Source organism: Nonomuraea sp. NPDC050394 (assembly GCF_044459065.1).
Lineage (GTDB): Bacteria > Actinomycetota > Actinomycetes > Streptosporangiales > Streptosporangiaceae > Nonomuraea.
Genome location: NZ_JBITIO010000020.1, coordinates 56,126 through 146,933 on the forward strand (window position 1 = coordinate 56,126; position 90,808 = coordinate 146,933).

The 90,808-nt window shown below is 70.7% G+C and carries 80 protein-coding genes and 2 pseudogenes (1 of these 82 only partly in view); 35 read left to right on the forward strand and 47 right to left on the reverse strand.

Annotated elements, in window-relative coordinates; genetic code table 11:
• The 3 genes in view from ACIBKY_RS47890 to ACIBKY_RS47900 are tightly spaced (each overlapping or abutting the next) and all read left to right on the forward strand, a layout consistent with a single transcriptional unit that may run on beyond the window.
• Nucleotides 1-16, forward strand: the 3' end of a protein-coding gene (locus ACIBKY_RS47890; RefSeq protein WP_397108108.1) for a carbohydrate ABC transporter permease. It extends 896 nt beyond the left edge of the window; only the last 16 of its 912 coding nucleotides appear in the window; its start codon lies beyond the left edge, outside the window; it ends in the stop codon at nucleotides 14-16.
• Nucleotides 13-831 (forward strand): carbohydrate ABC transporter permease, encoded by an 819-nt coding sequence (locus ACIBKY_RS47895; protein ID WP_397108110.1) that lies wholly within the window; start codon nucleotides 13-15, stop codon nucleotides 829-831. Before ACIBKY_RS47890 ends, ACIBKY_RS47895 begins: the two co-directional genes overlap by 4 nt.
• On the forward strand, nucleotides 828-1,871 hold the full coding sequence (locus ACIBKY_RS47900; RefSeq protein ID WP_397108112.1) for an ABC transporter ATP-binding protein: 1,044 nt from the start codon (nucleotides 828-830) through the stop codon (nucleotides 1,869-1,871). Before ACIBKY_RS47895 ends, ACIBKY_RS47900 begins: the two co-directional genes overlap by 4 nt.
• On the opposite strand, the gene ACIBKY_RS47905 is transcribed toward ACIBKY_RS47900, so the two are convergent.
• The gene (locus ACIBKY_RS47905; RefSeq protein WP_397108114.1) at nucleotides 1,844-2,725 is read right to left on the reverse strand and encodes an alpha/beta fold hydrolase; all 882 of its coding nucleotides are present in this window, start codon (nucleotides 2,723-2,725) and stop codon (nucleotides 1,844-1,846) included. The genes ACIBKY_RS47900 and ACIBKY_RS47905 overlap by 28 nt on opposite strands.
• Before the next feature lie 95 nt (nucleotides 2,726-2,820).
• Here ACIBKY_RS47905 and ACIBKY_RS47910 point away from each other — a divergent pair, with 95 nt between their 5' ends.
• The 3 genes from ACIBKY_RS47910 (at nucleotide 2,821) to ACIBKY_RS47920 (ending at nucleotide 4,889) form a co-directional block, all read left to right on the forward strand.
• Nucleotides 2,821-3,255: a MarR family winged helix-turn-helix transcriptional regulator gene (locus ACIBKY_RS47910; protein ID WP_397108241.1), complete on the forward strand. Its 435-nt coding sequence runs from the start codon at nucleotides 2,821-2,823 to the stop codon at nucleotides 3,253-3,255.
• A 64-nt stretch (nucleotides 3,256-3,319) separates the two neighbouring features.
• Nucleotides 3,320-3,742 (forward strand): luciferase family protein, encoded by a 423-nt coding sequence (locus ACIBKY_RS47915; RefSeq protein ID WP_397108116.1) that lies wholly within the window; start codon nucleotides 3,320-3,322, stop codon nucleotides 3,740-3,742.
• A gap of 112 nt (nucleotides 3,743-3,854) precedes the next feature.
• The gene (locus tag ACIBKY_RS47920; protein WP_397108118.1) at nucleotides 3,855-4,889 is read left to right on the forward strand and encodes a DNA polymerase IV; all 1,035 of its coding nucleotides are present in this window, start codon (nucleotides 3,855-3,857) and stop codon (nucleotides 4,887-4,889) included.
• Here the strand turns inward: ACIBKY_RS47920 and ACIBKY_RS47925 are convergent.
• Genes ACIBKY_RS47925 through ACIBKY_RS47935 form a run of 3 tightly spaced genes read right to left on the reverse strand, consistent with a single transcriptional unit; the run spans nucleotide 4,879 to nucleotide 8,707 of the window.
• The gene (locus tag ACIBKY_RS47925; RefSeq protein WP_397108120.1) at nucleotides 4,879-7,131 is read right to left on the reverse strand and encodes an ATP-binding cassette domain-containing protein; all 2,253 of its coding nucleotides are present in this window, start codon (nucleotides 7,129-7,131) and stop codon (nucleotides 4,879-4,881) included. The two genes, ACIBKY_RS47920 and ACIBKY_RS47925, sit on opposite strands and share 11 nt — an antisense overlap.
• On the reverse strand, nucleotides 7,128-7,937 hold the full coding sequence (locus tag ACIBKY_RS47930; RefSeq protein ID WP_397108122.1) for an ABC transporter permease: 810 nt from the start codon (nucleotides 7,935-7,937) through the stop codon (nucleotides 7,128-7,130). The genes ACIBKY_RS47925 and ACIBKY_RS47930 overlap by 4 nt, the downstream gene beginning before the upstream one ends.
• Entirely contained in the window at nucleotides 7,934-8,707 is a 774-nt protein-coding gene (locus ACIBKY_RS47935; RefSeq protein ID WP_397108124.1) for an ABC transporter ATP-binding protein, read from the reverse strand. The genes ACIBKY_RS47930 and ACIBKY_RS47935 overlap by 4 nt, the downstream gene beginning before the upstream one ends.
• 58 nt (nucleotides 8,708-8,765) lie before the next feature.
• Here ACIBKY_RS47935 and ACIBKY_RS47940 point away from each other — a divergent pair, with 58 nt between their 5' ends.
• Complete coding sequence (locus ACIBKY_RS47940) at nucleotides 8,766-9,518, forward strand: TetR/AcrR family transcriptional regulator (RefSeq protein ID WP_397108126.1); 753 nt, start codon at nucleotides 8,766-8,768, stop codon at nucleotides 9,516-9,518.
• 33 nt (nucleotides 9,519-9,551) lie between these two features.
• Here ACIBKY_RS47940 and ACIBKY_RS47945 read toward each other — a convergent pair whose 3' ends face one another.
• From ACIBKY_RS47945 to lysA, 6 genes are all read right to left on the reverse strand, one after another.
• The gene (locus tag ACIBKY_RS47945; RefSeq protein ID WP_397108128.1) at nucleotides 9,552-10,139 is read right to left on the reverse strand and encodes a gamma carbonic anhydrase family protein; all 588 of its coding nucleotides are present in this window, start codon (nucleotides 10,137-10,139) and stop codon (nucleotides 9,552-9,554) included.
• A 427-nt stretch (nucleotides 10,140-10,566) separates the two neighbouring features.
• On the reverse strand, nucleotides 10,567-10,776 hold the full coding sequence (locus ACIBKY_RS47950; protein ID WP_184968246.1) for a ubiquitin-like protein Pup: 210 nt from the start codon (nucleotides 10,774-10,776) through the stop codon (nucleotides 10,567-10,569).
• A gap of 386 nt (nucleotides 10,777-11,162) precedes the next feature.
• Nucleotides 11,163-12,677 (reverse strand): depupylase/deamidase Dop, encoded by a 1,515-nt coding sequence (gene dop / locus ACIBKY_RS47955; protein WP_379622153.1) that lies wholly within the window; start codon nucleotides 12,675-12,677, stop codon nucleotides 11,163-11,165.
• A gap of 86 nt (nucleotides 12,678-12,763) precedes the next feature.
• Nucleotides 12,764-13,867, reverse strand: coding sequence for an acyltransferase family protein (locus ACIBKY_RS47960; protein ID WP_397108131.1), 1,104 nt, complete (start codon nucleotides 13,865-13,867; stop codon nucleotides 12,764-12,766).
• A 101-nt stretch (nucleotides 13,868-13,968) separates the two neighbouring features.
• Nucleotides 13,969-15,018, reverse strand: a complete 1,050-nt coding sequence (locus ACIBKY_RS47965) for a diaminopropionate ammonia-lyase (protein ID WP_397108133.1) — start codon at nucleotides 15,016-15,018, stop codon at nucleotides 13,969-13,971.
• A 10-nt stretch (nucleotides 15,019-15,028) separates the two neighbouring features.
• Nucleotides 15,029-16,297 carry a diaminopimelate decarboxylase gene (lysA, locus tag ACIBKY_RS47970; RefSeq protein WP_397108135.1) on the reverse strand — a complete coding sequence of 423 codons (1,269 nt, stop codon included), beginning with the start codon at nucleotides 16,295-16,297 and terminating at the stop codon, nucleotides 15,029-15,031.
• Nucleotides 16,298-16,419: 122 nt separating this feature from the next.
• Between lysA and ACIBKY_RS47975 the strand changes: the two genes are divergently transcribed.
• The 6 genes from ACIBKY_RS47975 to ACIBKY_RS48000 are packed head-to-tail and all read left to right on the forward strand — an operon-like array spanning nucleotide 16,420 to nucleotide 22,286.
• Nucleotides 16,420-17,289 (forward strand): ABC transporter substrate-binding protein, encoded by an 870-nt coding sequence (locus ACIBKY_RS47975; RefSeq protein ID WP_397108137.1) that lies wholly within the window; start codon nucleotides 16,420-16,422, stop codon nucleotides 17,287-17,289.
• The gene (locus ACIBKY_RS47980; RefSeq protein ID WP_397108139.1) at nucleotides 17,286-18,125 is read left to right on the forward strand and encodes an amino acid ABC transporter permease; all 840 of its coding nucleotides are present in this window, start codon (nucleotides 17,286-17,288) and stop codon (nucleotides 18,123-18,125) included. Before ACIBKY_RS47975 ends, ACIBKY_RS47980 begins: the two co-directional genes overlap by 4 nt.
• A 2-nt stretch (nucleotides 18,126-18,127) precedes the next feature.
• Complete coding sequence (locus tag ACIBKY_RS47985) at nucleotides 18,128-18,880, forward strand: amino acid ABC transporter ATP-binding protein (RefSeq protein WP_397108243.1); 753 nt, start codon at nucleotides 18,128-18,130, stop codon at nucleotides 18,878-18,880.
• On the forward strand, nucleotides 18,880-20,583 hold the full coding sequence (locus ACIBKY_RS47990) for an amidohydrolase family protein (protein ID WP_397108141.1): 1,704 nt from the start codon (nucleotides 18,880-18,882) through the stop codon (nucleotides 20,581-20,583). Before ACIBKY_RS47985 ends, ACIBKY_RS47990 begins: the two co-directional genes overlap by 1 nt.
• Entirely contained in the window at nucleotides 20,580-21,314 is a 735-nt protein-coding gene (locus ACIBKY_RS47995) for a serine hydrolase (protein WP_397108143.1), read from the forward strand. The genes ACIBKY_RS47990 and ACIBKY_RS47995 overlap by 4 nt, the downstream gene beginning before the upstream one ends.
• Nucleotides 21,315-21,362: 48 nt before the next feature.
• Entirely contained in the window at nucleotides 21,363-22,286 is a 924-nt protein-coding gene (locus tag ACIBKY_RS48000; RefSeq protein ID WP_397108145.1) for a LysR family transcriptional regulator, read from the forward strand.
• 63 nt (nucleotides 22,287-22,349) lie between these two features.
• Here the strand turns inward: ACIBKY_RS48000 and arc are convergent, their stop codons facing one another.
• Together arc and ACIBKY_RS48010 are read right to left on the reverse strand one after the other, a co-directional pair.
• On the reverse strand, nucleotides 22,350-24,113 hold the full coding sequence (gene arc / locus ACIBKY_RS48005; RefSeq protein WP_184968230.1) for a proteasome ATPase: 1,764 nt from the start codon (nucleotides 24,111-24,113) through the stop codon (nucleotides 22,350-22,352).
• A 204-nt stretch (nucleotides 24,114-24,317) separates the two neighbouring features.
• On the reverse strand, nucleotides 24,318-25,166 hold the full coding sequence (locus ACIBKY_RS48010; RefSeq protein WP_397108147.1) for a tRNA (adenine-N1)-methyltransferase: 849 nt from the start codon (nucleotides 25,164-25,166) through the stop codon (nucleotides 24,318-24,320).
• A 55-nt stretch (nucleotides 25,167-25,221) separates the two neighbouring features.
• On the opposite strand from ACIBKY_RS48010, the gene ACIBKY_RS48015 reads away from it, so the two are divergent.
• The gene (locus tag ACIBKY_RS48015) at nucleotides 25,222-26,328 is read left to right on the forward strand and encodes a GNAT family N-acetyltransferase (protein WP_397108149.1); all 1,107 of its coding nucleotides are present in this window, start codon (nucleotides 25,222-25,224) and stop codon (nucleotides 26,326-26,328) included.
• A gap of 90 nt (nucleotides 26,329-26,418) precedes the next feature.
• The gene (locus ACIBKY_RS48020; protein WP_397108151.1) at nucleotides 26,419-26,913 is read left to right on the forward strand and encodes a hypothetical protein; all 495 of its coding nucleotides are present in this window, start codon (nucleotides 26,419-26,421) and stop codon (nucleotides 26,911-26,913) included.
• Nucleotides 26,914-27,089: 176 nt separating this feature from the next.
• Here ACIBKY_RS48020 and ACIBKY_RS48025 read toward each other — a convergent pair whose 3' ends face one another.
• The gene (locus ACIBKY_RS48025) at nucleotides 27,090-27,446 is read right to left on the reverse strand and encodes a hypothetical protein (RefSeq protein WP_397108153.1); all 357 of its coding nucleotides are present in this window, start codon (nucleotides 27,444-27,446) and stop codon (nucleotides 27,090-27,092) included.
• Nucleotides 27,447-27,451: 5 nt separating this feature from the next.
• Complete coding sequence (locus tag ACIBKY_RS48030) at nucleotides 27,452-28,414, reverse strand: DUF4145 domain-containing protein (RefSeq protein WP_397108155.1); 963 nt, start codon at nucleotides 28,412-28,414, stop codon at nucleotides 27,452-27,454.
• A gap of 203 nt (nucleotides 28,415-28,617) precedes the next feature.
• Between ACIBKY_RS48030 and ACIBKY_RS48035 the strand changes: the two genes are divergently transcribed.
• Nucleotides 28,618-31,608, forward strand: a complete 2,991-nt coding sequence (locus tag ACIBKY_RS48035) for an AAA family ATPase (protein ID WP_397108157.1) — start codon at nucleotides 28,618-28,620, stop codon at nucleotides 31,606-31,608.
• Between the two features lie 441 nt (nucleotides 31,609-32,049).
• Here ACIBKY_RS48035 and ACIBKY_RS48040 read toward each other — a convergent pair whose 3' ends face one another.
• Together ACIBKY_RS48040 and ACIBKY_RS48045 are read right to left on the reverse strand one after the other, a co-directional pair.
• A complete protein-coding gene (locus tag ACIBKY_RS48040; RefSeq protein WP_397108159.1) occupies nucleotides 32,050-33,585 on the reverse strand; it encodes an FHA domain-containing protein in 1,536 nt (511 codons plus the stop codon).
• Nucleotides 33,586-33,780: 195 nt separating this feature from the next.
• A complete protein-coding gene (locus ACIBKY_RS48045) occupies nucleotides 33,781-34,869 on the reverse strand; it encodes a site-2 protease family protein (RefSeq protein ID WP_397108161.1) in 1,089 nt (362 codons plus the stop codon).
• Between the two features lie 152 nt (nucleotides 34,870-35,021).
• Here ACIBKY_RS48045 and ACIBKY_RS48050 point away from each other — a divergent pair, with 152 nt between their 5' ends.
• The 3 genes from ACIBKY_RS48050 (at nucleotide 35,022) to ACIBKY_RS48060 (ending at nucleotide 38,188) form a co-directional block, all read left to right on the forward strand.
• Nucleotides 35,022-35,879, forward strand: a complete 858-nt coding sequence (locus tag ACIBKY_RS48050; protein WP_397108163.1) for a RecB family exonuclease — start codon at nucleotides 35,022-35,024, stop codon at nucleotides 35,877-35,879.
• Nucleotides 35,880-36,332: 453 nt separating this feature from the next.
• Nucleotides 36,333-37,508: a histidine kinase gene (locus tag ACIBKY_RS48055; protein ID WP_397108165.1), complete on the forward strand. Its 1,176-nt coding sequence runs from the start codon at nucleotides 36,333-36,335 to the stop codon at nucleotides 37,506-37,508.
• Complete coding sequence (locus ACIBKY_RS48060; protein WP_379622191.1) at nucleotides 37,505-38,188, forward strand: response regulator; 684 nt, start codon at nucleotides 37,505-37,507, stop codon at nucleotides 38,186-38,188. The genes ACIBKY_RS48055 and ACIBKY_RS48060 overlap by 4 nt, the downstream gene beginning before the upstream one ends.
• 152 nt (nucleotides 38,189-38,340) lie before the next feature.
• Here ACIBKY_RS48060 and ACIBKY_RS48065 read toward each other — a convergent pair whose 3' ends face one another.
• The 8 genes from ACIBKY_RS48065 to metH all read right to left on the reverse strand — a co-directional run bounded on the left by ACIBKY_RS48065 (nucleotide 38,341) and on the right by metH (nucleotide 50,682).
• The gene (locus ACIBKY_RS48065; protein ID WP_397108245.1) at nucleotides 38,341-39,342 is read right to left on the reverse strand and encodes an ABC transporter ATP-binding protein; all 1,002 of its coding nucleotides are present in this window, start codon (nucleotides 39,340-39,342) and stop codon (nucleotides 38,341-38,343) included.
• A gap of 74 nt (nucleotides 39,343-39,416) precedes the next feature.
• On the reverse strand, nucleotides 39,417-40,442 hold the full coding sequence (locus tag ACIBKY_RS48070) for an ABC transporter ATP-binding protein (RefSeq protein WP_397108167.1): 1,026 nt from the start codon (nucleotides 40,440-40,442) through the stop codon (nucleotides 39,417-39,419).
• Entirely contained in the window at nucleotides 40,439-41,458 is a 1,020-nt protein-coding gene (locus ACIBKY_RS48075) for an ABC transporter permease (protein ID WP_397108169.1), read from the reverse strand. Before ACIBKY_RS48075 ends, ACIBKY_RS48070 begins: the two co-directional genes overlap by 4 nt.
• A 95-nt stretch (nucleotides 41,459-41,553) precedes the next feature.
• The gene (locus ACIBKY_RS48080; protein ID WP_397108171.1) at nucleotides 41,554-43,320 is read right to left on the reverse strand and encodes an ABC transporter substrate-binding protein; all 1,767 of its coding nucleotides are present in this window, start codon (nucleotides 43,318-43,320) and stop codon (nucleotides 41,554-41,556) included.
• Nucleotides 43,321-43,389: 69 nt separating this feature from the next.
• Nucleotides 43,390-44,388, reverse strand: a complete 999-nt coding sequence (locus ACIBKY_RS48085; protein WP_397108173.1) for an ABC transporter permease — start codon at nucleotides 44,386-44,388, stop codon at nucleotides 43,390-43,392.
• Nucleotides 44,389-44,685: 297 nt separating this feature from the next.
• Nucleotides 44,686-45,189, reverse strand: coding sequence for a cellulose synthase (locus tag ACIBKY_RS48090; protein ID WP_397108175.1), 504 nt, complete (start codon nucleotides 45,187-45,189; stop codon nucleotides 44,686-44,688).
• A gap of 589 nt (nucleotides 45,190-45,778) precedes the next feature.
• The gene (locus tag ACIBKY_RS48095; RefSeq protein WP_397108177.1) at nucleotides 45,779-46,447 is read right to left on the reverse strand and encodes an HAD family hydrolase; all 669 of its coding nucleotides are present in this window, start codon (nucleotides 46,445-46,447) and stop codon (nucleotides 45,779-45,781) included.
• A 770-nt stretch (nucleotides 46,448-47,217) separates the two neighbouring features.
• The gene (gene metH / locus ACIBKY_RS48100; protein ID WP_397108179.1) at nucleotides 47,218-50,682 is read right to left on the reverse strand and encodes a methionine synthase; all 3,465 of its coding nucleotides are present in this window, start codon (nucleotides 50,680-50,682) and stop codon (nucleotides 47,218-47,220) included.
• 79 nt (nucleotides 50,683-50,761) lie between these two features.
• Here metH and ACIBKY_RS48105 point away from each other — a divergent pair, with 79 nt between their 5' ends.
• The 5 genes from ACIBKY_RS48105 (at nucleotide 50,762) to ACIBKY_RS48125 (ending at nucleotide 53,600) form a co-directional block, all read left to right on the forward strand.
• Nucleotides 50,762-51,217: a universal stress protein gene (locus ACIBKY_RS48105; protein ID WP_379622210.1), complete on the forward strand. Its 456-nt coding sequence runs from the start codon at nucleotides 50,762-50,764 to the stop codon at nucleotides 51,215-51,217.
• A 104-nt stretch (nucleotides 51,218-51,321) separates the two neighbouring features.
• Complete coding sequence (locus ACIBKY_RS48110; RefSeq protein WP_184968192.1) at nucleotides 51,322-52,176, forward strand: PAC2 family protein; 855 nt, start codon at nucleotides 51,322-51,324, stop codon at nucleotides 52,174-52,176.
• A 253-nt stretch (nucleotides 52,177-52,429) separates the two neighbouring features.
• Complete coding sequence (locus ACIBKY_RS48115) at nucleotides 52,430-52,915, forward strand: hypothetical protein (protein ID WP_379622212.1); 486 nt, start codon at nucleotides 52,430-52,432, stop codon at nucleotides 52,913-52,915.
• An 80-nt stretch (nucleotides 52,916-52,995) separates the two neighbouring features.
• Nucleotides 52,996-53,406: a hypothetical protein gene (locus tag ACIBKY_RS48120; protein ID WP_397108182.1), complete on the forward strand. Its 411-nt coding sequence runs from the start codon at nucleotides 52,996-52,998 to the stop codon at nucleotides 53,404-53,406.
• Nucleotides 53,403-53,600, forward strand: coding sequence for a DUF6186 family protein (locus ACIBKY_RS48125; RefSeq protein ID WP_397108184.1), 198 nt, complete (start codon nucleotides 53,403-53,405; stop codon nucleotides 53,598-53,600). The genes ACIBKY_RS48120 and ACIBKY_RS48125 overlap by 4 nt, the downstream gene beginning before the upstream one ends.
• Here the strand turns inward: ACIBKY_RS48125 and ACIBKY_RS48130 are convergent.
• The 7 genes from ACIBKY_RS48130 to ACIBKY_RS48160 form a co-directional block, all read right to left on the reverse strand.
• On the reverse strand, nucleotides 53,531-54,238 hold the full coding sequence (locus ACIBKY_RS48130; RefSeq protein WP_397108186.1) for a sirohydrochlorin chelatase: 708 nt from the start codon (nucleotides 54,236-54,238) through the stop codon (nucleotides 53,531-53,533). The genes ACIBKY_RS48125 and ACIBKY_RS48130 overlap by 70 nt on opposite strands.
• Nucleotides 54,235-55,371, reverse strand: a complete 1,137-nt coding sequence (locus tag ACIBKY_RS48135) for a uroporphyrinogen-III synthase (protein ID WP_397108188.1) — start codon at nucleotides 55,369-55,371, stop codon at nucleotides 54,235-54,237. Before ACIBKY_RS48135 ends, ACIBKY_RS48130 begins: the two co-directional genes overlap by 4 nt.
• The gene (gene nirD, locus ACIBKY_RS48140) at nucleotides 55,368-55,706 is read right to left on the reverse strand and encodes a nitrite reductase small subunit NirD (RefSeq protein ID WP_397108190.1); all 339 of its coding nucleotides are present in this window, start codon (nucleotides 55,704-55,706) and stop codon (nucleotides 55,368-55,370) included. Before nirD ends, ACIBKY_RS48135 begins: the two co-directional genes overlap by 4 nt.
• Nucleotides 55,703-58,141 (reverse strand): nitrite reductase large subunit NirB, encoded by a 2,439-nt coding sequence (nirB, locus tag ACIBKY_RS48145; protein WP_397108192.1) that lies wholly within the window; start codon nucleotides 58,139-58,141, stop codon nucleotides 55,703-55,705. Before nirB ends, nirD begins: the two co-directional genes overlap by 4 nt.
• Nucleotides 58,138-59,544 carry an FAD-dependent oxidoreductase gene (locus ACIBKY_RS48150; protein ID WP_397108194.1) on the reverse strand — a complete coding sequence of 469 codons (1,407 nt, stop codon included), beginning with the start codon at nucleotides 59,542-59,544 and terminating at the stop codon, nucleotides 58,138-58,140. The genes nirB and ACIBKY_RS48150 overlap by 4 nt, the downstream gene beginning before the upstream one ends.
• A complete protein-coding gene (locus tag ACIBKY_RS48155) occupies nucleotides 59,541-61,592 on the reverse strand; it encodes a molybdopterin oxidoreductase family protein (RefSeq protein ID WP_397108196.1) in 2,052 nt (683 codons plus the stop codon). The genes ACIBKY_RS48150 and ACIBKY_RS48155 overlap by 4 nt, the downstream gene beginning before the upstream one ends.
• Nucleotides 61,593-61,678: 86 nt before the next feature.
• On the reverse strand, nucleotides 61,679-62,989 hold the full coding sequence (locus tag ACIBKY_RS48160) for an MFS transporter (RefSeq protein ID WP_397108198.1): 1,311 nt from the start codon (nucleotides 62,987-62,989) through the stop codon (nucleotides 61,679-61,681).
• Between the two features lie 178 nt (nucleotides 62,990-63,167).
• Here ACIBKY_RS48160 and ACIBKY_RS48165 point away from each other — a divergent pair, with 178 nt between their 5' ends.
• Nucleotides 63,168-63,647, forward strand: coding sequence for a peptide deformylase (locus ACIBKY_RS48165; protein ID WP_397108200.1), 480 nt, complete (start codon nucleotides 63,168-63,170; stop codon nucleotides 63,645-63,647).
• A 25-nt stretch (nucleotides 63,648-63,672) separates the two neighbouring features.
• On the opposite strand, the gene ACIBKY_RS48170 is transcribed toward ACIBKY_RS48165, so the two are convergent.
• From ACIBKY_RS48170 to ACIBKY_RS48195, 6 genes are all read right to left on the reverse strand, one after another.
• A complete protein-coding gene (locus ACIBKY_RS48170) occupies nucleotides 63,673-64,275 on the reverse strand; it encodes a D-glycero-alpha-D-manno-heptose-1,7-bisphosphate 7-phosphatase (protein ID WP_397108202.1) in 603 nt (200 codons plus the stop codon).
• 699 nt (nucleotides 64,276-64,974) lie between these two features.
• A complete protein-coding gene (gene mshC, locus ACIBKY_RS48175) occupies nucleotides 64,975-66,195 on the reverse strand; it encodes a cysteine--1-D-myo-inosityl 2-amino-2-deoxy-alpha-D-glucopyranoside ligase (protein WP_397108204.1) in 1,221 nt (406 codons plus the stop codon).
• Nucleotides 66,192-66,848, reverse strand: a complete 657-nt coding sequence (locus tag ACIBKY_RS48180) for an NRDE family protein (protein ID WP_397108206.1) — start codon at nucleotides 66,846-66,848, stop codon at nucleotides 66,192-66,194. The genes mshC and ACIBKY_RS48180 overlap by 4 nt, the downstream gene beginning before the upstream one ends.
• 33 nt (nucleotides 66,849-66,881) lie before the next feature.
• Nucleotides 66,882-67,649, reverse strand: coding sequence for an SCO1664 family protein (locus tag ACIBKY_RS48185; RefSeq protein ID WP_397108208.1), 768 nt, complete (start codon nucleotides 67,647-67,649; stop codon nucleotides 66,882-66,884).
• Nucleotides 67,646-68,194 (reverse strand): DUF3090 domain-containing protein, encoded by a 549-nt coding sequence (locus tag ACIBKY_RS48190; protein ID WP_379622243.1) that lies wholly within the window; start codon nucleotides 68,192-68,194, stop codon nucleotides 67,646-67,648. Before ACIBKY_RS48190 ends, ACIBKY_RS48185 begins: the two co-directional genes overlap by 4 nt.
• Before the next feature lie 9 nt (nucleotides 68,195-68,203).
• Complete coding sequence (locus ACIBKY_RS48195) at nucleotides 68,204-68,890, reverse strand: MSMEG_4193 family putative phosphomutase (RefSeq protein WP_397108210.1); 687 nt, start codon at nucleotides 68,888-68,890, stop codon at nucleotides 68,204-68,206.
• A gap of 64 nt (nucleotides 68,891-68,954) precedes the next feature.
• On the opposite strand from ACIBKY_RS48195, the gene ACIBKY_RS48200 reads away from it, so the two are divergent.
• Both ACIBKY_RS48200 and ACIBKY_RS48205 read left to right on the forward strand, forming a co-directional pair.
• Entirely contained in the window at nucleotides 68,955-69,902 is a 948-nt protein-coding gene (locus tag ACIBKY_RS48200) for an aldo/keto reductase (protein WP_397108212.1), read from the forward strand.
• Between the two features lie 125 nt (nucleotides 69,903-70,027).
• Nucleotides 70,028-70,837, forward strand: a complete 810-nt coding sequence (locus ACIBKY_RS48205) for a hypothetical protein (RefSeq protein ID WP_397108214.1) — start codon at nucleotides 70,028-70,030, stop codon at nucleotides 70,835-70,837.
• Between the two features lie 351 nt (nucleotides 70,838-71,188).
• On the opposite strand, the gene fabI is transcribed toward ACIBKY_RS48205, so the two are convergent.
• Both fabI and ACIBKY_RS48215 read right to left on the reverse strand, forming a co-directional pair.
• Nucleotides 71,189-71,953 carry an enoyl-ACP reductase FabI gene (gene fabI, locus ACIBKY_RS48210; protein WP_397108216.1) on the reverse strand — a complete coding sequence of 255 codons (765 nt, stop codon included), beginning with the start codon at nucleotides 71,951-71,953 and terminating at the stop codon, nucleotides 71,189-71,191.
• Between the two features lies 1 nt (nucleotide 71,954).
• Nucleotides 71,955-72,650: a beta-ketoacyl-ACP reductase gene (locus ACIBKY_RS48215; protein WP_379617778.1), complete on the reverse strand. Its 696-nt coding sequence runs from the start codon at nucleotides 72,648-72,650 to the stop codon at nucleotides 71,955-71,957.
• 77 nt (nucleotides 72,651-72,727) lie between these two features.
• Here ACIBKY_RS48215 and ACIBKY_RS48220 point away from each other — a divergent pair, with 77 nt between their 5' ends.
• Both ACIBKY_RS48220 and ACIBKY_RS48225 read left to right on the forward strand, forming a co-directional pair.
• Entirely contained in the window at nucleotides 72,728-74,221 is a 1,494-nt protein-coding gene (locus tag ACIBKY_RS48220; RefSeq protein ID WP_397108218.1) for a TldD/PmbA family protein, read from the forward strand.
• On the forward strand, nucleotides 74,221-75,588 hold the full coding sequence (locus tag ACIBKY_RS48225; protein WP_397108220.1) for a metallopeptidase TldD-related protein: 1,368 nt from the start codon (nucleotides 74,221-74,223) through the stop codon (nucleotides 75,586-75,588). Before ACIBKY_RS48220 ends, ACIBKY_RS48225 begins: the two co-directional genes overlap by 1 nt.
• Here ACIBKY_RS48225 and ACIBKY_RS48230 read toward each other — a convergent pair.
• Together ACIBKY_RS48230 and ACIBKY_RS48235 are read right to left on the reverse strand one after the other, a co-directional pair.
• Entirely contained in the window at nucleotides 75,572-76,633 is a 1,062-nt protein-coding gene (locus ACIBKY_RS48230; RefSeq protein ID WP_397108222.1) for a linear amide C-N hydrolase, read from the reverse strand. The genes ACIBKY_RS48225 and ACIBKY_RS48230 overlap by 17 nt on opposite strands.
• Before the next feature lie 72 nt (nucleotides 76,634-76,705).
• On the reverse strand, nucleotides 76,706-76,918 hold the full coding sequence (locus ACIBKY_RS48235; protein WP_397108224.1) for a dodecin: 213 nt from the start codon (nucleotides 76,916-76,918) through the stop codon (nucleotides 76,706-76,708).
• A 98-nt stretch (nucleotides 76,919-77,016) separates the two neighbouring features.
• Here ACIBKY_RS48235 and ACIBKY_RS48240 point away from each other — a divergent pair, with 98 nt between their 5' ends.
• Nucleotides 77,017-77,331, forward strand: a complete 315-nt coding sequence (locus ACIBKY_RS48240) for a DUF3099 domain-containing protein (RefSeq protein WP_379617768.1) — start codon at nucleotides 77,017-77,019, stop codon at nucleotides 77,329-77,331.
• Nucleotides 77,332-77,623: 292 nt separating this feature from the next.
• Here the strand turns inward: ACIBKY_RS48240 and ACIBKY_RS48245 are convergent, their stop codons facing one another.
• The 4 genes and pseudogenes from ACIBKY_RS48245 to ACIBKY_RS48260 form a co-directional block, all read right to left on the reverse strand.
• The gene (locus ACIBKY_RS48245; RefSeq protein ID WP_397108226.1) at nucleotides 77,624-78,415 is read right to left on the reverse strand and encodes an NTP transferase domain-containing protein; all 792 of its coding nucleotides are present in this window, start codon (nucleotides 78,413-78,415) and stop codon (nucleotides 77,624-77,626) included.
• 341 nt (nucleotides 78,416-78,756) lie between these two features.
• Nucleotides 78,757-79,746, reverse strand: coding sequence for a GTP 3',8-cyclase MoaA (gene moaA / locus ACIBKY_RS48250; RefSeq protein WP_397108247.1), 990 nt, complete (start codon nucleotides 79,744-79,746; stop codon nucleotides 78,757-78,759).
• Nucleotides 79,747-79,765: 19 nt separating this feature from the next.
• Nucleotides 79,766-80,671 carry a GNAT family N-acetyltransferase gene (locus ACIBKY_RS48255; protein WP_397108228.1) on the reverse strand — a complete coding sequence of 302 codons (906 nt, stop codon included), beginning with the start codon at nucleotides 80,669-80,671 and terminating at the stop codon, nucleotides 79,766-79,768.
• Between the two features lie 31 nt (nucleotides 80,672-80,702).
• Nucleotides 80,703-81,092, reverse strand: a pseudogene (locus tag ACIBKY_RS48260) (RtcB family protein); the annotation flags it as partial.
• Between the two features lie 47 nt (nucleotides 81,093-81,139).
• On the opposite strand from ACIBKY_RS48260, the gene ACIBKY_RS48265 reads away from it, so the two are divergent.
• Both ACIBKY_RS48265 and ACIBKY_RS48270 read left to right on the forward strand, forming a co-directional pair.
• Nucleotides 81,140-82,636, forward strand: a complete 1,497-nt coding sequence (locus ACIBKY_RS48265) for a recombinase family protein (protein WP_397108230.1) — start codon at nucleotides 81,140-81,142, stop codon at nucleotides 82,634-82,636.
• Nucleotides 82,637-83,378: 742 nt separating this feature from the next.
• Nucleotides 83,379-84,670 (forward strand): annotated as a pseudogene (locus tag ACIBKY_RS48270) (replication initiator).
• A 94-nt stretch (nucleotides 84,671-84,764) separates the two neighbouring features.
• Here the strand turns inward: ACIBKY_RS48270 and ACIBKY_RS48275 are convergent.
• Nucleotides 84,765-85,901 carry a hypothetical protein gene (locus ACIBKY_RS48275; RefSeq protein WP_397108232.1) on the reverse strand — a complete coding sequence of 379 codons (1,137 nt, stop codon included), beginning with the start codon at nucleotides 85,899-85,901 and terminating at the stop codon, nucleotides 84,765-84,767.
• 310 nt (nucleotides 85,902-86,211) lie between these two features.
• On the opposite strand from ACIBKY_RS48275, the gene ACIBKY_RS48280 reads away from it, so the two are divergent.
• The 3 genes from ACIBKY_RS48280 to ACIBKY_RS48290 all read left to right on the forward strand — a co-directional run bounded on the left by ACIBKY_RS48280 (nucleotide 86,212) and on the right by ACIBKY_RS48290 (nucleotide 88,335).
• Nucleotides 86,212-86,535 carry a hypothetical protein gene (locus ACIBKY_RS48280; RefSeq protein ID WP_397108234.1) on the forward strand — a complete coding sequence of 108 codons (324 nt, stop codon included), beginning with the start codon at nucleotides 86,212-86,214 and terminating at the stop codon, nucleotides 86,533-86,535.
• On the forward strand, nucleotides 86,532-86,732 hold the full coding sequence (locus tag ACIBKY_RS48285) for a hypothetical protein (protein WP_397108236.1): 201 nt from the start codon (nucleotides 86,532-86,534) through the stop codon (nucleotides 86,730-86,732). Before ACIBKY_RS48280 ends, ACIBKY_RS48285 begins: the two co-directional genes overlap by 4 nt.
• A gap of 445 nt (nucleotides 86,733-87,177) precedes the next feature.
• Nucleotides 87,178-88,335, forward strand: a complete 1,158-nt coding sequence (locus ACIBKY_RS48290; protein WP_397108237.1) for an RtcB family protein — start codon at nucleotides 87,178-87,180, stop codon at nucleotides 88,333-88,335.
• Between the two features lie 210 nt (nucleotides 88,336-88,545).
• On the opposite strand, the gene ACIBKY_RS48295 is transcribed toward ACIBKY_RS48290, so the two are convergent.
• Nucleotides 88,546-90,363 carry a DUF262 domain-containing protein gene (locus tag ACIBKY_RS48295; RefSeq protein WP_397108239.1) on the reverse strand — a complete coding sequence of 606 codons (1,818 nt, stop codon included), beginning with the start codon at nucleotides 90,361-90,363 and terminating at the stop codon, nucleotides 88,546-88,548.
• Nucleotides 90,364-90,808: the final 445 nt, after the last annotated feature.

Here is a 90,808-nt window from a genome sequence, read left to right on the forward strand (position 1 = left end):
AGGGCCACCGGCATGATCAGGCACACGGTCGGCAGGCTCGTCTCCACGGTCTTCGTCGCGGTCGTCCTGGCGTTGTTCGCGCTGCCGATGTTGTGGCTGGCCGCGGCGCCGTTCGACGCCTCCCCCACGATCACGACGTCGCTGCCGGAGTTCACGCTCGCCAACTTCGCCGCCATCCTCGACAACCCCTACGCGCTGGGGTCCATCGGCAACTCGCTGATCCAGGGCGGGGGCGCGGCGGTGCTGGTCGTCGTGCTGGCGGCGCTCGCCGCGTACGCGCTGTCGCGGGTGTCCGTGCCCGGCAGGGACGTACTCCTGTACCTGCTTCTGCTGCTGTCGTCCGTGGTCACCGGGACCGCCGCCATGGTCCCGATCTTCGAGCTGGCCACCCGGCTCAATCTCATCGACACCCATCTGGGCGTCATCCTGGTCGTCTCCGGCGGCCTGCTGCCCGCGGCGATCTTCATACTCAAGGACTTCATGGACGAGACGCCCACGTCCTATGAGGAGTCCGCGCGGGTCTTCGGCGCCTCGCCGTTGCAGATCCTGCGGCACATCACCGTCCCGCTGGTGCGCCCCGGCCTGGCCACGATCGGCGTCTGGGCGCTGGCCAGCGTGTGGGGCGGGTTCCTGTTCCAGTTCATCCTGTTGCGCGATCCGGAGAAGTCGCCCGGCTCGGTGATCCTCTACACCCTCTACACCGAGGGCGGCGCGCCCAAGCTCGATCTCATCTCGACGTTCTCGCTGCTCTACTCGCTGCCGGTCGTGGCCATGTACCTGTTCGTCTCCCAGCGGTACGGCTTCCGCTTCCACGGAGGTATCAAGCGGTGATCTCACTGCACGGCCTGACCAAGGTGTTCCCCGGCGGTGTGCGCGCCCTGGACACGATCGACCTGACGGTGGCCGACGGCGAGTTCTTCGCGCTGCTCGGCCCGTCGGGCTGCGGCAAGACGACGCTGCTGCGGACGATCGCCGGCCTCGAAACCCCCACATCCGGAAATATCCGTATCAACGAGGCGGATGTCACCCGCCTGCCCCCGGGCCGCCGCGACGTCGCCATGGTCTTCCAGGACTACGCGATCTTTCCCCACATGGACGTCACCGACAACATCGCCTACCCGCTGCGCATCAAGAAGGTCCCCCGCGCCGAACGCGTGCGCAAGGCCGCCGAGGTGGCCCGCCGCCTGTCGCTGGCCGACCTGCTGCACCGGCGGCCCGCCCAGCTGTCCGGCGGCCAGCAGCAGCGGGTGGCGCTGGCCCGCGCGATCGCCTGCCATCCGGCGGCGTTCCTGTTCGACGAGCCGCTGTCCAACCTCGACGCGCGGCTGCGCCTGGAAGCGCGCACATTCCTCAAGCGCCTGCAGCGCGAGCTGGCCGTCACCACCGTCTTCGTCACCCACGACCAGGCGGAGGCGCTGGCGCTGGCCGACCGCATCGCCGTCATGTCGGCCGGGCGCATGGTCCAGATCGGCACGCCGGCCGAGATCTTCCAGCGGCCCGCCACCACGTTCGTCGCCTCCTTCATCGGCTCCACCCCGATGAACCTGCTGCCCGGCACGAACACCGGCGGCGCGCTGCGCGTCGCGGGCGCCGTCCGCGCCGCCCCCGCCGGCCTCGGTGAGGGCGACGAGGTCGTGTACGGCGTGCGGCCCGAATACATGCGCCTGTCCGAGACCGAACGCCAGGACGGCATCCCGGGCACCGTGGCCGTGCTGGAGAACCTGGGCACCGGCGTGCTGGTCACGCTGGAGTCCGGCGACCACCTCGTGCAGGCGGTCGTGCCCGAGGGCAGTGAGCCGGCGCTGGGGGCGCGACGCTGGGCCGTACCGGCTCGATCGCTCGTCTACCGCGACGGCGCGCTGCTCGCCTGACCGGCCGCGGCGGTGTGGTCCAGGATCGCCGGGACGACCTCGTCCCAGGTGCGCCGGGGGAAGATCTCGTGCCCGACGCCTTCCAGCACCCTCGCCCGCGCCCCGGGGATCGCCGCGGCCAGCGCCTGCCCGTGTCCCGGCGGGAACATCGGGTCGGCGCCGCCCTGGAAGACCAGCACCGGCACCGCGATCTCGCCGAGCCGCCCGCGCCACGGCTTGCCGGCGTCGATGAGGAACGGGTTGGTGAGCTGGGCGGCCACGTTCGGCGTGCGGTCCACGACCCGCGCGGCCATGGCCCGCAGCGCCGCCTCGTCGAAGACGGCCCCGGCGAAGGGGCGCTCGCCCTCGACCAGGTAGTCGAGCACGGCCGCGCGGTCGGACCAGTCGGGCCCCGGCTGCTCCTCCGCGAACAGCGCCAGGATCCTGTCCGCCATCGGCGGCAGGTCGGGGGACTCGTGGCCGGGTCCGCCCGGGGTGGCGCCGGTGAGGGTGAGGGAGGCGACGCGGCCGGGGTGGTCGAGCGCCACGAGCTGGGCGACCGCGGCACCCTGTGACATGGCCACGAGGTGGGCCCTGCCCAGGCCGAGCGCCTCGATCAGCGCGGCGGCGTCGTCCGCCAGGTCGTTCAAGCCGTACGCCGGCTCGCCCGCCGGGTAGCTCGTCGAACGGCCGGCGTCACGGCTGTCGAAGCGCACCACCCGCCGCCCGCCCGCGACGAGCCGGGCGACGAACTCCTCCTCCCAGGCCACGAGCGACTGCCCCGCGCCGTGGAGCAGGAGGATCGCCGGGTCTCCCGCGTCACCGGACGTCTCGACGTTCAGCTCGACCCCGTTGACCGCCAGCTTGCGTTCCATGCCCACACTCCCGCTAGTTCGTTACGTGTAACGAAACCCTACCCCAAGATCTGTTACATGTCACTGAAGTCCCGTAGACTGCCGGGGTGACCGAGATGAGGGACGAGACCGCGCTTGAGGCGTGGGAGGCCTACCGCCGCCTGCGCCTGCACGTCGACGCCGAGATCGCCCGCGACGTGGAGCGCGCGAGCGGCCTGTCGATGGCCGACTACGACGTGCTGGCCGCCCTGGCGGAGCTCTCCGGCGGCGAGCACTGCATCCGCGTGCGCGGCCTCGCCGGTCACCTTCGCTGGGCGCACAGCCGCCTGTCGCGCCAGCTCGGCCGGATGGAGCAGCGCGGGCTCGTCGGCCGGGAGAAGTGCGAGCTCGACGGCCGCGGCGAGGACGTCGTGCTCACCGGCGAGGGCCGCCGCGCGCACGACCGCGCGGCTCCCGTCCACCTCGGCGCGGTACGCCGCCACCTCACCGGAGCGCTCTCCCCCGGACAGCTGGCCGCCTTCATCGCCGTCGCCCGGCGCGTCGCTCCATAACGATTGGGAACACCCTGGCGGTATCCACCTTTGCTCCGCGTGCGCGTAGGACGACGATAAGCACATGCGAGCAAGCGGCATCGCCCTGGGTTCCCAGGCCGGCCGGGTGCTGACGCTCCTGCGCGAGTGGCCCGGCCTTGTGGCGACAGCCCCGTACTGCACATGCGGAGTCGGCGTGGCCGCCGGCACCTGCCAGATCCTCCACCTGCACGCCGACGACGACGCCGAACTCCGCCTCACCCGCCCGGCCATCTGCCGCATGTACCCGGCGCTGGCCGGTACCGAGCGGGTCGTGTTCGGGCGCAGCGAGGACTGGATCGGCATCCGCCTCGACACCGCACACGACACCGACCTTCTGCTCACCCTGCTCAGCGTCGCCATCAAGGCCTGCGACCGCGGCGGGTGCCGCCAGGCGGTCACCCCCTGCTCGGCCGCTCTCCACCGCGACGAACCGGTTCCCCTGCCGGCCGGCACGGCCCTGGCCTGACTCCGCCCGCCGTACCCTCACCGGCTCCGGAACGTGCGGCGGGCAGGCGCTCCCCCGCGAGCCGTCACGGCCCGCGGCGTCCCCGCACGTCGTGAGGCGGAATACTGGAGGGGTGTCCACCAGGGACTGGATCCTGCATCTCGACCTCGACTCGTTCATGGCGTCGGTCGAGATCCTGCGGCACCCGGAACTGCGGGACCGCCCGGTCATCGTGGGCGGCAACGGCGATCCGACCGTCCCCCGCACGGTCGTGGCCACCGCCTCCTACGCCGCCCGCGAGCACGGCGTGCATTCCGGGATGCCCATGCGCACGGCGCTGCGCAAGTGCCCGGACGGCGTGTTCCTGCCCAGCGACATGCCCGCCTACGAGGCCGCCTCCGCCCGGGTCATGGAGGTCCTGCGGGCCTTCCCGATCACGCTGGAGGTGTGGGGGCTTGACGAGGCGTTCATCGGCGCCCGTACCGGCGACCCGTTCGCGCTGGCCCGTTCGCTGCAGCGGGCGGTCACCGACGAGACCGGGCTGACCTGCTCCATCGGCATCGGCGACAACAAGCACCAGGCGAAGCTGGCCGCCCAGTTCCGCAAGCCGCAAGGGGTCTCACAGCTCACCACCGAGCAGTGGACGGAGGTCATGGGCGGGCGCCCCACCTCCGCGCTGTGGGGCATCGGCGCCAAGACCACCAAGAAGCTCGCCGGCCTCGGCCTCCACACCGTCGCCGACCTGGCCGCCGCCGACCCCGCCGACCTGGCCGGGCGCTTCGGTCCCACGAACGGGCCGTGGCTGCGCTACCTCGCGCTCGGCAAGGGCGAGACGACCGTGACCGACACCCCGTGGGTGCCGCGCGGACACAGCCACGAGAGCACGTTCACGACGAACCTCACCGATCCGGCCGTCGTCCGCGAGCACGTGACGGCCTTCGCCCGCCGCCTCGCGGCCGAGGCCGCCGACGAGGGCCGGACCGTCGTGCGGGTGACGGTCAAGGTGCGCTTCGCCCCGTTCGTCACCCAGACCCGGCAGACCAGGCTCGTCGCCGCCACCGTCGACCCGGCTCCCATCGAGGCCGCCGCCCTGGCCGCCCTCGACCGCTTCACCCTGGACCGGCCGGTGCGGCTGCTGGGCGTGGGCGTGGAGTACGTCAGCCGCTGAGGCGCAGGTGGTGGGCGGTGTGGGTGGCGGCCGACTCGATCATCGACTGCGGGGTGCCGGTGAAGACGACCTGGCCGCCGTCGTGCCCGGCCTCCGGGCCCAGGTCGATGATCCAGTCGGCGGCGCGGATCACGTCCAGGTTGTGCTCGATGACGACCACGGTCGAGCCGGCGTCCACCATGCGCTCCAGCAGCGCGACGAGGTGGTCGATGTCGGCGAGGTGCAGGCCGGTGGTCGGCTCGTCGAGGATGAGGGTACGGCCCGGCGCCGCCAGTTCGGTGGCCAGTTTGAGCCGCTGGCGTTCGCCTCCCGACAGGGAGGTGAGGGGCTGGCCCAGGGTGAGGTAGCCGAGGCCGACGTCGGCCAGCCGGGTGAGGGTGTCCCCGACCGGCTTCCGGGGGAAGTGCGCCTGAGCCTCGGTGACGCTCATCTCGAAGACGTCGGCGATCGAGCGTCCGCCGACCGTGTGGCGCTGAGCCTCCGGGGTGAAACGGCGGCCACGGCAGGTCTCGCAGCGCGTGGTGACTCCTTCCATGAACGCCAGGTCGGTGTAGATGAGGCCGGTGCCTTCGCAGTCGGGGCAGCCGCCGGTCGAGTTGGGGGTGAACAGGCCCGGCGGGCGTCCGGTCGCGCGGGCGTAGATCTGGCGGATGGAGTCGAGCAGGCCGGTGAACGTCGCGGGGCTGGAGCGACGCGAGCCGCGGATCGGCCGCTGGTCGATCACGACGGCGTCCGGGGCGGCGGCGGGCAGGTGGCCGAGGATGAGGCTGCTCTTGCCGGAACCGGCCACGCCGGTGACGACCGTCAGCACGTCGCGGGGGACGCGGACGGTGACGTCGCGCAGGTTGTTCGTGGACGCGTGCTCGATGACCATCCAGTCGTTCACCGGGCGGGGTTCACCGCGTTTGACCCGGTCGGCGCGCAGACCGGCGCCGGTCGGGGTATCGGCCCCGCGCAGCAGCTCGTACGGGCCCTCGAAGATGATCTGCCCGCCCGCGCCGCCGGCCCCGGGGCCCATGTCGACGCAGTGGTCGGCGATCGCCATGATCTCGGGGGCGTGCTCGACCACGATCACCGTGTTGCCCCGGTCGCGCAGGGCCAGCAGCATCGCGCCGAGCGTGTCCACGTCGCGCGGGTGCAGCCCGACGGTCGGCTCGTCGAAGACGTACAGCATGTCGCTCAGCGCGCTGCCCAGGTGGCGCACCATCTTGATGCGCTGCGACTCCCCTCCCGACAGCGTCGAGGTGGCCCTGCCGAGGCTCAGGTATCCCAGCCCGAGCGTGACCATCCGGCTCAGGTGCTCGCGCAGCACGGCCACCAGCGGCGCCACCTCGGGACGGTCGAACTCCCCGAGTACGGCCAGCAGGTCGTCGATCTGCATCGCGTTGCAGTCGGCGATCGAACGCCCGGCGACCAGGCTGGCCCGCGCCGGGGCGGCCAGCCGGGAGCCCGCGCACTCCGGGCAGCGCCGCCTGGCCACGATCCGCTCGAACGCCTCCCGCTGCGCCCCCTTGAGCGACTCCGGTTCCTTCTGCAGGTAGATGCGGGTGAACCGGGGCACCACGCCCTCGTAGGCGGTGCCGACCGCGTCCATGCCCGCGGGGGGTTTGAGCGTTCCCGGGGGTGCGTGCAGGAGGATCTCGCGTTCCTCCGGGGTGTAGTCGCGTACCTTCTTGTCGACGTCGAAGAAGCCCGAACGGGCGTACGCCTTCCACATCCACTGGCCGGGCGCGAACGCCGGGAACCTGATCGCCCCCTCCGCCAGCGACCGGTCCTCGTCCACGAGCTCCGGCACCAGCACGGTGGCCGCGACCCCGAGTCCCTGGCAGAGCGGGCACATCCCGGCGGGGTCGTTGAAGCTGTAGGCGTTGGAGTAGCCGGCGGACGGCTCGCCGAGCCTGGAGAACAGCAGCCGCAGCCGCGCCCCGATGTCGGTCGCGGTGCCCACGGTCGAGCGCGGGCCGCCGCTGAGCCGCTTCTGGTCCACGATGATCACCGCGGACAGGTTCTCCAGGTGGTCGACGTCCGGCTGGCCGTAACTGGGCAGGCGGCCCTGCGCGAAGGCGGAGAACGTCTCGTTGAGCTGGCGCCCCGACTCCGCCGCGAGCGTGTCGAACACCAGCGACGACTTGCCCGACCCCGACACGCCGGTGACGACGGTCAGCTTCCGTTTGGGGATGTCGACGTCGACGTTCTTGAGCGTGTTCTCCCGCGCGCCGCGTACGCGGATCATCTCGCTCATCGGCCCAGCCCCCGGAACGCGCGGACCGCCAGCGGGCAGAACACCGCAGCCAGCACCAGCGGCGCCACCAGCGCCACCGGCAGCGCGTGGTCGGCCGCCCAGGTCAGGCCGCCCAGGTGGACGCCGGTGAACAGTTCGCGCACGGCGCTGGCCGTGGCCGATAGCGGGTTGTGCTCGGCGATCGCGCCCAGCCACGGCGGCATCGTGGACGGCTGCACGAACACCGTCGACAGGAACCCGATCGGCCACGACAGCAGTTGCACCGCCCCGACCGCCTCCGGCGAGCCCACCCGCAGCCCCGCCCACACCCCGGCCCAGAGCAGCCCGAACCGCAACCACAGCAGCAGCCCGTACGCCGCCAGCGCCGGCAGGATGCCGGTCTCCCACCGCCAGCCGAGCGCCAGCCCCGCCAGCGTGATCACCACGAGCTCCACGGCCGAGGTCAGCATGTCCGCCAGGACCCGGCCGAGCAGCACCGCCCCCGGTGAGATCGGCAGCGAGCGGAAGCGGTCGGTCACGGTCCTGGTCGCGTCGGTGGTGACCGCGATCATCGTCGTCTCGATGCCGGACAACATCGTGAAGGCCAGCACGCCCGGGATCACGAACAGGATGTACTGCGCCGCGCTGCCCGCGATCGCGCCGCCGAGCAGCCCGCCCATGAGCAGGATGACCAGCACCGGGAAGAGCACCCGCACCGCGAAGCCGACCGGCCGCGCCCGCCAGTGCCGCAGCGTACGGCCGGTCAGGATCAGCGCCTCCCGCCAGACGTGGGTCCGCGCCGGAGCCGTCGAGATCGTCGTCGTCATGAGGCCGCCACTCCCTCGTGCAGGTGCAGGTAGACGTCTTCGAGCGTCGGCTCGCGCAACTCCATGCGCGGTTCGCCGACGAGCTTCTTCAGGTCGCGGGGCGTTCCCTCGGCGATCACCCGGCCCTCGCGCAGGATCACCACGTCGTCGGCCAGCGCGTCGGCCTCGTCCAGGTACTGGGTGGTCAGCAGCACCGTCGTGCCCGCGGCGGTGAGCGCCCTGACCGAGGACCACAGCTCGCGGCGCGCCTGCGGGTCCAGGCCGGTGGTGGGCTCGTCGATGAACAGCACCGCCGGGATGGTGATCAGCGACGTCGCCAGGTCGAGCCGTCTGCGCATGCCGCCGGAGAACGAGCCCACCGGGCGCCTGCCCACCTCGTGCAGGCCCGCCGTACCGAGGAGTTCGCCCGCCCGCTCGCGGGCGCGGCGGCGGTCGAGCCCGGCCAGCCGGCCGAACAGCTCGAGGTTCTCGCGGGCGCTGAGCACCTCGTCCAGGGCCGCGTACTGGCCGACGAGCCCGATCGAGGCCCGCACCCGCGTGCCCTCGGCGCGCACGTCCCATCCGGCGACCCGGACGGTGCCCGCGTCCGCCCTGGTCAGCGTGGTGAGGATGCGGATCATCGTGGTCTTGCCCGCTCCGTTGCCGCCGAGCAGCGCGCAGACCCTGCCCGCCCGGACGGTGAGGTCGACGCCGTCGAGCGCGGGACGTTCGTTGCCCGGGAAGTGCTTGCGCACCCCTCTGGCGAAGATCGGTGCGGATTCGCTGGTCATGTGGCCTCCCTTCGTTTTAGACAATGTATAATACATCGTAAACAGATGGGAGTGGAGCATGGCGAAGCGAGCCGAACGACCAGGCGACCCGATCAAGCTGATCGGCCTGCTGTGGAAACCCACCGAAGCGGTGAGCAGGTCCGGCCTCACGCCCCGGCGCGTCACCGGCGCGGCCATCGCGGTCGCCGACGCCGAGGGCCTCGACGCGCTCACCATCCGCAGGGTCGCCGGCGACCTGGGCGTGAGCCCCATGGCCCTCTACCCGCACGTCGCCGGGCGCGCGGAACTCATCGAACTGATGCTCGACGCCGTCGCCGCCGAGGTGTACGCCACCGGCCCGCCCCCGGCCGCGGCGGCGACCTGGCGGGCCAGGATCGAACGCGTCGCCCAGGCCAACTGGGACCACCACATGACCCACCCCTGGACCGTCGACGTCGCCCCCGGCCGCCCCGTGCCGGGACCCGGCGTGTCAGGCAAGTACGAGGCCGAACTCGCCGCGCTGGACGGGCTCGGGCTCGGCGACATCGAGATGGACCAGACGCTCACCGCCGTCCTGGGCCTCGTCTCCAGCAGCGCCCGCGGGGTGATCTCGATGCGCCGCGTCTGGCAGGAGAGCTCCCTCACCGACGTGCAGTGGTGGGAGAGCGTCGCCCCCGCCCTGGCCACCGCCATGGGCGGCGTGTCCTACCCCATCGCCCAGCGCGTCTCCACCACGGTCGGCGAGACCACCGGCATGTCCACCGACCCGGAGGGGGCGTTCCGGCTCGGGCTCGCCATGCTGATGGACGGCCTGGCCCACCGCGTCAGGTGACGCCATCGCCGGGCGACCCTCGCCGTGAGGACGCTAGGGCAGCACCTCGTCGCCGGCGTGTGCCGCGAACTGGGCGGAACGCACCTCGGCGATCCGCTCATACCGGCGGATGCGGTCCGCCCACTCTGCGTCCACCCCGAACGCCACCCGCGCGAACCCCAGCGCCTTGATCGCCTCCGGCAGCCCCGGGTCACCCGGTGCGAACGCCTCGTCCCCTACCCGCACCATGTACGGCGCCAGGAACTCCTCCCGCCCCAGCCGCGACCGCGCGTGCACCGCCGCCCCGATCGCGACGACCCCGCCCGCGCCGATCTCCGCCTCCTGCAGGATCGTCACCCCTGTCGCCAGGTACGCGCACCGCTCCACCCGGCATCCCAGCAACGTCGCCCGCGGCCCGACGAACACATGGTCGCCCAGGCTCACCCCGCCGCGCAGGACCGCGTTCTCGCAGATGATCGAGCACTCCCCCACTTCGATCGCCCCGTCTTCGGCGTCGAGCACCGCCCCGTACATGACCCGCGCCCGCGGGCCCACCCGCACCTGGCCGACCAGGGTGGCGTTCGGCGCGACATAGGCGGACTCATCGACCACCGGCTCGAACCCACGATGACGAATACGCATGTGTCTCATCATGTCCACGCGACACCCCGGCCTCACCCCGGCCGGCCGCGAGGTCCGAAACCCACCACACACGGTCACGGGAGCCCCCAGGGGACGTCGCCTTGGCCGGAGGGGGCCGGCGAAGGTCCCGGGAACGGTCTGACGGTCGGCGCGGAGCCCGCCCCGGTGGGCGGGCGCGCGCTCGAAGTCGTCTTTGGGTCATGCCATGGTCAGCCCATTCCCGGTGGACCTGTTTCGCCCGTGCTCCTCCTCGATCTTCCCCCGCGGACCTCACGCGCGCCCGTCCACGACCTCACCGGCCGCGGCGGCCTCACGCACGCCCCTCCCTCGCGCGATGACCCGCGTGGACCGCACCCGGAGAGCGACCACTACCCGGGCACCACTCACCTCGCGAGGGCGTTTCCACCCCTTTGCTAGATGTTTGCCCCTACTGGCCGCCCTTTTGGACGTAGGAGCGCACAAACTCCTCTGCGTTCTCTTCGAGAACTTCGTCGATCTCGTCCAGGATCGCATCGACATCGTCCGTGAGCTTCTCCTGCCGCTCCTGGACGTCGGCGGACGCCGAGGCCTCGGTCTCCTCGACCTCGCTCTCGCGCCGCCCGGCCTGCTTCTGGCCGCCGGTGTCCTTTGTCGCCATGTCCTACCTACCTCCGCTTGGGGGACTGTCTCTAAGCCATATCTTCCCCGAACCGAGCGACATTTCGCGTCCATCACCGCGCGATCTTCGCTCGACCCGGAACCACTGCTCCACCCTACGTAAACCCGAGCCGGACGCGACGGCTCGGCCATGGCAGGCCTCCTGGTGCGGTGTGTCCCGTCCGCGTGGTCACGGGCGGCGTTACGGCGGGCCCGCCGGCGCGCCCTGCCTGCCGTCTCCCTGGACGGGGGGAGGGTGGCCGGTGGGTGGCGGTGGGGGCGGCCTGCCGTAACGGAGAGGAGGGGTTGTGCCCGTGACGCACGAAAGCGCCCGCGACAGAGCGCGGGCGGTGGGAACGGCGTGCGAACCGGCGGGAGAAGAGGCCGCTAGTCGCCGCCGGTGAGGGCGGCGACCAGGTCGGCGGCGGTGCGGCAGCGGTCGAAGAGCTCGCCGACGTGGGCTTTGGTGCCGCGCAACGGTTCCAGGGTGGGGACGCGCTGCAGGGACTCGCGGCCCGGGATGTCGAAGATGACCGAGTCCCAGGAGGCCGCCGCGACGGACTCGCTGTACTGGCGCAGGCAGCGGCCGCGGAAGTACGCGCGGGTGTCGTTGGGCGGGTTCTCGACGGCGCGCTGGACGTCGTCCTCCGTGACCAGGCGCTGCATGCGGCCGCGGGCGACCAGGCGGTTGTACAGGCCGCGGTCGGGGCGGATGTCGGAGTACTGCAGGTCGACGAGCTGCAGGCGCGGGTGGGACCAGGCGAGGCCGTCGCGGGTGCGGTAGCCCTCGAGGAGTTCGAGCTTGGCGACCCAGTCGAGTTCGCGCGAGAGCTGCATCGGGTCGTCGGCCAGGCGGGTGAGGACGGACTCCCAGCGGTCGAGGATGTCCTTGTTCATCTCGTCCTGGGCGGTGCCGCGCTCTTCGACGTACTTTCTGGCCTGCTCCAGGTACTCCATCTGCAGCTGGATGGCCGTCAGCTTGCGGCCGTCGCGCATGGCGATCTCGTAGCGGCAGGTGGGGTCGTGGGAGACCGCGCGCAGGGCCTGGACGGGGTTGTCGACGGCGAGGTCGCGGGTCAGGAAGCCGTCTTCGATCATGGCGAGGACGAGCGCCGTGGAGCCCAGCTTCAGGTATGTCGAAATTTCCGACATGTTGGCATCGCCGATGATCACGTGCAGGCGGCGGTACTTCTCCGGATCGGCATGCGGCTCATCGCGCGTGTTGATGATGGGGCGCTTGAGCGTCGTCTCCAGGCCCACCTCGACCTCGAAGAAGTCGGCCCGCTGGGAGATCTGGAAGCCCTCGCCGCGCGAGTCCTGGCCGATGCCGACCTTGCCCGCCCCGGTCACGACCTGCCGCGAGACGAAGAACGGCGTCAGATGGCGCACGATGTCGGCGAACGGCGTGGCCCGGCGCATGAGGTAGTTCTCGTGGCAGCCGTAGGAGGCGCCCTTGGCGTCGGTGTTGTTCTTGTAGAGCTGGATGGGGGCGTTCGTGGGGATCGCCGAGGCGCGGGTGGCGGCGTCGTACATGACGCGTTCTCCGGCCTTGTCCCAGATGACGGCGGCGCGGGGGTTGGTGCACTCGGGAGTGGAGTACTCCGGGTGGGCGTGGTCGACGTAGAGCCGGGCGCCGTTGGTGAGGATGACGTTGGCCAGACCGAGGTCCTCGTCGGTGAGCTGGCTGGGATCGGCCACCTCCCTGGCCAGGTCGAAGCCCCGCGCGTCGCGCAGCGGGTTCTCCTCCTCGAAGTCCCACCTGGCGCGTCGCGCCCGTGCCGCCGAGGCGGCCAGGTAGGCGTTCACGACCTGCGATGAGGTCACCATCGCGTTGGCGCCTGGCTGACCTGGTACGGAAATGCCGTACTCGGTCTCGATGCCCATCACCCGACGCACCGTCATGCGCACCTCTCGTCGTCCAGCCAAATCGCTATCCGCCGTTTATATGCCCGAGCCTATGCCCTTCACAGTGCCCCAAGGCCACAGAGTTATGGCACCGACGCCTTTTCGACCTGTGTGGAGGGCGCTGCTGGGGTTCGGGATGACTTGCGTGGTCTGAGAAGTCGCTGGACCGGACGTTCGACGCACGCGTACACGAGATAGGACACCAAGATCGCGGCGAGCAGGGTCACGAGGGCGATCAGCCAGGGCGGCATGCCGCCCGCGAGCAGCGGGATGAGGACGACGGCCGCGGCCGAGTGGAACAGGTACAGCGGGTAGGTGGTGCCGCCCAGCGCGGTCAGGAGGCCGTTGGAGCGCATCCGCAGCAGCCCGAGCGCGACCAGGGCCATGACCACGAAGATCGCGGTGACGGTGAGGATGACGCCGAGGTCGGTGACCGGCATGGCGGCCGATCCGGCGGCCTTGACCCGGCGTTCGACGCGTTCGAGCGCGGCGTTGAGCGCGAGGGCCCAGCCGGCCACGACGTAGAGCCAGGGCAGCCAGGAGGAGCCGCGCCGGTGGATCAGGTAGAGGGACATGCCGGCCACGAAGTAGGGGGCGTAGGCGGGCATGACGATCTCGTTGACGACCTGGTTGTCCAGGAACAGGGCGCCGGTGGCGGCGGCCAGCCAGACGCCGCCGAGTATCAGGATCCGGTTGGCGGTGATGCCGATGAGGATCATGACCGCCATGATCAGGTAGAAGCGCAGCTCGGCCCAGAGCGACCAGTAGACGCCGACCGCGTCGATGCCCTTGAACAGGCGCTGGAACATGGTGGCGTTCAGGGCGTACTCGGCGCCGGTCAGCTTGGGGTCGGGCCCCTTGAGCGCGAGCACGCCGTACAGGCCGAAGGCGGCGGCGAGGCTCAGCCAGTAGGCCGGGTAGAGGCGGACGAACCGGGAGCGCGCGAAGGCCCCCAGCCCGCGCCCCCAGGCGCTCATGAGGATCACGAACCCGCTGATCATGAAGAACAGCTCGACGCCCAGGATCCCCAGCCCCGCCAGGGGGGCGACGGCGGGGAACAGCTCGGCGGGCTGCTCACCCCACACCGACTTGAAGGCCACCAGGTAGTGGAAGGCCACTACGGCCAGCGCCGCGACGAACCGCAGCAGATCCAGTTCAGCAAGCCGCTCCGGCGCCCGACGATGCACGCCCGCTTTGACGCGTCTCGTGCGTCACTTGGTTCCCATCTGTCCCATGCGTTTATTTCGCGGTCATTGCCACCCGCCCATCCGGTACGGCCCGGCCGCCCCTAAATCGGCCCCTCCGTCCCGATGACCAGGACGGTGGAGCCGGGGCCCAGCCGCAGCCGTGTCCTGGTGTCGTCGTCCAGGCTCATCAGCCCCGCCGTACCCGTGGCGCCGCACGGCGAGACGCGTACGCCCTCCTCGCCCATCGCGGCGGCGGCCAGGGCGGCCTGGGCGTCGGTCACGGTGACGAACGCGTCGGCCAGGTGCCCGAGGAGCCGGAAGGCCAGGAGGGAGGGCTCCAGGCAGTCCAGGCGGCCCAGGGAGGTCGGGGACCCCTTCACCCGGAGCGGTTCACCCGCCCGCACGCTCTCCAGCAGGCAGGGGGCGCCCTCGGGCTCCACCACGACCACCACCGGGTCCTCGCCCCACCGGTCGCGCACGTAGGCGGCGGCCGCCGCGGCCAGGCCGCCCACCCCCGCCTGCGCGAACACGTGCGTGGGCACGGCGCCCGCCTCGTACGCCTCGTCGAGCAGGGCGGTGTAGCCGCGCATGACGTCCAGGGGCACCCGGGTGTAGCCGGGCCAGGAGCTGTCGGAGATGAGCCGCCAGCCGTTGCCGGTGGCCTCCCGGAGGGCGTCGGCCATGCTCTGGTCGTAGTCGGCGCCGCTGCGCCGTACCCGGGCGCCGAGGGCCCGCAGCCGGCCGGCGAACTCCTCGGGCACCTCGTGGCTCAGATAGACCACACAGGTCCCGCCGAGCGCCCTGACCCCGGCGGCCACGGAGATCCCGTGGTTTCCCGCGCTGGCGCACACGAACGGCGCCCGCGCCGCCACCTCCCGCAGCCGCCCCTCCCCCGCGTCCGGCCCCGCCTCCTCGATGACCAGCCTGGCCACCGCGTAACCGCCGCCGAGCGCCTTGAAGCTCCCCAGCCCCATGCGGTCGCTCTCGTCCTTGACCAGGATCTTCCCCACGCCTTGACCGGCGGCCAGCCGCGGAAGGCCGGCGAGGGGGGTCGGCTCGGCGGCGAAGTGGTCGCGGACCTGACGGGCGTGGGCGACGCCGATCAGGTCCCGGTCGGTGCTGGTGTACGGCGAGCGGCCGGGATTGAGCATGGCGGCCATGCTAGGGCGCCGTGGGCACGCGGGCGGGCTGGTCAGGGTAGAGGCGCAGGAGGTCGGATTCGGTTTCCCTGCGGACCACCACGCGGGCCGCGCCGTCCCGGACGGCGACGACCGGCGGCCGGGGCACGTGGTTGTAGTTGCTGGCCATCGAGCGCTGGTAGGCCCCGCCGGCCGGTACCGCGAGCACGTCACCCGGCTCCAGGTCGCCGGGAAGGCGGGCGTCGTGGACGAGGATGTCGCCGCTCTCGCAGTGCTTGCCGACCACCGTGAACCCGCGGGCGGGAGCGGAGGACGCGCGGGACGCCAGGACGGCCGTGTACGGGGAGCCGTACATCGCGGGGCGGGGGTTGTCGCTCATGCCGCCGTCCACGCTGACGTATCCGCCCTTGATCGTGCCGACCGTGTACAGGGCGACGGTGGAGGGCCCGGCGATGGAGCGGCCGGGTTCGACGGACAGGTGCAGGCCGCCGGTCTCCTTCTGCAGGACGGTCACGAGGTCGGAAGGGGCGGGCGGCAGGGGGTCGCCGGGACGGTAGGCGATGCCGAGGCCGCCGCCGAGGTCGAGGCGGTCGACGTCCATGGCGCGGGCGAAGGCGGTCATGCGCCGGGCGGCCTCGGCGAAGCCGTCCAGCTGGAGGATCTGCGAGCCGATGTGGGAGTGCAGGCCCGACAGGCGCAGGGACGGCCGGGCGCGGACCAGGCGGACGGCGCGTTCCGCGTCGCCCGCCGACAGGGAGAAGCCGAACTTGGAGTCCTCTCCGCCGGTGGCGATGGACTTGTGGGTGCGGGCGTCGACGCCCGGAGTGACGCGGATCATGACGGGCTGGACGGTCCCGTGCCCGGCGGCTATGGCGGCCAGCCGTTCCAGCTCGGCGAAGGAGTCCAGCACGACGCAGCCGACGCCCCACGCCACGGCGCGGCGCAGTTCGTCCTCGGACTTGTTGTTGCCGTGGAAGACGACGCGCTCGGGCGGCATGCCGCCGGCCTGGGCGACGGCCAGTTCGCCGCCGGTGCACACGTCGAGGTTGAGCCCGAGCCGGTCCAGCCAGCGCACGACCTCCGGGCACAGGAACGCCTTGCCGCCGTAGTGCACGTCGCCGCCGGGCAGGGCGTCGCGCCAGGCCTGGGCGCGGGCGCGGAAGTCGGCCTCGTCGAGGATGTAGGCGGGGGTGCCGTGTTCGCGGGCCAGGTCGGTGACGGCCAGGCCGCCGAGGTGCAGCACGCCTTCGGCCCATGTCGTGCTCGCCGGCCACACGCTGTCGATGCTCATGGCGCGTCAGCGTAGGAAGCGTCGCGGGTGCCGGTGGCTCAGCATCGAGGGTTTCGATGCTGAGGGGCAGAAGCGTGCACATCCCTTGGGATCGGGCGAAGGGCTCGCCAACGATGGCCGCCATGCGAAAACACCTGGTCATCGCGCTGGTCGCGGTGTGCGCGCTGGGCGCGGGCTGCGGCAGGTCGTCCTCCGGTACGGCGGCGCCCTCAGCCCCGGCGCCGGGCGGCAAGAGCGCCAAGGAGCTGGTGCCGCAGAGCGTCCGCGAGGCGGGCGTGCTGCGTGTGGCGACGTCGGAGGGCTATCCGCCGATGGAGATGTACAAGCCGGGCACACAGGAGCTGACCGGCGTGGACCCGGACCTGGCCACGGCGATCGGCACGCGGCTCGGGCTGAAGACGACGGTGACGAACGCGGCGTTCGACGGGCTCATCCCGGGCCTGCAGGGCGGCCGGTGGGACATCGCGATGTCGTCGCTGAGCGACACGGCCCAGCGCCGTCAGGCGGTCGACTTCGTCGACTACTTCAACGCCGGCGGCTCGGTGATGGTCAAGAAGGGCAACCCGGAGGGCATCACGTCGCTGGCGGACCTGTGCGGCAAGAAGGTCGTGCTGGCCAAGGGCTCCTCGAACCTGGAGATCGGCAAGCGCCAGAACGACAAGTGCGCGAAGAAGATGGAGATCCTGCAGAGCGAGGACGCGCCGACGGGCCTGCTGACGATCGACTCGGGCCGGACGGTGGCGACGATCGTGGACTCGCCGGTGGCGTACATGTTCGCGAAGGAGACCGGCAAGTACGAGGTGCTGGCCGAGCAGTACGACGCGGGTCCCTGGGGCATCGCGGTCGGCAAGCAGAACACGGGCCTGCGCGACGCGATCGCCAAGGCGCTGCAGGAGATGGTCGAGGACGGCTCCTACAAGGCGGTCCTCGACAAGTACGGCACCGGCCCCAACGCGGTCTCCAAGGTGACCATCAACACGGGTGCGCCGTGACGGCCGAGCTTCCGATCGAGGCGGTGAAGCCGCGGCGGCCGGGACCGATGGTCGCCGGGGCCGCCGCCGGGCTGGGGCTGGTGTGGCTGGCCTACACGGTCGTCGTCAACGAGAACCTGCACTGGGACGTGATCGTGGCGTTCCTGTTCGACGGCAGGATCCTGGGCGGGCTTCTGGTCACGATCGCGCTGACGGTGCTGTCGATGGGGCTGGGCGTGGTGCTGGGGGTGACGGCGGCGGTGATGCAGCTGTCGGACAGCCCGGTACTGCGCGGCGCCTCGGGGCTGTACACGTGGTTCTTCCGCGGCACGCCGCTGCTGGTTCAGCTGATCTTCTGGTTCAACATCGGGCTGGTGTTCCCGGTGATCGGGATCGGCGTGCCGTTCGGCGGGCCGATGCTCGTGGAGTGGCAGGCGCACCAGCTGATCACGCCGTTCGTCGCGGCGCTGCTGGGGCTGACGATCAACGAGGGCGCGTACATGGCGGAGATCGTCCGGGCGGGCATCCGCTCGGTGGATCCCGGCCAGCGCGAGGCGGCCGAGTCGCTCGGCATGTCACACAGGAAGATCCTGCGCCGCGTGGTGCTGCCGCAGGCGATGCGGGTGATCATCCCGCCGACCGGCAACCAGTTCATCTCGATGCTGAAGACGACGTCGATGGTGTCGGTGATCGCCGGGGCGGAGTTGCTGACCGTCTCGCAGCGCATCTACCTGGAGAACTTCGAGGTGATCGCGCTGCTGGTGGTGGCGTCGCTGTGGTACCTGCTGCTGACGAGCGTCGCCAGCGTCGGCCAGCACTTCCTGGAAAGACGCTTCAGCAGGGGGTACGCGTCGTGAGCATGGTCAGTCTGCGGTCGGTCAGGAAGAGGTACGGCGCGCTGGAGGTGCTCAAGGGCGTCAGCCTGGAGGTGCCCGAGGGCGGTGTGGTGTGCGTCGTGGGCCCGTCGGGTTCCGGCAAGTCGACGCTCCTGCGGTGCGTGAACCGGCTGGAGACGATCGACTCGGGCCGTGTCTGGGTGGACGGCGAGCTCGTCGGCTACCGGGAGCGGGCCGGGCGGCTGCATCTGCTGCGGCCGGATGAGCTGTGCGCGCAGCGGCAGAAGGTCGGCATGGTGTTCCAGCGCTTCCACCTGTTCCCGCACATGACGGCGCTGGAGAACGTGATGGAGGGACCCTGCGCGGTCCAGCGCGTGCCCCGCGCGCAGGCGGCGAAGCGGGCCGGGGAACTGCTGGCGCGGGTGGGGCTGGCCGACAGGGCCGGGCACTACCCGTCGCAGCTGTCGGGCGGCCAGCAGCAGCGGGTGGCGATCGCCCGTAGCCTGGCCATGAACCCGAAGGTGATGCTGTTCGACGAGCCGACCAGCGCCCTGGACCCGGAGCTGGTGCAGGAGGTGCTGGCGGTCATGCGCGATCTGGCGGCGAGCGGGATGACCATGATCGTGGTGACGCACGAGATGGGCTTCGCGCGGGAGGCGGGCGACCACCTGGTGTTCGTGGACGACGGGCTGATCGTGGAGGAGGGGCCGCCGCGCGAGGTGCTGGCCCGTCCCCGCCACGAGCGGACCCGGGCGTTCCTCGGGCAGGTGCTGTGATGCTGGACCTGCTCATCACGGGCGCGCGCCTGGCCGACGGCACGGGCGCGCCCCTGCGCCCGGCCGACGTAGGCGCTCTGGACGGCCGTGTAATCCTCCTGCCACCCTCCGGCCCCTCCGGCCCTCCCGGCCCCTCCGGTCCTCCCGGCCCCTCCGGTCCTCCCGGCGTCTCCGGCCCTTCCGGCGTCTCCGGCCCTTCCGGCGTCTCCGGCCCCTTCGGCCCTGGCGCCGGATCTCGGCCGGATCCCAGGGCGCGGGTGGTGCTGGACGGGGCCGGGATGGTGGTGGCGCCCGGGTTCATCGACGTGCACACCCACTCCGACGCCGCCTCGCTGTTCGGCCCCGAGTTCGCGGAGCTGGCCGCGGCGCCGGTGCGGATGGGGGTGACGACGGAGATCTGCGGCAACTGCGGGTCGAGCCTGTTCCCCGCGCTGCCGGAGCGGCTGGAGGAGCTGTCCCGGTCAAGCCGGACCTCTTTCGGCGGCCGGGTACCGATATTTCGGGACTTTGGGGGGTTCGCGGAGGCGCATGCCGGGGCGCCCCGGGCCAATCATCTGGCCTCGCTGGTCGGGCACGGCACGCTGCGGGCGGGGGTGGTCGGGTATGAGGACCGGGCGGCCTCGCCGTACGAGCTGGATGTCATGTGCGGGCTGCTGGGCGACGCGCTCGCGGCGGGCGCGGCCGGGCTCTCCACCGGGCTGATCTACACGCCGGGCACCTACGGCGGCACCGACGAGGTGGTCGCGCTGGCGAGCGTGGCCGCGCGGTACGGCCGGCCGTACGTGACCCATCTGCGCGACGAGATGGCGCGCGTGGAGGAGGCGCTGGAGGAGGCGGCCGAGATCGCCCGCAGGAGCGGCGCGGCGCTGCACGTCTCCCACCACAAGACCGCGGGCAGGCACGCCTGGGGCAGGACCGAGCGGACCCTCGCCCGCCTGGCCGAGCTGCGCGCCGGAGGCATGGACGTCACCTGCGACGTCTACCCCTACACCGCGGGGAGCACGTCCTTGTCGGCGATGCTGCCGCCGTGGGCCAACGACGGCGGCACCCCCGCGTTGCTGGAACGGCTGCGCGACCCGGCCCAGCGCGACAGGATGCGCCACGCGATCGCCGAGGGCGTGCCCGGCTGGGAGAACACGGTCGGCAACGGCGGCTGGGACCTCATCTCGGTGGCCTCGGCCGTGGGGCACCGCGAGCTGGAGGGCCGCACGATCGCCTCGCTCGGCGGCGACCCGGTGGACGCGGCGGCCGAGCTGCTGCTGGCCGAGGGCGGCCAGGTGACGATCATCAGCCATTCGATGCGCGAGGACGACGTGCGCCGGGTGCTGGCGGCGGAGTTCACGATGATCGGCTCGGACGGGGTGCCGAAGCCGGGGCGGCCGCATCCGCGGATCGCCGGGACGTTCCCGCGGGTGCTGGGGCACTACGCGCGAGAGGAGGGCCTGTTCTCGCTGGAGGCGGCGGTGCACAAGATGACCGGGATGGCCGCGGCGCGCTTCGGCCTGGCCGGCCGCGGGGTGGTGCGCGACGGGGCCCATGCCGATCTGGTGGTGTTCGACCCGGCCGTGATCGCGGACGCGGCCACCTACGCCGACCCGCTGCTGCCCCCTCGGGGGATGGCGGCGGTCGTGGTGGCGGGCCAGACGGCCGTGACCGGCGGCGGGCCGACCGGCGCCACGCCGGGCCGGATCGTCACCCCATGACGCTCGCGGAGCTCGCGGCCGCCTGCCCGGGAACGCTGGCGGTGGCGGTCCGCCGCCCCGGCGGCGGATTCGGGATCAACGAGGACGCCGAGCTGCCTCTGGCCAGCGTCGGCAAGCTCCTCCTGCTGGCCGAGGTCGCGATGAGCATCGACGGCGGCATCCTCGACCCGGCCGCGCCCGTGCGCCTGGAGGAGGAGGACTACTGCGGCGGCTCGGGCCTGCTGCTCGGGCTGAGCGCGCGCACGTGGAGCGTCGCCGACCTGGCCCTGATGACCGCGGCCGTCAGCGACAACACCGCCACCAACGCGCTCCTGCGCACCGTCGGCCTCGACCGGGTCAACGCGGCGGGCGCGGCGCTCGGCCTGACCCGTACGCGGCTGCTCGACCGCATCCGCGAGCCGCGCGGCCCGGAGCACCCGCCGACGTTCGCCGTGGGGACCGCGGCGGAGCTGGCGGGCCTGGCGGCGCTGGTGGCCGGGAGCAACGGCTGGCAGGTGCAGCTGCGCGAGTGGATGCTGGCCAACACCGACCACACCCTCGTGCCCGCGCTGGTCCGGCACGACCCGGAGGGCGCGTGGCTGGCCAACAAGACCGGCACCGACGACGGCGTCCGGGCCGACGTCGGGCTGATGGGCGAGCGGGCCTACGCCGTGCTCGCCTGCGGCCCGGCCGGCAGCGAGGACGACCTGGCCGCCGCCGTACGCCGGGCCGGCCTGCTCATCGCCGCCTGACCTGGGCTGATTAGGGTAGGCCCACGTCCGTTCGACAGAGGAGGCCGCATGCTCGGCAGCCATCGTCTCCGGGTGCTGCTGGAGGTGTTCCGCACCGGCAGCATCGCGGGGGCCGCGCGCGGCCTGAAGCTGTCGCCGTCGGCCGTCTCCCACCAGCTGGCCAAGCTGGAGGAGGAGGCGGGCGTCGGCCTGGTGGAGCGCAACGCGCAGAGCCTGCGGCTGACCGAGGCCGGCCGCCGGCTGGCCCACCGGGCGCAGGAGGTCGTCGACATCCTGGAGGCTGCCGAGAAGGACCTGCTGGCCCAGGCCCGGGTCGACGCGGGCGAGCTGCGGATCGGCTTCTTCGCCTCGGCCGGGTACCGCCTGCTGCCGCTGGCCCTGTCGCGCTTCGCCACCCGCTATCCGAGCGTGCGGCTCGACCTGGTCGAGGGCCAGCCGTACGAGCTGCTGCCCGATCTCGAGCGCGGCGCGCTCGACGTGCTCGTGGTCTTCGAGCACGCGCTGGATCCGTGGAAGTGCCCGGAAGGGGTGGAGGTCCTGCACCTGTTCGACGAGCCGCAACTGCTCGTGGTGCCCGCCGGGCACCAAGCCGCCCAGCGTCCCCGGGTACGGCTGGCGGAGCTGGCCGGTGAGCACTGGATCACGACGTTCGGCGCCGAGCATCCGGTCTCGACGCTGGAACGCGCCAGCGCGCTGGAGGGCTTCACCCCGCAGGTGCGCTGCCGCAGCGACCACTACGAGGTGACGATCGGGCTGGTGCGCGCCGGGCTGGGCGTGGCGCTGGTGCCGAGCCTCGGCCTGCAGGGCGTCACCGGCGTCCAGGTGTGCCGGGTGGTCAACCAGCGGCTGTTCCGCCGCATCGGTGTGGCCCGCCGTCCCACCAACCCGAACCCGGCGGCCCGCTCCTTCATCGCCTACCTGCGCACCGCCGCGGCCCAGCTTCTCAACTCGCTGGATCCCGGACTGCGCTGAGTCCCCCCTGAAACGGAAGGGCCGCGCGGAGGAGATCCGCGCGGCCGCCTCACGTCCGTGGCGTTACAGGTACTGGCCCGTGTTGGCGACGGTGTCGATGGAACGGCCGGCCTCGGATCCCTGCTTGCCGGAGACCAGGGTGCGGATGTAAACGATCCGCTCGCCCTTCTTTCCGGAGATCCGCGCCCAGTCGTCCGGGTTGGTGGTGTTGGGCAGGTCCTCGTTCTCGGAGAACTCATCGACGCAGGCGGCCAGCAGGTGCTGCACCCGCAGGCCCTTCTGCCCCGTCTCCAGGAACTGCTTGATGGCCATCTTCTTGCCCCGGTCGACGATGTTCTGGATCATCGCGCCGGAGTTGAAGTCCTTGAAGTACAGGACTTCCTTGTCGCCGTTGGCGTAGGTCACCTCGAGGAAGCGGTTCTCCTCGCTCTCGGTGTACATGCGCTCCACGACGCTCTGGATCATGCCCGCGATGGTGCCCTCGCGCGATTCGCCGTGCTCGCTGAGGTCCTCCGGGTGCAGGGGAAGTCCGGTGACGAGGTACTTGGAGAAGATGTCCTTCGCCGCCTCGGCGTCCGGCCGCTCGATCTTGATCTTGACGTCCAGGCGGCCGGGCCGCAGGATCGCCGGGTCGATCATGTCCTCGCGGTTGGAGGCGCCGATGACGATGACGTTCTCCAGGCCCTCGACGCCGTCGATCTCCGACAGCAGCTGGGGCACGATGGTGTTCTCGACGTCGGAGCTGACGCCCGAGCCTCGGGTGCGGAAGATCGAGTCCATCTCGTCGAAGAACACGATCACCGGGGTGCCCTCTGAGGCCTTCTCACGCGCCCGCTGGAAGACCAGGCGGATGTGCCGCTCGGTCTCACCGACGTACTTGTTGAGCAGCTCCGGGCCCTTGATGTTGAGGAAGAAGCTCTTGCCTTCCTGGCCGGTCTTCTCGGCGACCTGCTTGGCCAGCGAGTTGGCGACCGCCTTGGCGATGAGCGTCTTGCCGCAGCCGGGCGGGCCGTACAGCAGCACGCCCTTCGGGGGCCTGAGCTTGTGCTCGCGGAAGAGGTCGGCGTGCAGGTAGGGCAGCTCGATGGCGTCCCTGATCTGCTCGATCTGCCGCATGAGGCCGCCGATCTCCTCGTAGGAGATGTCGGGGACCTCTTCGAGCACCAGCTCTTCGACTTCGGACTTGGGAATGCGCTCGTAGACGTAGCCGGAGCGCGGTTCGAGCAGCAGCGAGTCGCCGGCCCTGATGGGCTGGTCGACCAGCGACTCGGCCAGGCGCACGACGCGTTCCTCGTCGGCGTGCGAGATGACCAGGGCGCGTTTGCCGTTGTCGAGCAGTTCCTTGAGCATCACGATCTCGCCGACCTCTTCGTAGCCGAGTGCCTCGACCACGTTGAGCGCCTCGTTGAGCATGACCTCCTGGCCACGCCGGAGCGAGTCGACGTCGACGGCCGGGCTGACGTTCACGCGGAGCTTGCGCCCTCCGGTGAACACCTCGATCGTGCCGTCTTCTCTGGCCTCCAGGAAGGTGCCGAACCCGGATGGCGGTTGCGCCAGCCGGTCCACCTCTTCCTTGAGGGCGACGATCTGGTCCCTGGCCTCCTTGAGGGTTGCCACCAGGCGTTCGTTCTGGCCGGTCACCGCCGCCAGATTCGCCTGGACCTCATGGAGACGCTCTTCCAGGACCCTGGCCTGACGGGGTGACTCGGCCAGCTTCCGCCTCAGCGCGGTGATCTCCTCTTGGAGGAAGGAGACCTGTGTTGTGAGATCAGCGACCTCCCGTTCGCGCTGCGCGGCTCGAGCCTCAGCATCATCGCGAGCTGCCACGCCCCGTCACCTCCTTCCCAGTCGAGGGCGACTACTAAGGACCTTACCTATCTCGGGCCCCTCCGTAACCTGGCCGGGCAGTGTTCGTAGAGTGACATTCGGTGTTCGGTGAATAATCCCCAATGGAGCGTTTAATCCTGCCAGCATATGAACACGGCGAGATGTTCCCGTGTCACGCACCAACGCACCCTCGTGGCCAAATTGTCATAGTTCTTCGGTGGTCCCCTTCGGTCGTCTGCGGCGCGGCGGCGGTGTGACGCCGTCGGCCATGCGGCGGGCGGTGACGAGGAACCCGGTGTGGCCGATCATCCGATGATCAGGCCTTACGGCCAAGCCCTCGACATGCCAGTCGCGAAGGAGGGTCTCCCACGCATGGGGCTCGGTGAAACTCCCGTGATCCCGAATCGTCTCCACCGTCTTGGACATCTGGGTCGTCGTGGCGACGTAACAGCAGATGACCCCGCCCGGCGTGAGGGCCTTGGCGGCCGCGTCCACGCACTCCCACGGGGCCAGCATGTCGAGGATGACCCGGTCGACGTCGATCTCGTCGATGCTCTCGTTGAGGTCGCCGACGACCAGGCGCCAGGTGCCGGTCTCGCCGCCGTAGAACTTCTCGACGTTCTTGCGGGCGACGTCGGCGAACTCCTGGCGGCGCTCGTACGACGTGACGTGCCCCTCGGGACCGACGGCCCGCAGCAGGAAGCAGGTCAGGGCACCCGAGCCGACCCCCGCCTCGATCACCCGCGCGCCGGGGAAGACGTCGGCCATGCCGACGATCATCGAGGCGTCCTTCGGGTAGATCACGGCGGCGCCGCGCGGCATCGCCAGCGTGTAGTCCTGCAGCAGGTGCCGGAAGGCGAGGTACTGGGTGCCGCCGGAAGAACGCACCACCGAGCCCTCGGGCTGGCCGATCAGCTCGGCGTGGGGGATGGCGCCCTTGTGGGTGTGAAAGACGCCGTCCTCCTTGAGCGTGATCGTGTGGCGCTTGTTCTTGGGGTCGGTGAGCTGCACCTGATCCCCCGCCTGGAAAGGCCCATGCCTGCGGAAACCCATGGCGGCAAGGTTATAGGGATTTCGACTGGTCCCAGACGCGCGATATGAAGGGGGGATGTTTCCGCGCGATGTGATCTCCGCCGGCCCGCTGCTGCTGCGGCCCCCCACCGACGACGACACCCAGGCGGTCGTGCAGGCGTGTGACGACCCGGTGACGGCCAGGTTCCTGCCGTTCCTCGCCTCGCCGTACACGGCCGAGGACGCCCGCGACTACCTGCGCGTGACCGAGGAGAAATGGGCGAAGGGCGGCGCGGAGTTCACGATCACCCGCGAGGGCCGTTTCGTGGGCTCGGCCGGATTGCAGCCGATCGACCGCTATGGAACCACCTCGGTCGGCTACCTGGTCGCGCCGCACGCGCGCGGCACCGGCGTGGCCAGCACCGTCGCCAGGGCGCTCGCCGACTGGGCGCTCGACCACGGGGCCGCCCGCGTCGAGCTTGAGGCCGAGGTGAGCAACCTCGCCAGCCTGCGCGCCGCCTACAAGGCCGGGTTCCGGCAGGAGGGCATCAGGCGCGAGGGCAAGCGGCTGCGCGACGGCAGCAGGAACGACCAGGTGACGTTCGGCAGGGTGGCGGGCGAGCCGGGCGAGGCGGCCGAGCCGTACTTCCCCTTCTTCCCCGGCGGGCACCTCACCGACGGCGTGGTACGGCTGTCGCCGATCGGCGAGGAACACGTCGAGGGGTTCCAGGCGATGATGGACGACCCGGTCGTGCGCTCGTACGCGCTGGCGCCCCCCGGCTCCCTGCCGGACTACGTCCGCCGCTGCCGCTACACGGGCTTCTGGTGGATGTCGGGCCAGCGGGTGGAGGTGGTGATCGAGGACGCGGCCACGGGCGCCTTCGCCGGGCACGTGCAGCTGGTGAACGTGGCGCAGATGCTCCACCAGGCCATGGTCGGCTACTCGCTGGCGCCGGGCTTTCGCGGCAAGGGCTTCATGGGCAGGGCGCTGGCGCTGCTGGTGGAGTGGGTGTTCGCGGCCACCCCGCTGCGCCGCCTGACGGCCGGGACCGCCGTGGACAACACCGCCTCCCACCGGGTGCTGGAGCGGGCCGGCTTCACCCGCCAGCACATTCACCGCCAGCTTCTCCCCCGCCTCGACGGCGGCTGGTCGGACGACGTGGAGTGGCTGCTCCTGCATCCCAAACTGGGGGAAAAATCCTGATTACCGGTTGAAGGTCTGGCCAACGGCGTATTTGGGAGGTAATAGTCGAAACCACCGACCCATCAGGCACCGCCGGCCGTTGGGACTTCCATGAGAATCAGCCGCACCGACGTCGCTGTGCACGATCTCATCCAGGACTTCTCCCGCGTGGACGTGGGGGCGCTCATCGAGCGCCTGGCCCGGTCGGCGGCGGTCGTGACGGCCGCCGGGTACGCCGGGTTCGTCCAGGTGGATCCGCTCCAGGAGCTGGCCAGGTCCGTCGCCCTGCACGGCCCGCCGGGCGACCCGCTGCGCGTACGGGCCTGGCTGGCCGAGTCCGGGGTGCTGAAGGAACTGGCCGTCTGCCACGGGCCCGTGCTGCTGGCGCGGGACGTGCCGGTCGGCGAGCCGGGGTTCCTGGCGGTGCCGGTGCCGCTGGCGACGCGGGAGCAGGCGTTCCTGTGGACCGCTGGGCGGGACTTCGACGACTTCGACACCCACCTGCTCGGCCGCTTCGCCACGGCCGCGGGGCGGGCGCTGGAGGCGGCCAGCGGGATGGAGGCGGCCGTGCGCCTGCTCCGCGGCGTCCAGGCCTTCGCCCCCTGACCACCCGTCGCAGGCCGTCGCCCGTGACCGTGTGCCGCAGGCCTTCGTCCCGTGACCGCCGCAACGCAGGTCTTCGCCCCCTGACGATCTGCGGGCCTTCGCCCCCGTGACCGCGCGGTCGGATGTTCCCGCCTGACTGGGCTTCTGGCCGTCCGTCTCAGGGTGGGCGCCGGGTGTCAGGGGCCCGCCGTGTGGAGGGCTTCGCGCAGCAGGGCGTCCACCTGGCGGGCGAGCCGGTCGACGTCCACATCACCCCGCAGGTCGAGCTCGGTCACCTGCTGTCCCACCCGCAGTTTCAGCGTGACGCCCCGCCCGCGCACCCGCAGCCACATCTCCACGGTACGGCCCAGCGCCTCCGCCTGAGCCTCGCCCTCCACCGCCACCAGCAGTTCCGGCTGCCCGGAACCCATCCGGCCCGGCCCCGGCGGCGCCGTACGCGAGGTGACCCGCCCCCGCAGCGCGTCCACGTCGCGCAGCCACTCCTCCAGGGAGTGCAGCAGGTCGGCCTCCCCCTCCAGCGTGATGTCCGGCATGGCTCTCATTTCACGATCGCGGCGGTCCGGGCGGAGGTCACCCGGATCAGGTCCCGGGGCGCGAGCTCCAGCTCCAGCCCGTGCCGCCCGCTGGGAATGTAGACGCTGTCCTGCCCGGCCGCGCCCGCGTCGAGCACCGACGGCAGGTACGGCAGCGCCACCGGGCTCAGGACGTCGGCCGCGATCGCCTCGCCGATGCGTTCGACGTCGGCCCGCGTGGCCACCCGGGCGGCGCCGGCGCCGAACGCGGCGGCCAGGGCGTTCTCGTCGATGCGGCCCTCGATGGCGGCGATGGCCAGGACGGCGTGGTGGCCCAGGTAGAGGACGACGGCCTTGAGCATGCGGGGTGGCGGGACGCCGAGGGCCAGCGCCACGGCGGCGCGGGACTTGGTGTGGGCGGGGTCGTGCGGATAGGGGTGGACGGCGAAAGGCGTACGCGTTTTGCGGAGAATGCGCATGGCCGTGGTCTCGACGGCCGTTGAACGGCGTTTCCCGGGTGGGCGCGCCCGCCGTACCTGAAAGTCACGATATTTCGGGGAAAATACATATAAATAGTCAATGAAGGCTTCGGCGAGTTCCACCGCGTCGGCGGCCTCCTGGCGAGTGAGAGGGGCGGCGCCGAGGTGGGCGGCCTCGTTGCCGAGTTCGCGCAGTTCCTCGGCCCAGCTCAGGAGCCAGCCGTCGATCCGGCCGGCCGCCCGCAGCTCGCGCAGGGCGTGGAAGAGCGTGCGGCCGGTGATGCCGTGGTCGGCGCAGACCGCCTCCAGCAGGCGCCGCACGTGCAGCACCGCCGCGGCCCCGGAGCCCGCGCGCAGGCCCGCTCTGGCCTGGGTGAGCTCGGCCCGCACGAGGACGGGGACCTGCTCGCCGATCCCCCGCCCGGGAGCCGGCCACAGCACCTCGGCGGGGCGGGCGGGCAGGTCGTCGGGGTCGGCGTCGGGCGCGGGCTCCCCGGACAGCAGCAGCATCACCTGACGGCAACTCTGGCAGGCGGCCAGCACAAAAGGCCGCAATTCGGACGGGAGAAAAACCCGGTGCGGCGCGTCCGCTTCACGGGCCAGAGTCTGCCGTCCGCAACCCGGGCAATCGACGTCGAATTTCGCCCCCCACCGCGCCACAGAACGGAAGATATTCGATCACATTAATTGCATCAAGGGCGTAATCTCCCAGTATGAAGACCTGGCCGTTCGCCGGGCGCAGGCAGGAACTGGAACACCTGGTCCGCCTCGCGCGCGATCCGACCGCGCAGGGCGTGCTCGTCGCCGGTCCCGCCGGCGTGGGCAAGAGCAGGCTCGCCGGGAAGATCCTGGAGGCCTTCCGGCCGGCCAGGGTCACGCTCCTGCCGATCACCGCGACCAAGGCGGCCAGCGGCATCCCCAACGGCGCGCTGGCCGACCTCATCCCCCGCGACCACCCGCCCCACCTGGTCAACACGCTGCGCTGGGCGGGCGAGGAACTCCTCAAACAGGCCCGCGGCCGCACCCTCGTCCTCGCCGTGGACGACGCGCACCTGCTCGACAGCCACTCGGCCGAGGTCGTCGCCTCCCTGGTACGGGGCCGCCAGGCCCGCCTCGTGGCCACGCTCCGCACCGGAGAACCCGCGCCCGACTCGATGACCGGACTCTGGCGTGACGGCCACGTCCGCCGTCTCGACGTGGACCCGTTCAGCGACGCCGACCTCGTGGCCGTGCTCGCCGCGGCGCTCGGCGGGCCGCCCGACGACGCCACCGCCCGGCGCCTGGGGGAGATCACCGAGGGCAACGCGCTGTTCCTTCAGGAGGTCGTGACGGCGGCGCGCGCCGCTGGATCGCTCCATCCCATCCAGGGCGTGTGGAAGCTGACCGGCGACCCGCCGCTGGCCCCGCGTCTGGCCGACCTCATCCACGAGCGCATCGGCGCCCTGTCACCCGCCCTGAAGGCGGTACTGGAGTACACGGCCTTCGCCGAGCCCGTGGGCGCCAGGACCCTGTCGGCCCTGTGCTCGGAGGAGGCGGTGCTGGAGGCGGAGGAACGCGGCCTCATCAAGGTCGCCGTGGACCGCCGCCGCGAGATCGCCCGCCTCGGCCATCCCCTCTACGGCGAGGTCGCCCGCGAACACTGCCCGGAACTGCGCCGCCGCCGCAGGCACGCCGACCTCGTCGCCGCCGTCGAGCCCACCGGCCTGCGCCGCGTCGAGGACCTCGTCCGCGTCACCGTGTGGCGGCTGAGCGCCGGTCTGGGCGCGGCCCCCGAGCCGCTGCTGGCCGCCTGCCGCCTGGCGTGGGCGGCGCACGACTACCCCACCGCGATCCGCCTGGGCGAGGCCGCGGTGGAGGCGGGCACGGACGGGAGTACGGCGAGCGCGCCCGCAACGGTCCGCGGCGCCCCGGCCACCGACACTGACACTGACACGGACACGGCCACGGCCACGGTCACCGGAAACGCGGCGGCGGCGATCCAGCTGGCCACCGTCCTCGACTACGCCCAGCAGCCCGACCGGGCTCGCGCGGTCCTGGACGCCGTCGCCCCGCCCCGCGACGAACCCGGCCGCGCCCGCCTGGTCCAGGCCGTCGCCAGCAACCTGGCCTGGGGCATGGACCGCCTGGGTGACGCCCTCGACCTGCTGGCCACCACCGAGAAGTCCCTGCGAGATCCCGCCCTGCGCCTGCAGCTGGCCACCCGCCGCCTGTCCCTGACGGCATCGGCCGCCCGCCCCGCCGACGCCCTCCACCTGAGCGACACCCTCCTGTCCTCCGGCACACCCCCGCGCCCTTCCGGCCCGGCCCCGCACCGCCACCCCCTGACCGGTCCGCCCGCCTCTTCACCGCCTCGGCCCGGCGCGCCGCCGTCCATCGTGCGGCCCGTGGAGGAGCCGGGCACCAGCGACCCCGTGCCGCTGAAGGCCGTCGTCACCGGCACCTCCGGCCTGCCGCCACCGGAGGACGCGCCCCTTCCTCAGGCGGCCACGCTCCCGGAGGAAGCGGCCCTGCCCGACGCGATGGCCCCTCCCGCAGAGACGACCGGTCCCGCACGGGCGCGCGGCGTGAGGCTGGGCCCGGTGTCGCGGGCGCAGGTGCTGAACTCCCGTGCCCTGGCCCTCTGCTACTCCGGCCGCACCCGGGAGGCCGCCGACCTGGTCCGCGAGGCCCTGGACGAGGCCCAGTCCTGGCGCGACGGCATCCCCGCCCTGGTCTCGCCCCTGCACTCCACGTGGGCCATGTGCGGCTACTTCGCCGGCGACCTCCCCCTCATGGACCAGGCGATCGCCTCCATGCGCGCCGAACTGGCCGGTCAGCGCGGATGGTCGCGCGGCGAGGGCAGCCTGGCGCTGTCACGGGGCCACGCGGCGACCCTCAGAGGCGAGCTGGGCGCCGCGCTCCTCATCCTCCACTCCCCGGCCAACCACGAGACCGCCGTGACCGTGGGCGGCTGTATGGGGGCGTATGCGGCGGTTCAGGCGCTCCGGGGTGACGCTCCGGCCGCCCGCGCCACCCTGCGCGCCGCCCTCGACCGCAACCGCGCCACGTGGACCGCGTTCACCCGCTGGGTGGCGCTGACCCGCGTCTGGATAGCCGCCGCGGCCGGCGAACCGGAACACGCCGCCGAACTCGCCCTCTCCGCCGCCGCGGAGTGCCGGGAGGCGGGCCTGTCGGCGTTCGAGTCGGTGGCCCTGCACGACGCGGTACGCCTCGGCGCGCCCCACTCCGCCCTCCCCCGCCTGGAGGAGCTCACCTCGGTGATGGACGGCTCCAGGGTACGGCTGGCCGCCCGCCAGGCCCGCGCCCTGGCCGCCGACGACCCGGGCGGCCTCCTGGACGTGGCGGCCGGCTTCGACACCCTGGGCCTGCGCCTGCACGCGGCCGAGGCGGCCGCCCAGGCCGCGTCCCTGCTACGCCGCACGCGGGGAGAGAAGGCGGCACGGGCGGCGGCCACGGAGGCCTGGTCCCTGGCCGGGGCCTGTCAGGGCGTCGACACCCCCGCCCTGCGCGGCCTGGCCGCCCCCAACCTCACCAGCCGGGAACTCCAGGTAGCCAAGCTGACGGCCGCCGGCCTGAGCCACCGCGAGATCGCCGAGCGCCTGGGCATCGCCATCCGGACCGCCATGAACCACCGCAACCAGGCCTACTGGAAGCTGGGCGTCAACTCCCCCGCCGAACTGGCCAAGGCCCTGACCCGCCACTGACCACCCACCAAACACACCCGTCACATGCCCACGACCTCACATGCACACGACCTCACATGCACACGACCTCACATGCCCACGACCTCACGTGCGCACAACCTCACGTGCACACGACTTCGCGTGCCCACGGCCTCGCGCATCTGGCTGTCGCGTCATGCGTCTGGGTGCCTGCCGCGTGCCCGCGGACTCCGGGGCGCCTCCGGGTGTGGTGGGCGCGGTCAGCCGGCCGGGGAAGCGCGCGTCGCGGCGGCGCGGGCGCGCGGCCGATGACCGTTCCCCTGGAGGGCCGCACGCCACCCACGGCGGGTGGGGGTGGGCGTGGCTTGCCGTAACGCCAAGAGCCGAAACGCGAGAAGCAGAAACGCGAGGAGCCGAAACGCGAGGAGCCACCACGCTAGGAGCGGACGCTGAGAGACGCGCCCCTCGGCGGAACAGCGCTGATCATCCTCGATGGGCCTCGAAGCGCATGGTGCGGGAGACGCCGACGCGGACGGTGGTGCCGGGGGTGATGGTGACGGGCTCGTTCGGGGGGATGTCGTAGAAGTTGGGGTCGCCGGGCGGCTGGATCTGGGTGCCGTTGACGGAGCCGAGGTCGACGAGGTTGACGTCCCAGCCGTCCAGGGCGACGCGCAGGTGGCGGCGGGAGACCGAGCCGTCGGGGCTGGTGACCTTGGCGGGACGGGCGGTGCCACCGGCGACCTCGGGGGCGCGCTCGGGGTCGCGGCCCAGCAGGTAGTCGGCCTCCAGGGGCAGTGCCATGCCGTCGTCCAGGATGAGGACGCCGAGCGACGGGCGCGGGCCCTTGTAGGGGACGAGCGTGCGCTGCACGAGGGCGATGCCGCAGACCGCGCAGTAGGGGACGCGGGGGTCGTTGAAGTGGTCGTTCTTGCAGTCCACGCCGTAGACCATGGGGCGCTGGTCGCCGTCGGACGGCGCGGCGCCGTTGCCGGCGGGCTGGTCGTCGTGCCTCGGCGCGGCGCCCATGGGCGGGGACGGCGGTGCGGACGGCGGCGCCTGCTGCGGCGGCGGGCCCCACGGGTCCTGCGCGGGCTGCTGCCCGGACGGCGCGCCCTGCTGCTCGAACGGGGGCTGCTCGAAGGGGGGCTGCTCGAACGGCGGCTGGTCGAAGGAGGACGGCTGCTGCGCCTCGAAGGGCGGCGGCTGGTCGAAGGTGGACTGCTGCTCGAACGGAGCCTGCTCGAACGGCGGCTGATCGAAGGAGGACGGCTGCTGCGGCTCGTACGAGGGCTGGTCGAAGTGGGGCTCGGGCGTCGGCTGCGGGCCCGACGGGGGGCGCTCGTCGCGGACGGGCTCCGGGCTCGGCATCGGGTACGGAGCCATCTGCACGGGAGCCGGCTCCGGCTCCGGCTTGGACTGCGGCAGGAGGTCGGGGTCCATGTGGATGGCGGTGTGCGGGAGTTCCTCGGTCAGCGGCCGCGAAGCCTGGCGCCGTTCGGCGGGCTTGGCGGGCGCCGGGGCCGGGGCCGCGGGCGCCTGGGCGGGCGCGTCGATCATGTCCGCGACCAGACCTGCGCCGCCGACCACGCCGCCGTCGAACTGGACCGCCGGATGCGGCTGCCCCGCCCCGGGCAGGCTCAGCTCGACCCGGTGCACGTGTCCGGTGATGAGCCGGTCCGCCCAGGTGAGGGAGTCGCTGCCGGACAGGCGGGTCTCGCCGTCGGCGGTGGTGACCGTGGCGGTGGCCGCCCCGCTGACGAGTACGGCCACGCCGCCGCCCACCGGCCCGGCCACGGCGCAGGTGGCCGGGTCGCCGGTCATCGCGCGGGCCAGCGCCTGGGCGGCGCGGCGGGCCAGGGCCCTGCCGTCGCCACCGGTGGCGGCGGTCTCCCGCAAGGCCTCGATCAGCTCGGTTCCGGTCGCCTCAGAAGCGTCGCATACCAGCAGCAGGCCGCCCACGTAGGCGACCAGCCCGTTGCCAGGAAGCGGACGCACCACTCCGAAGCCCTGGTCCGTCACTGAACCTCTCCTCCCCGGAAGCCGGCGGTTGTGCGGCACCGGCACCTTGGTGCTGGCCGCCAGCCTTACGCATACCCAGTCGGCCGCGGAGCCAAGGTCTCGATTCGGTGAAACCCCTGGACCGTGGCAAACCCCGCACTGGTGCAAGTCTGACCAAATGGCACCCTATCGGCCAGACCTGCGGGGGGAAAACAGTCAGACCCCGGAGAAGACCCGGTTGACGTCGGCGGTGGCCAGCACGCCGTAGATCTCGCCACCCCGCTCCACCAGCAGATACTCGGCCGCCGGCGACTCGCGCATGGCGTCGATCAAGGGCTCGCCGGTGAGGTCGGCGGCCAGGACCATGGCGGGTTCCAGAGACTTGGCCAGCGTGCCCACCTCGACCCACGGACGGCGGTGTTCCGGGGTGGCCTGGACGGCGGCCTCGTTGACGATCGCCACCGGCCTGCCGTCGTGGTCGACCACGACGACGGCGCCCGCCTTCTGCTCGGCGGCCTGGCGCAGCGCCTCCGACAGCGGCGTCGAGGCGACCACCGGGATCGCCCTGCGGGCCAGCTGGCGGGCGTTGACCTGGGGGATGCGGGCACGGATGCGGGCGACGTTCAGCGCCTGGCTGGCACCCATCCAGATGAACGAGGCCAGCACCACCGACCAGACGAGCTGCAGCGTGTCGATCGGGCGGTCGCTCAGCAGCGACAGCGCGACCGGGACGAGGATCAGCACGACCGCCAGGCCCCTGCCGGTCCAGCCGGCGGCGACGGTGCCGCGCCCCGGGCTGGCGGTGAGCTTCCACACGCCCGCGCGCAGCATGCGCCCGCCGTCGAGTGGCAGGCCGGGCAGCAGGTTGAACACGCCGACGATCAGGTTCGACCACCACAGCTGCCGGATCAGGATCTCGGGGATGCCGGCCCCGTCGATCAGGAACGCGTCGGCCAGCAGACCCACCGCCGCCAGCCCCAGCGACAGGATCGGCCCCGCCGCGGCGATCATGAACTCCTTGCCGGGCGTCGGCGGCTCCTTCTCGATCTCGGACACGCCGCCGAGGAGGTAGAGCGTGATGCGCCGGACGGGCAGGCCGTACCACTTCGCCAGGACGCTGTGGGCGAGCTCGTGCAGAAGGACGGACAGATAGAGGAGTACGGCGAAGGCGAAGGCCACCCCGTACGCCTCGAAGTCCCCCATGCCGGGCAGGCGGAAGACGTCCTGGAAGGTGATGGTGATGAAGCCTGCGATGATGAGCCAGGTCCACGACACGTATACGGGGATGCCGAACGGGCTTCCCATCCGAAGACCGGAGAATTCCTGCCGCGGCCGCTGGTCGCTCACTGGACTCCCTCTGAGATCGTGCTGTTGCTGCCTTGATGCTACGCGGCGGATCGCGCGAACCTGGTTTCGCGGCCCCCATTCTGTCGGGGTCTTGACCTACAGTGCGGTGCATGACGTTGACCGAACCGGTGATCATCGGAGCCCTTTCCCCCTCCCGGGCGGGCGACTTCATGACTTGTCCCCTTCTCTACCGCTTCCGGGTGATCGACCAGTTGCCGGAGAAGCCGTCGCAGGCGGCCGTGCGCGGCACGGTGGTCCACGCCGTGCTGGAGCGCCTGTATGACCTGCCCGCGCCGAGCCGGTCGGTCGCGGCGGCGCTGGAGCTGCTGGACCCGCAGTGGGAGCGCCTGCTGGGCGAGGAGCCCGCGTTCGCCGGGATGTTCGCCGACGACGCCGAGCAACGCGAGTGGCTCGACCAGGCGCGGGCGATGCTGGAGCGCTACTTCACCCTGGAGGACCCGACCCGGCTCGAACCCGCCGAACGTGAGCTGTATGTGGAGGCCGTGCTCGACAGCGGCCTGCTGCTGCGCGGCTACGTCGACCGGCTGGACGTCGCGCCCACGGGCGAGGTGCGGGTGGTCGACTACAAGACCGGCAGCGCCCCCGGGCCCGACTTCGAGGCCAAGGCGCTGTTCCAGATGAAGTTCTACGCGCTGGTGCTGTGGCGGCTGCGCGGTTCGGTGCCGCGGTTGCTGCAGCTGGTGTACCTGGGCGGCAAGGGCGAGGTCCTCCGGTACGCCCCCGACGAGGCCGACCTGCGCGCCACCGAACGGAAGGTGGAGGCGTTGTGGACGGCGATCCGGCGGGCGCTGGAGACCGGTGAGTGGCGGGCACGGCGTTCGCGGTTGTGCGACTGGTGCGACCACCAGGCGTTGTGCCCGGAGTTCGGCGGCACTCCCCCGCCCGTCCCTGACCGCCGCCCCGGCGACGCCGTCCGCACCCGCCGGGCGGCGACCGACGAGCTGTAACCCTGGACGCGCACCTCGACGGCGCGCGTCCGACGCCACGCCCCGACACAACGCCTCCGGCAGTCCCCCGGAAGCACGGCATTGGAAGCACGGCACTGGCGCCATGGCCTCCGGTCCGCGACCGGAGGGCGCCACGGGCACGACGGCCCCGGTGCCGGTGGCGCGCCACGGCTCTGACCGCGCGTGCCTTGCCGGGCGCCCGCGGCCTCCGGCGCCGCACGACGTGAGCGGCGCGTCAAAGGGCCTTGTCGGGCGGGTCGGCTCTCGCGGCGGCCTCGGGTGTGGGCCGGAGGGCCCGCGGCCCTGGCGCGCCGCCTGAGGCGGGCCGGCGCGGGTGGGTTCGTGGTGCGGGCCGGAGCGGGGGTGGTCGCGCCTGAGGCCGGGGTGGTGAGGAGGACGGATTCCTCCCAAGGTAGGAGGAGCCACGGCTTGAGCTGGGCCTACAGTGAATTCGTGCGCAACGATCGAGCCCTGTTTCGCGACACGGTCCTTGCCGTGGTGCTGGCCGCGGGCTCGCTCGCGTTGTTTCTCCTCTACGACGCCGCCGGCCTCCTGACCCAGCCGGGCCAGCCCACCGACGCGGTACGGTCGCCGGATCTGGTGGGCGGGGCGCTGGTCGTGCTGACGGCGGTGCCGCTGGCCGTCCGGCGGCAGTGGCCGGTCGGGGCGCTGCTGGCGAGCGCGGTCCCGGACACCCTGTTCAACGCGCTCGGCTACAGCATGGGCCTGGCCAGCGTCGCCGGCCTGGTGCTGCTGTACTCGGTGGCGGCCAGGCGTGGGCTGGCGGTGGCGCTGGCGGCGCTGATGTTCGCCATTCTGGTCTATGCCACGGGAGCGCTGCTCAGCCCGCTCGACGCGCTGACCTGGGCGGACCATCTCGTCGTGGTGGTACTCCTGGGCGGCGCCTGGGGGGTGGGCCGGGCCATCCGGCTGCGGCGGGCGTACTTCGAAGAGCTCAAGGACCGGGCGGCGCGGCTGGAGCGGGCCAGGGAGGCCGACACGCGGGCGGCGCGCGCCGAGGAGCGCTCGCGGATCGCGCGTGAGCTGCACGACGTGATCGCGCACCACGTGAGCGTGATGACGGTGCAGGCCGCGGCGGCGCGCAAGGTTCTGCTGTCCGATCCCGAGCTGGCCAGCGAGGCGCTGTCGGCCGTAGAGAACACCGGGCGCAAGGCGATGGCGGAGATGCGCGACATCGTGGGCGTACTGCGCGCCGGTTCGCCGGCCGAGCTGGGGCCGCAGCCCGGGATGTCGGCCTTGCCGGCGCTGGTGGAGCAGATGCGCGAGGCGGGGCTGACGACGCGGCTGACGGTCGAGGGACACGAGACGCCCGTTCCCGCCGGGATCGAGCTGGCGGCTTATCGGCTGGTTCAGGAGGGGTTGACCAACAGCTTGCGGCACGCCGGGCCGGGGGCTGAGGCCGTGGTGACCGTACGGCACGAGCCGCGCGAACTGGACGTGCGGGTCGCCGACGACGGCCGGGGCGCGGCCGGAGCGGCCCGGCCAGGGCATGGCTTGGTGGGGATTCGCGAGCGGGTGGCGCTTTATGGTGGAATCCTGAGCATCGGTCCTCGACCGGGGGGCGGTTTCGAGGTGCGGGCGAGGTTCCCGCTGAAGGACGGAAGATGACGATCAGAGTGCTGCTGGTGGACGACCAGCCGCTGCTGCGTACCGGTTTCCGCCTGATTCTCGAGGCCGAGCCCGACATCACGGTGGTGGGCCAGGCCGGCGACGGCAAGGACGCGCAGGAACAGACCAGGGCGCTGCTGCCCGACGTGGTGCTGATGGACATCCGGATGCCCGGCGTCGACGGCATCGAGGCCACGCGGCGCATCGTGCGCGAGGCGGCGTCCGGGGCGCATGTGCCGAAGGTGCTGGTGCTGACGACGTTCGACCTGGACGAGTACATCGTGGAGGCGTTGCGCGCCGGGGCCTCGGGGTTCCTGCTCAAGGACGTGCCGCCGGACGAGCTCGTGCAGGCGATCCGGGTCGTGGCCGACGGCGACGCGATCGTGGCGCCGAGTGTGACGCGGCGCCTGCTGGACCGGTTCGCGGCCAAGCTGCCCTCCGCCTACCAGGAGAGCACTCCGGCACGGCTGGACCGGCTGACGGAGCGGGAGCTGGAGGTGCTCAAGCTCATCGCCAAGGGCATGTCCAACGCGGAGATCGCGGCCAAGCTCGTGGTCAGTGAGACCACGGTCAAGACGCACGTGGGCAACGTCCTGACCAAGCTCGGCCTGCGCGACCGCGTCCAGGCCGTGGTCCTGGCCTACGAAACCGGCCTGATCACCCCGGGAGCCCTGTCCTAGCCGCCAAGCCCCTCCAGGCGAACCCGAGGGTGCCGGGTCTGCGCGGACGAAGGCCGGGGTGCTGGGTTTGCGCGGGAGCGTGGCTGAAGGGCGGCAGAGAATCACGCCCGCCGAGGCGATGGCGTCGGCGGGCGTGGATCAGGAGCGGGCGGTCAGGACGCGCCGCTCAAGGACGGCGCGGGTGCGACGGCGTTTTCGGGGAAGTGGCAGGCGACGCGGTGGCCGCTGGACAGTTCCTCGAGCGGTGGTTCCACCGTCTTGCAGATCTCCTGCGCCTTCCAGCAGCGTGTGTGGAAGCGGCACGCGGGCGGCGGGTTCAGCGGGCTGGGGACGTCCCCGGTCAGCCGGATGCGCTCGCGGTCCTTGCGGTTCTTCGGGTCCGGCACCGGCACCGCCGACAGCAGCGCGTTGGTGTACGGGTGCATGGGTGAGCTGTAGAGCCGCTTGCGGTCGGCGATCTCGACGATCTTGCCGAGGTACATGACCGCGACCCGGTCGCTGATGTGGCGGACCACCGACAGGTCGTGGGCGATGACCACGTACGTCAGGTCGAGCTCGTTCTGCAGGTCTTCGAGCAGGTTGACGACCTGGGCCTGGATGGAGACGTCCAGGGCCGAGACGGGCTCGTCGGCGATGATCAGCTTGGGCTTGAGCGCGAGCGTGCGGGCGATGCCGATGCGCTGGCGCTGGCCGCCGGAGAACTCGTGCGGGTAGCGGTTGTAGTGCTCGGGGTTGAGGCCGACCAGTTCCAGGATCTCCTGGACCGCCTTCTTGACGCCGCCCTCGGTGCTGATGCCCTGGATGCGGAACGGCGCGCCGACGATGGCGCCGACCGTGTGCCGGGGGTTCAGGGAGGAGTACGGGTCCTGGAAGATCATCTGCATGTCGCGGCGGAGCGGCCGGAGCCGGCCCTGCGGCATGTGGGTGATGTCCTGGCCCTCGAAGACGACCTCGCCGCCGGTGGGCTCCAGGAGGCGGGTGACCAGGCGGCCGGTGGTCGACTTGCCACAGCCGGACTCGCCGACCAGGCCCAGCGTCTCACCCTTGAAGACGTCGAAGGAGATCCCGTCGACGGCCTTGACCGCGCCGACCTGCCGCTTGAACAGGCCCTTGGTCACGGGGAAGTGCTTCTGCAGGTCCCGGACGGACAGCAGCGGCTCGTTTCCACTGACCGGACTTCCGGCCTCGTCAGTGACAGCGTGTTCGTTGGTTCGCTCGCTCAGCTCGCTCACTGGGTCTCCAGCACTGGCTTGATCTCATTCTCCCACAGCGTGCGCCGCTCGGTCTTGGCCATGTGGCAGCGCACCATGTGCCCGCCCTCGGTTTCGAGCAGGGCCGGAACCTCGGTGTTGGACTTGCCCTCGGTCCGGTCGGCGTAGGGGCAGCGCGGGTGGAACGCGCAGCCGTCGGGCACGTTGATGAGCGAAGGGGGCGAGCCCTTGATCGGCAGCAGCCGTTCAGTGCGCTCGCGGTCCAGCCGCGGCATCGATCCCAGTAGACCCCATGTGTAGGGGTGCTCGGGACGGTAGAAGATGTCTTCGGCGGCGCCGTACTCGATGCACTTTCCGCCGTACATCACCAGGATGTCGTCGGAAAGCTCGGCGACGACGCCCAGGTCGTGGGTGATGATGATCAGTGCGGAGTTGAACTCCCTCTGAAGGTCGCGCATGAGGTCGAGGATCTGCGCCTGCACGGTCACGTCGAGCGCGGTCGTCGGCTCGTCGGCGATGAGCAGTTCCGGGTCGCACGACAGCGCCATCGCGATCATGGCGCGCTGGCGCATGCCGCCGGAGAACAGGTGCGGGTAGTCGTCGACGCGCTTGCCCGGGGTCGGGATGCCGACGCGGCCGAGCATGTCGATGGCGTGCTTGCGGGCGACCGACTTGGACACGTCGTGGTGGATGCGGTACGCCTCGATGATCTGGTCGCCGACCGTGTAGTACGGGTGCATGGCCGACAGCGGATCCTGGAAGATCATCGCCATCTTCTTGCCGCGCAGCCGGCGTACGTGCTCGGGCGTGGCGGAGACGAGTTCCTCGCCGTCGAGCCAGATCTCGCCGGAGATCTTGGCCCGGCCGCCCTTGTGCAGGCCGAGGATGCCGAGGCTGGTGACGGACTTGCCGGAGCCGGACTCGCCCACGATGCCGAGCGTCTTGCCGCGCTCAAGGGTGAACGACAGGCCGTCCACGGACTTGACCAGGCCGTCGTCGGTCGGGAAGTGGACCTTGAGGTCCTTCAGTTCCAGAAAGGTCACGACAGCCTCACTCTCGGGTCCACGACCGCGTAGAGCAGGTCGACGATCAGGTTGGCGGTGACCACGAAGAGGGCGGCCAGCAGGGTCACGCCCATGACCTTGGGCAGGTCCTGGTCGGTGATGGCCTGGATGGCGTACTTGCCGAGCCCGTTGAGGGAGAAGGCGCTCTCCGTCAGTACGGCGCCGCCGATGAGCAGGCCGAAGTCGAGACCGAAGATCGTGATGATGGGCGTCAGCGCCCCGCGCAGCCCGTGTTTGACGACCACTCTGCGTTCCTTCAGGCCCTTGGCCCTGGCGGTGCGGATGTAGTCCTCGTTCATGGTCTCCAGCATTCCGGCCCGGGTCAGGCGCGCGTACCCGGCGGCGAACTGGAAGGCCAGCGTCACCCACGGCAGGATCAGCGCATAGGCCCACAGGGGCAGGGAGTCCTGGATGGTGGTGTAGGTGCCGCCTTGGGCGGCGAAGGCGAAGGGATTTCCGTAGGAGAAGATCTGCAACGCGATGAGCGCGGTGAAGAAGATCGGCAGCGAGACTCCGGCCAGTGCGATGATCATCGCGGTCCGGTCGAAGACGCTGCCTCTTCGCAAGGCCGACAGCACGCCGATGCCCACGCCCAGGCCCACCCAGAGGACGGCGGCGCCCAGGGCGAGCGACAACGTGACCGGGAGCCGGTTCATCAGGTCGGGGAACACCGGCTGCTGCGTGATGAACGAGTAGCCCAGGCAAGGCGGCGGGCACTGCTCGACACCGGCGCCGTAGTCGTACTCCGCCCCGGCGACGATGCCCTTGACGTACCTCCCGTACTGGACGACCAGCGGGTCGTTGAACCCGAGCCGTTCCGCCGCGAGCTTGGCGGTCTCCCCGGTGGCGGTACGGCCGACGTAACGGCTGGCCATGCCCTCGGGGGTGGCGCCGGCGAGTTGCGGCACGAGGAAGAAGATCGCGAACGTGACCATGCTCACGATTCCGAGCATGACCACCGCGCCGATCAGACGCCTGATGATGTATGTGACCACAGTGCCCGGCCCGGTGGCCGCCGGGAGGATCGCTCCCGGCGGCCACCTGTGGCCTTCACCTGCCTTTAACTACTCGTTGACTGCGGGAAGAGGACCTACTCGACGCCCATCGCGACGTAGTCGTACATCTGCTGGCCGTCGGAGACGAGGACGTTGGTCACGCCCTTGCCGCGGACGAGCAGCGACTTGGCCCAGATGCCCGGCATGATGACGGACTCTTCCATGACCCGCTTGTCGATCTCCGCCCACATCGGCTCACGCTTGGCGACGTCGGCCTCGACGCGCGCCTTGTCGAGCATGGCGTCCACGTCGGGGATGCGGACCGAGGTGTTGGACGAGCCGCCGCCCTCACGGATGACGCGGCTGTCGGTGATCTGCTGCAGGAAGCCGTAACCGTCAGGCCAGTCGGAGCCCCAGCCGTTGACGACCAGGCCCAGGTTCTCCTTCACGACGAAGGACGGCCTGCCGGCGAAGCTGGAGAAGTAGTCCTTCAGCGGGTACGGCTTGATGGTGACGTTGATGCCGGCGCGGGCCAGCGAGTCCTTGATCGCCTCGGCGGTCGCCTTCTCCTTGGGGCGCTCGGCGCGGTAGGAGACGGAGGTCTCGAAGCCGTTCGGCTGACCGCACTTGGTCAGGTGCTCCTTGGCCTTGGCGATGTCGCCCTTGCCCTCGGGAGAGGGGTAGAGGTCGATCTTCTGGGCGCCGGGGATCGTCGGCGGCAGCAGGTTGGTCGCGATCTCGCCACCGGTCGAGCCGCCGTAGGCGGCGACGTAGCCGGTCTTGTCCATCGCGTACTGCACGGCGATCCGGCAGTCCTTGTTGTCGAGCGGCTTCACCGTCGGGTTGATCGAGGTGTACCAGAGGCGCTGGATGGTGATGTTGTCGGCGCGGGCCTTCAGAGCCGGGTCCGGCAGGACCTTGCTCAGCGCGGCCGGCTGGACACCGGTGCCCTCGATGGCGACGTGGAGGTCACCGGAGATGACCCGGTTGTCCATGTCGTCGGCGTTGACGTTCGTCGTGACCTCGTACTTGTCCGGCAGGGCCGGACGGTTCGGGTCGACGGCCTCGCTCCAGTGCGGGTTACGGACCAGCGTGAAGCCCTTGCCGATCTCGTTCTTCTCGAACATGTACGGACCGGAGGAGATCACGTGCTCGCGGTACTTCGCGCCGGTGTCCTTGGCCTCGGGGACCGGGATCGTCGGCGACATCTGGACGATGTAGTCGAAGCCGGAGTAAGGCTCCTTGAGGTGGAAGACGACGGTCTTGTCGTCCGGAGCCTCGACGGCGGAGCTGAAGTCGGCGCCCTTCGACTTGTACGGGCCCTTGTAGTCCTTGGGCCAGTTCAGCATGTCGTTGAGGTAGGTGGGGCCGTTGGGGAAGGTCACCTTGTCGAAGGCGCGGGCCACCGCGTACGCGACGTCCTTGGCCACGATCGGGGTGCCGTCCTCGTACTTCAGGCCGTCACGCAGCGTGTAGGTCCAGGTCTTGAAGTCGGCGCTCGGCTTGCCGGCCTCCGCGGCCAGGTCCGGAACCGGCTTGGCGCCCTCGGCCCCGGGCTTGCCGGGGAAGAACATCAGGGCGCGGCCGTACAGGCGGATGAAGTTCCACGAGTAGCCGTAGTAGGTGTCGGCCGGGTCGAGGGAGTCCCAGTCACCGGAGTTCGCCAGCTTGAGGGTGCCGCCCTTCTTCGTGGACGGGTTGAACACCCCCGTCAGCGCGGCGTTGAACTCCTCCTTGACGGCGGGCTTGCCTGACTCGCCGGCCTTGGGAGGCGTCTGGGTGCTGGTGCCTCCACAGGCCGCCAGGCCCATGGCGAGCGCCGCGACGAGCGCGGCCTTCGCCAGAGCGGGCTTTTTCATCATCTCTTACTACACCCCTTGTAGGTAGGAGCCAGGAAATTGCGGTGGTCGGTCATGCGGTGGTCGGACAGGTCATCGGTTGCCGCGCGGGTCGAGCGCGTCGCGCAGGCCGTCACCGAAGAGGTTGAAGGCGAGCACGGTGAGGAAGATCGCGAGACCCGGGAAGATCGCGTAGTGCGGGACGGTGTAGATGCGCGCCGCGTCCGAGAGCATGCCGCCCCAGGTCGGGGTCGGCGGGCGCACGCCCACACCGAGGAAGCTCAGCGCCGCCTCGAACAGGATGTTCGACGGGATCAGCAGCGTCGAGTAGATGAGGATCGGGGCCACGAGGTTGGGCAGGACCTCACGGAAGATGATGTACGGCCCGCGCGCCCCCAGGCTCCTGGCGGCGTCGACGAACTCCCGCTCGCGCAGCGAGAGCGTCTGGCCCCGGACGATACGCCCGATGTAGGGCCAGTTGAAGAAGCCGATGATGAAGATCAGCAGGGAGACGCGCAACGAGTCGCCGGAGAGCCCGAACGCGGTGTCGGGCACCACACCGGCCAGGGCGATGGCGAACACCAGCAGCGGGAAGGCCAGGAACACGTCCATGAGGCGGCTGATGACGGTGTCGACCCAGCCGCCGAAGAAGCCGGCCGTGACGCCGAGGATGGTGCCGATGCCGACCGAGAGCAGCGTGGCCAGGAAGGCGATGAGCAGCGAGATGCGCGCGCCGTAGACGACGCGGCTGAAGATGTCGCGGCCCCACTGCGGGTCGACGCCGAAGAGGAAGTCCCAGCTGATCCCGCCGAAGCGGTCCTTGGGGATCTGGGTCTCCTGGTCGATCATGTCGCGGTGGAACTCGAGCGGCGGGTGCCCGAACCACTTCACGATCAGCGGAGCGAAGACCGCGACCAGAATCAGGAAGATGATGACGCCGGCGCCGACCATGGCGACCTTGTCGCGCTTCAGGCGCAACCACGCGATCTGCCCCAGTGAACGGCCCTGGATCGCCTTGCGGTCCACGCCCGTTACCACGGCTTCAGGAACTGCTTCCTTCGCCGACTCGGGAACATCCAGCGGTGCGGTCATGCGCGCCCTCCCACGCCCGCACCCGCAATGCCAGAAGTTGTGCGCATTGACCTCTGGCCCCCTGGGTTGCAGACGACATCGTCCGTTCGGCGGTACCCGGTCAGGGACCGCCGTGATTGCAGGACCGTATGTCACGGCCCCAGGGTGCAGAATGTATGCGCTGAGCTGCGCTGACTAGTCCCTCAGACAGCTATGTGGCTCAACTGTGATTCTCGTGAAACTCATTCGTATTGATCTTGACGTGTTTGTCTACACGCAGTTCCGGTTGGGTCTCGGAACTGTGACATTGCACCGATTTCACCCGATACCGCGGCGCTTCAGGATCTCCTCGATGTCAGAGAAGTCATCGTCTTTTGCCCGCCCCTTGGAGGGGGCGGGCGACGGATTGACGGCCTGCGGCGCCGTGGCCGCCTGCGCGGCCGGCGTCTCGCCCGTCTTGACCCCGCTCTTGACCTTCGCCTGCTTGGGCTGCTTCGGTGTGGCCCCGCCGACGCCGCGCTTGCGCATCACGCCGGAGACCACGAACAGCACCACCGCCAGCCCCGCCAGCCCGACCCCCGCCCACACGAACGGGTTGATGACCCCCGCGACCAGCCCGGTCACGAACCCGACCACGGACGCCACGATCCCCCAGATCAGCGCGTGGGCCCCGGTCAGGTAGGCGGCCATGGGCAGCAGCGACCACGCCACCCCGCGGATCCCGGCGGTGGCGCCCCTGCGCCGCCAGGCCAGGAAGCTCAGCACCAGCCCCAGGCCGGTAGCCCCGGCACAGACCGGCAGCCCCAAAACGGTGTTGACCATGCCCACATCCCCTAGCTCTCGGTTACACCCATCCTGGCACGCGCACGCGCGCCGCCCCCTCCTCCCTAAGAACGGCCGATCCCCTAGGGGAGGTTCCGCCGATCTCGTCTTCCCCACCCACGACGCGCCTGCGAGCTCTTGTGCCAGTGCGACAGCGAGCTCTTCTGTCGCCACGACGGCGAACACTTCTGGCGTTGCGATGGCGAACTCTTGCGTCAGTGCGACGGCGAACACTTCTGTCGCTGCGATGGCGAGCTCTCGTGTCAGTGCGACGGCGAACACTTCTGTCGCTGCGATGGCGAGCTTTTGTGTCAGTGCGACGGCTTCGCCGTCTTTTCACCTCTCCCTTACGGCTCCGCCCCCGCACACCCGCCCCACCGCCGTGTGCGGACGCCCGTCAAGCGCCGCTCGTGAGGGCTCACGGGGTCCCCGCCGTAACGCCGCCCCCATGACACGCGGCGCGGCCGGCTCGCCGGGGCTCAAGAGACACGGTCCACCCGAGGCACGACAACGCAACGCCGGGGCTGCTCCACGGGCATGCGTCGGCCAGGGCGGTCCCGTGTGTGCCGTGATCGCGTGTCTGGTGGAGTTAGACGGGGCGGGGGGCCGGGGTGTGGGTGGTGACCAGGTCGCGTAGGTGGGCCGGGGTTATCTCTGACAGGGAGGAGACGACCAGGCGGCCGGGGGCGGGTTCTATGGGGAGGAGACTGGGGACCGCCACCACCGCGCAGCCCGCGGCCGTTCCCGCCGCCACGCCGTTCGGGGAGTCCTCCAGGACCACGCTGCGGGCCGGGGAGACGTCCAGCAGGCCCGCGGCGGTCAGGTAGGGCTCGGGGTCGGGCTTGGTGCGTTCGACGTCGTCGGCGGTGATGATGACGTCGAAGTGGTCACGGCCCACGAAGGCCAGGATGGCTTCGGCGATCTCCTTGAGCGACGAGGTGACCAGTCCCACCGGCACACCTTCGGCGCGCAGGGCCCCCAGCAGTTCCAGGGCGCCGGGCATCACGTCGACGCCGCCCGCCAGGCGGGCCACCATGCCGTCGATCATCCAGGTGCGCAGGGTCTGCGGGGGCACCGAGGAGCCGGACACGTCCAGCATGTAGGCGACGGTGCGCTCCATGGAGCCGCCTACGAGGTGGGTCTGGTGCTCGTGGTTCCATTCGCCGCCGAGCCTGGCCATGCAGTCGGTCTCCACCAGCAGCCACACCTTCTCGGTGTCGACCAGAAGCCCGTCCATGTCGAAGAACGCCGCGTCCATCCATCCCCCGTTCCGTCCGGTTGCCACCCCTGCCCAGGGGCAGAGTTCAACAGCCACCCGTGCCTCCACATTCCCAGCCGACGAGAATTCACCGTCAACCGGGTCCCACGAACCGCCCCAACAGCCTTGGCAACACCTATATCCCCAGATAACACGTTCCCAGCAGGCCCCAACATCCAACCCCCGCACCCACCCGGCCCCGGAAGCCCGGCCAGACCCCCGGCCGCCGGCCCGAGGCCGGCGACGCGCGACTCGGCGTGGAGGTTCAGAAGCCGCGGCGCGCCCGGTCCCGGACCGAACCCGCCGGTCCCGGACCGAACCCAGGCCCTGCGGGAGCTCGCCTCCACGTGCGGCGCGTGCCTGCTCGCCGGGGCGACCGGGCCAGAGCGCCGGGCAGGCCGGTGACCACGGTGGGTGGCCGGGCGTGCCTCGTCGCGGCGGGGCGTGTGTCCGGCTGCCGGGCGCACGGACCGAGTGGCCCGCCCGCGACGGCGGGCGGTGGCCTGCTCGGCTTGCCGTAACGGAGAACAGGGCACTGCCCGCGAGACGACCAACCCGAACGGGCTTGCCGCAACGGAGAACAGGCCACCGACCGCGAGACGACCAACCCGAACGGGCTTGCCGCAACGGAGAACAGGCCACCGACCGCGAGACGACCAACCCGAACGGGCTTGCCGCAACAGAGAACAGGCCACCGACCGCGAGACGACCAACCCGAACGGGCTTGCCGCAACAGAGAACAGGCCACCGACCGCGAGACGCCGACCCCGCTACACGTTGAAGTACTTCGCCTCCGGGTGGTGGGCGACGAGGGCGCTGGTGGCTTGTTCGGGGTGGAGCTGGAACTCCTCCGACAGGGTCACCCCGATGCGCTCCGGGTCCAGTAGCTGGAAGAGCTGGACCTGGTCCTCGAGGTTGGGGCAGGCGGGGTAGCCGAAGGAGTAGCGGCAGCCCTGGATGTTGACCTTGAGCATGTCGTCCAGCGACTCCTCGCCCCCGATGCCCCACTCGGAGCGGACGCGGGCGTGCCAGTATTCGGCCAGCGCCTCGGTGAGCTGGACGGACAGGCCGTGGAGTTCGAGGTAGTCGCGGTAGGCGTCCTTGGCGAACAGCTCTGCGGTGGCTTCGGAGATCTTGCCGCCCATCGTGGCCACCTGGAAGCCGACCATGTCGACCTCGCCCGAGTCCTTGGAGCGGAAGAAGTCCGACAGGCACAGGTGCCGGTCGCGGCGCTGGCGCGGGAAGGTGAAGCGGGTGCGCTCGTTGCCGGCGTCGTCGAGGATGATGAGCGAGTCGCCGTCGCTCACGCACGGGAAGTAGCCGTAGACGACCGCCGCCTCCAGCAGGCCCTCGGTCTGCATGCGGTCGAGCCACATGCGCAGCCTCGGGCGGCCCTCGGTCTCGACGAGCTCCTCGTAGCCGGGGCCGTCGCCGCCGCGGGTGGGCTTGAGGCCCCACTGACCGAGGAAGAGCGCGCGCTCGTCGAGGAAGGCGGAGTACTCGGCGAGCGAGATGCCCTTGACGATGCGGTCACCGGTGAACGGCGAGCGCGGCAGCGGGTTGTCGGCGGCCACGTCGGAGCGGGCGGGCAGCGCCTCCACGGGGGTGCGGACCAGGGTGGCGCCGGACTTGACGCGGCGCTCGCGCAGCGGCGGCAGCGTGGCACCCTCGACGCCGCGCTTGACGGCCATGAAGGAGTCCATGAGGCGCAGGCCCTCGAAGGCGTCGCGGGCGTAGCGGACCTCGCCCTGGAAGAGCTCGGCCAGGTCCTGCTCGACGTAGGCGCGGGTGAGGGCGGCGCCGCCGAGCAGCACCGGGTAGCGCTCGGAGATGCCCCGGGAGTTCATCTCCTCGAGGTTCTCCTTCATGATGACGGTCGACTTGACCAGCAGGCCGGACATGCCGATGACGTCGGCCTTCTGCTCGTCGGCGGCCTCCAGGATGGCGCTGACCGGCTGCTTGATGCCGAGGTTGACGACCTCGTAGCCGTTGTTGGACAGGATGATGTCGACGAGGTTCTTGCCGATGTCGTGGACGTCGCCCTTGACGGTGGCCAGCACGATGCGGCCCTTGGTCTCGCCCTCGACCTTCTCCATGTGGGGTTCGAGGTAGGCGACGGCGGTCTTCATGACCTCCGCCGACTGCAGCACGAACGGCAGCTGCATCTGCCCGGAGCCGAACAGCTCACCGACGGTCTTCATCCCGTCGAGCAGCGTGTCGTTGATGATCTCCAGGGCGGGGCGCTGGCCGAGGGCCTCGTCGAGGTCGGCCTCCAGGCCCTTCTTCTCGCCGTCGATGATGCGGTGCTTGAGCCGCTCCCCCAGCGGCATGGCGGCGAGTTCGGCCGACTTGCTCTGGCGCATCGCGGCGGCGTCGACGCCTTCGAACAGGTCCATGTAGCGCTGCAGCGGGTCGTAGCCCTCGCGGCGGCGGTCGTAGACCATGTCGAGGGCGACCTGGCGCTGCTCGTCGGGGATGCGGGCCATCGGCAGGATCTTGGAGGCGTGCACGATGGCCGAGTCGAGGCCGGCGTTGACGCACTCGTTGAGGAAGACCGAGTTGAGCACGATGCGGGCGGCCGGGTTGAGGCCGAAGGAGATGTTCGACAGGCCCAGCGTCGTCTGCACGCCGGGGTAGCGCCGCTTGAGCTCGCGGATGGCCTCGATGGTCTCGACGCCGTCGCGGCGGGTCTCCTCCTGGCCGGTGGCGATGGGGAAGGTCAGGCAGTCGACGATGATGTCCTCGACCCGCATGCCCCAGTTGCCGGTCAGGTCGTCGATGAGGCGGCTGGCGACGCGCACCTTCCAGTCGGCGGTGCGGGCCTGGCCCTCCTCGTCGATGGTCAGGGCGACGACGGCGGAGCCGTGCTCGCTGACCAGCCGCATGATCTTCTGGAAGCGGGAGTCGGGGCCGTCGCCATCCTCGTAGTTGACGGAGTTGACGGCGGCGCGACCGCCCAGCATCTCCAGTCCGGCCCGCAGTACCTCGGGCTCGGTGGAGTCGAGCATGATCGGCAGCGTGGAGGCGGTGGCGAAGCGGAAGGCCAGTTCCTTCATGTCGGCCACGCCGTCGCGGCCGACGTAGTCGACGCACAGGTCGAGCATGTGGGCGCCGCCGCGGGCCTGGTCGCGGGCGGTCTCGACGCAGTCGTCCCAGCGGCCTTCGAGCATGGCCTCGCGGAAGGCCTTGGAGCCGTTGGTGTTGCAGCGCTCGCCGATGGCCAGGTAGCTGGTGTCCTGGCGGAAGGGGACCGTCTGGTAGAGCGAGGAGGCGCCGGGCTCGGGGTGGGGGCGGCGGTTGACCACCTCGCGCCCGCGCACGCGGTCGACGACCTGGCGCAGGTGCTCGGGGGTGGTGCCGCAGCAGCCGCCGACCAGGGACAGGCCGTAGTCGCGGGTGAAGGTCTCGTGCGCGTCGGACAGCTCTTCCGCGCTGAGCGGGTAGTAGGCGCCGTCGGAGGTGAGCACGGGCAGGCCCGCGTTGGGCATGCACGACAGCCTGGTACGCGAGTGGCGGGCGAGGTAACGCAGGTGCTCGCTCATCTCGGCCGGTCCGGTGGCGCAGTTGAGGCCGATGACGTCGACGCCGAGGGGTTCGATCGCGGTGAGCGCCGCGCCGATCTCGGAGCCGAGCAGCATGGCGCCGTTGGTCTCGATGGTGACCTGGGCGATGACCGGCACGTCGCGCCCGGAGTCGGCCACGGCCCGCTTGGCGCCGATGACGGCGGCCTTGACCTGGAGGAGGTCCTGGCAGGTCTCGATGATGAGCGCGTCGGCGCCGCCGGAGATCAGGCCGGCCGCGTTGTCCATGTAGGCGTCGCGCAGCTTCTCGTACGGCAGGTGCCCCAGCGTCGGCAGCTTGGTGCCCGGTCCCATGGAGCCGAGGACGAAGCGCGGGTGGTCGGGCGTGGACCAGTGGTCGGCGCGCTCGCGCGCGATGCGCGCCCCGGCCTCGGAGTACTCGAAGACGCGCTCGGGGATGTCGTACTCCCCCAGCGCCGCGAAGTTCGCGCCGAAGGTGTTGGTCTCCACGCAGTCGACGCCCACCTCGAAGTAGGCGTCGTGCACGCTCTGCACGATGTCGGGCCGGGTGACGTTGAGGACCTCGTTGCACCCTTCGAGGTCCAGGAAGTCCTCGAGCGTGGGATCGGCTGCCTGCAGCATCGTCCCCATGGCCCCGTCGGCGACCATTACGCGCTGGGACAGTACTTCGCGGAAGGATGGGGAGTTGCTCATGGGCCCCAGCTTATCGGCTGCGATCGAGGCGCTATGGTGCCGGGGAAGATATTCAATAAAGCGTCCAATAGGAGGCGCTGTGCGTTATCAGACCATTCTCGTCGGGACCGACGGTTCCTCCTCTTCCCTGCGCGCCGTCACCGCCGCCGCCGAACTGGCCGCGGCGACCCGCGCCCGGCTGGTGGTGGCCTGCGCCTACCTGCCGATGCGCGAGAGCGAGCGGGCCCCGGCGGCCGACCGGCTGGGCGAGCTGGCGTACAAGGTGAGCGGGTCGACGCCGGCCGAGGACACGCTGCGGGCGGCGCGCGAGAGCGCGGTGGCCGCGGGGGCCGGGGAGGTCGTGCTGGCGGCCGAAGAGGGCGAGGCCGTGGACGTGCTGGTCCGGCTGGCCGGCGAGTACCGGGCCGAACTGCTCGTGGTGGGCAACAGGGGGCTGAACTCGCTGGCCGGGCGGCTGCTGGGATCGGTGCCCTCCGGCGTCTCGCACCGGGCCGGGTGCGACGTGCTCATCGTGCGCACCACGTCGGGGCGGTGACGCCCGTACCAGGCAGTACGCCCGTGGCGCAACGAGATCAGTGACGCGAGACCCCCCTCAGCGCATAGGCTTAGTCGAATGCCAGCCGAAGGAGGAGGCGACACGTGATCGAGCTCGAAAGGTTCCCCGAGCTCGTCGACCCGGTGCTGATCGCCGCGTTCGAGGGGTGGAACGACGCGGGCGAGGCCTCCAGCGGTGTCATCAGCCACCTGGAGAGCGCCTGGAAGGCGGAGCCGCTGACCGAGCTCGATCCCGAAGACTATTACGACTTCCAGGTGACCAGGCCGGTGGTGGAGCTGACCGACGGGGCCGAGCGTCGCATCGTCTGGCCGACGACGCGGTTCTCGCTGGCCAGGCCGCCGGGGTCCGAGCGCGACGTCGTGTTGCTGCGGGGCATCGAGCCGAACATGCGCTGGAAGTCGTTCTGCGAGGAGATCATCGAGGTCTGCCGCGAGCTGGGCATCGAGACGACGGTCATGCTGGGCGCCCTGCTCAACGACTCGCCGCACACCCGCCCGGTGCCGATCCTGGGCACCGCCTCCGACGAGGGGCTGGCGCGTTCGCTCAACCTGGAGCTCAGCCGCTACGAGGGCCCGACGGGCATCGTGGGGGTGCTGCAGCACGCCTTCGCGCTGGGCGGGCTGAGCGCGATCTCCCTGTGGGCCTCGGTGCCCCACTACGTCGCCCAGCCGCCCAACCCGAAGGCGACGCTGGCGCTGCTGCGCCGTCTGGAGGACGTGCTGGAGATCTCCATGCCGCTCGGCGAGCTCGACGAGGAGGCGCGCGCGTGGGAGCACGGCGTGGACGAGCTGGCCTCGCAGGACAGCGAGGTGGCCGAGTACGTCAAGGAGCTGGAGGAGCGCAAGGACGCCGCGGAGCTGCCCGAGGCCAGCGGCGACGCCATCGCGGCGGAGTTCGAGCGGTATCTGCGGCGCCGCGACCGCGATACTGACAGCTGATTCTCAGGTCATTGTTGCCATATTTCTCCCGGGTTTCAGGTAATAATCAGTGACCCGCGCCATTTGCACACAGTTGGAACACCAGCCGGCAACAATTGCATAACCAGGAGAAACACGGCTCCATAACAACGGCGAAATCGCCGGGTGCCACGTCGAACCTACCCATGTGACTGCGCACGTTAGGCCAACCATGGCGACTCCCCACCTAGATCCGCACCAAAGAAGTCAGGACACCAGGCGGCGCGTACTCGAGATGGCCGTCTCGCTCCGCGAGGACCGCACCGGCGGGCCCGTGGACCACTTCCTCGCCCTGCTCCAGGATCGCCTGCCCCTGTGGCTGCGCATCCTGCACGACCTCTCGCATCTGGTCGGCAAGGGCCGCGTCAACGACAACCTGCTGCCCATCGCACGGGCCGGGATCGACTACTACGCCGAGATCCAGTCGGCGGCGCTGCCCGCCTTCACCTCGCCGAGCGTGACGGTCCGCTTCCGCGAGGCGATCCGCGACAACGGCCTCGGGCCGCTGGCCGAGATCGCGCCGCTGGCGGCCTACCTCGGCGCCGAGCAGCGGATCGGCCGGGTGACCGCCGCGGCGGATCCCGATGCCAGCGCCCGCCTCCTGCTGGCGGGATGCTTCAGGCACGCCTACAACGAGATGTTCTTCGGGGCCTATTCCGGGCCCACGCGTGACGTGAGCGCGGAGGAGATCGTCCGCGAACTCCGTCTTGAATCCGGCTAAAGCGTCATAAACAGGTTTTGAGGGTACGGCGGAGCGTCGCCGTACCCTCTTTGTTGTCCGCGAACCCTGAGGAGAGCCATATGGAAACGGGTGAACCCGAGCTGCGGGCGCACCGGCGCCGCCCGCTGGGCTGGGTGCTCGGCGGGGCGGTGCTGGTGGCCGCCTGGGCCGGCGGCGGGCGGTTGCCGTCGTTCGGCGCGCTCACGTACGCGGTCGTGGGCGTGGTCGGAGTGGTCGCGCTGGTGGCGGCGCTGTGGCCGGGACTGCCGCGGCCGGAGGCGCCGCGGCGGCTGTCCGCGCCGGGGTGGCAGGTGTGGGTGGCGCTGTTCACGGCGTTCGGCGTGTGGGAGGTGTGGGCGCTGCTGGCGGGCGACGACCCCGGGCAGCCGACGCTCAGCGACCTGCTGGATCCGCTGCTGCTGTCGCCGGACTGGCGGGGCTTGTTCTGGGTGGCGTGGCTGGTGGTCGGATGGGGGCTGGTGCGGCGATGACGTGGGAGATCACGGTCTTCGGCTATGTGGCGGCGGCGGTGGCCATGCTGGTGCTGGAGGTGGTCGCGCGGCTGCCCGGGTCCACGACGCCGACGGCGGGCGACTGCTTCGCCTGGGTGATGCGTCATCCGGCGGGCCGCGTGCTGGTCATCCTGTCGTGGTGGTGGGTGGGCTGGCACTTCCTGGCCCGCTGAACGTCGTCGAACCGCCGCCAGATCAGCGCCGCCAGGCTGGGGTCGGCGCCGATGGGGTCGCTGACCAGGGCGGCGCCGGAGTGCCGGAGGCGGGTGTGGAAGAAGCCGGGAGCCAGGAGGTAGGAGGCGAGCGCCGTCCTGCGGCTCCACTCCCGGGGCAGGGCGGGGGTGCCCGACGCGGCGAAGGCGGCGGTGACCGGGCGGCCCAGCCGTACCGACAGCAGGCGGGCCTGGGCGCGCACGCCGGCCAGGGCCGCGGGGTCGGAGGATCCGGCGGCGGCGAGCACCACCGCGTCGTCCGGGCGCAGCCCGGCCTCGGTGAGGCGGCGGGCCAGGGCCTGCGACAACAGCGGGTGGGGACCCAGCGGGCGGGCCAGGCGCGCGTCGGGGCGGACGCGGGAGACGATGTCGGGCAGGTCGACGTGCGCGTGGTAGCCACCGGCCAGCAGGAGCGGGACGATCGTCACCGGGCCGGGCAGGCCGGGGAGCACGCCGGCCAGGAGAGGGCGGCTGATCTCCAGGTAGGCGAGGTGCACGCGGCGGCCGGGGCGGCGGGCGCGGACCGCTTCCGCCAGGTCGCGCAGGACGGCCTCGCCGCGGGCGTCGCGGGTTCCGTGGGCGGCCAGGACCAGCGTCACCGGACCGCCAGGCGGTAGCCGCGCTTGACGACCGTCTCCACGATCCCGAGCGGGCCCAGGGCGCGGCGCAGGCGGGTGATGGCCATCTCGACGGCGTGCTCGGCCGACTCGCGGGCGGGGCTGCCGGGCAGGACGAGGCGCAGCTCCGCGCGGGCCACGACGTGTCCCGGCTTGTCGGCCAGGCGCTTGAGCACGGCCATGGGCGCGGGCGGCAGGGGCCGCAGCTCGCCGTCCACGACGACGGCGTGACCGCGGATCTCCAGCCGGTGCCCGCCCGCGGTGACGCGCGCGACGCCGAACTCGGGCAGGTGCCTGGCCAGCGCCCGTGCCAGCGCGCCGAGGCGCGAGCGCTCCGGCTGCAGTGTGGGCACGCCGCGCTCGACCAGCGGGTGCGCGGTGACCGGGCCCACGCAGGCCGCCACGACGCCGTCGGAGAACGCCCCCAGCAGCGCCTCCTCCTGGCCGCGGGCGCGGGCCTCGCGGAGCATGGCGAGGACGGCGGGGGCACTGGTGAAGGCGACCGCGTCCACCCCGCCGGTGACGGCCTGGTTGACCAGGCGGCGCAGCGGCGAGGTGTCGCGGTGGGGCAGCCAGCGGTAGACGGGCACCTCGATCACCTGAGCGCCCGCGCGCCGCAGGTCGGCCACGAATCCGGTCAGGGGCTCGCCGTGCAGCTGTACGGCGATGCGCCGCCCGCCCAGATCCTGCGCCAGCAGGTACTCCTTGACCTCGTCGCACGACTCGGTGGCCGGGGTCCAGTGGTCGCTGAGCCCGGCGGCGCGCACCGCTCCCCTGGCCTTGGGCCCGCGGGTGAGCAGGCGGGCCCCGGTCAGGCGTTCGGCCAGCTCGCCGGAGAGCCCCCAGCCCTCGGCGGCGGCCATCCACCCGCGAAAGCCCACCCCGGTGGTGATCACGACGTCGTCGATGGGCGCGGCGAGGGCCAGGCGCGTGGCGTCCAGCAGGTCGCCGTCCTGTTCCAGCGGGACCAGGCGGATGGCGGGCGCGCTGACCACGCGGGCGCCGCGCCGTTGCAGCAGCGCGCCGAACTCCTCGCGCCGCCGGGTGGCCGTCACGCCCACGGTGAACCCGGCCAGCGAGTCGGGCGCCGTCTCCGGCGCGGTCCGGCCGGTCATGCCCGCACCTCGACGTGCTCGCCCCGCAGCCGGATGGGATGGACGGGGACCGCCTCGCCGCCTCCGTCCAGGCATTCCCCGCTGACCAGCGAGAACACCTGCTTGTGCATGGGTGAGGCCACCGTGGGCTCGCCGCCCCTGGTGCCGACGATGCCGCGGGACAGAATGTAGGCGCCGCTGAACGGGTCCCGGTTGCCGACGGCGTACACCCGGCCGTCGAAGTCGCGGAACACGGCGATCTGACGGCCGTTCACCAGCGCGCAGACGCCGCGCTCCGGCAGCAGGTCGGTGTAGCGGCAGACTGTGGTCCACACACCGTGTAGCAGCGTGGTCATCCCACGACCTCCAAGGGGATCAGAACGGGCTGGATCTGCTCGCGCACCGTCTCGAAGGAGATGGACGGGTCGGGCGTGCCGGGGGCGTTGACGAAGCTGACGAAGCGGGCGAGCTTGCCGGGGTCCTCCAGCGTGGCCCGCCACTCGTCCTCGTATCCGGCCACGTGCCGCGCCATCCGCGCGTCCAGGTCGGCGCAGATGCCCAGCGAGTCCTCGACGACGACCTCGCGCAGGTAGCCGAGGCCGCCCTCCAGCCCTTCGAGCCAGGCGGCGGTGCGCTGGAGCCGGTCGGCGGTGCGGATGTAGAACATCAGGAAGCGGTCGATGGTCCGGACCAGCTCGGCGGTGCCCAGGTCGGCGGCCAGCAGGTCGGCGTGGCGCGGGGTGAAGCCGCCGTTGCCGCCGACGTAGAGGTTCCAGCCGCTTTCGGTGGCGATGACGCCGAAGTCCTTGGATCGGGCCTCGGCGCATTCGCGGGCGCAGCCGGACACGGCCGACTTCAGCTTGTGCGGGGCGCGCAGGCCCCGGTAGCGCAGTTCGAGAGCGATGGCCAGGCCGACGGAGTCCTGGACGCCGTACCGGCACCAGGCCGAGCCCACGCAGGACTTCACCGTCCGCAGCGCCTTGCCGTAGGCGTGGCCGGACTCGAACCCGGCGTCCACCAGCCGCCGCCAGATGCCCGGCAGCTGCTCCACCCGGGCGCCGAACAGGTCGATCCGCTGCCCGCCGGTGATCTTGGTGTAGAGGCCGAAGTCGCGCGCCACCTCGCCGATGACGATGAGCTTGTCGGGCGTGATCTCGCCGCCGGGCACCCGCGGGACGACGGAGTAGGTGCCGTTCTTCTGGATGTTGGCCAGGAAGTGGTCGTTGGTGTCCTGCAGGGCCGCCCGCTCGCCCTCCAGCACGTGCCCGCTGTGCAGGGAGGCCAGGATCGAGGCGACGGTCGGCTTGCACACGTCGCAGCCCCTGCCGGTGCCGTGCGCGGCGATGAGCTCGGAGAACGTGGTGATCCCGCGTACCCGCACGATGTCGTAGAGCTCGGCGCGGCTGTGGGCGAAGTGCTCGCACAACGCCTTGGGCAGTTCGACGCCGGACTTCTCCAGCAGCCGCTTCAGCATGGGCAGGCACGAGCCGCACGAGCCGCCCGCGCGGGTGCACTCCTTGAGCGCGGGCACGTCGCGGGCGCCGTCCCCGATGGCCTCGCGCACCCGTCCGGCGCTGACGTTGTTGCACGAGCACACCTGGGCGTCGTCGGGCAGGTCCAGGGCGAGGCCGCCGCCGCTGAACAGCAGGTCCGACGGCGCCGCGGGCAGCGCCTTTCCGACGAAGGGCCGCAGCGCGGAGTACGGCGCGGCGTCCCCCACACAGATGCCGCCCAGCAGCGTCGAGGCGTCGTCGGAGACGAACAACCGCTTGTAGACCCCGGCGACCGGGTCCATGTAGGTGACGTCCAGCGCCCCCTCCATCGCCCCGAACTGCGCTACCTCGACGCCGAGCAGCTTCAGCTTGGTCGACAGGTCGGCGCCGCCGAAGACCGAGCGGCCCCCGGTGATCCGGTCGGCGGCCACCTCGGCCATCGTGTTGCACGGCCCGACCAGCCCGTACACCTGCCCACCGGCCAGGGCGCACTCCCCCACCGCGTAGACGGCGGGATCGGAGGTGCGCATGCCGTCGTCGACGACGATGCCGCCCCGTTCGCCGACCTCCAGCCCGCAGGCCCTGGCCAGCTCGTCGCGTGGCCGTACCCCGGCGGAGACCACCACGACGGCGGCCGGCAGCTCCTCGCCGCCGCCCAGCAGCACGCGGCCCGGTTCGATCCGCTCCAGCGACACGCCGGGGCGCACGCCGATGCCGAGCGCCTCGATGTGGCTCTTCAGCACGGCGCCGCCGCCCTCGTCCACCTGGCGCGGCATCAGCCAGGGGGCCAGCTCGACGATGTGGGTGCGCAGCCCGAGACCTTGGAGCGCGTCGGCGGCCTCCAGGCCCAGCAGCCCGCCGCCCACCACGACCCCGCCGTCCCGGCCGGACGCCAGTGCTTGTGCGGCGGCGGCGCGGATGGCGTCCAGGTCGGCGATCGTGCGGTAGACCAGGGCGTCGCCGGCGCCCGGCACCGGGGGCACGAACGGGGCCGAGCCGGTGGCCAGCACCAGGACGTCGTAGGGCTCGACGTGCCCGTCGGCGGTGGTCACGGTGCGGGCCGCGCGGTCGACGGCGGTGACGCGGGAGCTCAGCCGGGTGACGACGCCGCCGGGCGGGGTGTAGGTGAGGTCGGCGGCGCTCGCGCCCTTCAGGTAGGAGGTCAGCGCCACCCGGTCGTAGGCGGGCAGCGGCTCCTCCCCCAGCACCGTGATCCGCCCGTCGTATCCGCGTTCGGCCAGCGACTCCAGCAGCCGCTGGGCGGCGGGGCCGTAGCCGACGACCACGAGCCTGCTCATGCGTTCACCCCTTCCTGCTCGCACAGCCAGTCCACGATGCCCTCGACGGCGTCGCGGCAGGTGCCGCAGCCTGTGGTGGCCCTGGTGGCCGCGCTGACCGCGGCCAGGTCGCGGGCACCCGCCTCCCAGCAGGCGCGGATCTGGCCCTTTGTGACGTTGTTGCAATGGCAGACCTTGGCGGCGTCCGGCATCCGGACGGGGCTGTCGGCCACCGCCCCGGCGCCCGGCAGGCCGGGGAACAGCAGCCCCACGCGGTCGCCGGGCAGCGGGCCGCCGCGGTCGTAGAGCTGGGTGAGGGTGCCGACGGCGTCGCTCTCTCCCAGCAGGATCGCGCCGACCAGGCGGCCGTCGCGGATGACGAGCTTGCGGTACGTGCCGCGGGCTCGGTGGCTGAACCTGACCACCTCGGCCTGGTCCTCCTCCAGGTGCGTCTCACCCATGGCGGCCAGCTCGACGCTGCGCGCCTTGAGGCGGGTGACCAGGCGCGAGCCCCGGTAGCGCGCCTTGCCGCCGGTGATGACGTCGGCGGCGACCGCGGCCTGCTCCCAGGCGGGGGCGACCAGGCCGTAGACGGTGCCGTCGTGCTCGGCGCACTCGCCGATGGCGAAGATCGACGGGTCGTCGGTGCGCAGCTCGTCGTCCACGACGACGGCCCGCCGTACCTCCAGACCGGCCTGCGCGGCGAGTCCGGTGAGCGGGCGCACGCCGCAGGCGAGCACCACGAGGTCGGACTCCACCAGCTCCCGCGCCGCCCCCTCGCCCAGGTGGACGCCGGCATCGGTGATCGCGGTGACGGTGACGCCGGTGCGGATCCCGACGCCCAGCTCGCCCAGCGTCTCGCCGAGCATGAGCCCGGCTTCGGCGTCGAGCTGGCGTTCCATGAGGTGTCCCGCCAGGTGCAGGAGCGTGACGGGCAGGCCCCGCCCGGCCAGGCCGCGCGCGGCCTCCACGCCGAGCAGCCCGCCGCCCACGACGACGGCGCGCCGGGCGTGCGCGGCGGCGGCCACGATGCGCTCACAGTCCCCGAGCGTGCGGAACGGCACCGCCCGCGCCACCCCCGGGATGGGCGGCACGACCGCCTCGCTGCCGGTGGCCAGGACCAGCACGTCGTACGGCTCCCGCCGCCCGTCCCGGGTGATGACCGCCTGGGTGTCGCGGTCGATCTGGACGACCTCGGCGCCGAGGACCGCCTGGACGCCGTGCTCGGCGTACCAGGCGGCGTCCAGCAGGCGTACCTGGTCGGGCCCCGAGCTCCCGGCCAGGACGTTGGACAGCAGCACCCGGTTGTAGGGCTGCCACGGCTCGGCGCCGAAGACGGTGACCTTAACCCGCGGGTCGCGTGCCCGCACCTCGCTGACCAGGCGCGAGCCGGCCATGCCGTTGCCGATGACGACGAGTCTCATGCCACCTTCTCCAGTCTCACGGCGCACACCTTGAACTCCGGCATCCGCGAGGCCGGGTCGAGCGCGGGGTTGGTGAGGCGGTTGACGCCCTCCCAGTGGAACGGCATGAACACGGTGTCGCGCCGGATCGTGGGGGTGATCCTGGCGGCGACCTCCGCGCTGCCGCGGCGGCTGTGCACGCGGACCAGGTCGCCGGCGCCGATGCCGAGCTGTGCGGCGAGGTCGGGGTGGAGTTCGACGAACGGTTCCGGGGCCGCCTCGACCAGGGCGGCGACGCGGCGCGTCTGCGCGCCGCTCTGGTACTGGGCCAGGACCCGGCCGGTGGTCAGGTGCACGGGGTAGTCGTCGTCGGGTTCCTCGGCGGGCGGGCGGTGCTCGACCGGGGTGAAGCGGGCGCGGCCGTCGGGGGTGGCGAAGCGGTCGAGGAAGAGGCGGGGCGTGCCGGGGTGGTCCTCGGCTGGGCAGGGCCAGAACACGCCGGTCTCGGCGGCGATCCGGTCGTAGGTGATGCCGGCGTAGTCGGCGATGCCGCCCGCGCTGGCGCGGCGCAGCTCGTCGAAGACGGCGGGCGGGCCGGCCGTCCAGGTGTGGCCGAGGCCGGCCGCGATGCCCTGGATGATCTCCAGGTCGGTCCTGACCTCGCCGGGCGGCGCGAACGCGCGCCGGCGCAGCAGCACGCGGCCTTCCAGGTTGGTCATGGTGCCGTCCTGTTCCGCCCACTGGGCGGCGGGCAGGACGACGTCGGCCAGCGCGGCCGTCTCCGACAGCACCACGTCGGCGACGACCAGCAGGTCGAGGCGGCGCAGCCGGTCGGCGAGCGTGCCGGAGCGCGGGGCGGACACGACCGGGTTGGAGCCGAACAGCAGCAGCGCCCTGGGGCCCTGCGCGGTGCCGAGCGCGTCCAGGAGCTCCTGGGCGGAACGGCCGGGTCCGGGCAGCGCCGACGGCTCGACACCCCAGACCGCCGCCACGTGGGCGCGCGCCGCCGGATCGTCGATCCTGCGGTAGCCGGGAAGCTGGTCGGCCTTCTGCCCGTGCTCGCGGCCGCCCTGCCCGTTGCCCTGGCCGGTCAGGCAGCCGTAGCCGCTGCCGGGGGTGCCGGGCAGGCCGAGCGCGAGGGCCAGGTTGACGAAGGCGGAGACGGTGTCGGTTCCCTTGGCGTGCTGCTCGGCGCCACGACCGGTAAGGATGTACGCGTTATCCGCATTTTTCAGCATGTGTACGGCAGAGCGCATCCGAGCCACCGGCACCCCGGTGATGCGCTCCACCCGCTCCGGCCACCAGGAGGCCACCGACGTCCGCACCGCCGCGAACCCCGAGGTCCGCGCCGCCACGTACGCCGCGTCCACCCCGCCCTCGGCGATCAGCAGGTGCAGCAGCCCGAGCGCCAGGGCCAGATCGGTGCCCGGCGCCGGTTGCAGGTGCAGCGCCGCCAGCTTGGCGGTGGGCGTCAGCCGCGGATCCACCACGATCAGCCGCGGCCCGCCCAGGTGACGGACGAGCGGCGGCATGGTCTCGGCGACGTTCGCCCCGGCCAGCAGGACGACGTCGGCCCCCGCCAGGTCCGTCAGCGGAAACGGCAGGCCCCGGTCCAGCCCGAACGCCCGGTTGGACGCGGCCGCCGCCGAGGACATGCAGAAGCGGCCGTTGTAGTCGATCTGGCTGGTGCCGAGGGCCACGCGGGCCAGCTTGCCCAGGTGGTAGGCGCTCTCGTTGGTGAGCCCGCCGCCGCCGAAGACCGCCACGCCGTCGGGGCCGTGCTCCGCGCGGATCTCGGCCAGGCGGCCGGACACGTGGTCCAGGGCCTTCCGCCAGGTGGCGGGCTCGCCGTACAGGAGGGGGGTGGTGAGCCGGGCGCCCGGCCTGAGCAGGTCGCCTGCGGTCCAGCCCTTCTGGCACAGCGCCCCTCCCCCGTGCCCGTTGGCCGGGACGTCGGTCCTGGGGGCGATCGCGACCGCGCCGCCGCGCGCGGTGACGGTCATGCCGCACTGCAGCGCGCAGTACGGGCAGTGCGTCTTCACGGACGCGCCGTCGGGGGGTGAGGTCACGGGGTCGATCGTGCTTACGGGTGGTTTCACCCCTGGGTCCCTTCTGTTACCTCTGTGCTAACAGCGGCTCACCGCGCGTGTGAGCTCTATACGCGGGCGTGGGCGAGGCTGGGCAGGCGGGCCGCGCCGAGCGTGCGCAGGTAGCACCACCAGGTCAGCGCGGTACAGGCGGCGTAGAAGAGGGCGAAGGCCAGGAAGGCCGCCGCGGGGCTGCCGGTCTGGGCGAACGACATGCCGAAGCCCCGGTTGATGAGGAATCCGCCGAAGGCCCCGACCGCGGAGATGATGCCGATCGCGGCCGAGGCCTGGCGCTTGCCGTACACGAGGGCCTGCTCGCCCGCGCCGCGCTCGGCGCGCGCCTTCGCCCGGAAGATGGCCGGGATCATGCGGTACGTCGAGCCGTTGCCGATGCCCGAGGTCACGAACAACAGCTGGAAGGCCAGGAAGAACGCCCAGAACCCGCCACCCGCCGCGGCCGCCCACGTGAGCAGCACGCCCGCGCCCATCGCGGCGAACGTCCAGAACGTCACCCGCGCGCCGCCCAGCCGGTCGGCCAGCCACCCGCCCACGGGCCGGATCAGTGAGCCGGCCAGCGGTCCGGCGAAGGCCACCGCCGTCCATGGCGCCGCCGGGAACAGGCTCTTGGCCAGCAGCGGGAAGGCGGTGGAGTAGCCGATGAACGAGCCGAACGAGCCGATGTAGAGGAACGACATGATCCACGTCTGGGCGCTGCGGGCGACGGCGAGCTGCTCGCGCGGCTCGGCCTTGGCGGTGGCCAGGTTGTCCATGAAGAACCAGGCGCAGACCGCCGACACCACGATGAACGGCACCCAGAACCAGCCCGCCGCCGCCAGCCCCAGCGCGCCGATCACCAGCGGCACCACGAGCTGCACCGAGCTGACCCCGATGTTGCCGCCCGCCGCGTTGAGCCCGAGCGCCGAGCCCTGCTTACTCTGCGGATAGAAGTAGGTGATGTTGGCCATGCTGGAGGCGAAGTTCCCGCCGCCGAGACCGGCGGTGGCCGCGATCACCAGCAGCACCCAGTACGGCGTGGCCGGATCGCTCACCGCGAACCCGAGCGCGATCGCGGGGATGAGCAGCAGCAGCGCGCTGACCACCGTGAACGTCCGCCCGCCGAACTTGGCGGGCCCGAAGGTGTACGGCAGGCGCAACGCCGAGCCGACCAGGTTCGGCAGCGCCACCAGCCAGAACAGCTCGTCGGTGGACAGGTCGAGGCGGCCCGTCTTGGCCGCCACCACGCTCCACAGCGTCCAGACGGTGAAGCCGAGGTGCTCGGCCAGGATGGAGAAGACGAGGTTGCGCCGGGCGACCTTCTTGCCGGTGCGCTCCCAGAAGGCGGGGTCGTCGGGGTGCCATTCGGCGATCCATCGGGTCATGGCCGTGACCGTAGGCAGCGCTCGTTACGCACGCTGACGGTCTGTGACGGTGCGGCGGTTACGGCGGACTCACCGCCGCAACCCCGGCAACACGGATGTAACGCCCGGCTCCAGGTTGGCGGCGATCATTGCTGGGAAACTGTTCCCTGACATCGCGCGAGATCTCGGGGAGTTGCGTGTGAGGGTCCAGGCGATCCGGCTGTTCGGCGATCCGGTGCTGCGTTCGGTGGCGGAGCCGGTCAGGGAGTTCGACCGGGAGCTCCGGGGACTGGTGAAGTCCCTGACCATCACGATGCGGTCGGGAGCGGGCCGCGCCGGGCTGGCGGCGCCGCAGATCGGGGTCCCGGCGCGGGTGCTCGTCTACGACTACGACGGCAAGGCCGGGCATCTCGTCAATCCCCGGCTGGAGCTGTCGGAGCGGAAGGTGACCGCGGACGAGGCCTGCCTGTCGGCGCCGAGCGCCTGGTGGCCGCTGGAGCGTTCCTACATGGTGGTGGCGCGCGGGCGGGACATGTTCGGCAAGGCGGTCACCGTGCGGGCGCTGGGGGTGCTGGCCAGGGTGCTGCAGCACGAGTGCGACCACCTGGACGGGGTGCTGTTCAGCGACCACCTCCCGGCCGACGAACGCGCGCGCTTCCTGGCCACCGTCGCCCCTTAGGTCCTTCAGCCGGCCTTGAGGGTCCTCACCAGCGGTTCCAGCCCACGGCGCGCGCCCAGTCGGCCAGGCCGGCGCCGCGCAGTCCCGCGCCCGCGAGCACGGGCTCGCTGAGGACGCGGTCGGCCACGTCGTTCAGGTCCGCGGCCACCTCGTCGGCGGCGTCGATCTCCTCGGGCCTGGTCAGCGGGGTCGGCACCAGGATGCCGCGCGCCCCGGCGGCACGCGCGGTCTGCATGTCCTTGCCGAGGTCGCCCACGACCATGCAGTCGCGCGGGCTGACGTCCAGGATGGCCGCCGCTCTGATCACCAGGCCGGGGGCGGGCTTGCGGCAGGTACAGCCGTCGCCGTCGGCGTGCACGCAGATCGCCCACGCGTCGAACGGCCCCAGCAGCGCCTCCACCTTCGAGTTGACCTGGTCCATGTCGTCCGGCGAGAGCAGGCCGCGGGCCACGTCCGACTGGTTGACGACCACCCCGACCGGCACGTCGGCGCGGCGCAACCGGCTGAGCGCCGCGCCCGCGCCGGGCATGGCCACCACGCGCCCCGGGTCGCCGTTGTGGGGAACATCCCTGATCAGCGTCCCGTCGCGGTCGAACAGGACGGCCGCGGGACGATGATGATCGAACACTTTCGCACCTCCGTCAGAACGCCGCCCAGCTACCCGCCGGGCCACGCCCCAAACGACGTCCCGGTCGGCCGGATCGCATCCGTCCTCGGCGTCAAGCACGAGTTACCACGCTCCGGCGCGAACCACGAGGCGAGCGTCCCAGGCCGGAGGGCGTTCCGGGACCGGCACCCGCATGGCGTGAAAGTGGCGCCTTGATTGCGGTAACAATGCCGCGGTAGCTGTGGTAGCTTCTGCCCCGCATATGAGAGCCCCCGGCCCCTTGGTGTCACTCCAGCAGCCGGGGAACTCGCATCACTCGGGGGTTCAGCTAGCGCGCAGCTAGCTGAGCCCCCTACTCCTCTGAAGCAGATCGAGCAGACCGATCAGCACTTGGATCACCGCCAGCAGCGCGTACTGCGGGTCGGACTCCTCGACCTTGGCCCTCATAGCTCCCACCCTTCGGACCCCAGACGTTCCTGGAGTTGATCGCGGGGTCAGCTCGACCAACCCGCGGGGAGCGGATCGAGCGGTGAGAGTTATGACCGGGCAGAAGGTACCAGGTTTCGTGCTTTCCTGGACAAGAATGCGGTCTCTTGGGCGAACTCGCAGGTCAGAGGCCTGCCTGCGGTTCGCGATTTAATCCAAGGGTGCTCATGTTCTTTGAATGGAATTCCATTCGACATAAGCGTCACCGCCAAAGGCGGCTTACTTTCGCGGGATTTAAAGGCGTACGCCCAGGAGCGCGTCGGTGAGCGCACGGACCAGGGCGGGGGCCGTGGGGTCAGGGCCGGGACCGTCGGCCAGGGCCTGGGCGGCCCAGGTGTCCACGGCGGCCAGGGCGCCCGGGGCGTCCAGGTCGTCGGACAGGCGGGCGCGTACCTCCGCCAGCAGGTCGTCGGCGCGCGGGCCCGAGGGCAGCGCGGCCGCCTCGCGCCAGCGGGACAGGCGGGCCTGCGCGGCCGCCAGCTGGCCGGGGGTGTACTCCCAGTCCGAGCGGTAGTGGTGGGCCAGCAGGACCAGGCGGATCGCCATCGGGTCGTGCTCGGCGCGCAGCCGGGAGACGAAGACCAGATTGCCCTTCGACTTCGACATCTTCTCGCCGTCGAGGCCGACCATTCCGGCGTGGGTGTAGAAGCGGGCGAAGGGCCACTCGCCGGTGGCGGCGTGGCCTTCCGAGGCGCCGCACTCGTGGTGCGGGAAGATCAGGTCGGAGCCGCCGCCCGCCACGTCGTAGCCGGGACCCAGGCTGGCCAGGGAGATCGCGGTGCACTCGATGTGCCAGCCGGGACGGCCGCGCCCCAGCGTGGTGTCCCAGGCGGGCTCGCCCGGCCGCTCCGCGCGCCATAGCAGCCAGTCGAGCGGGTCGCGCTTGCCCGGCCGGTCGGGGTCGCCGCCGCGCTCGGCGAACAGCGTCAGCATCTCCTGCTCGGAGTAGCCGGACACCTCGCCGAACTTCGGCGCGGCGGCCCGGCTGAAGTAGATGTCGCCGTCGAGTTCGTAGGTGTACGGCCCAAGCCGCCCGATCAGCTCGGCCACCTCGCCCACGACCTCGGTCACGCCCACGTACTCGCGCGGCGGCACGATGCGCAGGGCCTCCATGTCGGTGCGGAACAGCTCGATCTCGCGCTCGGCCAGGTCCTGCCAGGCGATGCCGGTCTGCTCGGCCCGCTCCAGGAGCGGATCGTCCACGTCGGTGGCGTTCTGCGTGTAGTGGACCTCGTGCCCGGCGTCCCGCCACACGCGGCCGACCAGGTCGAAGGCGAGATAGGTGTTGGCGTGGCCCAGGTGGGTGGCGTCGTAGGGCGTGATGCCGCACACGTACATGCGGGCCACGGGGCCCGGATCGGTCTGCCTGACCTGCCTCGCGGCGGTGTCGTAAAGCCGCAGCGGGACGCTCTCACCGGGCAGTTCAGGAATGTTCGGGGCAGACCACGATCTCATGCCTGTGAGCCTATCCGGCCGGTGAGGTCGCCGAACTCGGTGGTCACCGCGTCGGCGGAGAGCGTGACCATGGTCACCGAGAGCGAGGCGAAGACCCGTCCGTCCGGCAGGACGTGGCGCAGGATCAGCGCGCCCGGCTCGGCTGAGTGCGGGTCGCCGGTGAGGGACCACCAGTCGTCGGTGGCGGCGAAGCGGGGTCGCTGGGCGATGACCCGGGGGTCGTCGGGGTCCATGCCGCTGTTGACGATGACGCTGACGCCTTCGGGCAGGGTGGTGGCGGCCTGCCGTACACCGTCCCAGCTCCACAGGCGCGCGCCGGACGGATCCGCGAGCACCAGGTGGAAGGGGTCGTAGACGGACAGGTCGCCCGCGGGCAGGCCGCCTTCGGCCAGGGCCCTGAGCGGGAGGTCGCCGCGGGAGACGCGGATCTTGTCGGGGGCATGGGCGCCGCGGCCGTTGAGCAGGGCGGCGGCGCGGCGGGTGGCGGGGGCGACGGCGAGCCAGGTGCCGCCCGCCTTGAGGTCACGGCCGCCGGCGACGCCGGGATGGTCGGGCCAGTGCTCGCCGGGCCCCTCCCAGGGCCGGTCGGCGAACTCGTCACGCACGCCCATCAGGGTCAGGGGGTCGCCGGTTCTCACGATCACCGTGCACATGGGGCACAGCGTAGTAAACGCTCTAGTACTGGATCAGATGGGGGGCCAGGGTATGGCGGGCCAGTCCTCCGACGGATAGGGGTGGACGCCGGTGTCCAGCAGGCGGCGTACGCGGTTCCAGGTGGCCTCCACCTCGGCCAGCGTCAGCAGCTGGCGCAGGCGGCGCCCGAGCGAGCCCGACTCGATGTCGCGTTCGAGCTTGGCCAGGACCGCCACCGCGTCACGGGCCAGCGGCTTGCCCCGCCACTGCCACAGCACGGTGCGCAGCTTGTCCTCGGCGGCGAAGCAGACGCCGTGGTCGACGCCGTAGACGTGCCCGTCGGGCAGCGGCAGCAGGTGGCCGCCCTTGCGGTCGGCGTTGTTGACCACCGCGTCGAACACGGCCATCCTGCGCAGCCCGGGATGGCGGCTGCGCACCAGGCGCATGAGGTCGATCTCGTGCTCGGTGTCGATCCACAACTGGCACATGCCGGGTCCGAACGGCCCGTCCCGGTAGACGGTCGGCGGCACGATGCCCCAGCCGGTGGCCTGCGAGACCTCGAAGGCCGCGACCTCACGGGCGGCGAGCGTGCCGTCAGGGAAGTCCCACAGGGGGCGCTCCCCGCGCACCGGTTTGTAGACACAGGCCGCCGTGCGCCCGCCCAGGGTCAGCGAGCAGTACAGCGTCATGTTGGTGGCCTCGACCAGGCGTCCGGCCACCTCCAGGCGGCCATCGCGCAGCAGCCTCAGCGCCCCCTCGTCCTGCACGGCCGAGGGCTGGGCGTTTCTGACTACCGGCTCGCTCTCCTGGGCACTGCTCACGACGCTGCCTCACCCCCGCGGTATCCGTTCAGGCGCACGCACACATGTCCTTCGGCGTCGAGCGGCTGGCCGCACAGCGGGCACGGCGGCCGCCCGGCGGCGACGATCTGCAGGGCCCGCGCGGTGAAGGCGCGGGCTGCCCCCGCGCTCATCCGCACCCTCAGCATGGCGGGCTCCGGAGCCGCCTCGTCCTCCTCGTCGACGATCTCCTGGGCCTCGATGACCACCTGGGAGGTGTCGGGATCCCAGGCCAGGGCCATCGTGCCCACCTTGAAGTCCTCGTCGAGAGGGGTGTCGAGCGGGCCGTCGTCGGTCAGGTCGCTGGGAGCCAGGGCGGGAATCTGGGCGGTGCCTCCACTGCGCCGCAGCACTTCGTCGAGCAGCTCGTCGAGCCTGCCCGCGAGCGCCGCCACCTGGAGCTTCTCCAGCGCGACCGTGGTCAGCCGGCCTTCGGCACGGGCCTGAAGGAAGAAGGCTCGCGCCCCCGGCTGCCCCAAGGCACCGGCCACGAACCGCTCGGGTGGGTCGTAGTCGAAGACCGGCATAGCCTGACCTTACGTGGTCCCGGATCCGCCGCCGACGGCGGCATCGCTCCCGGTGAGTTTTTCTCCCCCGTCTTTCTCCTCCGAATCCTCGGGAAGCCGCAATTCCCCCATATCGTTAACTCTGCTCACAAAGGGACGCAAGGGTGTATAGCGAATCACGGTGAGCGCCGCCGGATCCGACGTAATGCGCTGAAACTGATCGAGATGGAGCCCCAGAGCATCGGCCACGATCGCCTTGATCACGTCGCCGTGGCTGCAGACGAGGTAGACACCCTTCCCCCCGAGCCGCTCGTTCCACTCGCGCACCGCGGCCACCGCCCGCCGCTGCACCTCGGCCATGGCCTCGCCGCCCGGGAAGACCACCGCGCTCGGATGCGCCTGCACGACCTTCCACAGCGGCTCCTCGGCGAGCTCCTTGAGCTCGCGCCCGGTCCACTCGCCGTAGCCGCACTCGATGAACCGCTCGTCGGTCCGTACGGCCAGCCCGCGCCCTTCCGCGACCGCGGCGGCGGTCTCCTGGCAGCGCTCCAGCGGGCTGGAGACGATCGCGTCCAGGCGCACCTGGGAGATCCGCCCCGCCAGGGCCGCGGCCTGAGCCCGCCCCGCCTCGCTCAGATGCACGCCCGGAGTGCGCCCTGCCAGCACCGGACCGGTCAAATCGGTCAGCCCGTGACGGGCCAGGAGAAGCGTGGTCACCTGGCAAGTGTCGCAGGCGTCGATCCCCGTGTTGGACGCGGCTGGGCGGTACCCTGGCGGGATCATGGAGCAGCGTTATGTCGGCCGCAGCGGCCTGTCGGTATCCCGGCTCGGACTCGGCACGATGACCTGGGGACGCGACACCGACGCCGACGACGCGGCGGTGCAGCTGCGCACCTTCCTGGAGGCCGGGGGCAACCTCGTCGACACCGCCGACGTCTACACCGGCGGCGACGCCGAACGCCTGCTCGGCCGGATGCTGCGCGACGCGGTGCCGCGCTCGGAACTGGTCATCTCCACCAAGGCCGTGGTCACCCCGACCGGCCGCAGGCCCCGCGACGCCTCGCGCCGCCACCTGATCGCCGCCTGCGACGCCTCGCTCAACCGCCTCGGGCTCGACTACGTCGACCTGTGGCAGCTCCACACCTTCGACCCGGAGGTGCCGCTGGAGGAGACGCTCGCCGCGCTCGACGCCATCGTCACCTCCGGCCGCGCCGTCTACGCCGGCGTCTGCGACTACTCCGGCTGGCAGCTGGCCGCCGCCGCGGTCGCCCAGCGCGCGGTCCCCGGCCGCGTCCCGATCACCTCGGCCCAGGCCGAGTACTCCCTGCTGGCCCGCGAACCCGAGCGGGAACTGCTGCCCGCCGCCGAGCACGTGGGCGCCGGCGTACTGGCCTGGTCGCCGCTGGGCAGGGGCGTGCTGACCGGCAAGTACCGCACCGGCATCCCGTCCGACTCGCGCGCCGCCACCCCGCACTTCTCCGACTTCGTCCGGCCCTACCTCGACGAGCGTTCGCGCAGTGTGGTGGAGTCGGTCATGACCGCCGCCGACGGCCTGGGCGTCTCGCCGCTGGCCGTCGCGCTGTCATGGGTGCGCGACCAGCCGGGCGTGGCCTCGGCGATCGTCGGCGCGCGCACGACTACCCAGCTCAACGCCGTCCTGCCGGCCGAGGACGTGGTCCTGCCGCGGGAGATCAGGGAGGCGCTCGACGACGTGTCATCGCTCGACTGAGCAAGGAATGAGAGCGCCACTCGCGTATCACTAGTCGATACCAAATCGCAACTTTCGCCGAGAAACACCTGCCTCTCGGCGGTGATGTCCATAAAGATTTCCTCCGAGGCGAAGTAGGAGGGCGCATGGGGAGCAGGGCCGCAATCACGACGGGTGTACTCGCCGTGGCGTTGGCCGCCATCCCGGGAGCGGCGCCGGCCGTCGCGGCCGTCCAGGACTGCGCCAAGGGCGGCGGACTGCTCTCCGGCGTGACCAACAGCCTGTGCGACGTGGTCAACGCCGTCACCAGCACCGTGGACGGATTAACGGGCAAGGCCGCCGAGCCGGTGACCAACGGCCTGGACGAGACCACGGACGAGGTCCTCGGCACCGTGGGCAAGGCGGTGCCGACCGGCAAGCCCGCCCCGACGCCGTCGAGCAGCCGCCCGGCCACGGCCAAGACCCCCGAACTGCTGGGCGACGTCTGCCTGCCCGTGCTGGCCTGCGACGACCAGAGCGTGCTCGACACCCTGACCCCCACGCCCACCCAGACCACGCGCGAACCCCGCCCGGTCCCGTCCACCCGCCCCACCCACCGCCGCGACGAGACCCAGGTCCTGCCCACGCAGGCCCCGACCCCGCCGCAGAGCGAGCCCTACCTGATGGACACCGCCGAACCGGTGGACGAGCGCAGAACCGCCAACCCCGAAGAGCCACGCATCGACCTGCTGTGGCCCAACCCGTACGCCGACGAGCTCACGGTCCCGCTCCAGGACCGCCGCCAGGTGGTCCGCCCGAGCACCCCGGCCTCCGACGCGCTGGGCACCGCCCTGACCGCCGTCCTGCTCGCCTCCGCCATCCTCGCCACCCGCGTCGCACACCAGCGCAAACGCCGCGACGAGCACTCCATCCCCTTCGAACCCACCCCCACCCCCGGCCGCCATCGCCTCGCCTAACCCGCTCGGCTCTTCGCGCGTCCGGTCTTTGCGGTTCTGCGGGTTCGGGCTCAGGTGGTTCTGCGGGTTGGGGTTCGGGTGGGTCTGCGGGTTGGGGTTCGGGTGGGTCTGCGGGTTCGGGTTCGGGTGGGTCTGCCGTTACGGCAAGCCGCCCCACCCGCCCCACCGCCGTGGGTGACCGCCCGTCGAGCGCTGGTCGTGAGGGCCCACGTGGTCCCCGCCGTTACAACGCCTTCCTGGCCGGTCAAGTGCCACCCAATCCCGGAAGGGCCCGCCACCCCGTTGGCCGACGCCCGGGAGCGATCACGCCCATGCGGAGAGAGGAGGGCCCCCGGGGTGGCGGGGGCCGGGTTACGCGCCGATCGCGTGGACGCCGCCGTCCACGTGGAGGATTTCGCCGGTGGTGGCGGGGAACCAGTCGGACATCAGGGCGACGCAGGCGCGGGCCGCCGGGGCGGTGTCGGACAGGTCCCAGCCCAGCGGCGCCTTCTCCGGCCAGCTGTCCTCGAACTCCTTGAAGCCCGGGATCGACTTGGCGGCCATCGTGCGCAGCGGGCCGGCGGCGACCAGGTTCACGCGGATGCCCTGCTTGCCGAGGTCGCGGGCGAGGTAGCGGTTGGCGGACTCCAGGCCGGCCTTGGCCACGCCCATCCAGTCATAGACGGGCCAGGCCTTGGAGGCGTCGAAGTCGAGGCCGACGACCGAGCCGCCCTCCTTCATGAGGGGCAGGCAGGCCACGGCCAGCGACTTGTAGGAGAAGGTGGAGATGTGCAGGGCGGTGGCGACGTCCTCCCACGTGGTGTTGAGGAAGTTGCCGCCGAGCGCGGTCTGGGGGGCGAAGCCGATGGAGTGGACGACGCCGTCGAGGCCGTCGACGTGCTCGCCGACCCGGGAGGCCAGGGTGTCGAGGTGCTCGGTGCTCTGGACGTCGAGCTCCAGCACGGGCGCGGGCTGCGGGAGCCGCTTGGCGATGCGCTCGACGAGGCTGAGCCGGCCGAAGCCGGTCAGCACGACCTGGGCGCCCTCCTCCTGAGCGATCTTGGCCACGGAGAAGGCGATGGAGGCGTCGGTCAGCACGCCCGTCACCAGAATGCGCTTGCCTTCGAGAATGCCCATGTCAGTGCCCCATTCCGAGTCCGCCGTCGACGGGGATCACGGCCCCGGTGATGTAGGAGGCGTCGTCGCTCGCCAGGAAGCGGACGACGCGCGCGATCTCCTGGGGCGCGGCCTGGCGGCCCAGGGGGATGTTCTTGACGATGGCCTCGCCGTCGAGCTCGGCGGTCATGTCGGTCTCGACGAAGCCGGGGGCGACGACGTTGACGGTGATGCCGCGCGAGCCGTACTCGCGGGCGAGGGAACGTCCGAAGCCGACGAGCCCGGCCTTGGACGCGGCGTAGTTGGCCTGGCCCGCCTGGCCGGACAGGCCGACGACCGAGGAGATGAGGATGATGCGGCCGCGCTTGAGCTTCATCATCGGGCGGATGGCCCGCTTGGCGACGCGGTAGGCGCCGGTCAGGTTGGCGTCGATGACGTCGGTGAAGGTCTCCTCCTTCATCATGGCCAGGAGGGTGTCCTTGGTGATGCCCGCGTTGGAGACGAGCACCTCCACCGGGCCCTGTTCGGCTTCGACCTTGGCGAAGGCGGCCTCGACGTCCTCGGTGCTGGTCACGTCGCAGCGGACGCCGAACAACCCCTGTGGGGGCTCGCCCGATCGGTAGGTGACGGCGACGGCGTCGCCCGCCGCTTCGAGTTCGCGGGCGATCGCGAGGCCGATGCCCCGGTTGCCGCCGGTGACGAGTACTGAGCGTGCCATGGGACCTGACGCTATCTGCTACCGGCTGGTATGCGCTTGTCCAGGGGGTACAAGATCACGGGGTTAGGATCGTTGACATGCGTCAAATCGACCCTGATTTCCTCGCGCTGCCACTCGGGCAGCTCGCGGACGCCGCCCTGCAACGTGCCCGTGACCTGGGTGCCGAGCACGCGGACTTCCGCCTCGAACGCGTCAGGGGCGAGTCCCTGAGCCTCTACGACACGCGGCTCGAAGGCGCCGTCGACGCCGACGACCTCGGCTTCGCGGTGCGTGTGGTCAAGGGCGGCACGTGGGGCTTCGCCTCCGGCATCGATCTGACCCCCGAGGCCGCGGCCAGGGTGGCCGAGCAGGCGGTGCGGGTGGCCGAGGTGAGCGCGCCCATCAACAGGGAGCCGATCGAGCTGGCTCCCGAACCGGTCTACTCCGGCCTCACCTGGGTCTCGCCGTACGAGGTTGACCCGTTCGACGTGCCCCAGGCCGACAAGGTCGCGCTGCTGGCCGAGTGGTCGGCGGGGCTGCTCAAGGGCGCCGACCACGTCTCGGCCCGGCTGCTGCAGGTGAAGGAGCAGAAGTTCTACGCCGACAGCTCCGGCACCTCCACCACGCAGCAGCGGGTGCGCCTGCACCCGGCGCTCAACGCCATGAAGGCCTCCGAGCAGGGCTTCGACGACATGTCGACGATCGCGCCGCCGGTGGGGCGCGGCTACGAGTACCTGACGGGCACGTTCTGGGACTGGGCGGGCGAGCTGGCCCAGCTTCCCGAGCTGCTGGCCGAGAAGCTGGCCGCGCCGTCGGTCGAGGCGGGCGACCACGACCTGGTCATCCACCCGTCGAACCTGTGGCTGACGATCCACGAGTCGATCGGCCACGCCACCGAGCTCGACCGCGCGCTCGGTTACGAGGCCGCGTACGCCGGAACGAGCTTCGCCACCTTCGACCAGCTCGGCGAGCTCGTCTACGGCTCACCGATCATGAATGTCACCGGCGACCGCACGGTCGAGCACGGCCTGGCCACGATCGGCTACGACGACGAGGGCGTGGCGGGCCAGAGTTTCGACATCGTGCGCGACGGCATCCTGGTCGGCTACCAGCTCGACCGGCGCATGGCGCTGATGAAGGGCTTCGGCCGCTCCAACGGCTGCGGCTTCGCCGACTCCCCCGGCCACATGCCGATCCAGCGCATGGCCAACGTCTCGCTGCGGCCCGCTCCCGGCGGCCCGGCCACCGACGAGCTGATCTCGCGGGTGGAGCGCGGCCTGTACATCGTCGGCGACAAGAGCTGGTCGATCGACATGCAGCGCTACAACTTCCAGTTCACCGGCCAGCGGGCCTACCGGATCGAGAACGGCGCCCTGGCCGGTCAGGTACGGGACTTCGCCTACCAGGCGACGACGACGGACTTCTGGCGCTCGATGGAGGCCGTCGGCGGCCCCCAGACCTACGTGCTCGGCGGCGCCTTCAACTGCGGCAAGGGCCAGCCAGGACAGGTCGCGCCGGTCAGCCACGGCTGCCCGTCCGCGCTGTTCCGCGGCGTCCGCATCCTCAACACGGTCCAGGAGGGTGGCAAGTGATGACTCCCCAGGAGATGGTTGAGCGGGCGCTGGAGCTCTCCCGTGCCGACGACTGCATGGTGGTCGTGGACGACGGCTCGACGGCCAACCTGCGCTTCGCGGGCAACACCCTGACCACGAACGGCGTGGCCCGCTCCGCCCAGCTGACCGTGATCTCGATCGCGGGCGGGGGCGTGGGCGTGGTCTCGCGCGCGGCCGTACGTCCGGAGCAGCTCGCCGGCGTGGTGGCCGCGGCCGACGCCGCGGCGCGCGAGGCGCAGCCCGCCGAGGACGCCCGCCCGCTGGTGTCGGGCGTGCCGGCGAGCGCGGGCTGGGCCGATCCGGTCGTGCCGACCGACATCGCGGTGTTCGGCGAGTTCGCGCCCGCGCTGGGTGAGGCGTTCTCGGCCGCGCAGGCGGGCGGCAGGAGGCTGTACGGCTTCGCCGAGCACACGCTGACCTCGACCTTCCTCGGCTCCTCCACGGGCCTGCGGCTGCGCCACGACCAGCCGACCGGCAGGCTGGAGCTCAACGCCAAGTCGGCCGACCTCAAGCGCTCGGCCTGGACGGGCGTGGCCACGCGCGACTTCGCCGACGTGGACGTCGCCGCGCTCGACGCCTCCCTGGCCATGCGGCTGGAGTGGGCGAAGAACCGCATCGACCTGCCCGCGGGCCGCTACGAGACGCTGCTGCCCCCGAGCGCGGTCGCCGACCTCATGATCTACGCCTACTGGTCGGCGGGCGCCAGGGACGCGCTGGACGGCCGGACGGTCTACTCCAAGCGCGGCGGCGGCACCCGCGTGGGCGAACGGCTCGCGCCGCTGCCGCTCACGCTGGCCAGTGACCCGGCGGCGGAGGGCATCGGCTGCGCGCCGTTCGTCGTGACCCGCTCGGCGGGGCGCGAGAGCTCGGTGTTCGACAACGGGCTGCCGCTGGCGGCGACCGAGTGGGTCTCCGGCGGCACGCTCGCGGCCCTGCGCCAGACCCGCTACTCGGCGGAGCTGAGCGGCCTGGCCGTCACCCCCGACATCGACAACCTGATCATGCGCGGTGACGGCGGCAGGTCGCTGACCGAGATGATCGCCTCGACCGAGCGGGGCCTGCTGCTGACCTGCCTGTGGTACATCCGCACGGTGGACCCGCAGACGCTCCTGGTCACCGGTCTGACCCGCGACGGCGTCTACCTGGTCGAGAACGGCGAGGTCGTCGGCGAGGTGAACAACTTCCGCTTCAACGAGAGCCCGGTGGACCTGCTGAGCCGCATCAGCGAGGCGGGCGCCGCCGAGCAGACGCTGCCGCGCGAGTGGAACGACTACTTCACGCGGGCGGTCATGCCGCCGGTGCGGGTGCCGGACTTCAACATGTCGACGGTCAGCCAGGCGAGCTGAGCGTTGGCGTTGGCGTTGGGAGCTTCGGCGAGGTGAGCCTCGGTGAGGTGAGGGTGAAGGTGTGCACGCGTTGCCACCGTTTCGCGGTGACGACGCGTGCGCTCCCCTTGGCCAGGTCGTAGACGACCGACCAGCGGGTGTGGCCCTGGGCGACGCTCCTGAGCAGGTCCAGGGCGTCGGCCTTGGTGCCGAGGCCCTGGTCGAGGGTGCGGTAACGGGTGTCGGCCAGGCGGGTGTCGCGGTCCGTGCCGGCCATCGTGATGTTGGTGAGGATCCGGTCGCGGACGATGTTGAGGCGGTCGTTCGCGTACTCGGCGACCGCCGAGGCGCCGGAGCGGTCGGCGATGAGGTAGTGGACCTGCGGCCCGCCGGTGAAGTCGACGGTGCGCGCGCGCATGATCTCCACCGCCTCCTCCACGGTCGCGGCGCGGTCGAGCATGAGACGGATGATCCGCAGGCTGCTGATCGCGGGCCGTTCGGGCGTGGGCTTGGGCAGGTCGGCGGCGGGCACGGAGGCCAGGCCCACCGCCAGGCCCTTCTCGTTCACGCCGTCGAAGGGCGTCAGGACCGCGTGGGCGAGCCGGCGCCGGTCGGCGGCCAGGTCGGGCGCGCCGCCGTGGTCGAGGATGTAGGAGACGTCGGCCATCGCCAGGGAGGCGTAGGCGTCGGGCGGGTCGGACCTGATCATCATCGCCGGGTTGGGGTCCCAGTCGAAGTTGCGGCCGAACTCCCCGCCGCGCAGGAACAGCGAGCAGGCCCAGCCGGAGTCCTTCCTGGCCAGTTCCGCGTTGGTGAGCGGGGCTTCCGGGTCGTAGGAGCCCCGGTAGGTCATCTCGTACAGCGGCAGGTCGTCCACCTGCCGCAGGCTGGCGGCCGTTCGGGCGATCTCGTCGGCGCTCTGCCGTAACAGCGGCTCGGCCGCCGGGGCGCCGCTCACGGGCCTGTCCCTGCGCACGGCGCCTTCCTCCTGTCCGGCCCGTACGGCGCAGCCCCCTGCCAGAACGGTCCCCAGCGCGCAGACCAGCGCCACGGTTCGGCGATGCATCGCGACCCCCTTCGCTCCGAAGTCTCCGATGCACCGCCGGAAATGTCACCCACTACCGCGAAATCGTGACGATCAGCCGTCTTCCAGGCGGAAGCCGACCTTCATCCCGACCTGGAAGTGCGCGACCTCGCCCTGATCGATGTGCCCCCGGATCTCCGTCACCTCGAACCAGTCCAGGTGGCGCAGGGTCTGCGAGGCCCGCCTGATGCCGTTGCGGATGGCCTCGTCGACACTCTCCCCCGAAGTCCCGACTATCTCGGTCACCCGATACGTTCGATCCGTCATCTTCGCCTCCTCTTACTCGAAAGCCATGATCGCATGACCCTCGCTCCGGCACCGGCGCCCCGTCGCGTCCTTCACCTCCGAGGTCTACCGTGGGAGGCATGAGGGGGTGGCGTACGCGCAAGCAGGTCCACCAGGTGACGGACGCGCAGCCGTCGCTCTCCGACGACGTGCGCAAGCGCGAGATCAGCTACCTCATCAAGATGGGCATTCGCACGCTCTGCCTCATCCTGGCCGTCGTGGTGCCCGTCCCCTGGCCCTACCGGCTGCTCTTCATCGCCGGCGCCGTCTTTTTGCCGTACATAGCCGTAATCGGGGCCAATGAGAGGTCGAAGGACTCCCCGCCTCCTACCTTTCACACACCGGAGGCTAACCAAAGCGAGATACCCCTGCACCGACGCGAGATCGGGTCGTGACTAAGTCTTGACGCATCCCACGGGTTGTAGGTGTACGCTTTAGCCAAGCGCTCCGGTCCCCCGTCGGAGTGCTGGTGCCGGCGTTCCGGGCCCCCGTCGGAACGCCGATGAAGCGAAGCCGGGTGGTTTGCCCCCGTAACCACCCGGCTTCGCCCTTTTCTGAGAAGACCTCATTGCCCCCGCTCAGCGGGTAGGTCTGCTTTCCCGAAATCGTTTACACCCATCGGTGCGCGAAATTCACAGGAAATCTTCAGGTTCGGTCACGGGTTGACACGGGGAGTTCGCAGGAGTGTCACTCGCCGGTCAACTTCTCCCGGTTCGCCTCGGTCCAGTCGCCGGCCAGCGCGGTCAGCCGGGCCACGGCGTCCTCCGGCGCGGTGCCCGCTCCCTGGGCCAGTCCGAGCAGGTAGGCGGTGAGCGGGGCGGCCGGCCGGGCCACGCCGTGGGCCACCTCCTTGGTGAGATCCAGGATCAGGTCCCGGTCCACCTTGGCCGGGTCGATGCCGAGTTCCTCGCAGACCAGGGCCGTCCACTCGCTGAGCACGTTCATGTGCGCCTCCTCCAGATCGTCCATAGTGTCGCAGTCGAACCAGGGCCGGCCGGGCAACGCCACCCGCACCGGCTCCAGCGGGCCCAGCAGCCCGCGCAGAGACCGCCCGTCATAGCCGCCCAGCGCGTCCCGGAGCACGCCGGTCCGCCACACCCCGGCCAGCCACTGCTCCCGCCCCCCGTCATCCACCAGAACCGCCCCGGCGGCGCCGGAAGCCGCGCTTCTGAGGGCGGCGACGTGGGCGGGGCGCAGCAGGGGCATGTCGCCCGCCAGGAGCGCCACCCAGGGCGCCAGAACCTCCTGCAGCCCGGCGCGCAACGCGGGCACCGGCCCGCCGCCCCGGGGCTCCTCAAGGACGTACAGGGCCCGCGGGGCGGGACGCTCCGGCCCCACGACGATCACCCGCCCGGCATCGGGCACGGCGGCCGTGACGATCTCCAGGAGCGATCGCCCGCCCACGCTCAGGCCGGGCTTGTCCACGCCACCCAGCCGCCGGGCGGCACCTCCGGCCAGAATCACCGCGTCATACGCCACCCAGCCACGGTATCCGCCGAGATCACCACCCCACGCCACGGGCTCGGCCCCGGAGCGCCATGGGTTCACTCCGAGAACGCCTCGGGATCACGGCCCAGAGCGCCACGGGATCACTGCCCGAGAACGCCACGGGATCACTGCCGAGAACGCCACGGGATCACGGCCCATAGCGCCTCGGGTTCGTCACCCGGAGGGCCTGCCCCTATGGTCTGCGTGCGCTGTGACGGCGCGCGGCCACGTCAGACCGCCGGCCACCGGCCGAGGCCGCGCGCCCGCGGCGGCGGGCGGTGGTGGGGCGGCTTGCCGTAACGGATGGATGGCCTGTTACGACGGAGAGAAGATCAGCCGCCGATCGCCGACATCGGGCGAGAGGGCTGGAGGAAGCTCGGGTCGTCGATCCCGTGGCCCGGGCGTTTGGCGGCGACGGCGGAGATCCAGCGCGCGGCGAGGTCGTCGTCGGAGGCGCCGGCGCGCATCGCCGTCTTCAGGTCCGACTCCTCCCGCGCGAACAGGCAGTTGCGCACCTGCCCGTCGGCCGTCAGCCGTACCCGGTCGCACGCGCCGCAGAACGGCCGCGTCACCGACCCGATCACGCCCACCCGCGCGGGCCCGCCGTCGACCAGGAACCGCTCGGCGGGCGCGCTGCCCCGCTCCTCCCGGTCGTCGGGGGTAAGGTCGAAGGTCGGCGCGAGCATCGCGAGGATCTCGTCGGCGGTGATCATGTTGTCGCGGGTCCAGCCGTGCTGGGCGTCCAGCGGCATCTGCTCGATGAAGCGCAGTTCGTAGCCGCGCTCCAGGCAGTGGCGCAGCAGCGCCGGCGCCTCGTGGTCGTTGATCCCGCGCATGAGCACGGCGTTGACCTTCACCGGCCGCAGCCCGGCGTCATTGGCGGCGGCCAGGCCGGCCAGCACGTCGTCGAGGCGGTCGCGGTGCGCCAGGCGCTTGAACGTCTCGGGCTCCAGCGTGTCCAGCGAGACGTTCACCCGGTCGAGCCCCGCCTCGGCGAGGGCCGGGGCCAGGCGGGCCAGTCCGATGCCGTTGGTGGTCAGCGAGACCTGCGGGCGCGGGCGCAGCCGGGTGGTGCGGGCGACGATGTCGGGCAGTTCGCGGCGCAGCAGCGGCTCGCCGCCGGTGTAGCGGACCTCGGTGATGCCCAGGCGTTCGACCCCGATGGTGACGAGCCTGACGATCTCGTCGGCGGTCAGCAACTGGGCGTTGGGCAGCCAGTCGAGGCCTTCGGGTGGCATGCAGTACGTGCAGCGCAGGTTGCACTTGTCCGTCAGGGACACCCGAAGGTCGGTAGCCACCCTCCCGTAGGAGTCGTTGAGCATCGGGGTCATGTGGCACACCCTACGGCACGTGCTCCCGCGCGTCGGCGTTCAGGGTCTTCTCAAACCAATGGTGGGCATAAGGCTCCTCGTTGAAGCGGCTCACCTCGGTGTAGCCGGCCGTCTGGTAGAGCCGCTTGGCCTCGGCGAGGGCGGCGTGCGTCTCCAGCCGGACCGTGCTCGCGCCGTGCTCGGCCGCGCGCGCCTCCAGTTCGGCCAGCAGCCGCCGTCCCAGCCCCAGCCCGCGTACCGCCGGCGACACCCACATCCGCTTGAGGTGGGCGCTGTCGCCATGGAACTTGAGCGCCCCGCAGCCGACCGGATCGGCATGGAGCGTGGCCACCAGGATCAGCCCCTTGGGCAGCGTGAGCTCCCGCTCCCCCGCGGCGATCCCCCGGGCCGGATCGAACCCTTCGGGGAAGCGCCTGCCCAGCTCGGCGAAGTACTCGCCCAGGCTGTGGCGGGCGTCGGGGTGACGCGGGTCGGTCACGGCCACCTCGACCATGGAGGCGACCAGCAGCCGTTCGACCTCGGTCATGGCGGCGGCGAGCCGCGCGCGCTGGCCGTGGTCGAGCGGCCGCAGGATCGACTCGGCCTGCTCGTCGGAGCGCCGGTCGAGTTCGGCCCGCTCGGCCCGCCCCCGCTCGGTGAGCCGAGCCCGGCGCACCCGCGCGTCGCCCGCGTCGCTCTCGACGACCACCAGCCCGTCGCCCTCCAGGGCGCGCAGGATCCGGCTCAGGTACCCGGAGTCGAGGTCGAGGCGGGCGCGCAGCTGGCGTACCTCACTGCCCGCGTCGCCGATCTCCCACAGCACCCTGGCCTGCCCGAGCGGACGCCCCCTGGTGAGGAAGGCGTCCTCCAGGGCGCCCACGCGCTGGGTGACGGTGCGGTTGAAGCGCCGCACCCGCTCGACGAGTCTTCCGTCCATTCTCTGACCTTAGTCAGAGGATCCGGGATCGTCACCCCTTGACGCAGATGAGCTGGCGCAGGTGCGCGACCACCTTCACCAGGTCGGTCTGGGCAGCCATGACCGACTCCAGGTCCTTGTAGGCACCCGGGATCTCGTCCACGATCCCCGCGTCCTTGCGGCACTCCACGCCGAACGTCTGCTCCTGAAGGTCCTTCACGGTGAAGGTCTTCTTCGCCTTCGTCCGGCTCATCTTGCGTCCCGCGCCGTGCGAGGCCGAGTTGAACGCCGCCGCGTTCCCGAGCCCCTTCACGATGTAGGTGCCCGTGGCCATGGAACCGGGGATGATGCCCAGGTCTCCGCTCCCCGCCCGGATCGCGCCCTTGCGGGTCACGAGCACGTCCACCCCGTCGTACCTCTCCTCCGCCACGTAGTTGTGGTGGTACAAGATTGATATAGGCATGAGGTTCTTCCCCCGGAGGCTCTGCGATGGACGATCTTGTTCCTGTGGTCAGTTACGAGCGAGCCAGTGCCGACAAGGCCAAGGACGAACACACCGTGGCCGATCAACGTCAGTACAACCACGCGACCGCTGATCGGCTCGGTTGGCGCATCGTCCGCTCCTTCACGGACAACGACAAGTCGGCGGCCAGGGACGGCGTGGTCCGCGACCACTTCGAGGAGATGCTGAAGGTGATCCGTGCCGGGAAGCTGCCGGACGGTACCGAGGTTCGTGGCTGCGTGGTCGTCGCCGAGGATCGGCTCGTCCGCCGGGCGGGCGACTACGAGCGATTCGTCGATGCCATCACCGCCGAGGACGGCAGGGTCTTCGCCGACGCGAGAGGGCCGAAGGATCTCTACAGCGAGGACGTGGAGTCCATGGGCCTCATGGGCGCGGTCATCTCCCGGATGGAGGTCAAGAAGATGCGGCGGCGAGTGACGCGCTGGCATCGCAAGCGAGCCGAGAGCGCGGAGCTTCCCAACGGTTACCGGGCCTTCGGCTGGAACGAAGATCGCCGGACTCTCCATCCCGCCGAGTCGGAGGCCGCGAGGAACGCGGTCCGCCAGGTCGTCGCCGGACGCTCCCTGAACTCGATCGTGGTGGAGTGGCAGGAACGCGGGTTCGTCACGGCGCGTGGCAACGCGTGGACTCCTCAGACGCTCAAGCAGTACCTCCAGAACCCGCGCCTGTGCGGCTGGCGGCGGATCAAGGGCGAGATCCTCGTGGGCAATGACGGTGTCCCCGTGGTCGGGCAGTGGGAGCCCATCGTCACGCCAGAGGAGTGGGAGGCGGTACGGGCTGTCTTCGACGCGCGGCGGGGCAAGCGCGTCGGTAAGGAAGGCGTGCTGGGCGATCTGCCGCAGGACTTCCGGGAGCACACGTATCTCCTGACCGGTGTTCTGCGGTGTGGTCGGCCACGCGAGGACGGCGAGCCGTGCATGGCCAAGTTGCGCGTGTCCCAGCACCCTGACCTGAGCTATCACGTCTACGCCTGCCGGTCGAAGAGCTACGGCGGGTGCGGGCGTCTGGCCCGGCGCGGCGACAAGGTCGACATGTACGTCGCGGAAGCCGTCCTGGCCAAGCTGGAGGAGCGTTCGCTCACGGCCCCCGAGGTCGGCCCCTGGACGGGCGAGTCCGAACTCCGTGAGGCCGAGATCGATCTGCGCGAGCTCCGCGAACGGTGGCACAAGAAGAAGATCAGCAATCGCCTGTTCTTCGAGAAGGCCGAGCGCCTGGAGTCGGAGATCTCGCGGCTTACGGTCGAGCGTGAGCGCCACGCGGCTACCGCGCAGAGGGCCCGTGCCGACGTCACGGACATCCGGCGACGTTGGCAGTCCACGACCGATCCGGACCGCTTGGACATGTCCCAGAAGCGGGGCTACGTCCGCGAGGCGTTCCGCGCGATCCTCGTCCACCCCGTCGGCCAGGGCAACGGCAGCCGTGAAACCTTCGACCCGGACAAGCTTGAGCTGCTGTGGCGTTAGACGTCTGCGGACGTCCTGGGAGCTGCGACCCTTACCGGGGGTCACAGCTCCCTTACTTTCACCTCGTGCAGCCGTGACCAGCCGGACGTCATGGGACGCCGCCGCACGCAACCGGACGCAACCGGACGTCCCCACCACCGGTCGCCAAGGGAACCTGGACCTGCATAAACGCGTCCTTCTGGTGGTAGAACCGATCTACGCAAGAAGCCATCGCATCCCGCACGGCACGACCCAGCGAGCATCTCGGCGAATCCCCATCAGGCGCATGCAAGAGCCCGGGCACAACCGCACCAACTGACCACCGAAGATCCGCCGGAGGGCCCCGGCCCGGCGGTAGGTGACCACCAAGAGCGCGCCATCCACATTCTCGCCGCACTCCGTTACTGATCTTCTCGCTGCTGCGCTCCACGCCAACAGCTCGCTTCGGGCTGCCCTGGTGCCGGTGCAGGTCGCGACCGTCCGGCGCGGCGGTGGCTCCACCCACGAGGGAAGGAGTCCATCTGAAGCCTGAACCGCCCATTTCTGCCCGGGAGTGGGGCAGACAACAAGCCGCAAGGTCTCCTCGCTGGTCCGAGGAGAAATGGCGACGCATCGCCACCCTCCTCGGGGTCGAGATCCCCGAGGACTCTCCCGACACCGCGTGCGGGAGGAATGCCGCGTGAACCAGGCTCCCTCCTTCACGCCCGAGTTGCTGGCCGCGATGGAACGCGCGGCCATGCCGGACTTCGCCCGATGGCAACGCATGGTGTACGCCACGGGCGGCTGCGCCCAACCGGTCCGGCTGCATGGCGAGAGGATCACGCTCGACCGGGGGACGGGCGAGATCCTCGACGTCTACCGGACGGCCGATGAGCCGACCGGGTTCCTGCTCACTGCGTGCGGCAACCGCCGTGCCTCTCGATGCCCGGCCTGCTCGGCGGTCTACAAGGACGACACGTACCACCTGATCATCTCTGGCCTGCGCGGCGGCAAGGGCGTCCCCGAGGACGTCAGCGCTCATCCGCGCGTGTTCGCCACCTTCACCGCGCCGTCCTTCGGCGCGGTCCACCTCCACCGAGAACACGACATGCCGTGCCGTCCGCGTCGGGACCGTCCCATCTGCCCACACGGACGGTCCGAGGGTTGCGGCATGCGGCACGACCGCGATGACCTCGTTGTCGGGCAGCCGTTGTGCGTGGACTGCTACGACTACATCGGGGCCGTGTTGTGGAACGCCCACGCGGGTGCGCTGTGGCGGGAGCTCACGAAGACCCTGCCGTCCGTCCTGGCCCGGCTGCTCGGCGTCTCCCGTGCCGAACTCCGGCGGACCGTCCGCGTCTCGTACGCCAAGGTGGCGGAGTACCAGGCGCGCGGGCTCGTCCACTTCACGCCGTCGTCCGGCTCGACGGACCGGACGGACCGTCCGCCCCTCCCCCGCCGTCCGCAACGACCGAATTGCTTGACCAGGCCATCCGGCGGACCGCCCAGGCGGTGACGCTCACACCGACGTCCCCGCCGGTGGTCTGGGGCGAACAACTCGACGTCCGGCCCGTGTACGTCTCCAAGGAACTCGACGGCGTGAACGATCAGCGGGTGGCGGCCTACGTGGCCAAGTACGCCACCAAGAGCGCGGAGTCGGCGGGCACCGTGGACCGCCGGGTCCGGCACTTCCGGGAGATCGCGGAGCTACGCGTGACCGAGCATGCCCGGCGAATGATCATCACGTGCTTCAGCCTGGCCGACATCTACCGGCAACTCCGGCTGCGGGAGTGGGCGCACATGCTCGGCTACTCCGGCCACTTCTCCACCAAGTCCCGCCACTACTCCATCACCCTCGGCTCGCTGCGTATGGCGCGGGCCGACTACCGGACCGAGCAGGCGCGGCTGATGCTCGGCCTTCCGGCCCCCGACCCGGAGGCCACGACCACCGTGAGCGAGTGGCGGTACGGCGGAAGCGGCCACCGGTTCGGTGAGGCGTTCTGGGCACAGCTCGCCCACCAGCGCATCACGACCGCCCGGCGACTCGCCCGACTCCGTGACCAAGACGCGGCCTAGAGGGGGATGCCTCTAGACCTAGAGGCATCCCTAGACCGCAACCTCACGGCTGACCAGGGATCTAGAGCCTAGAGGCCACTCTGCTAGGAGGCGCTCAATAGGAGGCGCTCAACTCGCGATATGCCTCGCGAAGGACACCCGCCTCGGGGAACTGGCGTCGCTCAACACCGTTGATCACTTCTTTGGCACGCCAGTAGTTCGACGGCACGAGCAAGCCACTCGTGATGGCCGAGAGCGTGATCCCCCCGGCCTCGTCGGGCTGATCGGCACCCAGCAACGACAGGGCGAGATCCAAGCGCGCCGACACGGCCCTGCGGGGTCGCGGGGGTCCGTCGTTGGCCGCCTCCATCCGCGCGAGCACATGGCGGGCGTAGCTCTCGGCGGCGGGATCGCCGAGCCAGGACAAGGTCGTCGCCAGGTACGCCTCACTCTTGGCGGGGTCGTACCGGTAGTGGTGCTCGGGGTGGTCAGGCACCGGGAGCGGTGAGACCAGGCGCCCCACACGGTGCAACGCGGCGCGGGTCTCCGGGCCTGCCCCGAGCCTGGCCCAGGCCCGGCCCTCCTGCGCGGTGGCCTGGATGAAGGCCGAGCTGTCGCGAGGCGCGATGGCCTGGGCTGCCTGCGAGAGGGTGACGGCCCGGCGGTAGTCGCCTGCGGTGAGGACCTGCCATGCCTCAGTCTCCAGGCACCACGCCACGATCTCGGCGTGCTCGGCGTGCCTGGCCAGCTCTGCGGCGGTTCTCAGCCGGGCCGTACCAGCTCGGAACTGGTGCAGGTCGATGTGACAGGTGGCGGCAAGCAGGGAGAGCCATCCGCCGACCACGAGCAGGCGGCGGTGCTCGGAGAGTGTCTTCCTCGCGTCCATCAGCCGGGCCACGTATCCGAGATGGCGGCGAACGCTGGTCAGCAGATCCGCCGGCGGCGTCCCCGGGTATGCGATCGCGAGATCGTCCACCACCTGTTCCAGCCGTTCAAGGGTGGTGTTGCCGACGTCGCTGGCGGTGCTGCGGCGGGCCAGCTCCATCGCGTCGAGTTCGTCATCCGCCGAGACCGTCACCAGAGCGTCAGCGAAAAGATCACCCTCGCCGAGCCCGAATGCTCGGCAGTACAGCAGGCGGTACGGATCGTCGGGCTGGTGCTGCCCCGCTTCGTACGCCTTGATCCGCCGGACGACCGACTCTCGTGACGGCAAGATCACCCCGTTGGCGACTGCGGCGAGTTGCTTGGCCATCTCGTTCTGGGATCACCCGCGCTCACGGCGTTCGGCGCGCAGGCGAGCGGCCCACTCGGGTACGTGCTTGGGCTCCATGCGAACACCTCACCGGGGCGACGGGGGGACACCACCTCTGTCCCCCAGTGTCCCTCAAGCGCACCTACGCGCGCGTGTCCCCAGGCGATGTGATGGATGACGGCACGCAGAACAGCGGGAACCCGCCAAGGCGGTGCAACGCCCGGCGGGTCCCTTGATCAGGAATCGAGGGTCCTGACCCGTGTTTCAGATTAGTGGTGCCGTCCGGCCCCCTGGCGGCGCGGTACGTCCCATGACTCCCCTCGTCCGCCGCACGCCCGCAGAGGCATCAGCCATAGCCCTACGATCATCGCTGCGTGACCTCGACGTCACGGCAGACGTCCACGTGGGTCACGGCATCGCGCTCGTCTCCGTGTGGGTCGAGCTGCTGGTCTGGTGCGACGGGTTCGCCTATCGCTGGTGGAGCGGGCGGATATCGCCCGTGACTGGACGGCGCGTCTACACGACGTACAGCGCCGAGAGCCCCGGGACAGTCGCCCGTGCGCTGGCTCGTCGCCTTACCGTCCTCCGGGAAACGCACCCACTCTCTCCAGTGATCACAGAGCTGAACCCGTGAATCCCACGCTGGCGAGTCTGGAGTCCGCCTACGGCCGATGGTGGGAGTTCCACAAGCTGTGCTACGGCTGGGCAGCCATACGGCGGTGCGGGCAGACCTGTCACGACCCTGATCACGGTTCCAGGCACATCTATCTCACCTCCGCCCTTGAAGACCTGGAGGAACGGCTGAAAACCGCAGAACGCCACACCTCCTGAACGGGTGCGGTGACGTGGGACCCCACACGACTCCTCCCCGCGTCACCGCACCGCAGGGCCGGTGCGGCACCGTGGTCGATCTTCCGCCTACCGGGTGGTTGGAAGGCTCACCATCCCACGCTGCCGCACCACCCCTGTGGGCCGGTTCATCCCACGGCCCACTCCTCCCCCGCCCCCGATAGCTGCCAGATTGTGTGACCCGACCGAGGTGTCAACTCCGTCTTCCGCCACCCACACCCGTGGCCTTCCACGCGGCTCCTGCCCGGCCGCGCAGACGGAGTTGACGCCGACCGAGGGTCACGAACAATGGGCTGTCGGGGGCGGGGGTACGGACATCAGCCCGCGCATCACCACCCCACCACGGAAAGCCTCCAGGCGATAAATGAGTGGGATTTCCTTTCTGGTCCCGCCACACTGATCAAGAACCAGTAAGGAGAATCTTCAAATGTCGCCGAACCAGCCCGCACCGAACCTGCTGTCGTGGGCCAGCGAGATCGACGAAGGCGCGATCATGCAGGCCGCACGCGCAGCACGCCTGCCATTCGTTTCTGGCCACGTCGCTCTCATGCCCGACGCGCATGTCGGCATCGGCGCAACAGTCGGCTCGGTCATTCCAACCGAGAACGCCATCATTCCCGCCGCTGTCGGCGTCGACATCGGCTGCGGAATGGTCGCAACGGAAACCAACCTCACCGCCGACGACCTGCCCGACACCCTGGCTGCGCTCATGCCCATGGTCGAGCACCGCATCCCGGCCGGAGTCGGCAAGGGCCACGCGGACCCGTCCATGGACCGCGCCCTGGGTGACCTCGGACTCCCCCACACCGACTTGGACGCAAGGCTCACCAAGAAGGTCGGCGACCAGTTCGGCACGCTCGGTTCCGGCAACCACTTCGTCGAGGTCTGCCTCGACGAGCGCAACCGGGTCTGGACGGTCCTGCACTCGGGTTCGCGCGGCATCGGCAACCAGCTCGCGACGAGGCACATCGTCGGCGCGAAGAAGCTGATGAAGAAGCAGGAGATCGGCCTGGAGGACCCGGACCTGGCTTACCTGGTCCAGAGCACTCCGGAGTTCACCGCGTACATCGAGGACATGCTGTGGGCACAGCGCTACGCAATGGCCTCGCGTGCACGGATGGACAAGGTCCTGATCAACGCCCTCTTCCGGGTCGCCGGCAAGGGCCAGCGTGTCCGCACGATCAACTGCCACCACAACTTCACCCAGCAGGAGACCCACTACGGCAAGTCCCTGTGGATCACCCGCAAGGGCGCGATCAAGGCCGACCGTGGCGACGAGGGCGTCATCCCGGGCTCGATGGGGACCCAGTCCTACATCGTGCGCGGTCGGGGAAACCCGGAGTCGTACAACTCGTGCTCGCACGGGGCGGGACGCCGGATGTCACGCACCAAGGCGAAGCGGGAGCTGTCGGCGGCTTCGCTCACCCAGGCGATGAGCGGGCGTACCTGGAACGCTGACCGGGCTGCGGCCCTGGTCGACGAGCACCCAGAGGCGTACAAGTCGATCGACCAGGTGATGGCAGACCAGCAGGACCTCGTAGAGGTCCAGCACACGCTGCGCCAGATTTTCAACTACAAGGGCTAACGCCGGGATAGCGGATGCCAGGGATACCAGTAGCTCCTGGCATCCGCTGTGCCGTAGTGTGAAACGACACGGCAAACGTTACATCCTGAAATTATCCCGCCACATTTACTCGCCTAAGATCGGACGCTTGGCCCGACTGCAAAGAAATTGCGCCCCACCTATGACGCCATACGGCTTTCAATCCCCGCATCCCGCCAAAGCTCTTATATTCTACGAAATAAAGCGGGCAAATATTCTATTATAGTCCAGCTGGGGAACTTCTTTTCGGCCAGCACCACTTCGCTCATACAGCTTACCTTTATAGAAAAATGGACCGACACCACCAGAGCTTATCTTGATAAGCAGCACTGCTTTACCGTGATAGTCTATGAGTGACATCGACGAAGCCACCTGAGAGCGAAGACGAGTATCGAGATCGCAATTGGATAGCTTATTTCCAATCCAATCGACATACTGCTTAAGATTTTCGTTGCGGGCTTTGGCCTCTCTCTCGATTCCTACGATATTGAACCCGCGATATCCAACAGAGTTTATACTGTCAAGCCGAAGCACGCGCTCTACATCGGCCTCCTTGTCTGCGATTCCAATAATGAGGTATCCAATAGAATTCGGACCCTCATTAGCGATCGCGGTGATCTCCTGAAGAATCTTTTCCCATGAATTAGAATCGAAAGTTCTTGAGGCACTCAGCTCGAGCAAGCCCTGCTTTAGCTCACATAGAGACTGTTCCGTAACGGAATTTGCCAGGACTCTTTCAAGGAACGAGGCTTGGCCGAATCTCCCAGCATCGCGCTCTTCGCCCTGTGGCACCTTCTCGAAGGAGCTACGGAGAACCCCTTTGACAACATCGATGTTTTTTCGCTTGTCCTGAGACGTCCAATCGCCACCACCTCCTGGAATGCTGAGTTGCCCTCTGGGCGTACCAATATTTCTAAGGCTCTCTGCGGCACCAGTTCTGCTTGCCACTCGGAAGCCATCCCTTATGATCAGCTCCCAGAATGCCAAGTAGACGGCTTGGAAATAACGAGGGTATCTGCCGCCTCGACCTCGGCCGACGATCAGGCGGACAAAAGTCTCCCCCGCAGCACCCACAACTGCGCGGAGCTCGTCGTACACGAGAAAGAAATCTTCCTCGAGTTTCTCTTTCCCATAAATGTCTATCCGGTCAGCCACTCGCTGTTCGAGCGACACTGCCGTTTCATCATCCTCATCGATCGCTCCGTAGACCGAGTCACGGGTGTCCGTCCCAGATGAGGGTAGCGGGTCGATTAGACAATCGATCAAAATGTCGAGAATTAGCTGTTCATCGAACGAGCTACGGACGTCTAGGCGGCGAAGAATCTGCTGGCTAACCCAAAAAATCGAGTCAACGTCGACACCATAATCAAGGTGACGATTATTTATGCTCAGCTTTGGCATTTCCGTCAACGAAACGATGTCACTACTGCTGGAGTCGCCGCGTATTCTGCTGGCGCAGACTCGAACAAGCTGAGCAATCTCCGACGTAGATCCCGCCTGACGTAGCTCCTGTCCAGATAGCCGCCTCCCGCCGGAGTTAATCCTTTGAAATACCTTATCAACCTGGGCGGTGGTAGGCGCCTTAAATACAGATATAGGAAGGAGGTAATTGGAGATCTTTCGCGATAGCTCCCTTGGGAGAATATCCACCTTTTGAATTAGCTTGTCGTCGTCTCGAAGATCTTTGGTGTCAGCTAGAGATTCGAGGTCAAAGTACTTCCCGTCAAGATCGAATTCATTTTCAATAAATGAAAAGATGGCATTAAGTCGCTGCATGCCATCGATAAGTTCGTATCCCGCAGGGCCATGCTCGGTTATCTCTGCAACCAAAATCAGCGGAATCGGCAGGTCACTTAGTATCGAGTCGATAAGGTCGCGCTTCTCTTCGACGGTCCAAACAAGCTTTCGCTGATAACGGCGATTCACCACATAACGCCCAGCAAGATAGTCCGTATAGAGCTTTTGAACGCTTTCGCTCCGGACGGTAAGGTCCGTGGACGGTGTCACCACGGGCAAGCCTCTCACTCAGACAGAGCCGACCATCGAAGGCTACGTATGGTAGCGCAGCGATAGGGCAGCGACCAGAGGTGCAAAATGGAATACTTGCTACTTTTCGGACTTACCCTCACGTTAGGCGTTATGTCAACTGTGGGCGGCGTGGGCCGCGACCGGCCGGAGAGCCGCAGCGCGGCCAGCGATCGCCCGACGCGCGGCAGGCCGCCGCAGGCGGGCTGCCCTTGACCCTGTAGAGAAAGTTGTCGCCGGACGCTGTGTTGCCCAGAGGGGCGAGAAACCAGGGTGATGGCACTGGAAGGACTGGCGGGCAGGTCAGGGACTCCTGAGAGCAAATGGGAGGCCGTCTAGATGATTGATTCCAGGCTGCTGCTTGCGATTAATGGTCGTAGGCGGTGAGGGATCGGGCGGTGGGCTGGCCGGTCTTGTCGTTGTGCCAGAT

Coding starts and splice junctions, on each gene's coding strand:
- ACIBKY_RS47985 (WP_397108243.1), top strand. CDS start 18,128: ATGGTCAGTCTGCGGTCGGTCAGGAAGAGGTACGGCGCGCTGGAGGTG.
- ACIBKY_RS48255 (WP_397108228.1), bottom strand. CDS start 80,671: ATGGACGGAAGACTCGTCGAGCGGGTGCGGCGCTTCAACCGCACCGTC.
- ACIBKY_RS48095 (WP_397108177.1), bottom strand. CDS start 46,447: ATGGACGCGGCGTTCTTCGACATGGACGGGCTTCTGGTCGACACCGAG.
- ACIBKY_RS47895 (WP_397108110.1), top strand. CDS start 13: ATGATCAGGCACACGGTCGGCAGGCTCGTCTCCACGGTCTTCGTCGCG.
- ACIBKY_RS48180 (WP_397108206.1), bottom strand. CDS start 66,848: ATGTGCACGGTGATCGTGAGAACCGGCGACCCCCTGACCCTGATGGGC.
- ACIBKY_RS48050 (WP_397108163.1), top strand. CDS start 35,022: ATGACGTTGACCGAACCGGTGATCATCGGAGCCCTTTCCCCCTCCCGG.
- ACIBKY_RS48290 (WP_397108237.1), top strand. CDS start 87,178: ATGTCGCCGAACCAGCCCGCACCGAACCTGCTGTCGTGGGCCAGCGAG.
- ACIBKY_RS48205 (WP_397108214.1), top strand. CDS start 70,028: ATGGGGAGCAGGGCCGCAATCACGACGGGTGTACTCGCCGTGGCGTTG.
- ACIBKY_RS48160 (WP_397108198.1), bottom strand. CDS start 62,989: ATGACCCGATGGATCGCCGAATGGCACCCCGACGACCCCGCCTTCTGG.
- ACIBKY_RS48015 (WP_397108149.1), top strand. CDS start 25,222: ATGTTTCCGCGCGATGTGATCTCCGCCGGCCCGCTGCTGCTGCGGCCC.
- ACIBKY_RS48115 (WP_379622212.1), top strand. CDS start 52,430: ATGGCCGTCTCGCTCCGCGAGGACCGCACCGGCGGGCCCGTGGACCAC.
- ACIBKY_RS47930 (WP_397108122.1), bottom strand. CDS start 7,937: ATGACGACGACGATCTCGACGGCTCCGGCGCGGACCCACGTCTGGCGG.
- moaA (WP_397108247.1), bottom strand. CDS start 79,746: ATGCTCAACGACTCCTACGGGAGGGTGGCTACCGACCTTCGGGTGTCC.
- ACIBKY_RS47945 (WP_397108128.1), bottom strand. CDS start 10,139: ATGCGTATTCGTCATCGTGGGTTCGAGCCGGTGGTCGATGAGTCCGCC.
- ACIBKY_RS48220 (WP_397108218.1), top strand. CDS start 72,728: ATGCGTCAAATCGACCCTGATTTCCTCGCGCTGCCACTCGGGCAGCTC.
- ACIBKY_RS47905 (WP_397108114.1), bottom strand. CDS start 2,725: ATGGAACGCAAGCTGGCGGTCAACGGGGTCGAGCTGAACGTCGAGACG.
- ACIBKY_RS48045 (WP_397108161.1), bottom strand. CDS start 34,869: ATGGGAAGCCCGTTCGGCATCCCCGTATACGTGTCGTGGACCTGGCTC.
- ACIBKY_RS47975 (WP_397108137.1), top strand. CDS start 16,420: ATGCGAAAACACCTGGTCATCGCGCTGGTCGCGGTGTGCGCGCTGGGC.
- lysA (WP_397108135.1), bottom strand. CDS start 16,297: ATGAGCATCGACAGCGTGTGGCCGGCGAGCACGACATGGGCCGAAGGC.
- ACIBKY_RS47915 (WP_397108116.1), top strand. CDS start 3,320: ATGCGAGCAAGCGGCATCGCCCTGGGTTCCCAGGCCGGCCGGGTGCTG.
- ACIBKY_RS48230 (WP_397108222.1), bottom strand. CDS start 76,633: ATGCATCGCCGAACCGTGGCGCTGGTCTGCGCGCTGGGGACCGTTCTG.
- ACIBKY_RS48235 (WP_397108224.1), bottom strand. CDS start 76,918: ATGACGGATCGAACGTATCGGGTGACCGAGATAGTCGGGACTTCGGGG.
- ACIBKY_RS48200 (WP_397108212.1), top strand. CDS start 68,955: ATGGAGCAGCGTTATGTCGGCCGCAGCGGCCTGTCGGTATCCCGGCTC.
- ACIBKY_RS48190 (WP_379622243.1), bottom strand. CDS start 68,194: ATGCCGGTCTTCGACTACGACCCACCCGAGCGGTTCGTGGCCGGTGCC.
- ACIBKY_RS48020 (WP_397108151.1), top strand. CDS start 26,419: ATGAGAATCAGCCGCACCGACGTCGCTGTGCACGATCTCATCCAGGAC.
- ACIBKY_RS48060 (WP_379622191.1), top strand. CDS start 37,505: ATGACGATCAGAGTGCTGCTGGTGGACGACCAGCCGCTGCTGCGTACC.
- ACIBKY_RS48240 (WP_379617768.1), top strand. CDS start 77,017: ATGAGGGGGTGGCGTACGCGCAAGCAGGTCCACCAGGTGACGGACGCG.
- ACIBKY_RS47925 (WP_397108120.1), bottom strand. CDS start 7,131: ATGAGCGAGATGATCCGCGTACGCGGCGCGCGGGAGAACACGCTCAAG.
- ACIBKY_RS47910 (WP_397108241.1), top strand. CDS start 2,821: ATGAGGGACGAGACCGCGCTTGAGGCGTGGGAGGCCTACCGCCGCCTG.
- ACIBKY_RS48000 (WP_397108145.1), top strand. CDS start 21,363: ATGCTCGGCAGCCATCGTCTCCGGGTGCTGCTGGAGGTGTTCCGCACC.
- ACIBKY_RS47950 (WP_184968246.1), bottom strand. CDS start 10,776: ATGGCGACAAAGGACACCGGCGGCCAGAAGCAGGCCGGGCGGCGCGAG.
- ACIBKY_RS48135 (WP_397108188.1), bottom strand. CDS start 55,371: ATGACCGGCCGGACCGCGCCGGAGACGGCGCCCGACTCGCTGGCCGGG.
- metH (WP_397108179.1), bottom strand. CDS start 50,682: ATGAGCAACTCCCCATCCTTCCGCGAAGTACTGTCCCAGCGCGTAATG.
- ACIBKY_RS47940 (WP_397108126.1), top strand. CDS start 8,766: ATGGCGAAGCGAGCCGAACGACCAGGCGACCCGATCAAGCTGATCGGC.
- ACIBKY_RS48025 (WP_397108153.1), bottom strand. CDS start 27,446: ATGCCGGACATCACGCTGGAGGGGGAGGCCGACCTGCTGCACTCCCTG.
- fabI (WP_397108216.1), bottom strand. CDS start 71,953: ATGGGCATTCTCGAAGGCAAGCGCATTCTGGTGACGGGCGTGCTGACC.
- ACIBKY_RS47990 (WP_397108141.1), top strand. CDS start 18,880: ATGCTGGACCTGCTCATCACGGGCGCGCGCCTGGCCGACGGCACGGGC.
- ACIBKY_RS48280 (WP_397108234.1), top strand. CDS start 86,212: ATGACTCCCCTCGTCCGCCGCACGCCCGCAGAGGCATCAGCCATAGCC.
- ACIBKY_RS48275 (WP_397108232.1), bottom strand. CDS start 85,901: ATGGCCAAGCAACTCGCCGCAGTCGCCAACGGGGTGATCTTGCCGTCA.
- ACIBKY_RS48215 (WP_379617778.1), bottom strand. CDS start 72,650: ATGGCACGCTCAGTACTCGTCACCGGCGGCAACCGGGGCATCGGCCTC.
- ACIBKY_RS47965 (WP_397108133.1), bottom strand. CDS start 15,018: ATGCTCAATCCCGGCCGCTCGCCGTACACCAGCACCGACCGGGACCTG.
- ACIBKY_RS47995 (WP_397108143.1), top strand. CDS start 20,580: ATGACGCTCGCGGAGCTCGCGGCCGCCTGCCCGGGAACGCTGGCGGTG.
- ACIBKY_RS48080 (WP_397108171.1), bottom strand. CDS start 43,320: ATGATGAAAAAGCCCGCTCTGGCGAAGGCCGCGCTCGTCGCGGCGCTC.
- ACIBKY_RS47935 (WP_397108124.1), bottom strand. CDS start 8,707: ATGACCAGCGAATCCGCACCGATCTTCGCCAGAGGGGTGCGCAAGCAC.
- ACIBKY_RS48125 (WP_397108184.1), top strand. CDS start 53,403: ATGACGTGGGAGATCACGGTCTTCGGCTATGTGGCGGCGGCGGTGGCC.
- ACIBKY_RS48035 (WP_397108157.1), top strand. CDS start 28,618: ATGAAGACCTGGCCGTTCGCCGGGCGCAGGCAGGAACTGGAACACCTG.
- ACIBKY_RS48010 (WP_397108147.1), bottom strand. CDS start 25,166: ATGGGTTTCCGCAGGCATGGGCCTTTCCAGGCGGGGGATCAGGTGCAG.
- dop (WP_379622153.1), bottom strand. CDS start 12,677: ATGACGGTGCGTCGGGTGATGGGCATCGAGACCGAGTACGGCATTTCC.
- ACIBKY_RS48090 (WP_397108175.1), bottom strand. CDS start 45,189: ATGGTCAACACCGTTTTGGGGCTGCCGGTCTGTGCCGGGGCTACCGGC.
- ACIBKY_RS48265 (WP_397108230.1), top strand. CDS start 81,140: ATGGACGATCTTGTTCCTGTGGTCAGTTACGAGCGAGCCAGTGCCGAC.
- nirB (WP_397108192.1), bottom strand. CDS start 58,141: ATGAGCAGGCTCGTGGTCGTCGGCTACGGCCCCGCCGCCCAGCGGCTG.
- ACIBKY_RS48030 (WP_397108155.1), bottom strand. CDS start 28,414: ATGCTGCTGCTGTCCGGGGAGCCCGCGCCCGACGCCGACCCCGACGAC.
- ACIBKY_RS48150 (WP_397108194.1), bottom strand. CDS start 59,544: ATGAGACTCGTCGTCATCGGCAACGGCATGGCCGGCTCGCGCCTGGTC.
- ACIBKY_RS48120 (WP_397108182.1), top strand. CDS start 52,996: ATGGAAACGGGTGAACCCGAGCTGCGGGCGCACCGGCGCCGCCCGCTG.
- mshC (WP_397108204.1), bottom strand. CDS start 66,195: ATGAGATCGTGGTCTGCCCCGAACATTCCTGAACTGCCCGGTGAGAGC.
- ACIBKY_RS48225 (WP_397108220.1), top strand. CDS start 74,221: ATGACTCCCCAGGAGATGGTTGAGCGGGCGCTGGAGCTCTCCCGTGCC.
- ACIBKY_RS48085 (WP_397108173.1), bottom strand. CDS start 44,388: ATGACCGCACCGCTGGATGTTCCCGAGTCGGCGAAGGAAGCAGTTCCT.
- nirD (WP_397108190.1), bottom strand. CDS start 55,706: ATGACCACGCTGCTACACGGTGTGTGGACCACAGTCTGCCGCTACACC.